The 115,343-nt window shown below is 63.1% G+C and carries 89 protein-coding genes and 2 pseudogenes (1 of these 91 running past the window's edge); 48 read left to right on the top strand and 43 right to left on the bottom strand.

Going from position 1 to position 115,343, the window contains the following annotated elements:
• From BBA01S_RS30850 to BBA01S_RS30815, 8 genes are all read left to right on the top strand, one after another.
• Positions 1-239, top strand: partial view of a BKACE family enzyme gene (locus tag BBA01S_RS30850; RefSeq protein WP_027819820.1) — the final stretch only. Its footprint begins 700 nt before the window's first position; 239 of the gene's 939 nt are visible here — the last part of the coding sequence; its start codon lies off the left edge, out of view; the stop codon is at positions 237-239.
• 42 nt (positions 240-281) lie between these two features.
• On the top strand, positions 282-1,478 hold the full coding sequence (locus tag BBA01S_RS30845) for an amino acid ABC transporter substrate-binding protein (RefSeq protein ID WP_027819819.1): 1,197 nt from the start codon (positions 282-284) through the stop codon (positions 1,476-1,478).
• Between the two features lie 21 nt (positions 1,479-1,499).
• A complete protein-coding gene (locus tag BBA01S_RS30840; RefSeq protein WP_042298173.1) occupies positions 1,500-2,387 on the top strand; it encodes a branched-chain amino acid ABC transporter permease in 888 nt (295 codons plus the stop codon).
• Positions 2,387-3,382 carry a branched-chain amino acid ABC transporter permease gene (locus BBA01S_RS43480; RefSeq protein WP_052391967.1) on the top strand — a complete coding sequence of 332 codons (996 nt, stop codon included), beginning with the start codon at positions 2,387-2,389 and terminating at the stop codon, positions 3,380-3,382. Before BBA01S_RS30840 ends, BBA01S_RS43480 begins: the two co-directional genes overlap by 1 nt.
• Positions 3,379-4,932: an ATP-binding cassette domain-containing protein gene (locus tag BBA01S_RS30830; protein ID WP_027819817.1), complete on the top strand. Its 1,554-nt coding sequence runs from the start codon at positions 3,379-3,381 to the stop codon at positions 4,930-4,932. Before BBA01S_RS43480 ends, BBA01S_RS30830 begins: the two co-directional genes overlap by 4 nt.
• A 67-nt stretch (positions 4,933-4,999) precedes the next feature.
• Positions 5,000-6,121 carry a porin gene (locus BBA01S_RS30825; protein ID WP_042298185.1) on the top strand — a complete coding sequence of 374 codons (1,122 nt, stop codon included), beginning with the start codon at positions 5,000-5,002 and terminating at the stop codon, positions 6,119-6,121.
• A gap of 163 nt (positions 6,122-6,284) precedes the next feature.
• Positions 6,285-6,971, top strand: coding sequence for a DAPG hydrolase family protein (locus BBA01S_RS30820; protein WP_027819815.1), 687 nt, complete (start codon positions 6,285-6,287; stop codon positions 6,969-6,971).
• Between the two features lie 57 nt (positions 6,972-7,028).
• Entirely contained in the window at positions 7,029-7,265 is a 237-nt protein-coding gene (locus BBA01S_RS30815; RefSeq protein WP_042298172.1) for a hypothetical protein, read from the top strand.
• A gap of 90 nt (positions 7,266-7,355) precedes the next feature.
• Here BBA01S_RS30815 and BBA01S_RS30810 read toward each other — a convergent pair whose 3' ends face one another.
• The 7 genes from BBA01S_RS30810 to BBA01S_RS30780 all read right to left on the bottom strand — a co-directional run bounded on the left by BBA01S_RS30810 (position 7,356) and on the right by BBA01S_RS30780 (position 13,887).
• Positions 7,356-7,706: an EthD domain-containing protein gene (locus tag BBA01S_RS30810; RefSeq protein WP_042298171.1), complete on the bottom strand. Its 351-nt coding sequence runs from the start codon at positions 7,704-7,706 to the stop codon at positions 7,356-7,358.
• 24 nt (positions 7,707-7,730) lie between these two features.
• On the bottom strand, positions 7,731-8,639 hold the full coding sequence (locus BBA01S_RS30805; protein ID WP_027819812.1) for a SphA family protein: 909 nt from the start codon (positions 8,637-8,639) through the stop codon (positions 7,731-7,733).
• A gap of 115 nt (positions 8,640-8,754) precedes the next feature.
• Positions 8,755-9,531 carry a cyclase family protein gene (locus tag BBA01S_RS30800; RefSeq protein WP_027819811.1) on the bottom strand — a complete coding sequence of 259 codons (777 nt, stop codon included), beginning with the start codon at positions 9,529-9,531 and terminating at the stop codon, positions 8,755-8,757.
• Positions 9,528-10,703, bottom strand: coding sequence for an alpha/beta hydrolase family protein (locus BBA01S_RS30795; protein ID WP_027819810.1), 1,176 nt, complete (start codon positions 10,701-10,703; stop codon positions 9,528-9,530). Before BBA01S_RS30795 ends, BBA01S_RS30800 begins: the two co-directional genes overlap by 4 nt.
• Positions 10,704-10,770: 67 nt before the next feature.
• Positions 10,771-11,697, bottom strand: coding sequence for a BKACE family enzyme (locus BBA01S_RS30790; protein WP_027819809.1), 927 nt, complete (start codon positions 11,695-11,697; stop codon positions 10,771-10,773).
• Positions 11,698-11,711: 14 nt separating this feature from the next.
• Positions 11,712-12,851 carry an FAD-dependent oxidoreductase gene (locus BBA01S_RS43475; RefSeq protein ID WP_052391966.1) on the bottom strand — a complete coding sequence of 380 codons (1,140 nt, stop codon included), beginning with the start codon at positions 12,849-12,851 and terminating at the stop codon, positions 11,712-11,714.
• A 55-nt stretch (positions 12,852-12,906) separates the two neighbouring features.
• The gene (locus tag BBA01S_RS30780) at positions 12,907-13,887 is read right to left on the bottom strand and encodes a VOC family protein (protein WP_027819808.1); all 981 of its coding nucleotides are present in this window, start codon (positions 13,885-13,887) and stop codon (positions 12,907-12,909) included.
• Positions 13,888-14,148: 261 nt separating this feature from the next.
• On the opposite strand from BBA01S_RS30780, the gene BBA01S_RS30775 reads away from it, so the two are divergent.
• The gene (locus BBA01S_RS30775) at positions 14,149-15,057 is read left to right on the top strand and encodes a LysR family transcriptional regulator (RefSeq protein ID WP_027819807.1); all 909 of its coding nucleotides are present in this window, start codon (positions 14,149-14,151) and stop codon (positions 15,055-15,057) included.
• A 52-nt stretch (positions 15,058-15,109) separates the two neighbouring features.
• Here the strand turns inward: BBA01S_RS30775 and BBA01S_RS30770 are convergent, their stop codons facing one another.
• Positions 15,110-15,613 carry a MarR family winged helix-turn-helix transcriptional regulator gene (locus tag BBA01S_RS30770; RefSeq protein ID WP_322787843.1) on the bottom strand — a complete coding sequence of 168 codons (504 nt, stop codon included), beginning with the start codon at positions 15,611-15,613 and terminating at the stop codon, positions 15,110-15,112.
• 89 nt (positions 15,614-15,702) lie between these two features.
• On the opposite strand from BBA01S_RS30770, the gene BBA01S_RS30765 reads away from it, so the two are divergent.
• Positions 15,703-16,911: an MFS transporter gene (locus BBA01S_RS30765; protein WP_042298169.1), complete on the top strand. Its 1,209-nt coding sequence runs from the start codon at positions 15,703-15,705 to the stop codon at positions 16,909-16,911.
• Between the two features lie 15 nt (positions 16,912-16,926).
• Here the strand turns inward: BBA01S_RS30765 and BBA01S_RS45325 are convergent, their stop codons facing one another.
• Positions 16,927-17,856 (bottom strand): class I SAM-dependent methyltransferase, encoded by a 930-nt coding sequence (locus BBA01S_RS45325; protein WP_052391965.1) that lies wholly within the window; start codon positions 17,854-17,856, stop codon positions 16,927-16,929.
• A 181-nt stretch (positions 17,857-18,037) separates the two neighbouring features.
• Between BBA01S_RS45325 and BBA01S_RS30755 the strand changes: the two genes are divergently transcribed.
• Both BBA01S_RS30755 and BBA01S_RS30750 read left to right on the top strand, forming a co-directional pair.
• Positions 18,038-18,826 carry a COG4705 family protein gene (locus BBA01S_RS30755; RefSeq protein WP_027819804.1) on the top strand — a complete coding sequence of 263 codons (789 nt, stop codon included), beginning with the start codon at positions 18,038-18,040 and terminating at the stop codon, positions 18,824-18,826.
• Between the two features lie 22 nt (positions 18,827-18,848).
• Complete coding sequence (locus tag BBA01S_RS30750; RefSeq protein ID WP_245641637.1) at positions 18,849-19,274, top strand: hypothetical protein; 426 nt, start codon at positions 18,849-18,851, stop codon at positions 19,272-19,274.
• A gap of 33 nt (positions 19,275-19,307) precedes the next feature.
• Here the strand turns inward: BBA01S_RS30750 and BBA01S_RS30745 are convergent, their stop codons facing one another.
• Positions 19,308-20,099: an MHYT domain-containing protein gene (locus BBA01S_RS30745; protein ID WP_027819802.1), complete on the bottom strand. Its 792-nt coding sequence runs from the start codon at positions 20,097-20,099 to the stop codon at positions 19,308-19,310.
• A gap of 556 nt (positions 20,100-20,655) precedes the next feature.
• On the opposite strand from BBA01S_RS30745, the gene BBA01S_RS30740 reads away from it, so the two are divergent.
• Together BBA01S_RS30740 and BBA01S_RS30735 are read left to right on the top strand one after the other, a co-directional pair.
• Positions 20,656-21,972 carry an aromatic ring-hydroxylating dioxygenase subunit alpha gene (locus tag BBA01S_RS30740; protein ID WP_027819801.1) on the top strand — a complete coding sequence of 439 codons (1,317 nt, stop codon included), beginning with the start codon at positions 20,656-20,658 and terminating at the stop codon, positions 21,970-21,972.
• 36 nt (positions 21,973-22,008) lie between these two features.
• Positions 22,009-23,022: a PDR/VanB family oxidoreductase gene (locus BBA01S_RS30735; protein ID WP_042298168.1), complete on the top strand. Its 1,014-nt coding sequence runs from the start codon at positions 22,009-22,011 to the stop codon at positions 23,020-23,022.
• Positions 23,023-23,050: 28 nt separating this feature from the next.
• On the opposite strand, the gene BBA01S_RS30730 is transcribed toward BBA01S_RS30735, so the two are convergent.
• A complete protein-coding gene (locus tag BBA01S_RS30730) occupies positions 23,051-23,611 on the bottom strand; it encodes a gamma carbonic anhydrase family protein (RefSeq protein WP_027819799.1) in 561 nt (186 codons plus the stop codon).
• Between the two features lie 12 nt (positions 23,612-23,623).
• Positions 23,624-24,889, bottom strand: coding sequence for a zinc metallochaperone GTPase ZigA (gene zigA, locus BBA01S_RS43465; protein WP_084162659.1), 1,266 nt, complete (start codon positions 24,887-24,889; stop codon positions 23,624-23,626).
• A gap of 165 nt (positions 24,890-25,054) precedes the next feature.
• On the opposite strand from zigA, the gene BBA01S_RS30720 reads away from it, so the two are divergent.
• The gene (locus BBA01S_RS30720) at positions 25,055-26,116 is read left to right on the top strand and encodes a DMT family transporter (RefSeq protein ID WP_027819798.1); all 1,062 of its coding nucleotides are present in this window, start codon (positions 25,055-25,057) and stop codon (positions 26,114-26,116) included.
• Positions 26,117-26,200: 84 nt separating this feature from the next.
• Positions 26,201-26,599, top strand: a complete 399-nt coding sequence (locus BBA01S_RS30715; protein WP_027819797.1) for an SRPBCC family protein — start codon at positions 26,201-26,203, stop codon at positions 26,597-26,599.
• A 394-nt stretch (positions 26,600-26,993) separates the two neighbouring features.
• On the opposite strand, the gene BBA01S_RS30710 is transcribed toward BBA01S_RS30715, so the two are convergent.
• The 3 genes from BBA01S_RS30710 to BBA01S_RS30700 form a co-directional block, all read right to left on the bottom strand.
• Entirely contained in the window at positions 26,994-28,436 is a 1,443-nt protein-coding gene (locus tag BBA01S_RS30710) for an MFS transporter (protein WP_027819796.1), read from the bottom strand.
• Between the two features lie 68 nt (positions 28,437-28,504).
• Complete coding sequence (locus BBA01S_RS30705; RefSeq protein WP_027819795.1) at positions 28,505-29,668, bottom strand: CaiB/BaiF CoA transferase family protein; 1,164 nt, start codon at positions 29,666-29,668, stop codon at positions 28,505-28,507.
• Between the two features lie 22 nt (positions 29,669-29,690).
• Complete coding sequence (locus BBA01S_RS30700; RefSeq protein ID WP_027819794.1) at positions 29,691-30,641, bottom strand: hydroxymethylglutaryl-CoA lyase; 951 nt, start codon at positions 30,639-30,641, stop codon at positions 29,691-29,693.
• Between the two features lie 156 nt (positions 30,642-30,797).
• On the opposite strand from BBA01S_RS30700, the gene BBA01S_RS30695 reads away from it, so the two are divergent.
• The 3 genes from BBA01S_RS30695 to BBA01S_RS30685 all read left to right on the top strand — a co-directional run bounded on the left by BBA01S_RS30695 (position 30,798) and on the right by BBA01S_RS30685 (position 34,007).
• Positions 30,798-31,712, top strand: a complete 915-nt coding sequence (locus BBA01S_RS30695) for a LysR family transcriptional regulator (protein ID WP_027819793.1) — start codon at positions 30,798-30,800, stop codon at positions 31,710-31,712.
• Between the two features lie 97 nt (positions 31,713-31,809).
• A complete protein-coding gene (locus BBA01S_RS30690; RefSeq protein WP_027819792.1) occupies positions 31,810-32,769 on the top strand; it encodes a substrate-binding domain-containing protein in 960 nt (319 codons plus the stop codon).
• A gap of 134 nt (positions 32,770-32,903) precedes the next feature.
• Entirely contained in the window at positions 32,904-34,007 is a 1,104-nt protein-coding gene (locus tag BBA01S_RS30685; protein ID WP_042298167.1) for a purine-nucleoside phosphorylase, read from the top strand.
• Between the two features lie 45 nt (positions 34,008-34,052).
• On the opposite strand, the gene peaD is transcribed toward BBA01S_RS30685, so the two are convergent.
• The 4 genes from peaD to peaA all read right to left on the bottom strand — a co-directional run bounded on the left by peaD (position 34,053) and on the right by peaA (position 38,746).
• Complete coding sequence (gene peaD / locus BBA01S_RS30680) at positions 34,053-35,222, bottom strand: quinohemoprotein amine dehydrogenase subunit beta (protein WP_084162658.1); 1,170 nt, start codon at positions 35,220-35,222, stop codon at positions 34,053-34,055.
• A gap of 26 nt (positions 35,223-35,248) precedes the next feature.
• Positions 35,249-35,572, bottom strand: coding sequence for a quinohemoprotein amine dehydrogenase subunit gamma (gene qhpC, locus BBA01S_RS30675; RefSeq protein WP_027819789.1), 324 nt, complete (start codon positions 35,570-35,572; stop codon positions 35,249-35,251).
• 1 nt (position 35,573) lies between these two features.
• Positions 35,574-37,013: a quinohemoprotein amine dehydrogenase maturation protein gene (peaB, locus tag BBA01S_RS30670; protein WP_027819788.1), complete on the bottom strand. Its 1,440-nt coding sequence runs from the start codon at positions 37,011-37,013 to the stop codon at positions 35,574-35,576.
• Positions 37,014-37,102: 89 nt separating this feature from the next.
• Positions 37,103-38,746, bottom strand: a complete 1,644-nt coding sequence (gene peaA / locus BBA01S_RS30665; protein WP_027819787.1) for a quinohemoprotein amine dehydrogenase subunit alpha — start codon at positions 38,744-38,746, stop codon at positions 37,103-37,105.
• A gap of 536 nt (positions 38,747-39,282) precedes the next feature.
• Here peaA and BBA01S_RS30660 point away from each other — a divergent pair.
• The 7 genes from BBA01S_RS30660 (at position 39,283) to BBA01S_RS30630 (ending at position 48,433) form a co-directional block, all read left to right on the top strand.
• Positions 39,283-40,788 (top strand): aldehyde dehydrogenase family protein, encoded by a 1,506-nt coding sequence (locus BBA01S_RS30660; protein WP_174479189.1) that lies wholly within the window; start codon positions 39,283-39,285, stop codon positions 40,786-40,788.
• 95 nt (positions 40,789-40,883) lie between these two features.
• A complete protein-coding gene (locus BBA01S_RS30655; protein ID WP_042298166.1) occupies positions 40,884-41,204 on the top strand; it encodes a high-potential iron-sulfur protein in 321 nt (106 codons plus the stop codon).
• Between the two features lie 183 nt (positions 41,205-41,387).
• Positions 41,388-43,319 carry a sigma-54-dependent Fis family transcriptional regulator gene (locus BBA01S_RS30650; RefSeq protein ID WP_245641636.1) on the top strand — a complete coding sequence of 644 codons (1,932 nt, stop codon included), beginning with the start codon at positions 41,388-41,390 and terminating at the stop codon, positions 43,317-43,319.
• A 21-nt stretch (positions 43,320-43,340) separates the two neighbouring features.
• Positions 43,341-45,071 (top strand): ABC transporter ATP-binding protein, encoded by a 1,731-nt coding sequence (locus BBA01S_RS30645; protein ID WP_027819783.1) that lies wholly within the window; start codon positions 43,341-43,343, stop codon positions 45,069-45,071.
• Complete coding sequence (gene qhpE / locus BBA01S_RS30640; protein WP_027819782.1) at positions 45,061-45,756, top strand: subtilisin-like serine protease QhpE; 696 nt, start codon at positions 45,061-45,063, stop codon at positions 45,754-45,756. The genes BBA01S_RS30645 and qhpE overlap by 11 nt, the downstream gene beginning before the upstream one ends.
• Positions 45,753-47,069, top strand: coding sequence for a flavin-dependent monooxygenase QhpG (gene qhpG, locus BBA01S_RS30635; RefSeq protein WP_027819781.1), 1,317 nt, complete (start codon positions 45,753-45,755; stop codon positions 47,067-47,069). The genes qhpE and qhpG overlap by 4 nt, the downstream gene beginning before the upstream one ends.
• 203 nt (positions 47,070-47,272) lie before the next feature.
• A complete protein-coding gene (locus tag BBA01S_RS30630) occupies positions 47,273-48,433 on the top strand; it encodes a porin (protein ID WP_042298165.1) in 1,161 nt (386 codons plus the stop codon).
• Positions 48,434-48,466: 33 nt separating this feature from the next.
• Here BBA01S_RS30630 and BBA01S_RS30625 read toward each other — a convergent pair whose 3' ends face one another.
• Positions 48,467-49,555: a helix-turn-helix transcriptional regulator gene (locus BBA01S_RS30625; protein ID WP_084162657.1), complete on the bottom strand. Its 1,089-nt coding sequence runs from the start codon at positions 49,553-49,555 to the stop codon at positions 48,467-48,469.
• A 221-nt stretch (positions 49,556-49,776) separates the two neighbouring features.
• Here BBA01S_RS30625 and BBA01S_RS30620 point away from each other — a divergent pair, with 221 nt between their 5' ends.
• Positions 49,777-51,789 (top strand): glycoside hydrolase family 3 protein, encoded by a 2,013-nt coding sequence (locus tag BBA01S_RS30620; protein ID WP_027819778.1) that lies wholly within the window; start codon positions 49,777-49,779, stop codon positions 51,787-51,789.
• A 48-nt stretch (positions 51,790-51,837) separates the two neighbouring features.
• Here BBA01S_RS30620 and BBA01S_RS30615 read toward each other — a convergent pair whose 3' ends face one another.
• Positions 51,838-52,674, bottom strand: a complete 837-nt coding sequence (locus tag BBA01S_RS30615; RefSeq protein WP_027819777.1) for an alpha/beta fold hydrolase — start codon at positions 52,672-52,674, stop codon at positions 51,838-51,840.
• A 625-nt stretch (positions 52,675-53,299) separates the two neighbouring features.
• Here BBA01S_RS30615 and BBA01S_RS30610 point away from each other — a divergent pair.
• Positions 53,300-55,543, top strand: a complete 2,244-nt coding sequence (locus tag BBA01S_RS30610) for an NADP-dependent isocitrate dehydrogenase (protein WP_027819776.1) — start codon at positions 53,300-53,302, stop codon at positions 55,541-55,543.
• A 126-nt stretch (positions 55,544-55,669) separates the two neighbouring features.
• On the opposite strand, the gene BBA01S_RS30605 is transcribed toward BBA01S_RS30610, so the two are convergent.
• Positions 55,670-56,425 (bottom strand): SDR family NAD(P)-dependent oxidoreductase, encoded by a 756-nt coding sequence (locus BBA01S_RS30605; RefSeq protein WP_027819775.1) that lies wholly within the window; start codon positions 56,423-56,425, stop codon positions 55,670-55,672.
• Between the two features lie 153 nt (positions 56,426-56,578).
• Positions 56,579-57,097: an SRPBCC domain-containing protein gene (locus tag BBA01S_RS30600; protein WP_027819774.1), complete on the bottom strand. Its 519-nt coding sequence runs from the start codon at positions 57,095-57,097 to the stop codon at positions 56,579-56,581.
• 139 nt (positions 57,098-57,236) lie between these two features.
• Between BBA01S_RS30600 and BBA01S_RS30595 the strand changes: the two genes are divergently transcribed.
• A complete protein-coding gene (locus BBA01S_RS30595) occupies positions 57,237-58,142 on the top strand; it encodes a LysR family transcriptional regulator (RefSeq protein WP_027819773.1) in 906 nt (301 codons plus the stop codon).
• 132 nt (positions 58,143-58,274) lie between these two features.
• On the top strand, positions 58,275-59,246 hold the full coding sequence (locus tag BBA01S_RS30590) for a GGDEF domain-containing protein (protein ID WP_027819772.1): 972 nt from the start codon (positions 58,275-58,277) through the stop codon (positions 59,244-59,246).
• A 21-nt stretch (positions 59,247-59,267) separates the two neighbouring features.
• On the opposite strand, the gene BBA01S_RS30585 is transcribed toward BBA01S_RS30590, so the two are convergent.
• The 3 genes from BBA01S_RS30585 to nirB form a co-directional block, all read right to left on the bottom strand.
• Positions 59,268-63,404: a bifunctional nitrate reductase/sulfite reductase flavoprotein subunit alpha gene (locus tag BBA01S_RS30585; protein WP_156966141.1), complete on the bottom strand. Its 4,137-nt coding sequence runs from the start codon at positions 63,402-63,404 to the stop codon at positions 59,268-59,270.
• Positions 63,405-63,486: 82 nt separating this feature from the next.
• A complete protein-coding gene (nirD, locus tag BBA01S_RS30580) occupies positions 63,487-63,834 on the bottom strand; it encodes a nitrite reductase small subunit NirD (RefSeq protein ID WP_027819770.1) in 348 nt (115 codons plus the stop codon).
• Positions 63,835-63,869: 35 nt separating this feature from the next.
• Entirely contained in the window at positions 63,870-66,458 is a 2,589-nt protein-coding gene (nirB, locus tag BBA01S_RS30575) for a nitrite reductase large subunit NirB (protein ID WP_027819769.1), read from the bottom strand.
• 622 nt (positions 66,459-67,080) lie between these two features.
• Here nirB and cobA point away from each other — a divergent pair.
• Positions 67,081-67,878, top strand: coding sequence for a uroporphyrinogen-III C-methyltransferase (cobA, locus tag BBA01S_RS30570; RefSeq protein WP_027819768.1), 798 nt, complete (start codon positions 67,081-67,083; stop codon positions 67,876-67,878).
• A gap of 27 nt (positions 67,879-67,905) precedes the next feature.
• Here the strand turns inward: cobA and BBA01S_RS30565 are convergent, their stop codons facing one another.
• The 3 genes from BBA01S_RS30565 to BBA01S_RS30555 form a co-directional block, all read right to left on the bottom strand.
• The gene (locus BBA01S_RS30565) at positions 67,906-68,670 is read right to left on the bottom strand and encodes a glycosyltransferase family 2 protein (protein WP_027819767.1); all 765 of its coding nucleotides are present in this window, start codon (positions 68,668-68,670) and stop codon (positions 67,906-67,908) included.
• An 80-nt stretch (positions 68,671-68,750) separates the two neighbouring features.
• A complete protein-coding gene (gene fabG / locus BBA01S_RS30560) occupies positions 68,751-69,467 on the bottom strand; it encodes a 3-oxoacyl-ACP reductase FabG (RefSeq protein ID WP_027819766.1) in 717 nt (238 codons plus the stop codon).
• 78 nt (positions 69,468-69,545) lie between these two features.
• Positions 69,546-69,830: a phosphopantetheine-binding protein gene (locus BBA01S_RS30555; protein WP_281177009.1), complete on the bottom strand. Its 285-nt coding sequence runs from the start codon at positions 69,828-69,830 to the stop codon at positions 69,546-69,548.
• A 547-nt stretch (positions 69,831-70,377) separates the two neighbouring features.
• Between BBA01S_RS30555 and BBA01S_RS30550 the strand changes: the two genes are divergently transcribed.
• From BBA01S_RS30550 to BBA01S_RS30490, 13 genes and pseudogenes are all read left to right on the top strand, one after another.
• A complete protein-coding gene (locus tag BBA01S_RS30550) occupies positions 70,378-71,031 on the top strand; it encodes a COG4648 family protein (protein ID WP_042298164.1) in 654 nt (217 codons plus the stop codon).
• Between the two features lie 53 nt (positions 71,032-71,084).
• On the top strand, positions 71,085-72,875 hold the full coding sequence (locus BBA01S_RS30545; RefSeq protein ID WP_027819763.1) for an AMP-binding protein: 1,791 nt from the start codon (positions 71,085-71,087) through the stop codon (positions 72,873-72,875).
• Positions 72,872-73,858: pseudogene (locus BBA01S_RS43460) on the top strand (LpxL/LpxP family acyltransferase); the annotation flags it as partial. The gene BBA01S_RS30545 and the pseudogene BBA01S_RS43460, both read left to right, overlap by 4 nt.
• Before the next feature lie 125 nt (positions 73,859-73,983).
• Positions 73,984-74,664 (top strand): outer membrane lipoprotein carrier protein LolA, encoded by a 681-nt coding sequence (locus BBA01S_RS30535; RefSeq protein WP_027819762.1) that lies wholly within the window; start codon positions 73,984-73,986, stop codon positions 74,662-74,664.
• Positions 74,665-74,701: 37 nt separating this feature from the next.
• Positions 74,702-77,227: an MMPL family transporter gene (locus tag BBA01S_RS30530; RefSeq protein ID WP_027819761.1), complete on the top strand. Its 2,526-nt coding sequence runs from the start codon at positions 74,702-74,704 to the stop codon at positions 77,225-77,227.
• Entirely contained in the window at positions 77,224-78,126 is a 903-nt protein-coding gene (locus BBA01S_RS30525; RefSeq protein ID WP_027819760.1) for a polysaccharide deacetylase family protein, read from the top strand. Before BBA01S_RS30530 ends, BBA01S_RS30525 begins: the two co-directional genes overlap by 4 nt.
• Positions 78,127-78,204: 78 nt before the next feature.
• Positions 78,205-79,419 (top strand): beta-ketoacyl-[acyl-carrier-protein] synthase family protein, encoded by a 1,215-nt coding sequence (locus BBA01S_RS30520; protein WP_027819759.1) that lies wholly within the window; start codon positions 78,205-78,207, stop codon positions 79,417-79,419.
• 27 nt (positions 79,420-79,446) lie between these two features.
• Positions 79,447-80,292, top strand: a complete 846-nt coding sequence (locus BBA01S_RS30515; protein ID WP_027819758.1) for a beta-ketoacyl synthase chain length factor — start codon at positions 79,447-79,449, stop codon at positions 80,290-80,292.
• Positions 80,289-80,822, top strand: coding sequence for a hotdog family protein (locus BBA01S_RS30510; protein ID WP_027819757.1), 534 nt, complete (start codon positions 80,289-80,291; stop codon positions 80,820-80,822). The genes BBA01S_RS30515 and BBA01S_RS30510 overlap by 4 nt, the downstream gene beginning before the upstream one ends.
• Positions 80,819-81,121: a hypothetical protein gene (locus BBA01S_RS30505; RefSeq protein ID WP_027819756.1), complete on the top strand. Its 303-nt coding sequence runs from the start codon at positions 80,819-80,821 to the stop codon at positions 81,119-81,121. The genes BBA01S_RS30510 and BBA01S_RS30505 overlap by 4 nt, the downstream gene beginning before the upstream one ends.
• 296 nt (positions 81,122-81,417) lie before the next feature.
• The gene (locus tag BBA01S_RS30500) at positions 81,418-82,050 is read left to right on the top strand and encodes a DUF2760 domain-containing protein (RefSeq protein ID WP_027819755.1); all 633 of its coding nucleotides are present in this window, start codon (positions 81,418-81,420) and stop codon (positions 82,048-82,050) included.
• On the top strand, positions 82,047-83,891 hold the full coding sequence (locus BBA01S_RS30495; RefSeq protein WP_027819754.1) for an Hsp70 family protein: 1,845 nt from the start codon (positions 82,047-82,049) through the stop codon (positions 83,889-83,891). Before BBA01S_RS30500 ends, BBA01S_RS30495 begins: the two co-directional genes overlap by 4 nt.
• Positions 83,892-84,030: 139 nt before the next feature.
• The gene (locus BBA01S_RS30490; protein ID WP_027819753.1) at positions 84,031-86,877 is read left to right on the top strand and encodes an Hsp70 family protein; all 2,847 of its coding nucleotides are present in this window, start codon (positions 84,031-84,033) and stop codon (positions 86,875-86,877) included.
• Positions 86,878-87,474: 597 nt separating this feature from the next.
• Here BBA01S_RS30490 and BBA01S_RS47145 read toward each other — a convergent pair.
• A complete protein-coding gene (locus BBA01S_RS47145; protein WP_156966139.1) occupies positions 87,475-87,621 on the bottom strand; it encodes a hypothetical protein in 147 nt (48 codons plus the stop codon).
• 882 nt (positions 87,622-88,503) lie between these two features.
• On the opposite strand from BBA01S_RS47145, the gene BBA01S_RS47140 reads away from it, so the two are divergent.
• Positions 88,504-89,505 carry a RipA family octameric membrane protein gene (locus tag BBA01S_RS47140; RefSeq protein ID WP_156966138.1) on the top strand — a complete coding sequence of 334 codons (1,002 nt, stop codon included), beginning with the start codon at positions 88,504-88,506 and terminating at the stop codon, positions 89,503-89,505.
• 276 nt (positions 89,506-89,781) lie between these two features.
• Here the strand turns inward: BBA01S_RS47140 and BBA01S_RS47135 are convergent, their stop codons facing one another.
• From BBA01S_RS47135 to BBA01S_RS30465, 4 genes are read right to left on the bottom strand one after another with little or no spacing between them, the layout of a single operon-like run.
• The gene (locus BBA01S_RS47135; RefSeq protein ID WP_156966137.1) at positions 89,782-90,903 is read right to left on the bottom strand and encodes a hypothetical protein; all 1,122 of its coding nucleotides are present in this window, start codon (positions 90,901-90,903) and stop codon (positions 89,782-89,784) included.
• A complete protein-coding gene (locus BBA01S_RS30475; protein WP_027819752.1) occupies positions 90,893-91,741 on the bottom strand; it encodes a hypothetical protein in 849 nt (282 codons plus the stop codon). Before BBA01S_RS30475 ends, BBA01S_RS47135 begins: the two co-directional genes overlap by 11 nt.
• A 7-nt stretch (positions 91,742-91,748) precedes the next feature.
• Positions 91,749-93,284: a hypothetical protein gene (locus BBA01S_RS43455; protein WP_052391964.1), complete on the bottom strand. Its 1,536-nt coding sequence runs from the start codon at positions 93,282-93,284 to the stop codon at positions 91,749-91,751.
• A gap of 21 nt (positions 93,285-93,305) precedes the next feature.
• On the bottom strand, positions 93,306-94,988 hold the full coding sequence (locus tag BBA01S_RS30465) for an OmpA family protein (RefSeq protein ID WP_167336058.1): 1,683 nt from the start codon (positions 94,986-94,988) through the stop codon (positions 93,306-93,308).
• 406 nt (positions 94,989-95,394) lie between these two features.
• Here BBA01S_RS30465 and BBA01S_RS43450 point away from each other — a divergent pair, with 406 nt between their 5' ends.
• Both BBA01S_RS43450 and BBA01S_RS30455 read left to right on the top strand, forming a co-directional pair.
• Complete coding sequence (locus BBA01S_RS43450) at positions 95,395-95,700, top strand: DUF6881 domain-containing protein (RefSeq protein ID WP_042298163.1); 306 nt, start codon at positions 95,395-95,397, stop codon at positions 95,698-95,700.
• Between the two features lie 270 nt (positions 95,701-95,970).
• Complete coding sequence (locus tag BBA01S_RS30455) at positions 95,971-97,494, top strand: metallophosphoesterase family protein (protein WP_027819750.1); 1,524 nt, start codon at positions 95,971-95,973, stop codon at positions 97,492-97,494.
• A 184-nt stretch (positions 97,495-97,678) separates the two neighbouring features.
• Here the strand turns inward: BBA01S_RS30455 and BBA01S_RS47130 are convergent, their stop codons facing one another.
• On the bottom strand, positions 97,679-98,161 hold the full coding sequence (locus tag BBA01S_RS47130) for a WapI family immunity protein (RefSeq protein WP_156966136.1): 483 nt from the start codon (positions 98,159-98,161) through the stop codon (positions 97,679-97,681).
• A gap of 361 nt (positions 98,162-98,522) precedes the next feature.
• Between BBA01S_RS47130 and BBA01S_RS30445 the strand changes: the two genes are divergently transcribed.
• Positions 98,523-98,954, top strand: coding sequence for a hypothetical protein (locus BBA01S_RS30445; protein WP_042298162.1), 432 nt, complete (start codon positions 98,523-98,525; stop codon positions 98,952-98,954).
• A 567-nt stretch (positions 98,955-99,521) separates the two neighbouring features.
• On the opposite strand, the gene BBA01S_RS30440 is transcribed toward BBA01S_RS30445, so the two are convergent.
• From BBA01S_RS30440 to BBA01S_RS43445, 8 genes and pseudogenes are all read right to left on the bottom strand, one after another.
• Positions 99,522-100,469 (bottom strand): DUF6708 domain-containing protein, encoded by a 948-nt coding sequence (locus BBA01S_RS30440; protein WP_027819747.1) that lies wholly within the window; start codon positions 100,467-100,469, stop codon positions 99,522-99,524.
• A 3-nt stretch (positions 100,470-100,472) separates the two neighbouring features.
• A complete protein-coding gene (locus BBA01S_RS30435; protein WP_027819746.1) occupies positions 100,473-103,241 on the bottom strand; it encodes a T6SS effector BTH_I2691 family protein in 2,769 nt (922 codons plus the stop codon).
• Positions 103,238-104,107 carry a DUF4123 domain-containing protein gene (locus BBA01S_RS30430; protein ID WP_027819745.1) on the bottom strand — a complete coding sequence of 290 codons (870 nt, stop codon included), beginning with the start codon at positions 104,105-104,107 and terminating at the stop codon, positions 103,238-103,240. The genes BBA01S_RS30435 and BBA01S_RS30430 overlap by 4 nt, the downstream gene beginning before the upstream one ends.
• 1 nt (position 104,108) lies before the next feature.
• The gene (locus BBA01S_RS30425) at positions 104,109-106,910 is read right to left on the bottom strand and encodes a type VI secretion system Vgr family protein (protein ID WP_027819744.1); all 2,802 of its coding nucleotides are present in this window, start codon (positions 106,908-106,910) and stop codon (positions 104,109-104,111) included.
• 48 nt (positions 106,911-106,958) lie between these two features.
• On the bottom strand, positions 106,959-107,834 hold the full coding sequence (locus tag BBA01S_RS30420; protein ID WP_052391963.1) for a hypothetical protein: 876 nt from the start codon (positions 107,832-107,834) through the stop codon (positions 106,959-106,961).
• 53 nt (positions 107,835-107,887) lie between these two features.
• On the bottom strand, positions 107,888-111,550 hold the full coding sequence (locus tag BBA01S_RS30415) for a type VI secretion system Vgr family protein (RefSeq protein ID WP_027819742.1): 3,663 nt from the start codon (positions 111,548-111,550) through the stop codon (positions 107,888-107,890).
• A complete protein-coding gene (locus BBA01S_RS30410) occupies positions 111,541-112,128 on the bottom strand; it encodes a hypothetical protein (protein WP_052391962.1) in 588 nt (195 codons plus the stop codon). The genes BBA01S_RS30415 and BBA01S_RS30410 overlap by 10 nt, the downstream gene beginning before the upstream one ends.
• A gap of 326 nt (positions 112,129-112,454) precedes the next feature.
• Positions 112,455-115,175 (bottom strand): annotated as a pseudogene (locus BBA01S_RS43445) (type VI secretion system Vgr family protein); the annotation flags it as partial.
• Positions 115,176-115,343: the final 168 nt, after the last annotated feature.

Raw genomic sequence — 115,343 nt, 5'->3', positions numbered from 1 at the left:
TGCTGGCCGCCGGAAGGCATCAAATCCCGCTGCTGACGCAAGCGGCGGTCGCTGGCGCGAACGTGCGGGTCGGGCTTGAAGACAGCCTCTATCTGGGTCGTGGGCAGATGGCGCAAAGCAACGCCGACCAGGTCAGGAAGATCCGCCGGATTCTTGACGAACTCGGGCTTGAGGTCGCCACGCCGGACGAAGCGCGCCAGATGCTGAATCTCAAAGGATCCGGCCAGACAGCCTTCTAGGCGCATCGGCAACAACGATAAAAATACATGTTTGGAGACACAATGATCAGGTATGCAAATCAATTGACCCGTGCCGTCGCTGTCGCGTCTCTTTGTCTCGCCACGATGGCAGTCAAGGCCGACGAAATAGCGATTGGCGCCTCCCTGCCACTCTCCGGTTCGCTTGCGGGTTTTGGAGCCTATCAAAAATGGGGCTATGAAACCGCCGTGAACGATATCAACAAAGCCGGGGGCATCAAGATCGGCAACGCCCAGTACAAGGTGAAGCTGGTGATCCGCGATGACAAAACGGATCCCAACGTCACGGCGAGCAACACCGAGACGCTGATCTCCCGGGACGGCGTCGCGGGCATGCTCGGGTCATGCACGCCTGCTCTGGTGAATGCGGGAGCGCTCGTCGCGGAGCGTCGGCGCGTCCCGCTCGTATCTGGATGCGATCCGCTCGGCGCATTCAGGGCAATCCGGCAATGGAAATACGCATGGGTGCTCTTCTTCGATGAGGCCGATCTGGGCAATGCGCCATTCCGGATGCTCGCGGACTATAAGTTACAGACGAACAAAAAAGTGTCCATCCTCTCGGACAACGGGCCGGATGGCCGGGTCGTCGGCGGCGAGATCTGGCCACGCGCCGTAAGCAAAGGCGGTTACTCGCTGGTCGGGCAGAACGCATTCCCCATCGACGCCCAGCAATTCACGACGATGATCAATCAGGCGAAGGCTGATAGCGCCGACATTGCCCTCGTCGATGCCATTCCCCCGCAGGCGATCGCGATGCGCAAACAGATGGAGTCGGCCGATTTTCATCCCAGGCTCCTCGTCATGGAGAAAGGCGCAGAGCCGGAGCAATTTGCGAAGGCGTTAGGAACGCTGGCTGACGGGGTTCTGGTGGGCGGCTACTGGGATCCGAGCTTTCCCTATCCGGGCGCTGCGGAGCTGGGCAAGCGCTTTGAGTCCGAAGCGCATCAAACCCAAAGCCAGCACATTGCCGATTCCTATGCTGCTGCCCAGGTGCTACTGGACGCCATCGCGCAAGCGGGAAGCCTTGACCACGAAAAGATAAACCAGGCAATTGGCAAGACGAACAAGAGCTACGTCGTTGGCCCCGTTAAGTTTGAAGCAGACCACACGTCGCGTATCCCGGTTGCGGTAATGCAGTGGCAGAACGGCAAGGCGGTGACGGTATGGCCGCATGACAAGGCCAACGGAAAGCTGCTTTTTCCGCTGCCGGCTGCCCACTGACGCATGACTGGAGAAAAGATCATGCTCGAAAGCTTGCTTCCCAATCTATCGGTAGTACTAAGTGGATTGGCGTCAGGTCTTCTTCTCGGCGGCATGCTGGCGCTGACCGCGTTGGGCCTGTCGATCGCGCTGGGTGTCATGCGCCTCGTCAATCTGGCACACGGCGAATTGCTGGTGGGCGGCGCCTACATCGGCTTCTTTCTGGCCCAATACGCCGGCCTCGATCCTCTTCTTTGCTTGCCGCTTGTTGCGGTCGTGATGGGCGCCATTGCGCTTCCGTTCCATGGCCTGTTCATCAGGCCGCTGGCAAACAAAGGCACCGAAGCGCCGATGATGACCATGTTTGGCGTGTCGATCATTCTCCAGAATCTGTACCTGCTGTGTTTCAGCGCCGACACGCGAGCCATCAATACCCGCTACGCCTCGCGGCCGCTGACTGCCGGCCCGGTCACGGTCGCTGAGATCTATGTCATCGGATTCGTCGTTTCCGTGGCGCTGACGCTCGGCGTACACGGCATCGTCACACGAACCCGATTTGGGCGGGAACTGCGTGCCGCCGCGGTCGATCCGGTCGCAGCCTCGGTCATGGGCGTCGATGTCAGCAAGGTTCATGCGCTCACCTTTGCGCTTGGCGCGGCGTGTGCGGCAATGGGAGGCGTGCTCATTGCGACCGCCTTTTCATTCACACCGGCCACCGGATCAACGTATCTGCTGATGAGCTTTGCCGTCGTTGTCATGGGCGGCATCGGCAACATCTTCGGGACACTGGCAGCCGGCATCACGCTCGGCGTTCTCCAGAGTATCGGCGCGCTCGCTTTCGGTGACGGCTACCGCGATCTGGTGGGCCTCGTCATTTTTCTTTTCGCCCTTGCATTGCGTCCTCAGGGCATGGTCTCCGGAGTGCGCTAATGACCAATCTCACGAATAACCCCCAATCCCAGGTTTCCGCTGATCCTGTCCGGATCGCGCTAATCCGCTCTTCGTCGAGTGCGTTCGTCCCACTCGTCATGACCGCTGCGCTTCTTCTCCTTGTCGGCATCGTCGTTCCGCAAATGGGCGACTACGCACTCGAAGTCGGATTCCGGATCTTGCTGCTACTGACCGTGGCTGAGGCGTGGAATCTCATGGCGGGCTATGGCGGAATGGTCTCGCTTGGCACCGCAGCGTTCTTCGGCGCTGGCGCGTATTCGATGACCGGCCTGGTCAATCTCCTGGGCGTACCACCGTGGGCCGCGATCCCGCTTGCCGGGCTCACTGGCGTGGCGCTGTGTCTGCTTGTCGCGAAAGGTGTCTTCAGGCTTCGCGGCCTCTATTTCACCGTAGGGACACTGGCACTCGCCGAGGCGTTGCGCCTTTTCATGGTCAATTACAGCGGATTCGGCGGGGCGTCCGGCATCGTGCTGTCCCAGGATCCACCAGGCCTGCGCACGCTCTTCTTCATGGCGATCATGCTGGTGACAGTCACCGTCGTCGTCATGGATGTCGTGACCCGGTCACGCTTCTCGGTGCTGCTTCGTGCGGTGCGCGACGATGAAGACTCGGCGTCCCAGGTTGGCGTGCGCACGTTCCGGATCAAACTCATCGCCTTCGTATTGGCCGGCGCCCTGACCAGTATCGCTGGCGCACTGCAGGCGCTGAAGCTTGGAACGGTCGAGCCTTATGGCACCTTCGGCCTTCAGTGGACGATCAGCGCGCTTTCAATCGTGATCATCGGCGGCCAGGGGCTACGCGCGGGCCCATTGCTGGGCACTCTTTTCGTGGTTGCACTGGGCGAAGCCCTGGCGGACTGGACCGCCCTGCATCTTGCAGTGACCGGCGCCATCCTCATGGGCGTCATACGTTTCGCCCCGCAAGGTATCGCTGGATTGATTGACAGCACGCTTGGTCGAAAGGCGAAAAAATGACACTTGAACACTCCATTCCGCTATTGCGCGCAACCGGCCTCGTCAAACGGTATGGCGGTCTCGTTGCAACCGATTCCGTTTCGCTTAGCATTGGAAAAGGCGAAGTGCTCGGCATCGTTGGGCCCAACGGTGCGGGCAAATCCACCTTGATCGGACTGCTTGGCGGTGCCGTCAAGGCCGATGGCGGCAACGTCCACTTCGAAGGCAACGACATAACGGGACTCGGGGCAGCCGCTCGCGCCCGCTCGGGAATTGGACGCACCTATCAGATCCCGCGTCCATTCCTGAACATGACGGTGCGCGAAAACCTGCTCGCTGCCCGCTACAGCCTGCACCCGTTCGGCTCGGGGCGCGACGCGCGCGAAGCGTGCGACAGGATCCTCGAACGTACCGGCTTGCTTGACTCCGCAGACCTGCCAGCCAGGCAGTTGGCGCTGCTGCGAAGAAAACGCCTGGAGGTCGCAAGAGCGCTGGCGCTCGAACCCAGAATCCTTTTGCTCGACGAAGTTGGCGCGGGCCTTGTCGACAGCGAAATCACCGAACTCATCGAACTGATTCACTCGCTTGCGGGCGAGGTGGCGGGCATCATCATCATCGAACATGTCCTTCGGGTCGTGCGCGAATGCTGCCAGCGACTGATCGTCCTGAATTTCGGCCGGAAATTCGCGGAAGGGCCGACAAAAGAAGTGCTTTCAAGCGATGAAGTCGCAGCGGTCTATCTCGGCACTGCCCACGCAAAAGATCATTCGAATAAGCAGGCAGCACCGGAAACCGAACCTTCCCCTGAAGCAGACGAGCATGCGCCGCGCAGCGTTTCGCACAAGACGCCTGCCGCGCCTCCCCTCCTGGAACTGCACGGCATTCATGCCGGATATAGCCAGGCGCGCGTGCTAAACGGGATCGACCTCACGGTTGGAAAAGGCGAAGTCATCGCCATTCTGGGCACGAATGGCGCGGGCAAAACGACGCTCGCCAACGTGCTTGCGGGCACCGTGCGCCCCACTGCCGGTGAAATGAAGATCGATGGAGAAGTCCTGCGCGATCCGGCTCCTCATCGCATTGCCGCGCTCGGCTTTGCACAGTGCATGGAAGGCAGGCGGATCTTCAGCTCGCTGACTGTGGAAGAGAACCTCGTGCTTGCCGCCCGAGGCGCACCGTCAAAGGTCATTCAGGAACGACTGGAGCACGTGTACAGCGTATTTGCAGACTTGCGCGACAAACGCAAAAGCGCTGGCACGTCCATGTCCGGTGGACAGCAGCAGATGCTCGCGATCGGCCGCGCATTGATGGCGAGACCTCGGCTTATCGTATTTGACGAGATCAGTCTCGGGCTCGCGCCGGTGATGATGGATCGCCTGTATCTCGCCCTGCGCAACCTCAAAGCGTCGGGCATGACGATGCTGATTGTCGAGCAGGACGTGGAACGCGCCCTTGAACTGGCCGATTACGTGCACGTGATGGAGCATGGCCGATTCGCACTTTCCGGGCCGATTGCCGCCATCCGCAACGACCCACGTTTGCGGCATCTCTATCTGGGTACGGCCGATTGACACGAAGTTCGGCTGGGTCAGCGCAGTAAAACATCAATTACTAAAAAATTTGGAGACAACCTTGAGGATAACTACATTTGCACTGGTTTCCGCTTCATTAGTCGCGGCGAACGCACAGGCGCAGAGCTCCGTCACGCTGTTCGGATTTCTTGATGCGGGCGTCACCTATATCAGCAATCAGGGCGGCCACAGCAGCGCCAGAATGGACACCGGCGTGTGGGCGCCCAACCTGTTTGGCCTGAAAGGAACCGAGGATCTTGGCGGAGGAAACAAGGCAATTTTTATGCTGGAGAGCCAGTTTGAACTTGCAAACGGCTCCTCGATACCTGACGCCGGATCGCTTTTTTCACGCCAGGCGTGGGTAGGCCTTTCGAGTCCCATTCTCGGCGACTTGACTGCGGGCAACCAGCATGACTTTATGTGGGAGTCGTTGCTGTTCGGCGGCTTTCACGACCAGAATGCCGGTTTTGATGGCGCACTTTCGTATGGCGGGTTCTATAACTTCAGACAGGGCCCGTTCGCTGCATTAGGCATTCCAGACAATCCGACCGGTTCGTCGGATTTCGACCGCATGGCAGGATCATCTCGCGTCGCGAATTCCGTCAAATATAAGTCGCCCAATTTTTCGGGCTTCACGTTTGGCGCGCTGTATGGTTTCGGCCAGGTCGCAGGGGACTTCTCGTCCGGCAACACAGTCAGTTTCGGAGCCAATTACTCCCAAGGGCCCTTTGCCGTCGGAGCGGCGTACACGGAAGTAAAGTATCCGCAGATGAACAATGGCCATGACGGCATCAGGAATTACGGCCTTGGCGCGCATTACGATTTTGGCGGCGTCGTCCTGGCAAACGTCCTCTATACAAACACAAAGAACACGCTGACTGGCGCCCGCATCGATGTAGGACAGATCGGCGCGAACTGGTTCATCACCAGTGCATGGACGTTCGGCGCCAACTACGAATACATGAAAGGCAACGCGGCCCTGCAGAACAATAAGGCACACCAGGTGACCAGCTCGCTGATGTACTGGCTCTCGAAGCGCACCGCTATTTATGCTGAAGGCGTCTATCAGTACGCCGCAGGAGACAACCCCACGACGGGCGCGTGGATCAATGGATTGTTCGGCACGAATGCGGCTTCGAGTGGCCATTCCCAAGCCCTCGGCCGACTAGGGATGACGACGACGTTTTAACGTCCGTAATCTCGGGCACTTCTGGTCGCACGCGTGGCCAGCGACTGAAAAATTGCACGGACGCCTGGTGCATTGTTCTATTCACATCCTGCGCGTCGTTGATGTGCAATCAACAACTGGCTCGCCGCATCGCCCGCGGCGAGCATTTTTACTGGAGAGAGACATGAAACTCGGAGACGCTGGACAACTGCTGAATCCCGCACCGTTGCGCCTTGAGACGGGCTATGAACGACTGGATGACGGCGTACTGCACGTTGCCTGTCGCACCGATCTGCATAACTGCAGCGGTGAAATGTTCGAGTGGTGGTTCCGCTCGCGGCCGGACACGCGCCACTATCGCTGGTGGCATCCCGTCGACCACGTCAGCAGCGAGTGGGTTGAAGGAACGACCCAGACCCACGTCGGCTCGATACACCTGGTCGAAGAGTTCTTTACGGGTCTGCCCGCGCAGCGGCTTGCGATCCAGTTCAGGGACGCTACGGAGTTTTTTGACGAGCGCGCGTATGACAGCGCGCGTAAGGAAGGACGTCTGACTGCCGCGGTATGCGGCTGCATTGGGCTGGGAGACAACCCGGAGCGAACAGCCGACGGGCGAATTCTGGGTGGACGCCTGCTTCATATCGGGCGCGACACGGAATGGGGGCTCGCACTGCGCAGCCACTTCTACATCGGGCAGGACTTGCCGGCGCTGGGCAAGAGCCCAAAAGAAATCGCCGAAATTTTTCCCGACGAATTCGGTCGCGCCCTGCTGATGCACTGCTACAACGAGTTCACGTTCCTGTCGCGGTTCCTTCCTTCGCTGTTTCTGGGCGACAACAGGGAAGAGCTCGATATTGCGCTGCCATGGTAAGCCCGATCGCACGCGCTGGCTCCTCAGGAAAAAGCTCCCGTGCTAACCGGAAGCCGCATGACGAGCAGAATTAAAGTGCTGCGTAGCGCTCTTCGTACCTGGGTCAGCCGGGCTGTACGGCTGCGCGCCCAGGCCGAAGTGCTCTTTGTCCTTGAAGATGACATCAGGAGAATAAATATGGACTCACAGGTCGACAATGCAGTCGGCTTGCCGATTGGCATACTCGAAGAACTGCCCCCATCGGTCGACGTCGTTGATGTCCTGACTGTTTTGCCGTCAACGGACGAGATTTAGCATTGATCCGAAAACCGTTGATTGGAGAGAATGTCTTTAAGACCGGCCGCCTGGCGCGGCCGATCTCATCAATAGAAACACGTCCGGAGCCTAAATAATCTGACTCTCTTCGGTCACGAAGAATACACAGTTTTCCCTATCAGAAAACCGGGACTCGTCAGGACGCACGCTAGCCAGGTAGTCAGGATCCGAAAAGAACGCTTCCATGTCAGCGCCAGAATCGAACCACAACTCCGAGACAGCGTCGAACACGCAACTCGCCCCAGATTCACCACCGTCCAGCCCCATCGGCAGCGTGTAGCTCTGTACGTACCGGCGTACGTATTTCTCACTTGCTGGGCACGCTCGTATGAGCTTCGCGTGCTCGACGCTCAAATATCTGCGGAACTGCTCCTGAGTAAAATCCGGGTGCCGCTTGACGGCGATGACCAATTTAAGCATCGAGCTTTTCTCCATTATTTGACTTCAGCCGCCAATCGGGAACGTGAACTCAAGCCAGACCCTGTCCCCTTGTGGACGGTTCTCTGCCCCAAATTCATGCTGCCACTTGAAGACAACGCCAGAATACTTCGTGATATCGAATCGAACCTGTGGGCCGATTGCATAGACGCGCCCACGAAATCCACCATCAAAAACCGCACCGTTTAGCGTATCGTCCGTCGTTTGCTTCAGTGCGTATCCCTGCACGCCGAGTTGAAGCCTCGACGTCACTGCGTAGCCAGCGACCCAATCTAGAAACGCAACGTTCCCCGAGTGATACCCTGTCTCGTGGTTCGGCGAATTGATTTCGTACCCCGCCGTCGCCGACACTTCCACCTTTTCGAACGGGAAATACGTAACGCTCAGATTTGGCATGAAGGCATACGAATGCAGGCCGGTGTTCGCCATACGGTTCGCTGAAAAGTTGCCAGTCGGCAACGCAAAGTCGAACGCAAACGCAGAGAAGAAATAATGGGACGGATTTGAGAATCCGATTGTGAGCGCGTGAACCACCATGTCGCCCAGCCCCCAACGGGAATCGCTTGCGCCCGCTGCGCTGATATTCGCGTGGATCACCGGGACGACGAGGCCAGAAGTGAAAGTCAGCGGGCCGAGCGTTGGCCCCCAGGTGTGCAGGACACGCGGGCTGTCCACGAACACCTGGGTCTTGAATCCGGGCACGACACTGCCGCCTTGCGGCCCGGCAAACCGGCTCGCGCTATAGAACGTCGTGTAGTTGTAAAACTGGGTCGTTCCCGGAATCGGCATAATGCCGTCGAGTACCGTATTCACGCCGAGCGGGTAACTTTGAAGCCCGTTCTCCGTCGCCATCGCCTTCGTACAGGCGAGCGCCAGCGTCAGCACAAGTGCTGCTTTCAACTGCTTGCCATTCATTGTCGTCTCCAAACTATTTATATTTAGCCGCTCGCGAGACGAGCGGTTTCAAACTACAACTGTTCTATTTCTCACCACTATTTCAATCGCGCGGCCTCACATCGGCGTGGTCGAATCAGTTATCGAGGATTGCAACCGCTCTCGTCCAGCCCGCCGACGCGCCGCGAATCTTGAAGGGAAAGCACGCAACGGTGAATCCCGAGGGCGGCAACGACTCAAGGTTATGAAGCTTCTCAAGGTGGCAGTAGCCCTTGAGCCTGCTCGCCTTGTGTCCTTCCCAGATAAGCGATGCGTCGCCCGTTTCGGCGTATTTTTCCTTCGTGTGGACGAATGGCGCATCCCAGCTCCAACCATCCGTACCGGTAACCTTCACGCCATGGTCAAGGAGATACAACGTAGCGTCAGCGCCCATTCCACATCCCGCGCTGACGTAATCGTCGTTCCCGTAGCGAGCCCCGGCTGACGTATTCACAAGCACAATTTCGAAGGGCTTCAGCGTATGGCCGATACGCGCGAGTTCCGCCTTGACGTCTTCGACCTGCACAACATAGCCGTCCTCGAAATGCCGGAAGTCGAGCTTGACGCCGGGCTGAAAGCACCATTCGAGGGGCACTTCGTCAATCGTCAAAGCGCGCTCGCCGCCGTCCATCGTCGAGGCGAAATGGTACGGGGCATCAAGGTGCGTGCCATTGTGGGTAATCAGCTCGATACGCTCGATTGCCCACGCTTCCTCGTCGGGAAGGTCTTCCTGTTTGAGGCCCGGAAAAAAACTGGTCAAGTCCGGCACGGACATCTTGTGGTCGATGTAGTGAATCTTCGGCCGGTAGATCGGCGGATCGGACACGACATCGTTCTCGAGATAAATCGAAAGATCGACGATGCGCTGGCTCATTTGCGCACTCCTTTCGCACCCAGCTCGGCGAACGTCTCGCTGATCCAGTCGGCGATATAGTCCCGGGCGTTCTCGACGTTATCGGCACTCACGTGCTCGACGCCGCCTTCCCGTTGCGTGAAGAATTTCAGTTCGCGCTTCGGGCTGTTCACCGCGCCTTCGTATTGCGCGTGCGCGTATTCGAGCGGAATCTGCCGGTCGTTCGCGCCGTGCGTGACAAGAAACGGCACCGCGATCTTGTCGACCACGTGTTCAAGCGTGACTTGCGGAGCGAACTCCATGAACTCCTCAAGCGAGCGCTTGCCCCACACCCATTGAACGTGCTCCCAGTAATGCGGCACGGGCTTGTCGCCTTCACGCGCGAGTCGGCGACGCTGGAGTTCGCCCCAGTTAAAATTTGCGCCCCAGGCGACGCAAAGCTTGAAGCGCTTTTCGAATGCCGCAGCACGGGGCGCGTAATAGCCGCCAAGCGACCAGGCGCACACGCCAATCATGTCGCGGTCGATTTCCTTGCGGCCTTCCAGATAGTCGACGACTGCGCCCGCCCACTTCTCGCTTTCAACGATGGCCGTCATGTCATGGAGCCGAAGTGCTTCGCCGACGCCTGGCTGGTCGACCATGAGGGTGGAGATGCCGCGGCGCGCCAGGGCTTGCGCAATGCCCGCGCCGTAGATCATCTCCTTGGTGCTGTCGAGGCCATTGAAGTGCGCGATGCACGGCGCCGGCGAACCATCGGCGCGCTCGGCCTTGACCAGGAGACCCGCGAGCGTCTTCCCTTCGTAGGGAATCTCGACACGCTCGCAATTCTCCTGGTGGTATTTCGTGAATTTCGAAAACGAATCGAGCATCTTCGAATAGGCACGGCGACGCGGCTCGTATTCGCGGTTCTGCGCACGCTCCGCCGTGAGATAGTAGGTTGCCGCACGACCGAGCTTCTTGCCGGCGCTCAGCTTTCGGCCCTGCTCGATGTCTTCATTGGCGAGTTCCACCAGCGTATCGGCCTGCTTGCACCACGCCTCGAAAAACGCCTCCGTTCCCTCGTCGTCGCCGCGCGTGGAGGCATCCACCAGTTCACGGCAAATTACGTCGATTTCACCGACGTTTCCGCCCATCATCAGCGCGAGATTTGTTGCGAGGTTCCACACGTAATTCGTCGGAAAGTATTCAAGCATTTTGTGTCTCTGTATCAATGAGCTGTGGCGCACGCCAACGCGTCGTGCGCTGGCGATGGCCGCGTGATTAGATTGACGTGCGCGCGGCACCCTTCAACTGGAGCATCTCGCGCGCTTCGTCGGGTGTAGCGACCTCCAGCGAAAGCTCCTGCAGGATTCGCCTGATCTTCCGAACCTGGTCTGCATTGGACGTGGCGAGCTTTCCGCGCTCCAGAAACAGGCTGTCTTCCAGGCCAACGCGAACGTTCCCACCGAACACCGCTCCAGCGGTCAGCAACGACATCTGATGGCGCCCCGCGCCGAGTACCGAGAAGCGATAGTTTTCTCGTCCGAAAAGACGGTCAGCCGTTGTCCGCATGAGCGCAAGGTTCTCGGGATCCGGGCCAATGCCGCCGAGAATGCCGAAAATCGACTGGATGAAGAATGGCGGCTTGATCAAACCTTCGTTGACGAAATGCGCCAGGTTGTACAGATGGCCGACGTCGTAGCATTCGAACTCGAAGCGCGTACCTGACTCGCCCAGTTGCTCGACGATGTGTCGAATGTCGCGGAACGTGTTGCGGAAGATGATGTCCTCGGTGCCTTCGACATAAGGCTTTTCCCAGTCGAATTGCCACTCCGTAATCTTTCGCGCGGCCGGATGAATCGAGAAATTCATTGACCCCATGTTCAACGAGCACATTTCCGGCTTCGCGATAAGTGGATACGCAAGCCGCTCGGCAAGCGTCATGCTCGTGCTGCCGCCCGTCGTAATGTTGATCACCGCATTCGTTGAACGTGCAATCTGCGGCACGAACTGCTGGAACACGGCTGGGTCGGCCGTGGGCCGGCCATCCCTGGGGTCGCGAGCGTGCAAATGCAGGATAGCTGCCCCCGCCTCTGCCGCTTCGATTGCCTGCTGCGCAATAGCGTCCGGCGTCAAAGGAAGATACCTGGACATGGAGGGCGTATGGATCGCCCCCGTCACTGCACAGCTGATAATGACCTTGTTCATGACTTCTCCTGCAATCAGATGGGTTCGCTGAGCGCCGCATAGGCCCCAGCGAATGCTTCGTTGTACATAGCACCGACCGCGGGCTCCCCTCGCCACTCAGCTTGCTCCCACTCGCCGAGCTGAATGCCCGTCTCGTACACGAGCTGCGCACGCGGCGAGCGTCTAGCCCAGAACGCGTTGAGGGTCGACTCGATGCTCGTCGCGCCCTCCAGCATTTCAGCGAGGACGATGGAGTCTTCGATTGCCATTGCTGCGCCTTCGGCGAGGTGTGGCGTCCCGGAATGGGCTGCGTCACCGATGAGCAGCACCCGGCCCCGATGCCACGGCTGCGGCAGCATCACCACTTCCATTGGGCGATAGACAACGGCCGTGGGATCAGTGACCAGTTCGCGCAGCTCTGCCAGCAGGCCGCCGTACTCCTGCATACGTTCACGAAGCAGAACGGCAAGCTGGTCTGTCACCATGCGCGGATTCCCCTGCTCCGCGGTCACCAGAAAGAGATACATGGCCGACTCGGTCAGCGGCACGAGACCCGCCTTGCTCTGCTTGCCGAAGTACATGCAACCCCAGTCGAAATCTTTCGGACGCGGGAAGTTGTAGCGCCACACGCCTTGCCCCGTATATCGCGGACGCACGGCGTCGCCGAACAGCATCCCGCGGATCTTCGAGTAAGCACCGTCTGCGCCAATGACAAGGTCGTATCGACCAGATTCGCCATTCGTGAAACGGACGTTAACTCCGTCGCCCGTGTCCTCAAGCGACTCGACGGTCACGCCCAGGCTCACAGGCGTCGCTTGCCGGAGCACTGCTTCAGTGAGAATCTTGTGCAGCGCAGGCCGTGTAATGCCATTTGCTGCCGGGTAGCCAGGGCCTGCGACGTTAAATGCAGCAGCCTCGGCCAGCACCGCGCCATTCGCATCACAGAACCTCCAGCCATTGAAGCCTCGACCATTCGCGAGACACAAGTCGCCGAGACCGATACTGCGGAGCGCACGCAGCGCATTCGATGGCTGAATAATTCCCACGCCATATACCGACCAGTCGACACTTTTCTCCACGACATGCGATTCAATCCCACTGCGCTTGAGCGCAATCGCTGCCGTCAGACCGGCGATGCCGCCGCCTACAATCAGGACTTTTTTGATCTTTTCCACAACGTATCTCCTCATTGGGGTGGACTGCTGCCCCCCTCTAATCTTTAAGAGCCGGTCATTCCGGCAGCGCGCCGCCTTCTTTCAGGAACTTGAATTCCCACTCCGGGGCTTCACGTAGCCACTCCGGAAGGTTGTGGACGAAGTGGGCATAACCGAAAAGCGGAACGCTCCATTCACGGGGCACCCAGGCGTCGTCGATGAAATCGCCATCGGCACCGTATTCCGCTTCACCGCCCGTCGGGCACGGCAAATAGAAAAAGAGCGCAGAGTCGATACGGTGCCGCCCGAGACCCAGATGCGACTTCGGCCACCCATTCCGCTCCATGTAGTTCGCGCCAGTCATGATCTCGTCGATATCTTCGACACCGAAATTCGCGTGGTGAAAGCGCGGCTGGCCATCAAGACCGGGAAACGGCAGCGACGCATCGAGCAGGAATAGGTTGTGATGGCTATGGCTTCCGGCCGCACGGCTATAGATGCCGAAACCGCGCTGGTAATCGGTGAGCCTGAAGTTCAGGCGGTCACGGAAAAACGCGAAGGATTGCTTGAAGTCCTTAACCGCGAACACCACATGCTGGATGGTCTTGGGGTGCGCCCGGCGGCGCCATTTTCGATGGGTGTTCAATCGGTTCACGACGCCCGGCGCGTTCAAGCTGTCGGGTGCATTCACAACCGGACGCTTGCGGAAAACAGACAGCGCCATCGGCAGTCCGCAATCCGAAAGAAAATGGGCGTCCCCCGCTTCGTCAATTTCGATGCTTCGGTCGATGGACAGATTTGCGACCAACGCTTTAAGACTTTCTTCAGTGTCGACGCCCCACACGACTTCGCGCACGCCGGGCCCCACGAGGGAACACGACGGAAGACGCTTGTCTTCAAGCGAGCGCACGATGACGCTAGAGCCTTCTGCGAGCATGAATACCGATTGTTCAGCGTCGCTTTCGACCAAAGGGAGCCCGAAGTCGTCGAAGAAACGCGTGCAGCGCTCGACGTCTTCGACGCCATACACGAGCGATTTGATACCGAGGATAGTCATGAGGAAACCTTGGCGATTGATAAGGACGAGCACGCCCCCGCGAAAGCATTCGATTGCTCGCAACAATGGGGCACGGCCGGATTAGCGTGACTACGCCGGAATCAGGAAGGGAAAAGGGGGGCCATGATTGATGTCTCCGCTGGCTGGCTCACGCCACACCTATGTTTTGTTGAACGGATGATGGCTTGCGCCATGCACTAACTCAACTTGATTCGTTCAATGTGATACATTCAGCGCGTGAATGTCTGCGGAGGAGACACCGTGCGATTCAATAAACTCGACCTGAATCAACTGGTTTTACTGGACGCCCTGTTATCGGAGCGAAGCGTCGTTAGAGCCGCTGAGCGAGTATTCCTCAGTCAGCCAGCTGCCAGTAACGGCCTGGCGCGCTTGCGGGATTTCTTTTCGGACGAAATCCTGGTTCAGGTTGGCAGGGCCATGGTGCTGACACCACTTGCGGAGAGTCTTGTCGAGCCGGTGAAGGATGTCTTGCTGCGCATACAGGCCATTACCACTGCCCGGCCTGCGTTTGACCCGGCAACGTCGAACCGGAAAATCAGAATCGAAGCGTCCGACTACGTCATCGAAATGCTTCTCGCGGACGCCCTCAGGACTTTCTGGGAAACGGCGCCGCATATGACGTTCGAGATTTCAACCCTTACCGAAAAGTCGCGTGAGCATCTGGACGGCGGCGACGTAGACCTGCTGATTGTCCCGGACTTCTTTAACGCCATTGGGCATCCTTCCGAGGAACTCTTTGAAGACACCTTTTCCTGCCTCGTCTGGGAAGGAAATACTGCCGTCAAGAAGCGGATCACGGAGGCTCAATATCTTGAGATGGGCCACGTGGCCGTGCAGTGGGGCCTCGATAAGGTTCACACCATTGATGAAACGGTGCTGTTAGAGCGGGGACAGCAGCGCAGACGTGAGGTCGTTGCGCCAAGCTTCACGCTTTTGCCGCGCATGCTGGTCGGTACCAATCGCATCGCAACATTGCATACGCGCCTTGCCCGCTTCATCAGCCCGTTCTATGGGCTGCGTGTCATACCATGTCCGGTCGAGCTTCCGGCCTTGAATGAAACAATACAGTGGCACAAATATAAACAGCACGATCTCGCGGTGATCTGGGTAAAGAATCAAATCAGAACTGTCGCCCAATCGTTGAAGTGACCGCTTGCGCTTAAGCGCTCTGCGCGCGATTACAAAATATCCCGCTAGCTGATCACTCCCCAACCCCACCAATCAGCTTGTCGAGCAAACGATCGAGCTGCTCACGCTCCCGCATGCTCAAAGGCTTAAGCACGTCCTGCTCGTTCGCAATATGATGCGGCAGGATTTCGTCGATCAGATCGGCGCCTTTCTGCGTCAGGCAGACATCGACGCTGCGCCGGTCTTTCGCCGATGCGCGCCGTTCTATCAGCCCCGATCGTTCGAGCCGGTCAAGGCGGCTCGTCATCGCACCTGAAGACAGCATCAGCGATTCGTACAGTTCGGTGGGCGTGAGCTGATACGGCTCACCTGCGCGTCGCAACGCCGCGATCACGTCGAACTCCCCTGTCTGCAGACCGAATTGCGCCGCGAGCGGCATCAACCGGGTGCGCTCGACCAGATGCGCCGCCTCCAGCAAGCGGCCGATCGTCGCCATGACGTTCGCGTCGATGTCCGGTCTCTCCTTGCGCCATTGCTCGGCCGCGCGTTTGGCTCGCCCCATGTTCACCTTTCCCATGCAATTTGCGTGACGCCAGGATATCAGCTTGCGTCCGCGTTGTAATCCGGTTAGTTTACTCGATATCAAGATACTTTACGTCAAACTATATGACTCAGAGAAAAGCTGTGGATGCATCATGGATCGTTGGCGGCGCGATCGTCGCGCTGGCCTTGAATCTACGTCCAACGATGGCGGGTGTCGGCCCTCTGCTGGACGCCATCATGGCCGCTACGGGACTCGATCATGCAGGCGCCGGCATGCTCACCGCGCTGCCGGTGGCGGTCATGGGCGCAGGTGCGCTGCTCAGCGCTCCGCTGCACCGCAGCGCTGGCAGGCGGGCTTACGTGGGTTTCGCCGCGGCCCTGATTGCCGTCGCATGCGCTGCTCGCGCCTTTGCACACGATGCATCGGCGATGCTGATGACGGCGTTGCTCGCAGGCGCGGGGATCGCACTGATTCAGGCGTTGCTGCCCGCGTTCATCAAGCGCGCCTACGGCGCAAGCGCGGGCGCGATGATGGGCGTCTACACCACGGCAATCATGGGCGGAGCCGCTGCGGCGGCCGCGCTCGCCGCACCGCTTGCGCAAATTTATGGGTGGCCCGGCGCACTGGCGATCTGGGCGCTCCCAGCGATGTTCGCGTGCGTGCTCTGGTTCGCGGCTACGCGCCCGACAACGTCGCAACCTGTGCCGCCAGTCGCTGCGACTCGAACCTCCGGCCCGCGTTTCGCCGTCTGGCGCCAGGCGCGCGCGTGGGAGCTGATGCTGTTTTTCGGTGTTGGCACGGGCGCATACACCCTCGTGCTTGCGTGGCTGCCGCCCTTCTATACGCAGCTCGGCTGGAGCCATGCGCAGGCGGGCTATCTTCTCGCGGGCGTCACGGTCGCCGAAGTCGTCGCGGGGCTCAACGTATCGGCCACGATCGCGCGCATGCCCGATCGGCGCAAGCCACTGCTCGCCGCACTGGGCCTGCTGATCGGCGGCCTTGTCTGCCTCATGAGCGCGCCGCTCGCACTCGCGCTCTTCGCATGCCTGTTGCTTGGCCTGGGTATCGGCGCACTGTTTCCGCTTTCGCTGATCGTCGCGCTCGACCATAGCGACGATCCGGCGCGCGCCGGAGAACTCGTCGCCTTCGTCCAGGGCGGCGGCTATCTGGTCGCGAGCCTCATGCCGCTTGTGGCCGGTGCGTTGCGTGATCGCTTCGCGGACTTGACCGTTGCGTGGGCAATCATGCTTGCGGGCGCACTCCTGCTTTGCCTGCTCTGCGCGCGTTTTTCGCCACGCTCGTATGCGCGCTTTTCCTCCACGCACGCCTGAAACGCGAGCGACATGTCAAGGCCCTGCGAGCGGTTTCGTCGCCGAGATCCAGGCCATGCGACTGGCTGCACGCAGCTGTCCCTGGCCAACTTCCGAGCGCATCACCTGCTCGAACAATTGCCGCTCCTCGGCGCTGAATTGCTCGGCCATGCAGGTGCGCAGCGTCGGCGTCCACGGAAATGGCGTGCTGTCCAGCAAGGAGTCCCAGGTATTGCTGATCGACTGCCCGATATCGACATGAAACTCCATGTGAATATCGACGAATCCGGCCTGCATCGCAAAGCTCACCAGGTCGCGCTCGCTGAAATTCGTCATCGGCATGCGAGCGGCTTCGGCTTCGGTATCGGGAAACTGCGTGCGCTTCCAGCGATGCAGCAACGCGAAGAAGCGGCTTTCCGGCACATCGCCTGCCGCTTCCACGAGCTTTCTCAGCGAACAGGTCTCGAAGGCTTCATCGCGCCTTATCGTCTCCGCCAATGAAATCCTGCCACCGGGTTTGAGAACCCGGAAGAACTCGCGGAAAACGGCGACCTTCTCCGGCAAGTAGCCGATCACGGCTCGCGTCGTCACGGCATCGACCGACGCATCCGCAATGGCGTCCAGCGACTGCGCGCCACACAACGAAAAGCGGCATTGCGACGTGACGCCGCGTTCACGCGCACGCTCTTGCGCGTGCGCCAGCAACCGCGGAGAAACATCGGTCATGTGAACGTTCAACTGCACGCCGATGCGCTCGATGGCGCGCAACGGCACCGTCCCGTCGCCGCTGCCAACGTCAAGCAGCGTCATGCCCGGCTGCAAGTGCGCCTGATCGAGCAAGCGGTCGACGTCTCTCTCAATGCTTGCGAGCAACGCCTGCTCGACGGTTGCACTGCCTGAAAAGCGCTTGCGCACCAGCCAGTCCGCCCACAGGTCTGGCGCCGTTGTCGTATCGAATGCGTTCACGATTTTTTCCGTTTGAGTCCACGTTCTGCGGCGTGGATTTTCGCGAACCATCGCTTAGGACAACCTTAATGACGAAGAGGCTTTGCGAGCTAAGCGTCAGCTAAGCTTCGACCCGTAGGCTTTATGTAAGCGAAGCAATTCCGCTTCCTCGCTACCAGTCAACTTCGTCGTGGAGACGGTCATGACCTCCGTGTATTCCCCCCAGTCCGTGCATGGCCAGAACAAGGTGCCGGAAATCACGCTCACGTTCTGGATCATCAAGGTGCTCTCGACCACGGTCGGCGAAACCGCTGCGGACTATCTGGCGGTCAACGCCGGCTGGGGCCAGGGCGTGACGCGCGCCGTGATGTGCGCACTGTTGTGCGCGATTCTCACGCTGCAACTGGGGTCGGCCCGCTTCCGGCCTTGGCTTTATTGGCTTGCGGTAGTGCTGGTCAGTATTGTCGGCACGCAGATCACCGATCTCCTGACCGATGGCTTGAATGTCAGCCTGTACCTCAGCACGGCGCTCTTCGCCGCCGCGCTCGCCGCGATCTTCTCGATCTGGTACGCAAGCGAACGCACGCTGTCGATGCACACCATCGTCACGCGGCGGCGCGAATCGTTCTACTGGGCCGCCATCCTCTTCACCTTCGCATTGGGAACCGCCGCTGGCGACCTGGCGACAGAAGCCACGGGGCTGGGCTTTGCGCGCGGCGTCATTATCTTCGGTGTACTGATTGTATCGATCTGGCTGCTGTTCCGCGCAGGTGCAAACCCCGTCGCGACCTTCTGGCTCGCCTATATCCTGACCCGGCCATTCGGGGCGGCATTGGGCGACCTGCTGACACAAGCGCGAGCCTATGGCGGCCTGGGCTTCGGCGCGCAATGGACAAGCGCCCTCTTTCTGGCCGCAATCGTCGGGCTCGTCGCCATGCTGGAATTCACTGCACGATCGCGCCGGGCCAACTCGCAGCCCCTACAACACTAACGCCGTTCTTAAAGGAGCCATGATGTCCATTCGATCTACTACGCTGATTTCCGCATGCGCGGTGCTCGTGCTCGCCGCGAGCGCGTGCTCGCGTTCCGCGGATACCGCCAGCAGCACGGTTGCGCAAACCGCTGCGCCAACGCCTGCCAGCGCATCATCTGCGCTCGGCGACTTGACGGCGTTTCGCGCCATTGCCGCCGATGTCGCGGCAAAAGTCGAGAGTGGCGACCTGGCGGCGGCCAAAACGCGCATCAAGGATCTGGAAATTGCCTGGGACGAAGCCGAGGCGGGAATCAAGCCGCGTGCGCCGGGCGACTGGCACCGCCTGGACAAGGCCATCGACCGCGCGCTGGAATCGCTGCGCGCAGCGGCTCCGCAAGCCGCCGACTGCAAGGATGCAATGCAGGCGCTGATGAATACCTTCGATAGCTTGCAGCACCGCGCGTAGTCCGGCGGGCAGAAAGAAGACTTGCAGATGCGATCAGCGCGTCGCGCCGCGGCGGGTCATGTGTTCGTCGAGAATCGCATCGGCCATCGCGCGCGCTTTCGCGCTGGAGCGCGCGTCGAGCATCGCAATCGCGATGGACGCGCCAAAGATCAACAGGCTGAAGGTGATGACGATGCCCGCCAGCCACGGCACCGGCATATTGCGCAGGTCGGACACCGAATAGCTGCCTGCCTCGAAATGCGCGGCCGCCATGCCGCAATAGTGCATCCCGCACACCGCCACGCCCATCACGACCGCCGAGCTGATCTGGCGCGTGCGGCGCATTGCGCTGCGGCGGCGCAGGTCGAAGGCCAGCAGCAAGGCCGCCCCGCTGGCGATGATCGCAATCACGACGGACAAGACGACCAGCCAGGTCTGGTAGTGGATGGCGGGACAAATATCCATCGCCCACATGCCGAGGTAATGCATACCTGCCACGCCCAGCCCCATCGCGACGGCGGCGCCCGCCAGATGCGACCAGCGCAGTTCGTAGCGGCACAGCGGCAGGAAGCCGATTGCAGACGCAACAATGGCGATCAGCAGGGAAAGCAGCGTCACCGGAATGTTGTAGCCGACGGCAATCGGCAAATGAAAGGCCAGCATCGCGATGAAATGCATCGACCAGATGCCCAGCCCCATGATGCAGCCGCCAAACGCGATCCACGGCAGCAGAGGCCGCTTGCCAATGACATCGAGGCGATCGGAGATATCCAATGCCGTAAACGATGCAAAAATCGCCAGCAGACAGGAAAGGACGACAAGCGAAGGATCGTAGTAGCCGGTCATGTTCGTTCAACTCATGTGAACTGCATATAGCGAGGCTTGGCCAGGACGCGATTGACAGCTTCCCCCGGGCGTCCGTTTTCCTCTTAGGAATGGCGTGGAGTATACATAGATTCCTTTGCGCGCAATAGCAAGGCAGAACCCGGATCCCCATCTTTCGGAATACGCGAAAACGTATAAAAGGCCGGCTTTTCGAGTACAAATCGGTGCGACTTGGATCTATTTATGCGAGTCGCATTAATTATTTAGAATTGTCGTTCAGTTCATATTTAGTTAATAGCGAGACTGACGCCAATTAAGCGATTTATGCGGTTTCCAGCAAATCACTGAACCGCCACAGCGAGCGATATTCACGCTTGTCACGCCCACCCGCCACTTTCAGTCAGGAAACCGAACCTGCCGTCACCCGCGATCGCACGGCGGCATGCCCGAGACGATCGGCAACTTCTTTGGAATTTGCAAAGGTTGTGCGGCGGGTCGCCGTCGCCAAGAATTCGTCAATCGCTGGAGCCTCGCCGGACATGGCAGGCAGCGTTTGCGACATTCGAGGACACCGACCATGTTGAGCCAGGAAAAGAACCGGACACTCACCGAAGTGGGGCCCGGCACGCCGATGGGCAACTATCTGCGCCGCTATTGGCACCCCATAGCGGGCGTCGCGGAGTTCGACGACAAGTCCGTGCGCCCGATCCGCCTGTTTGGCGAAGATCTCGTGCTGTACAAGGACTTGAGCGGCCATTTCGGGCTGGTACAGCGGCGCTGCCCGCATCGCAACGCCGATCTTGCTTTCGGGTTCGTCGAACAATGCGGCTTGCGCTGCGCGTATCACGGCTGGCAATTCGATCAGGAAGGACAATGCACGCATCAGCCGTACGAGGAGATCGTCGATACTGAGGCGCGGCTGCGCCAGAAGACGCGCATCACGGCCTACGAAGTGCGCGCCAAAGCCGGCATGATCTGGGCCTACATGGGGCCGTCGCCCGCGCCGGAGTTGCCCGACTGGGAGCCGTTCAGCTATACGAACGGCTTCGCGCAGGTCGTCATGGCCGAGATTCCGTGCAACTGGTTTCAATGCCAGGAAAATTCGATCGACCCGATCCATTTCGAGTGGACGCACAACAACTGGACTGAACGCCAGCAAGACCGTCATTCCGAACACGTGCCCACGCACCTGGAAACGAAATACGAAGAATTCGAATATGGCTTCGTCTATAAGCGGTTGCGCGCGCACGAAACCGAGCAGAACCCGATGTGGACGACCGGGCGTGTCACGTTGTGGCCCAATGGCTTTTACCTCGGCCATCACTTCGAATGGCGCGTCCCCATCGACGACGAAAACACGCTGAGCGTGCTGTGGGTCTACAACAAGGTGCCCAGGGAACAGGAGCCCTATGTCCAGCAGCACATCCCCGCCTGGTATGGGCCTTTGCGCGACGAAAATGGCGAATGGATCACCAGTCATGTCGCAAACCAGGACTTTGCTGCGTGGGTCGGCCAGGGCGCGATTACCGATCGCACGCGCGAAACGCTCGGCGCCAGCGATCGCGGCATCGTGATGCTGCGGCGGCGCTTTTTCGAGGAACTGGAAGCGGTAGCGGCTGGCGCAACGCCGAAGGGCCTCATTGCCGATAGCGCGATCAACCACAAGGTGTTCTTGCCATCGGCATGCCGCGAGGAAATGATCAACGGCCTGACGCGCGCGGAGTTGTCGGCTCATCCGTTGCTTGGCGCCTATCTGCGCGATTTCATCGGTCAGTACGGACAGCCGGACAGCGTTCGCGAAGCCTATGAAGCCGCAATCGGGCAGAAGGTGAATGGCGCGCGTTTCTTCTCGGTGCATGGCGCTCGTCAAGCGGCTGCGCAGGAAACGTCGTAGACCCACGTGCAATCAATCCAGCGAGAAACCGCAACCATGCAACAGACCACAGGCCGCGCGAATGCGAGTCGCGCACCGACGCGTATCGAGGCCCGGGTGCGCACGCTGCGCCACGAAGCGGAACGCGTACTCGGCATCGAACTCGTGCCTGCTGAAAACGCGCGCTTTCCTCGCTTCACGGCAGGCGCGCATATCGACCTGCATCTTCCCGGCGGCCTCACGCGCAGCTATTCACTCGTGAATTCACCGGACGATGCGGGGCGCTATGTAATCGGCGTGCTTGCCGATACGAATAGCCGTGGCGGCTCGCGCTACGTGCACGAACAACTGCGTTGCGGTGCAGTCCTGACGATCGGCGCGCCGCGCAATAACTTCGCGCTCGACGAAAACGCAGCGTCGACGGTGCTGATCGCGGGCGGCATTGGCATTACGCCGATGCTGTGCATGTATCGCCGCCTGCGCGAAGCCGGCCGTGCTGTACGGCTGGTTTATTGCGCGCGCGAGCGTTCTCAGGCCGCGTATCTGGATGAGCTCGACGTTAGCGATGGCAGCGTGCATCTGCATTTCGACGCGGAAAATGCGGGCCGCCCGTTCGATCTCGTCGCGTTCCTGGAACAACAGCCTGCCGACGTGCATGCCTATTGCTGCGGCCCGAACGCGATGCTGAATGCGTTCGAAACGGCGTGCGAGCAGGTCGGCATTGGCAATGTGCATATCGAGCGTTTTACTGCAACGCCCCATGTCGCCGAAGCCACCGAAACTTCCGCCGAATCAACGCAGCACGGCTACATCGTCGAACTCGCGAGAAGCGGCCAGCGCCTGTCCGTGCCGCCCGGCGCAGCGTTGCTCGACGTGTTGCTGGAAGCGGGCGTCGACGTCGACTATAGCTGCCGGGAGGGCTTGTGCGGCGCGTGCGAAACGCGCGTGCTGGCCGGCTGCCCGACACACCGCGATGCCGTGCTCACCGCGTCCGAAAGGGCTGCGAACCAACGGATGATGGTCTGCGTGTCCGGCGCGCAAAGCGCGACACTGGTGCTCGATCTCGGGTGACGATTCAAAGCTCGATTCAAAGTTCGATTCAAAGCTCGTTCGCAATCCGCCGGTAGCCGCGCACCAGGCGGTTATTCGTCTGCGCGACGTCTTCGGAGAATTCCGCGGCGCTTGCCGACACTTTCGGAATCGTCGCCAGGTCGGTTGCCGCTCCGATCCGCAAGGTCGACGGGACGTAGAACCCCTCCGGCAGGTCGCAGCCGTCCACCACCGCGTTGTGCCGCACCACACAGCGCGCGCCAACCGAGCAGTTGAACAACACGCTATTGAAGCCGATAAAGACATGGTCGCCCACGCTGCACGGGCCATGCACGATCGCCCGGTGCGCAATCGACGTATGGTTGCCGATTGTCACCGACGCGCCCGACTTCGAATGAATCACTACGCCATCCTGAATATTCGAATGCGCGCCGATGACGATGGGTTCGATCTCGCCATTCGCATCGGTTTCATCTGCGCGAATCACCGCGTACGGGCCGATGAACACGTCCTCTCCCACCACCACGCGCCCGCACAGGATCGCCGTCGGATCGACAAACGCGCTTTCGTGCACTACGGGCAGGTCGCCGCGCGGATTCTTTCTGATCATTGCCCTGCACCCTCACCAGATGACGCTGGTTTGCTGCGAATCGTGCGACCCGTGCGCCTCGTGCGCCTCATCTTCCTCTGGCGCCGTGCCACCCCACGCGGGAAACGGATCCGCGAAATCGCCCCATGCCTGAGGGCCCGCGGCCATTTCCGCATCGTCCAGCAGGCAGGCATTCAGGCGCTGCCGCAAGGCGGTTTCGTCCATATCGATCCCGATGAGCACGATCTCCTGGCGCGCGTCGCCGACGTTCTCGTCCCAGTTGTCGTCGATGAACGCGAGCGACTCCTCGTCCGTGGGCCAGTGCGACTTCGGCACGGCGGCCCACCAGAGGCCCGCCGCGCCGTGACGGCACACGGAACCCGCTTGTGACCACGACCCGGCATGGGTGGGCCGGCTCGCGAGCCAGAAAAAACCCTTCGAGCGCACCACGCCCGGCCATTCGCTATTCACGAGATCCCAGAAACGTTGCGCGTGCATCGGTCGACGCGCACGCCAGACGAAACTGCCGATGCCATATTCCTCGGTCTCCGGCGTGTGTTCGCCGCGTAGTTCCTGCAACCAGCCGGGCGCTTTCGCGGCTTCGTCGAAATCGAACAGCTTCGTATCGAGCACGCGATCGAGCGGCACCTTGCCGAACTCGGCGATTTCGATGCGCGCACGCGGATTGAGCCCGCGCAGGATGGCGATGAGGCGTGCGCGCGCAGCGCTGTCGATCAGGTCGATCTTGTTCACGACCATCACGTCGCAAAACTCGATCTGCTCGATCAGCAGGTCAACCACGGTGCGCTGGTCTTCCTCGCCGAGCGACTCGCCGCGCGCCTCCAGGCTGTCCTGCGAGCCGTAATCGGCGAGGAAATTGAACGCGTCGATCACCGTCACCATGGTGTCGAGCCGCGCGACGTCGGAGAGGCTCTGGCCGCGCTCATCGGCGAACGTGAAGGTTTCGGCGACCGGCAGCGGCTCGGATATGCCCGTCGATTCGATGACCAGCTGATCGAAGCGCCCCGCTTTCGCAAGCTCGCCGACCTCCAGCAGCAGGTCTTCGCGCAAGGTGCAGCAGATGCAGCCGTTGCTCATCTCGACGAGCTTTTCGTCGGTGCGCGAGAGCTGTGCGCCGCCGTCGCGCACCAGCGCGGCGTCGATGTTCACCTCGCTCATGTCGTTGACGATGACGGCCACGCGGCGGCCTTCGCGATTGTTCAGGATGTGGTTGAGCAGCGTCGTCTTGCCGGCGCCGAGAAAGCCGGAGAGCACCGTCACCGGCAGGCGTGAGTCCATCGGAGGCTCCTTTTCGATCTGTTTCGGATGAATTTCGCGATGTTATAACATAACATTCAGAAAAACCACTGGCGAATCCGGTCACTGCGGCCCTGCACGTTCCATCGACGATAATTTCGCTATCCCCGCCGCACGCCATCGCGGGCAAACCCACGTGCTTCCGCCATGAAATCGCATCTTCACGCCATCGTCACGGCACTCGCCGCCGCCGCGCTGTTCGGGGCCGCCACGCCGTTCGCCAAGGCGCTCCTCGGCACGCTGCCGCCTTTCATGGTGGCCGGTCTCTTCTATCTGGGCAGCGGCGCGGGCCTTGCCGTCGCGATCCTCGTGCGCAGGCTGCGCCGCCGCGCCGACGCCCCGCCCGAACACGCGCCGCTGCGCCTCGCCGAAGTCCCCTGGCTCGCCGGTGCGATCGTCGCGGGCGGCGTGGCGGGCCCCGCGCTGCTCATGCTTGGACTCGTCACGACGCCGGCGGCCACCAGCGCGCTGCTGCTCAACCTCGAAGGCGTGCTCACCGCGCTGATCGCGTGGGTCTGCTTCCGCGAAAACTTCGATACGCAGATCGCATTGGGCATGGCCGCCATCGTCGCGGGCGGCGTGCTGCTCTCGTGGAGCGGGCCGCACGCGGGACTCGCGCCAGGCGCGCTGTTCGTGGTGGGCGCGTGCCTGTGCTGGGCCATCGACAACAACCTCACGCGCAAAGTCTCCGCCAACGACGCCATGACGATCGCCTGCCTCAAGGGCCTCGCGGCCGGGCCTTTCAACCTGCTGGTGGCGTTCTGGCTGGGCGCGCACTGGCCCGACGGTATGCGCGTCGCGGCAGCCATGGTGGTGGGCTTCGCGGGCTACGGCGTAAGCCTCGTGCTTTTTGTGGTCGCGCTGCGCAACCTGGGCACCGCGCGCACGGGGGCGTATTTCTCGGTGGCGCCGCTGTTTGGCGTGGCGATCTCGCTGATGCTCTGGCCGCAGCGGCCCGCGATCACCTTCTGGGCCGCGCTGGCGCTGATGGCGCTGGGCGTGTGGCTGCACGTGCGCGAGCGGCACGAGCATGAGCACACGCATGAGCCGCTCGACCATACGCATCGGCACCGGCACGACGCGCATCATCGGCATGAACACGATTTCGACTGGGACGGCACCGAACCGCACACCCACGCGCACCATCATGTGCCGCTCACGCATACGCACGCGCATTTTCCGGACGTGCATCACCGGCATTCGCACTGAGCGGCTTCAAACCGTTTCGTGCAGATTTTTCGAGCCGGGCGCGCATACTGGCGCCATCCGACGTCCCGCCAGGGAGACACGACGATGGCTTCACTCTACCGCGACATCCCTTTGGACTGCGGCGCGGCACGCGCCTGGGCCACGTTGCGCGACTCGCGCAATATCGCCCGCGTCTTCGCAGGCGTGCTCACCGATGTGCAGGTTGACGGCGACCTGCGCAGCGTCACGTTTGCGAACGGCAATGTGGTGCAGGAGCGCATCGTCAAGATCGACGACGCATCCATGCGCGTGGCTTATACGGTCTGCGGGCCGAATTTCGAGCATTACGCGGCGTCCATGCAAATCGTCGCGGACGAGGTTGAACCGGGCGGGCGTTGCCGCCTTGTGTGGAGCATTGATTTCCTGCCCGACGAAAGGCGCGCGATGGTCGAGCCGCTGATGGATGCGGGCTGCGCAGCGGCGGCGCGTAATTTGAAGTCGTAGTGCTGGCGCTGTGATGACAGCGTTAGGGGTTGGCGGCGCTGACGGTTGGCCCCGAGGCTTCTTCGGTCGTTTCGAAACCTCGATCACCGTGCTCCAGCCTGCTCATATCGGCTCCCCATCTGAAGACGGCCGAAGTTCGTGCGTTGGACGCCCGCGTACCGTTTCTCTTCGCCATTCAAAGTGGGCGCGCGGGACTGGCTGTTAGTTGCATTCCACGAGTGGCTCGCAGACCGGATATCGCCCTGACTGCATTTGCAGAATCCATACATTTTTCTCGTTAAATACAAACTTTACCGAGCTTGAGCCAAGCTAAATCATGCGCAGCAAGACCAGAAAGGGCCGCCGGATCACACGATCCGGCGGCCCTTTCCACGTGCAGCGCTAGCCCCCGCCCTCAGTGCGACAGCTCATCGAGCGACAATCCATTCGTGCGCGGCCCAAAAGCGCCAATCGACACCATCACCACGAGCATGCAGACGGTAATCCCGGCAAACACCGCTTGCACGCCGCCATCGCGCAACAGCGCGGCGATGGTAAAACCCGACATCATCGCGCCCACGCGGCTCGCCGAATACACCACGCCATTCGCACGGCACCGCACCGCGGTTGGGAACAGCTCCGCCTGATACGCGTGATAGCAAACCGAGATCATCTGCCCCGCAAGACTGATCAGGATGCCCAGCGCGACAAGCGCCGCGGCACCGCGCGCCTGGGCGAACATCAACCCAAAGACCAGCACCGCGAAAGCCGAGCCGACGATCAGCCACTTGCGCTCGATACGGTCGGCCACGAGCATCGCGAGCAGCGGGCCGCACGGCAGCGCAATCGCAATCACGAAGGCGTAAAGCAGGCTGCGGGTGACGTGCACGCCCTGCCCGATCAGCAAGGTCGGCACCCAGTTTGCGAAGCCGTAATAGCCAATCGCCTGGCAAAGGTTGAACGCCACCAGCATCAGGAGACGCCCGCGATAAGGGGCCTGCCACAGTCCAGCCAGCGTGGCGCGGCGATGCGCAGGCACATTCGGCACAGGCGCGGGCGGCGGCAGTTCCCGCCCGCTCTCGCGCACCGCCGCCTGTTCCAGGCGCACGATCGCCTGCTCTGCGGCCTCGGTGTGTCCGTGCGTAGCGAGCCAGCGCGGGCTTTCCGGCACGGCACGGCGCACGAACCACACGAGCGCCGCACCCAGCGCACCGGCCAGCACCACCCAGCGCCAGCCGTCGACGCCGAACGGCGCAATCGGCACCAGCCACCACGACAGCAAGGCCGAAGCCGGTGCGGCCGCGAACATGATCGCCTGGTTGAAGGCCATCGCGCGCCCGCGCATCTGCTGGGGCACCATCTCCGTGACGTAGCTGTCGATCGTGACGATCTCGATGCCTACGCCTATGCCCGTGATGAATCGCCAAAGAATCAGGCCTTCCGACGAGTGCTGAAACGCCATCACGATCGAGCCGATCGAGTACCACAGCAAGGAGAAAGTGAATACGCTTCGGCGTCCGAATCTATCGGGCAGCCAGCCCAGGAAGAAAGTGCCGACGAACAGTCCCGCGAACGTCGCGGCGACGAATGCGCCAATGCCGTTGAAGCCGAAGAAGCTCGACGTCGTGGTTTGCAGCAGGCCGCTTTTCGCCATGCCTGGCGCGATATAACCCGTAAAAATCAGGTCGTAAACTTCGAAGAAGCCGCCCAGCGAAATCAGCAGCACGAGTTTCCACAGCTGCCAGGTGGCCGGCAGGCGATCGAGCCGCGCGGACAGCGCCGCCGCCGTTGCCTGCGCGGAACCGGCGCGCTCCAGAGGCGGTGCGAGCGCATCGTCCGTGGTGAGGGTGCGTTGCATTGTCTGTCTCCATGTTGTTGTGCGCGCGGGCTTCATTGGCCCGCGATACTTAACGTCGCATCACGTCGCTAGACCGGGCTATGGATACCCAGGCGCGCAAGCACCTCTTCGGTATGTTCGCCCACCTTCGCAAGCGGCTGACGTACGCCCGGACGCCGCCCGTCCATCATGAGCGGCAGCAGGACGACATCGGTTTCGCCGCCGTCGTCGGTCTGCATCGGCACGAGGCCGCCGCTCGCCTTCAAATGCGGATCGTCGAGCAATTGATCGGGACGCACGATCGGCGCATAAGGCACGCCCGCCGCTTCGAGGCGCGGCATCAGCTCCGCGATGCGATGCGTCTTGAGCACCTCGTCCAGACGCGCGAGCAGTTCGGGGCGCGCGGCCACGCGCAAGGCGTTGTTCGCGTATTGCGGCTCGGCCGCCAGCTCCGGACAGCCGATTACTTCGCATAGCGTAACAAATTGCCTGTCACTCACCGCACCGATGAACAGCTGTTCGTCGTCGGCCAGCGTGAAGACGTCGTACACGCTCCATGCGGACACGCGCGACGGCATGGGCGGCGGCGCTTCGCGCGTCATTGCGTATTGCTGCATATGCTGCGCGCTCAGGAACACGCAGTTCTCGAACAGCGCGCTCTGCACCTCCTGGCCGCGTCCGCTCACGTCGCGTTCGCGCAGCGCCGCCAGCACGCCAATGGCGCCGAACATGCCGCCCATGATGTCGTTGACCGACGTGCCCGCGCGCAGCGGCCGCCCCGCCGGGCCGGTCATATAGGAAAGGCCGCCCATCATCTGCACGACTTCGTCGAGCGCGAGCCGGTTTTCATAGGGCCCAGGCAGAAAGCCCTTGTGCGAAACGTAGATCAGTCGCGCATGGCGCTGCGAGAGCGTCGCATAGTCGAGGCCCAGTTTCTGCATGAGGCCTGGCCGGAAATTCTCAAGCATGACGTCGCACTGCCCGATCAATTCGACGGCGGCGGCACGCCCTTCCTCCGTATTGATATCGATGACGACGCTTTTTTTGTTGCGGTTGAACGAGCGAAAAAAGCCAATGCCCAGCCCCGGCAGGTTGCGCGTCCTGTCGCCGCCCGGCGGCTCGACCTTGATGACTTCGGCGCCCAGATCGGCGAGGATCATCCCGCACGTCGGCCCCATGACCATGTGCGTGAATTCGACGACGCGCACGCCGTCGAGCGGAAGCCGCGTGGCCGCGGCCTTATCGGCGTTCATGTTTGCTGTGCTCATAGCATCCTCAGGATAACGAATCGACTGCCTGGACAGCGGCGTTGAAAGTCTTCGGCAAACCCGCGCGCCAGAGCGTACCGTGCAGCGTTTCGTGCGAGAGCCATTGCGCCACCTGCGCGCGCAGCGCCAGCAAGGCGTCGATATCGATGCCGGTGTCGATGCCCATATCGGCAAGCATGAAGGCCAGGTCTTCGGTCGCCACGTTGCCGCTCGCGCCCGGCGCATGGGGACAACCGCCGATACCCGCCAGCGACGCGTCGAAACGCGTCACGCCCGTTTCCAGCGCCGCGTAGACGTTGGCGAGCGCCAGGCCGCGCGTGTCGTGAAAGTGCGCGCACCAGAGCCGCTCGCCCGCGATGTCACGCGCGCGCCCGAACAGCTCGCGCACGGCGCGCGGATTGGCGTAGCCGACCGTATCGGCCAGGCTCACGCGGTCTGCGCCCGCGTCAAGCAGCGCCTGCATGTAGCGCAGCACGTCGTCCGCTGCAACATGGCCTTGCAGCGTGCAGCCAAACGCCGTGCCGATGCCGCCTTCGATCAGCGTCTTCGCGCCCGAAGCGTCGCGCGCGGCGCGCATCTGTGCGACTTCGGCGACGACTTCCTCGGGCGTCTTGCGCAGGTTCGCGCGGCTATGCGCCTCGCTCGCCGAGAGCGGCACGAGCATCAGGTCGGCGCCCGTTTCGAGCGAGCGTTGCGCGCCCTTGAGATTGGGCACCAGCACCGAGACCGAAAGGCCAGGCAGGCTGCGCGCGTAAGCGACCAGGTCGGCGGTATCGGCGAGTTGGGGCAACAGGCGCGCGGGCACGAAAGAGCCGACTTCGATTTCGCGCAGGCCGGCCGCGTGCGCCGCGCGCAGCCATTCGATCTTGCGCTCGGTGGGCAGCACGGTGGCGATGCTTTGCAGGCCGTCGCGCAAGCCGACTTCGCGTAGCGTCGCGCGCGCTGGGTAGATGGGCATGGGGAATGTCTCCTGATGATTCGACCTGGTACGCCCTTGGGTGGCGCACTGACGATGCGCTAACTGGTGTGATAACTGCTGTGCTAACTTTAGACATTCCCGCTGATCCATAAAGCGGTATTTTGGAACCGCCAAGTTTCCGATTGGGAAACCCACATGCACGATATCGACATCAAGACCTTGCGCCTGCTGGTGGCCGTCTGCGAACACGGCAACATGGGCCATGCAGCGCGCGACGCGCATATCGAACCTTCCGCGATCAGCAAGCGCATCGCGCAACTGGAGGCCGATCTCGGCGTGCCCCTGCTCACGCGCTCGCGGCGCGGCGTGCAGCCCACCCAGGCAGGCGTCGCGCTGCTGGAGCATGCGCGCAGCGTCATCTTCACGCTTGAGCGCGCGGTCAGCGACATCGCCGCGTTCGGCAGCGGCCTGCGCGGCAGCGTGAGCGTGTGCGCGTCGGCGTCGGCCATCGCAGAGTCGCTGCTCGACGATCTCGCATCGTTCATGCGCATGCCCGCGCACGAGAACATCCGGGTCAACGTGGACGAGCGCACCTCGAAGGAGCTCGTGCAACGCGTGCGCGACGGCGTGGCATCGGTGGGCGTGTGCTGGGACAACGTGGAGCTGGGCGGCCTGGAAGCGCGGCCCTGGCGCAGCGACCGGCTCGCGCTCGCGGTGCCGGTGGGCCACGCGCTCGCGCGCCGCAAGACGGTGGCTTTCGCGGACACGCTCGGCTACGAGCATGTGGGCCTGCCCCCGTCCACGGCCGTGCATACGCTGTTGCAGCGCGCGGCGGCACGCAGCGGGCGCACCGTCGACTACCGCGCGACCGTATCGAATTTCGATGCGGCATTCCGTGTGGTCGCCGCCAACCTGGGCATCAGCGTCGTGCCCGAGGAAGTCGGCCGCAGCTATACGCGCATCCTCAACGTACGGCTGGTGCCGCTCAGCGACGCCTGGGCGAAGCGGCGCTTCATCGTCTGCTTTCGCGCCTTCGACGCCTTGCAGCCCGCCGCCCAGCGCATGGTCGAGCATCTGGCCGCGCGCGCCCAGGCCGCGGAAAAGCCCTGAAGGCCGCCTCGAAGATAGCCGTACCGCAGCGCCCACGCCTCGTTTAAACTTCCACCCATCCGATCCACCCGGCGCTGCCAGCACCGCCGCTCACGCCATGTTTGAACCACAACGCCGCCGTTTCGTGCTCGCAGGCCTGCTTGCCGCGATCGGCGCCGCGCATGCCCGCAGCGGCCTGGGCGCTGCACGCGACACCGCCATCGCGCTGGTGCTCAAAGACCTGCCCGATCCGTTCACGACGGCAATGATCTCCGCCGCCAAGGTCTTCCAGGCGCACGCGCCCTATCCGTTCAGGCTCACGGTGCTTGGCATCCAGTCGGAAAGCGATGCAGCCGGACAGATCCGTCTCGTCGATATGGCGATCAAGCAGGGCGTCAATGCGATCGTGCTCGCGCCGTCCGACTCGCGCGCGCTCGTGAATGCCACGCGCCGCAGCGTCCAGCACGGCATCCTCACGCTCGCGATCGACAATCCGCTCGACGCCGACGCGCTGCGCGAAGCGCACCTGCATATCCCCTACGTCGGCCCCGACGACCGGCGCGCGGCCAGGCGCGTGGGCGACTATCTCGCACGCAAGCTGCACGCGGGCGATCGTGTCGGCATCATCGAAGGCGTGTCCGCCGATCTCAACGCGCAGCAGCGCACCGCGGGCTTTCGCGACGCCATGCAGGCCGCGCAGATCGAAGTGGTCGGCGTCGAATCGGGCAACTGGGAATATGGCCAGGGGCGCCTGGCGGCGGCATCGATCCTCGCGGCGCGGCCGGGTATCCGGGCGCTATTGTGCGCGAACGACAACATGGCGCGCGGCGCCGTGGACGCCGTGCGCGAATCCCAGCTCACGGGCCGCGTGCTCATCACCGGCTTCAACGCCAGCGATGCGATCAAGCCCATGATCAAGGACGGCCGCGTGCTCGCGACGCTCGATCAGTTCGGGCAAAAGCAGGCCGTCTACGGCCTCGACGTGGCCTTGCAGGCCTGCCAGGAACATCGCGCCCAGGACGACCTGCCCGACTACATCGAAACGCCGGTCACGCTGGTCACGAAAGAGTCGCTCTAGCCGCTCCAGCCGCTCCAGTCTTACGACGCTGCACGACGTGGCACGCCGCACGCGTCACAAGCCGTTGGCAACTATGATGTCGGGCCGATGTATCTCCACATCGGCACCGAACGTCACGAAAACCCAACGCGCATATGAACAACAACACTACGCCTTTCGTCACTCGTTTCCGTCTTACCGCATTGCTCGGCGCGCTCGTGCTGGCGGGCTGCGCCGCCAGCGGCTCGCAGCCTGACGCGCAGGCATCGGCGCCCGGCGCCTTCGTGCAACAGGGCACGGCAAGCGGCGCGCGGCCCGTGAAGGTCATGATCGTCACCATGTTCGCGCCCGAGGCCAAGACCTGGCTCGACAAGCTCGGCCCGTGGGACAGCATCCCGGTCGCGGGCCTTTCGCCCGACTATCCCGCCGTGCAGTGCAATCACGACGATGTGTGCGTGATGACGACCGGCATGGGCCATTCCAACGCCGCGGCATCGACGATGGCGCTGGCGTTCGCGCCGCAATTCGACCTGCGCCAGACGTACTTTCTTGTGGCAGGGATTGCAGGCGTGAATCCGCAGCAAGGTACGGTCGGATCGGCGGCATGGTCGGACTGGCTCGTCGATTTCGGCCTGCAATGGGAGATCGATCCCGACCGCCGTCCCAAGGGCTGGCGCACGGGTTATCTCGGCATCAACACCAAAAGTCCCGGCGAAAAACCGGCGCTGGACTACCGCACCGAGGTCTTCCAGCTCAACGCGAAGCTGACGTCGGCGGCTTATGCACTGAGCCACGATGTGCAACTGTCCGATAGCCCCGAAGCGAAGGCCGCGCGCGCGAAATACCGCTATGCGCCCGCTAATCGCGCGCCTGGTGTGATCCGCTGCGATTCGATTGCGGGCGATACGTGGTGGTCGGGCGCGGAACTCGGTGCGCGTGCAACCGAATTCACGCGCCAGCTCACGGGCGGCAAGGGCGTCTACTGCATGACGCAGCAGGAAGACAACGCCACCTACGAGGCGCTCAAGCGCGCCGCCGCCACGCAGCGCGTCGACCTCGACCGCGTGGCGGTGCTGCGCGCGGGCTCGGACTTCGACCGTCCGTACAAGGGCCAGTCGAGCGCGTCGAACCTGCTGAACTACGCGAGCCAGGGCGGCTTCGCCCCCGCGCTCGAAAACCTCTATCGCGCGGGCAACCCGCTCGTGCAGGACATCGTCGCGCACTGGGACGACTGGCGCGCCGGCGTGCCCACGCGGTAACGCGTTGAATCGCTAACGCCCCCTGCCCGGCGCAAGTCGTCACGCCTAGCGCGTGAAGATCTGCGCCGTGGTGATCGCCATGTCGCCGCCGGGCAAGGGGATGTCCTTGAGCTTCCTGAGCGAATCGGCGTCATAGACGGCCACGGTATTGAAGGTGCCCGCAAGGTAGATCTTGTCGCCTTCCTTGTTGAGCGACAGGCAGTAGTACGAATGATCGAGCGCCGCGCTCGTGACCATCTTCTCGTGCTTGATGTCGTACTTCGCCAGACGGTTGAGCACGCCGTACATCACGTTCGGATCCTTCGGCGAGCGCCCGCCCGTGAAATAGACCTCGGTGAACGGCGCGAAATCCGTGAGCGCGGCCTTGCCGCTTTTCAGGTCGATATCGACATAGCCGTACATGGTCTGCGCTTTCGACGGGTCTTTCTTTTCGTCGGGAAAGCGGTCGGCCGTATAGAGCAGGTTGAACGCGTGTTGCGGGCGCTGCTGCGGCCAGACGTACAGCACGTCCGGGCGGCCATAGAGCGGGCGCGTCCAGTTGCGCAACGGCACGGCCACATCGTACTGGCCGGTCTGCACATTCATGCGGTAAATATCCGGCCCGACCACGAACAGCGAGCCATCGTCCGCCGCCTGGATCATGGTCGTCTGGCGCGGCGCGGGGAAGCTGCGGATCGGCTTGGCCTCCATGCCGCCTTCGGTCGACCACACTTGCAGGCGCGGCGCCTGCACTTCATAGCTGTCGCGGTTCATCTTCGTCGGATTGACGACGCTGTAGATCTCCTTGCCGTCCGGGCTCACCGCAATCGAGAACATCGCCCGCGCACGCTCGTCCCATTGCTGCGCGAGCGCCGCATGAAACACGGTCTTGCAGCTGTCCAGGTCGACGCCGTAAAGATCGCCGTAGTGATTGTTCAGCACATAGGCGCGCTTGCGGTCGGGGCTGATCTGCATCGTGCCGGGGCCGAACGAATCGGGCAGCGCACAGGTCTTGACCACGCTGTCCGTGGCCGTGTCGATCACGCTCAGGTTATTCGGGTAGTTCGTCACCGCGAGGTATTCGTGCCCGCTCGCCAGTGGTGCGCTTGTATTCGCCGCGAGTTTCTCGCCCACTGCGGCACCCACCTCGGACGCGGCGTCCGTCTGCGCGAGCGCGGGCGACGCGACGATGAATGCGGCCAGCGCGGCGCACGCGATCTGCTTCCTCAATGCCATGATGTGTCCTCTCAGGGTCGCGTGGCTTAGTTGTCTTTGGGAAATACGCTGCCGAGGTTGCGCCAGTCCTTGCCCGAATCGGCGGCCGTCTTGTTCCAGTCCTGGAAGGTCGTCATCATGTCGGGCACCTGCGCGGGCCACCAGCACGGATCGGAGCAGCCGTAGAGATCGGCTTCCATCGGCTGGCACAGCGACGCCACGCCGCCGAACACGTCCACTTCCCAGCCGGGATCGGTCGTCGCGGTACAGCCCGCCACCGAGGTCATCGCGACCACTTCTTCGAGGCGGTCTTCGGCCGCGGCCTGCTCCAGTTGCTTCGCCTTGTTGTTGAGCGGCTTGAGATGTTTCATGTCAGTGTGCCTTGCGCGAAGTGATGTGTTGCTCGATGAACGCGGGATTGCCGGCCATGATGCGGCTATAGATTTCGATGCCGAAATCCACCCAGTCGCGCATCAGCTCGCAATAGTGGTAGGTGGGATGCTGCGGATCGCCGTAGCGCGCATAGCTCTCGTGATAGCAGCCGCCCGAGCACAGGTTGCGGATACGGCAGGTCTCGCAGCCCGTGCCTTCGCGTTCGAGCCGTTGCGAGAGAAAGTCCGTGAGCGCCTCAGTTTTGACGCCCGTATGCACGTTGCCGAACGTCGGCAGCGTCGACCCCGTAAAGCGATGGCACAGGTTCAGTTCGCCCTGGTGATCGACCGCCAGCATCTTGAGGCCCGCGCCACAGGGCAGCGATTTTTTGTGGCCTTCGTGAATATCGGTAATCAGCTGATGCAGGTTCGAGAAGCCGATATTGCGATTTTCCAGCGCCGCCGCCAGGTAGCGCCGCCCGAGCGCTTTCATGTTGTCGAATACGCGCTTCAATTCTTCGGGCTGCAGATTAAACGTATCGAGCGCACCGGACGTCACCGGCGCGAAGCCCACTTCGGCGAAACCAAGCTCGTTGAAGAGATGATCCCAGATCCCCGCGATATCGGTCACGCCGCTGGTGAGCGTGACGCGCGCGCCCACCGGGCGGCTGCGATAGCGCTTGAGCAGCATCTCCGCCTTGCGGCGCACGACATCGTAAGTCCCCGTACCGCCCACGGTGCGGCGGTTCAGGTCGTGCACGGAACGGGGGCCGTCCATGCTGACGGACAGGCCAAACCGATGCGCGTCGAGCCAGTCGACAATCTCTTCAGTCAGGAGCGTCGCGTTGGTCGTCATGACGAAATCGACGCCCTTGCCCAGCGCGCCAAAACGCAGCTCGCAATACTCGACCATGTTCTCGATGAGCTTGCGGTTGCTCAGCGGCTCGCCGCCGAAAAACACCACGGTATAGCGCGGCTCGTCGGGCGACTGCTCGATGAGCATTTCCACCGACGCCCTGGCCGTTTCCAGGTCCATGCGCCGCCCGGCCGATGGCGTATCCAGGTCTTCCTTGTAGCAATACGTGCAGCTCAGGTTGCAGCCCGTATTCACGTTGAGCACGACGGTATTGAGCGCCACACGCTCCACCCGCTTGATGCCGATTTCGGGCGTGAGCGGCGAGCCGTCGCTCACCACTTCCAGCGCCATGAGTTCTTCGAGCGTTTCGTTCAGCTCGACGCGGTCGCTGCGCGCCGATGTATTCGCCAGCCGCGCGAACAGTTCGTCCGCCGTGCAGCTGCTCGCGCGCAGTGCGTCGATGATGGCGGCCGTCATGCGATCGGCGGCAAACAGCGAACTGCTCGGTACATGGAACATCAGGCGCGCGTCGTCTACCTGCACTTCGTGGACGTTGCGCTCGACTACGTTCAGCATGCCGTTCATCTCACTCTCCTTGCATTCGTTCCGGTGCTATGCGATTGCGACGCGCGTGCTCTTGCCGCGCGCCTTCACGACTGACGCTGAGGTACGCATCAAGGAATCGGCGGATTGTTCCAGCGCTGCACGCCCACGATCAGATGGGCCTTGCCCGTCACGGTCTGCCCCGCGTCCTCGACTGCGGCGATCACGTTGAGATTGCCGGTGTTGTTGGTGGACATGCGCCGCGCCGGATTCGGGCCGGCGTCGCCCGGCGTGAACACGCCATTGGCGGCCTGCATCGCGCCCGAGAACTTCACGTCGCGATCGTCCTTCGCCTGCTCGTTGAACGGCTCGACCGACCACTTCGCCGGCACCACGCCGATACGGAACGGCTTGCCCGCTGCATCCACGCCCCATGCTTCTGCGTCGAAGCGGCCTTCGACCTTCGGCAGCGGGCCACCGTTGCCGCCGATGCGCGCGACGGCATACTCGGGCACCACCTTCACATCCTTTATCTGGCGATAGACCGAGAATTGACCGCCCTGCGCGTTGTTAGCGTTGTTGTTCAGGCTCACGGTGCGCGTACCCGCGGCGCTGTCGCCGCTCGCCGTCACCCGCACGCGGATCGCCTGCGCGGAGCGCGCCACCACGCCATCCACCTTCACGCCCGGGCCGAAGTCAGGCGTGCCTTGCAGATTCGCGCCAACGACGGTCAACTCGGTGCTTTCGCCTGCCTTGATGAATGCGGGCTGCACGGCGAGGATGCGCGGCGCGCCCTTCGCGTCCAGCTTCGCCGCGTCGAAGTCGAGACCGCGCTCGTCGTGCCCTTCGTCGAACATGCGGCCCTTCATTTCGCCACGGGTGGCGGCCAGCACCTGGCGCATTTCGACGCCTTGCACCTTGATGCTCGCGCGCCATTCGTAACCGTCGTAGAGCACGGCGGTGCCGCTGCCGTCGAACGCGCCGCCATCGGCGAAATGGCCTTTGAGCGTCACCTTGAAGGTATCTTTCGTGCCGCCCGTCACTGTCATCACGCCCGCAGCATCGCCGCGTCCCGGCATATGGCCGGCGAAGCTCCACGCCCCCGCGAGCGAGGTCGCCTTCGGGCGCGTCTTCTGCCACTGCGCCCACTGCGCGCTCTCATACGGATACTGCTGCGCGAGCATCGGCGCGATGTCCTTGAGCGCGACGTTGAGCCAGTCGCGGTCGCGACCCATCGCCGAATATTCGATCGACGGCCATTGCCCGAGGTGGAAATTCACGAGCCTGTCCCACTCGGCGACAGGACGGCGCTGCAACAGCGGACGCGCCGCCGAGTGACAGCGCGCACACATCTCCTTGAACTCGTCGGAGCCGAGCACTTCCTGCGTGTTCAGGCGCCTTTCGAGCGCGTAGCGCGCATCGGCGGTCTCGCTGGGCGCGAGGCCCTGGCGGTCGGCGAGATACTTGACGATGATCTGGCGGTCTTCGTCGCTGATCACGAGACCGTGCATGGTCTGCATGCGCCCAATTGTCATGAGCCAGCCTTCAGGCGTCTTGCGTTGATGGCTGATGCGGCTCCACGAGTCCTTCGATTCCGCGCTATGACACGCGGCGCAAGTCTGGCTGATGATGGTCGGCGCATCGCGGGTTTCGACTGCACTCTGGGCGCGCGCGGCAGGGGCGGCGAAGGCAAGCGGCAACATGAGGCTCGCGAGGCAAGCGCCGCGAGCACCAATAGCAAGCCGCGACGAGCGGTTGCGCAAATGAAAATTCATGAACAAGGCTTCGCTCCTTTACCGGGTTCTCTGTGGCCTGTCTCGTTTCGTCTCACGCGGCGCGAGTGTTTCCGTATCGCTTCGCATAAGGATTGTGAGGCGCTGCAATGCTTCGGCGGAGCATTAAGCATGGGGCGTGCCAATGCGATTCTATGCGCCATCCGATGCATTCATGCCTTAAAACAAGGGCTTTTCTTAATGCGAGTTCCGGGTAATCACCGATACGAAAAATAATTCGCTTGCGCATCGACACACCTAATTTGATGCGCCCGCACGCATTGCGTCGTCTCCGTCTCGTCTCATGTCTCATGCAAATTCTCAAAATGAGACAGATCGGCTGATTGAGCGCATTTGTCCGGTTTTGCCCAGTGCATTCGTGCGCGGTTCGGGAACGCCATCGCATCAATGCTTTAAGCGTGCATGCAATGCATGTCGCCAGCCATCTGGTACAGAAGCTGCTTGACGCGCTCCTCGACAGGTCAATCCAGGCCGGGGCAATCCAGACCCCGGTCGACTCAACGAGCGAGGAACCACTCATGCAGGCTGTGCCCGCAACCCTCCCGCAACTGCTGCCGCAAACCCAGGCGTTTATCGAACGCGCGCCCACCATGCTGATCGGCGATCAGTGGGTGCACGCTGCCAGCGGGGCGACGCTGCCCGTCTACAACCCGGCCACCGGCGCGCATCTCGCCGATGTGCCGAAGTCCGGTGCGCAAGACGTCGACCGCGCCGTGCAGGCCGCGCGCCGCGCCTTCGACGATTCCGCATGGAGCCGTATGCGCCCGCGCGAGCGCCAGAACCTGCTGTGGCGTTTCGCCGACCTGATCGAGCGCGACGCACCCATGCTCGCCGAACTCGAATGCCTGAACAACGGCAAGAGCGCCGCCGTCGCGCGCGTGATGGACGTGCAACTGGGTATCGATTTCCTGCGCTATATGGCGGGTTTCGCGACCAAGATCGAAGGCTCGACCGTCGAGGTCTCAGCGCCGCTGATGCCCGACGCGCACCTGCACGGCTTCACGCGCCGCGAAGCCGTAGGCGTGGTGGGCGCAATCGTCGCGTGGAATTTCCCACTGCTGCTGGCGTGCTGGAAGCTCGGCCCCGCGCTTGCGACGGGTTGCACCGTGGTGCTCAAACCCGCCGACGAAACGCCGCTCACCGCGCTCAAGCTCGCGGAGCTTGCGCTGGAAGCCGGTTATCCGCCGGGCGTGTTCAACGTCGTGACGGGCACGGGCGTCGAAGCCGGTGCTGCGCTTTCGCATCACCCCGATGTCGACAAGCTCACCTTCACGGGATCGACCGAAGTGGGCAAGCTGATCGGCAAGGCCGCGATGGAGTCGATGACGCGCATCACGCTCGAACTGGGCGGCAAGTCGCCGACCATCGTGCTCGACGACGCCGACCCAGTGGCCGCCGCGCAAGGCGCCGCCACCGCGATCTTCTTCAACCAGGGGCAAGTGTGCTGCGCGGGTTCGCGCCTTTATGTGCAGCGCAAGCACTTCGACAACGTGGTGGGCGACATCGCATCGATTGCCAACCGCATGAAGATTGGCAACGGCCTGGATCCGGCCACGGAAATGGGCCCGCTCATCTCGCTCAAGCAGCAGCAGCGCGTCTATGGCTATATCGAACGCGGCCGCGCGGCAGGCGTGCAGGTCGCGTGCGGCGGTGAGCAGTTTGGGCCGGGCTACTTCGTCAAGCCCACGGTGATTGTCGATGTCGAGCAGAAAAGCCCGCTCGTGCAGGAGGAAATCTTCGGGCCGGTGCTGGTGGCGATTCCGTTCGACACCATCGACGATGCCTTGAAGCTCGCCAACGACACACGCTATGGACTGGGCGCGAGCATCTGGACGAATAATCTGAGCGCCGCGCATCGCATGATTCCAAAGATCCGCTCGGGATCGGTCTGGGTCAATTGCCACAGCGCGCTTGATCCGGCGCTGCCCTTCGGCGGCTATCGCATGTCGGGCCTTGGCCGCGAAATGGGCGCAGCCGCCATCGAGCATTACACCGAAATCAAATCGGTGCTGATGAACGTTTAAAGCGCTTTATCCCCCCAACGCCGCGCGCTTTTAAAAACGCGCGGCAAGCGCACTTAAAGCGCGCATTCCTCACACTACAACGTCATAAAACTGCCATGGATTTAACCCGTCAATCGCGCCGTTCGTTCTTGATTGCCTCTGCCAGCACGCTCGTTTCATTGCCGCTCGCGCGCACGGCGTACGCCGAAGCCCCGCTCGTCGCCGAAACCGATCCCGCCGCCCAGGCGCTCGGTTATCGCGCCGATGCAAAACAAGTCGATAAAGCGAAATTCGCACGCTATTCCGCAGGCCAGGATTGCGGCAACTGTACGTTTTATCAGGGCAAACCCAGCGATGCCGCTGCGAACTGCCCGCTCTTTGGCGGCAAGCGCGTGGCCGCCGCGGGCTGGTGCAACGGTTACAACAAAAAAGCCTGAACCGGGCTGCACTGGCACGGCTTGCGCTTTCTCGCCGGCTTTCCTCCCTGCTTTTAAAGCGATGGAATGCGTTTTTGACCGGATGGACTTATCGCGGCAACCGTGCCAGATTAGCCCTTCGTTTAGCGCGGCATTCTGCAAGGCGGCGCACGCAATCAACCATCCAAGGTCAAGGGGGACAGCTTGCACGATTCCTTTCCTCCCATGCCGGCGCTGGCCGACCGGCAACACGCCGCTGAACTGATCCGCCAGCGCCTGCGCTCGGACAGCCTCGTTCCGCAGGGCTGGCTGCGCATGGAGATCGACGCCTCCTGGCGACGCAGCGTTGCACACGGCGTGCGCTGCCATGACGATGCGCTGCTCAACCTGCATGAGTTTCGCGACCTCGCCGAACTGCGCGATGCCAACCGCATGCTGCTCGACGCCGCGACGCCTGATCTCGAATTCCTCGCCCAGCGTTGCGGCCAGCAAGGCATCGTGATTCTCGCCAATGCAGAGGCCACGATTCTTTCTGTCGAAGGCAATTCGGGCGCGCTCGCGGATCTGGGCATCGGCGACGTGTCGCCGGGCGCAACGTGGACGGAGTCGCTACGCGGCACCAATGCGCTCGGCACGGCGCTGGTCGAAGGCCGTCCGGTCGCGATCGACAGCGGCGAACATTTTCTGGGGCGCCTTGCGCGCTTCTCATGCCGTTCGCTGCCGATCGCCGATCCGCATGGCAAGGTGATCGGCGTACTCGATCTCACGCGTGACGGCCAGTTGCCGCTCGCGCAGGACACGTTGTCGATGATGGTGGGCGCGGCGGCGAGCCATATCGAAGCACGCCTTTTCGAAGCGTTCTTTCCCGATCATTTCGTCATCGCGTTTCATCCCCATCGCGCTTACCTCGAATCGACGTGGTGTGGTGTGCTTGCCGTGCGCGAGGACGGCACGATCGTCGCCGCAAGCGCGCAGGCCTGCGAACTGCTGGGCCTCGCACGCGCGGATATCGTCGGCCTTCAGTGCGCGAGCCTGCGCGGCATGAGTTTCGCTGCGTTCATCGGCCAGGCGCATACGCTGGATATTGCGGACGTCGCGCATGATCTCGCACTGCGCGTACTGCGCGCGCCGCGACGCGCAGCTTCGAATACCGGCAGTGGCGCGACGCGTTCGCTCAACGCACGCCCAGCTACCTCAGGCGCGCGCGAATCGGGTCTCGTCAAAATCGCGGGCCGGCAAGGCCGCTTGCTGCGCGCGTTGCAGATGGCGCGGCGCGGCCTGGACAACGCATTGCCGGTGCTCGTGCAAGGCGAGACCGGCACCGGCAAGGAAGTCGTCGCGCGGGCGCTGCACGAAGCGAGCGAACGCGCGGGCAAGCCGTTTATCGCGGTGAATTGCGCGTCGATTCCCGAAGGCCTGATCGAATCCGAACTCTTCGGCTATCGCGACGGCGCATTCACGGGCGCGCGCAAGGGCGGCATGCTCGGGCGCGTGATGCAGGCGCATGGCGGAACGCTCTTTCTCGACGAAATCGGCGACATGCCGCTGCAACTTCAGGCGCGCCTGCTGCGCGTGCTGCAGGAGCGCAAGGTTGCGCCACTGGGCGCGGGCGAAGAACAGGCCATCGACATCGCCGTGATCTGCGCCACGCACCGCAGCCTGGCCGGAATGGTGCGCGACAAGAGCTTTCGCGAAGACCTGTTCTACCGCATCAACGGCGTAAGCGTGGCATTGCCCGCGCTGCGCGAACGCGACGACATCGACCTGATCGCAGCATCGCTGATGGAACGTCTGAATGCCCAGGACGTTCATGTCAGCGATGAGTTATCCGAAGTATTTCGCACGCACCCGTGGCCGGGCAATATCCGCCAGCTCGAAATGGTCTTGCGCACCGCGCTTGCCGTTCGCGCCGACGACGAACACGAGATCGGCCTCGACCATCTTTGCGACGGCTTTATCGACGGCGCCTGCCCTGCCGCGACCCATCCAGCCGGGCATGGCTTGATCCGCAAGCATGAAGACGAACTGATCCGCGAGAGCCTCGCGCGCCATGACGGCAATGTCGCGGCGGCGGCGCTCACGCTCGGCATCAGCCGCGCTACGCTGTACCGCAAGCTCAAGCGGCTGCGCCCCTGACTTGATACGCTACCCACGTTTATGCTGAACCTGCTGCTCCGTCTTGCGAAAACCGACGACCGCGCGCGCCTCGAAGTGTCGATGGCGTGGCTCTACGGTTTCGTGCGGCCGCATCGGCTCGCGATTGCGGGGCTGCTCGCACTATCGGCTTGCGCGTCGCTGCTCGTGCTCGTGCAGCCGTGGATCACGAAGGAGATGATCGACCGCGGGCTGGTTGGGCGCAATTTTTCGATGCTGTTCGTGCTGGCGCTGGCGATGATCGGCGCGGGGCTGGTCGGCACTATGCTGGGCGGCGTGAACCGCTATCTGCATACGCGTCTTTCGGGCCGCGTGCTGTTCGCGCTGCGCAGCGCCGTGTACGCCCACCTGCAAAAGCTGCCGCCTTCGTTCTATGGACGGCGGCGCATTGGCGACCTGCTTTCGCGCCTGGATGGCGACGTTGCGGAAATCCAGCGCTTCGCCCTGGATGCGCTATTTTCCGCCGTGTCGAGCGTGATCGGGCTGCTCGGCTCCGTGGCTTTGCTGCTCACGCTGTCGGTCAAGCTCTCGTTGCTCGTCGCGGTGCTGATCCCCTTCGAGGCCCTCTGGCTTCGCTGGATGCGCCGCAAGGTCGAGCGCGACGCGCGCGGCCTGCGCGAAAGCGCCGCCGACCTGTCTTCGTTTCTCGTCGAAACGCTGCCCGCGATGAAATTCATCCAGGCAAGCAGGCAGCAGAATGCGGAGCGCGCGCGGCTCGAACAGTTCGGCGACCGGTATATGGATCGGCTGCTCAAGCTTCAGGTGACGGAGTTCTTCACGCAGTCGGTGCCGGGGCTGTTCACGTCGATTTCGCGCGCCTGCGCGTTCCTGGTCGGCGGCTATTGGGTCGTGCAAGGCGAATGGCAACTGGGCGCGCTCATCGCGTTCACGACCTACCTCGGCATGGCCGTCGGGCCGGTGAAAAGCCTGCTGGGCCTCTACGTCGCGCTCCAGCGCATGACCGTGAGCCTCACGCGCGTGGTCGAGCTTCAACACGAACCCGTGATCGTTCAGGAACCCGAATCGCCTGCCGCGCCCACTGACGACAGCACGCTCGAATTCGACGACGTCTGGTTTTCGCATGAAGAACGCGCGCACGGTGTGCTGCGCGGTGCGAGCGCCGTGCTGCCTGCCGGCCGCAAGATCGCGCTCGCGGGCGCATCGGGCGCGGGCAAGTCCACGCTGATCGACCTGGTGCAGCGCTTTTACGATCCACAAGCGGGCACGCTGCGCCTGGGCGGCGTCGACCTGCGCGACCTGCATCTGGACGAACTGCGCCGCCGCGTGGCCGTGGTGAGTCAGGACATCGTGCTGTTTCGCGGCAGTCTGGCCGACAACGTGCGCTACAGCGCACCGCATGCCAGCCGCGAACAGGTCGCACTGGCGGTGCATGCCGCGCAACTCGATGCGCTGGTGGCGACACTGCCCGAAGGACTCGACAGCCAGATCGGCGAGCGCGGCCAGCAGCTTTCCGGCGGCCAGAAACAGCGCATCGCGATTGCACGGGCGCTCTTGCAGGAGCCGTCGATCCTCGTGCTCGACGAAGCCACCTCCGCCGTGGACGAAGCCACCGAGCGCGAAGTGATCGCCCAGATCGACACGCTGTTTGCCACGCGCACGCGCATCCTCATCAGCCATCGCGCAGCGACGCTCGCGCACGCCGATCTGCATTTCGACCTGATCGACGGGCGGCTGGTGATGCGCGAATCGCAGGGAGCCGCGCATGAGCACTGAATTGCGCGTGGGGATTGTCGATAGCGGCTATCGCGCCGACCAGGCTGTGCATGTGCACACGAGCGCGGCCTTCTTGCTCGGCGACGATATGCAGGTCTATCGGCGTGAAGCCATCGCGGATCGGCTCGGGCATGGCAGCGCCGTATTGGAGCGCATTGCATTCAATGTACCCGAGGCGCGTTTTTGCGTCGCGCAAGTGTTTCGCGATCGCGCAGCAACCACGCCGCTGCAGATCGCCGACGCGATGCGCTGGCTCGTTGATCAAGGTGTCAGCCTCATCAATCTGAGCCTGGGCGTGCGCGCCGATCGCACAGCACTGCGCGAAGCCTGCGCGTACGCGGTGGATGCGGGCGTGGTGGTCTGCGCGGCGTGCCCTGCACAAGGCGATCCCGTGTTTCCGTCGAGCTATCCTGGCGTCGTGCGCGTGACGGGCGATGCGCGCTGCAATGCCGCGCAATGGTCATGGCTCGACAGCGCGCAAGCCGAATTCGGCGCACTCGTGCGCAGCGACGGCGCGACGCAAGCGGGCGCAAGCATCGCCACCGCCGCGTTGAGCGGCCACGCCGCCGCGTGGCTCATGCGCCATGCAGAAGCAAGCCGCGACGCAAACCGCGACGCCCTGCTCGCCTGGCTGCGCGCCAACGCGGCTTTTATCGGCGTCGAAAGACGCACGCACGCATCATGAGCGCGCCGCGCATCGTCGTGCTCGGCGCGGGCCCGGCGGGCGCCGCCGTCGCGCGCTCGCTCGCGGGCCTCGGCTACGCCGTGCAGGTGGTGAGCGACTGGCGGCGCTTCGACGCCGTCGAGGGCATGTCGCCGCGCGTGATCGAAGGCCTGCGTCACGCGGGACTGCATCGCGCCGCCAACGCCGTCGCGGGCCCAAGCGCACGCACGACGCTCTGGAACGGCGTGCTGCAAACGCTCAACGCGGAATATCTGGTCGACCGGCGCGTGTTCGACGCCGCGCTGCGCGACGACCTGCGCAGCGCGAATGTCGAAGTCATCGAGGCCAACGTGCGCAGCGTGCAAACCGCACCGTCGGGCCACGACCTCATGATCGAGACTTGCGATGGCCCGCTGTCGCTGCGCGCGGAATTCCTTGTCGAAGCGCGTGGCCGTCTCGCGCCACTGATGCGCGACGCCACGCGCGGGCCACAAACCTTAAGTCTCCTGAACGTCTGGCAGGGCGAACGCGGCGCGGCAGCCTCAGCGGTGGAAAGCCTCCAGGATGGCTGGGCGTGGATGGCGCGCCTGCCCGATGGCCGCTGCTACTGGCAAATGACACTGGACGTGGCAAGCGCAGAACTCCCGCAGCGCGACGAATTGCCAGCATTCTGCGCGCGCATGCGCCGTGCGCCGCTGGCGAGCAACTTCTTCGCGCGCGACGCCGACACCGACGTCCGCCTGCATGCGCGTAGCAGCACGCCCACGCTGTGCGGGCGTACGGGCGGCAGCAACTGGCTGCGCGTGGGCGACGCGGCAATGGCCGTCGATCCGCTGTCCGGCAACGGCATCTTTCAGTCGCTATCGTCCGCGCTCCAGGCACCCGCTGTCATTCACACGCTGCTTAGTTGCCCCGAACGCGCCTCGCTCGCGCTACGTTTTCACCAGCAACGCATCGAACAGCTTTTCATGCGCTTCGCGCGCACCGGCCGCGACTTTTACGCGCTGGAACAACGCTGGGCCGCGCGGCCATTCTGGGAAGCGCGCCGCCTCTGGCCCGACGACGCGCCGCTGCATGTGAGCGCCGATTTCAGCCAGCTCAACATCGAACGCGCGCCCGTCATCGACGGCAACCTGATCTCCGAAGCCGATGTGGTCGTGAGCCCCGATCAGCCGCTGGGCGTCTGGCACCTGCAAGGCGTGCCGCTCGCGCCCATTGTCGAAGCGCTGCGCAAACAGCCCGCCGAACAGGTGCTGCGTGCGCTCGACGCCGATCAGGCCCGGCTCGTTCGTCACTGGCTCGACGCGCACGGCTATTCACAGGCGCAGGCCTGATTCCCCCCTTCCCTTTAGCGTTTTGTTCCGTCGCTTGCGCTCGCGCGTGCGGTCTCAAGTTGAGACGAGACGCGCCTCACCTTGAGACATAAAGCGCGTCTTTTGACCGTCCTGCAAGCGTGCGAGCATTGGCACGACACCTGCTTGATGTGTGCGGCATCTTCTCGCGCACAATCAATCAAACAGGAACGGCCCCCATTCAAATGAAAAAATCCGCAATCGCCAATTCCGCAGGATTCCTTATTTTTAGCGCGCTTGGTGCGTTTAGCTCGCACGCTTTCGCGCAAAGCAGCGTCATGCTTTTCGGCGTCATCGACGAAGGCCTTAACTACGCAAGCAATGTCGGCGGCAAGTCGTCATGGCAGACCGCAAGCGGCGATCTCGCGATCAGCCGCTGGGGCCTCAAGGGCAGCGAGGATCTAGGCGGCGGCCTGCATGCGATCTTCGATCTGGAAAGCGGCTTCGCGCTCGACAATGGCGCGGCGGCATATGGCGGCCGCCTGTTCGGCTACCAGTCCTATGTGGGACTGCAATCGGACAGCTATGGCACGCTCACCTTCGGGCGTCAGTTCGATTCGGTCGCCGATACGGTGGGTCTGCTCACCGCCAATGGCAACTGGGCCGGTTTTCTGTTCTCGCATCCACTCGACAACGACAATACCGACGCCACTTATCACGCCAGCAACGCCGTCAAATACACGAGTCCCACATGGGCTGGGTTCTCGGCGACAGCGCTCTATGGCTTCAGCAACCAGGCCGGTGCGTTCGCCAACAACCGCATTTTCAGCGCGGGGCTGAACTACACGTGGCAGACGCTGACACTCGCTGCCGTATATGCCGATCTGGGCGCGCCGGGCGCCAATGCATCGGGCGCGATTGCTTCCGACGATATGGGCTTTGCCGCGCGCAACCAGAAAACGTGGGGCATCGGCGCGAATTACGGAATCGGCGAGGCCACGTTAGGCCTGGTCTATACGCGCGCCAATGTGATGGATCCGCAAAGTTCGATTTACGTTGGCGCGCTCGGACTGGGCGAACATAGCAGCCTCAAGTTCGACAATATCGAAGTCAATGCGCGTTACAACGTGACGCCCGCCGTGATCGTCGGCGCGATGTACACGTATACGCATGCGGCGCTCGACCAGGACACCGGGCGCGCTTCGCTGCACTGGAACCAGTGGGGCGCAATGGTGAAGTATCTGTTTTCAAAGCGCACGTCCGTGTACGGCCAGGTAATCTATCAAGCCGTCTCGGGCGGCAATACCGGCACGGCGCTCGATGGCGCCTACGTACCGGGTTCAGCGGGCGTATCGTCGAATTCGCATCAGGTGGTTGCGCGCATCGCCATGAATCACACGTTCTGATGCGTTCGACAACATTCGCAATGCGTGCCGTCGTCAGCCGCTGTAATTTTGAGCCGCATGGCGCTGCTGAGACTTTTGCCGGAAGGTCTGCGGCGCCATCTGATGGCCGCTGCGGAAAAACCGCGTAAACGCGCTTTGCGACGAGAAACCCAGCATATCGCTAATTTCAGACAGACTGCATCGCGTTTCCCTAAGCAGCCGGCACGCGCGTTCAAGTTTAACGCGCGTTTCCAGGTCGCTGAAATTCAGCCCCTCTACGCGCAACTGGCGATTCAAAGTCCAACGCGACGTTTCAAGCCGTTCGCATACGGCAGACAGTAGCGACGCTTTCCTGGAGCCGTCAAAATCGCAGTCCATCACGATCTCGGTGATGAGTTGCTCGACCGTGGCAGAAAAGCTGTGGCCCTGTTGCACCTGGCGAAACTGCTCCTGCACCTGCTGCAACAGATATGGCGCGAGTGTCGCGTTGTAATGCGGAAATGGCGCGTCGAGCAGCGAGGCATCGAATCTCATTTGATTCGCATTCGAATCGAATCTCGCCGTCGTGCCAAAAAAGTCGTCCAGCAGATGTCTATTGCGTGGCGCCGCTCCTGCCAGGGAGACATGAAAGACCGTGTTTTCCTTGACGTCGTAGGCACGGATCAACGTCGCCAGCACCTGAAAATTGGCGAGCGCCTGCAAGCCATTTTGCGGCATGAACTCCGCGACATACTCGACCTGCAACCAGCCTGGCGTTTCCTTGACGAAAAGAAAATCGAACTCGCCAATAATCGCCCTGAATTGAAGAAACGCTCCGATTGCTTCACGGAGCGTTGACGCATTGAAGCAATGATTTCCGAGTGCCGGAAAATGGGGATAGAGACCGCATTGCCTGTCGACGAGCCATTCGATCGACGGAGAAAGCGCGTGGATAAGTTCGATGCAGCGCTTATGCCGCGCGCCGTCCAGCCGGCCATCCCTGTCGACCAGGTCTTGCGTATTGATGCCGGTGCGCGCCTGGAATTGAGCGGGCCCCACACCCGCTGCTTCGGCGGCCGCCATTAAATCAACCGCGAGTCGATTGGATACGGTGCGCGCACGCCGCCCGATGCATGGCAAATGGTGCGATGTGTTCGGCTGCATCAGTCCTGGCTGAAAGTCTCAAACCGACGATCATGCGTGCCCGCTGTGCGTCTCACCATAGGGTCTTGCCATGACAGGGTGCAAGGCATCACTCGCCTTGCTCCAGCAGGTCAAATCCTGCACCGCCCGGTCAAGCCGGTATCCGCATCCACGGTTACGATCATTACGTCAATTTGACGAAATAAAAACAAATTGCTTGTGGCTCACTTCAGGAGGAAACAATGCATTTTGCTTCACGGCCTACGATGCCCCTTGCCGGTTCAATTGCCACTGCCACGGCTTTGGTGTTCGTTTTATATGCATGCGGAGGCAACCATATTGATTCGACGGTCAAGCAGCTCGACATCGGTCACACCTCGTTGCCGCTCATCACGGTCAACGGGTTGCAGTTCAAGGACATGAACCGCAATGGCCAGCTTGATCCTTACGAGGACTGGCGGCTTTCTCCGCAAGAGCGGGCGCGAGACTTGACATCGCGGCTGACACTCGCCGAAAAGGCTGGCCTGATGCTGCACGGCACGGCTCCTGTTCTTAACGATACGACGGGCGCGGGCACCGGCAGCGCTTACGATCTTGCGGCGCTACAGACGCAAATTGGCGATCTGGCCATCAGCACGTTCATTACGAGAATGAGCACGGACGCCCACACCATGGCGTTGCAATACAACGAAATCCAGGCGCTGGGCGAACAATCGAGGCTCGGCATTCCCATTTCGATCAGTTCCGATCCGCGCAGTCATTTTCAGTACGTACTAGGCGCCAGCGCGGGCGGTGGCGGGTTTTCTCAATGGCCTGAGACGCTCGGATTTGCCGCCGTCGGCGACGCGACGCTGACCCGCACGTTCGGTGACATCGTGCGGCAGGAATATCGCGCAGTGGGCATCACGGAGGCGCTTTCCCCACAAGCCGATCTCGCAACCGAGCCGCGCTGGGCGCGTATCAACGGCACATTCGGCGAGGATGCCGACCTCGCGAAAGCACAAGTGCAGGCGTATATCGAAGGCTTCCAGGGCGGCACGACCGGAATCAACAGCCAGAGCGTGATCGCGGTCGTCAAGCATTGGGCCGGCTACGGCGCCCAGAAAGATGGCTACGACAGCCACAACTACTACGGGCGCTATGCCACCTACCCCGGCAACAACTTTGCATATCACCTGAAGCCATTCGAAGGCGCGTTCGCCGCCAACGTTGGATCGGTCATGCCGACCTATTCCGAACCCGACGCTGCAGTCACCGTGGATGGCATCACGCTCGAACAGGTGGGCGGAGCCTTCGATAAACCGCTGTTGACCGACCTGTTGCGCGGCAAATATGGCTTTCAGGGCGTCATTGTTTCGGATTGGGGCATTGCCTCCGACTGCGACGCGAACTGCCTGAATGGCGTATCGTCGGGCGCGCCTTCATTCGTTGGATTCGGCACGCCGTGGGGAATGGAAACCGCCACGCGGCTTGCACGTTTCGTGAGAGCGACTAACGCGGGAATCGATCAATTTGGCGGAGAAAGCGACCCTTCGTTTCTCGTTCAGGCTGTCCAGCAGGGACTCCTAAGCGACGCGCGCCTGAGCGAATCGGCTTATCGCATCCTGTTGCAAAAATTCCAGCAGGGGCTGTTCGATCATCCCTACGTGGACGCCGATGCGGCCAGTTCGATCGTCGGCAATGCGTCCTTCCAGGCGCAGGCGCTCGATGCGCAACGGCGCGCGCTGGTGCTGCTGCAGAATACGGGCAACTATCTGCCGATGACCGGCAACGGAAAGAAGGTGTGGCTGTACGGGATCGATCCCGCGGTGGCGCAACAATACGGCTACACCGTTGTCAGCACGCCTCAGGCCGCAGACGTGGCGATAGTCCGTGCGAGCACGCCGTACCAGACGTTGCATCCCAACTATATCTTCGGCTCGATGCAACATGAAGGCAGCCTGGCGTTCACCGATGGCAACGCGGACTATGAGGCGATCAAGCAGGCCGCACTGGCGCCAAAATCCGTCGTCACGGTTTATATGGATCGCCCGGCGATATTGACCAACGTTCAGGGCAAGGCTACTGCGATACTCGCCAACTTCGGCGTCAGCGACGCGGCGCTGTTCGACGTCCTGACCGGCAAGGCCAAGCCCGAAGGACACCTGCCGTTTGAATTGCCGTCTTCGATGGATGAGGTCGTCGCACAGCGCGAGGACGTCCCGCACGATACGGCCCATCCGTTGTACACGTTCGGTTATGGATTGTCGTATTGAGGGAATTGGGCAATACGGCGCAGGTCGATTGACCTGCGCCGTTTCACATCAAGACTGAACGAATGCGAGCAGATCGGCGTTCACGACGTCTGCATTGACCGTCAGCATGCCGTGCGAGAAGCCCGGATACGTCTTCAGCTGACCGTTCTTGAGAAGCTTGATGGACTTCAAGGCCGCGTCGGCGATGGGAACAATCTGATCGTCTTCGCCGTGCAGGACGAGCGTCGGCACCGTAATCGACTTCAAGTCTTCGGTCTGGTCGGTCTCGGAGAAGGCCTTGATGCCTTCATAGTGCGCCTTCGTGCTGCCCATCATGCCCTGGCGCCACCAGTTCTGGATCACGCCCTGATGCACCGTCGCGCCTTCGCGGTTGAATCCGTAGAAGGGGCCCGCAGGCAAGTCCAGGAAAAACTGCGCGCGATTTGCCGCCAATGCAGCGCGCAGGCCGTCGAATACGTCGGCGGGCAAGCCTTCCGGGTTCGCAGCGGTTTTCAGCATCAACGGCGGCACGGCGCTGACCAGCACGGCCTTCGCGACGCGGCCAGACGGTTCACCGTGCTTTGCGACATAGCGGGCGACCTCGCCGCCGCCTGTCGAATGCCCGATATGAATCGCATTCTTCAGATTGAGCGCTTCGACCACCGCGAATGCATCGGCCGCGTAGTGATCCATGTCGTGACCTTCCGAGACCTGCGATGAACGCCCGTGTCCGCGACGGTCGTGTGCCACAACGCGATATCCCTTCTGGACAAAGAACAGCATCTGCGCGTCCCAATCATCCGACGACAAAGGCCAGCCGTGATGGAACACGATGGGCTGCGCGTCTCTGGGGCCCCAGTCCTTGTAGAAAATCTCTACGTTATCTTTCGTTGTGACGAATGGCATGTTAACCCTCACTCAATTTGAACGGTGTTTAGATTCGCCCACATAGTGCGGCGCTGCACGACGCGTTGAAACAAGCCGCGTCAGATTACAGGCAAAGCCAATTTGGAGTCGTCGAACTGTATTCGCGCCGCATTCTCGCGACGACGACGGCGGCCACCGTCTCCGGCGCGGTCAAATTTGCCTCTGCCCCATGCGCCTGGCGGCGACCAATACCCCACTAAACGACCAGGAATTGAGCGCGCCAAACGAGGGCCTCCGGCAATAAATTCTTCTATAAGAGTGGCCGATTGCCCCCTCATCGAGCAAGGGTCTTCACCAACTTGACAAAGAATGAAGGGTACGAAACTTAAAACTTTCGCCACGGGGCCAGATTAACCGTTTCGGCGTGAAAGTCTTTATGTAACAGGGCTTTGGCGCGGTAACGTTTTCAGCGCACGGCCTGGCGTTGGTGGCCATCACGCCAATTTCTCCGCCAAACTTCATTGCGCAACGCAATTCCACAATATGAAATACATGTCGATCTCCGCCCCGGCCCGGCGGAAATTGAGGCAAAATCCAGGTGTTTCGCCGACTGCGCGCAGCCGGTGGTGTTACCACCTCGTTTAACGATCCCGCCAAGAAGCCGATGAGTACCCAGCAACCCACCATCATCTATACCCTGACCGATGAAGCGCCGCTGCTTGCCACCAGCGCGTTTCTGCCGATCATCCGAACCTTCGCTGCGCCGGCCGGCGTGAACGTCGAGACCAGCGATATCTCCGTGGCAGGCCGTATCCTCGGTGAATTCCCCGAATTCCTGACGGAAGAACAGCGCGTGCCGGACAACCTGGCTGAACTGGGTCGTCTCACGCAGCTGCCGGAAACGAACATCATCAAGCTGCCGAACATCAGCGCATCGGTGCCGCAGCTCGTCGCAGCCATCAAGGAACTCCAGGGCAAGGGCTACAAGATCCCCGACTTCCCGGAAGATCCGAAGACCGACGAAGAAAAGGCTATCCAGAAGCGTTATTCGAAGTGCCTCGGCTCGGCGGTGAACCCCGTCCTGCGCGAAGGCAATTCGGATCGCCGCGCGCCGCTGGCCGTCAAGAACTACGCGAAGAAGCACCCGCACAGCATGGGCGAGTGGAGCATGGCTTCGCGCACCCACGTCGCGCACATGAAGCACGGCGACTTCTATCACGGCGAAAAGTCGATCACGAATGACAAGGCGCGCGAAGTGCGCATGGAACTCGTGACGAAGAGCGGCGAGACCATCGTCCTCAAGCCGAAGGTCACGCTGCAGGCCGGCGAAATCGTGGACAGCATGTTCATGAGCAAGAAGCATCTGCTCGCTTTCTACGAAGCCGAAATGGAAGACGCGCGCAAGACCGGCGTCATGCTGTCGCTGCACGTCAAGGCGACCATGATGAAGGTTTCGCACCCGATCGTGTTCGGCCACGCTGTGCGCACGTTCTACAAGGACGCGTTCGCGAAGCACGCCAAGCTGTTCGAACAACTGGGCGTGAACGTCAACAACGGCCTCGTCGACCTGTACACGAAGATCGAAACGCTGCCGGAATCGCAGCGCGAAGAAGTGATCCGTGACATGCACGCATGCCACGAGCACCGTCCGGCGCTGGCGATGGTCGATTCGGCCAAGGGTATCTCGAACCTGCACGCACCGAACGACGTGATCGTCGACGCATCGATGCCCGCGATGATCCGCGCAGGCGGCAAGATGTGGGGCGCCGACGGCCGCCCGGCCGACACGAAGTGCCTGATTCCGGAAAGCACGTTCGCGCGCATCTACCAGGAAATCATCAACTTCTGCAAGACCAACGGCGCATTCGACCCGAAGACCATGGGCACGGTGCCGAACGTCGGCCTGATGGCGCAGAAGGCTGAAGAGTACGGTTCGCACGACAAGACCTTTGAAATCCCGCAAGACGGCACGGCCCGCATCGTTGACAACGCAACCAACGAAGTGCTGGACGCGCTCACGCAGGAAGTCGAGCAAGGCGACATCTGGCGTATGTGCCTCGTGAAGGACGCACCGATCCGCGACTGGGTCAAGCTGGCCGTCACGCGCGCGAAGAACTCGAACACGCCGGCCGTGTTCTGGCTCGACCCGTACCGTCCGCACGAAAACGAAGTGATCAAGAAGGTCGAAGAGTACCTGAAGGATTACGACCTGACCGGCCTGGACATCCAGATCATGTCGCAAGTGCGCGCGATGCGTTACACGCTTGAGCGCGTGATCCGCGGCCTGGACACGATCTCGGTCACCGGCAACATCCTGCGCGACTACCTGACCGACCTGTTCCCGATCATGGAACTGGGCACGTCGGCGAAGATGCTCTCGATCGTTCCGCTGATGGCCGGTGGCGGCATGTACGAAACGGGCGCAGGCGGCTCGGCTCCGAAGCACGTGCAGCAGCTGGTTCAGGAAGACCACCTGCGCTGGGACTCGCTTGGCGAATTCCTCGCGCTGGCTGTGTCGCTGGAAGACCTCGGCATCAAGACGAACAACGCGCGCGCCAAGCTGCTCGCGAAGACGCTCGACGCCGCAACCGGCAAGCTGCTCGACAACAACAAGGGCCCGTCGCCGAAGACCGGCGAGCTGGACAACCGTGGCAGCCAGTTCTATCTGTCGATGTACTGGGCACAAGAGCTGGCCGCGCAGAAGGACGACGCGGAACTGTCGGCTCACTTCGCACCGCTCGCCAAGGCGCTGGCCGAAAACGAGCAGAAGATCGTTGCTGAGCTGGCTGCAGTCCAGGGCAAGCCGGTCGACATCGGCGGCTACTACAAGCCGGACTTCGCGAAGCTCGCTGAAGTGATGCGCCCGAGCGCAACCTTCAACGCTGCGCTGCAAGCTGCTGCGAAGTAAGTCGAAGTTGTTGATGGAAGCCGCCCCCGTGCAACAAGCGGGGAAGCGGCTCCAAAACGGCTCCGCAAATGAATCGAGCCTCCCTTGGGAGGCTCGATTTTTTTTGCAACGTTCCCTACTGAAACTTCATCCCTGCACCGAATAACCGCCGTCCACGGGAATCGCCGTTCCGGTGATGAAATCGCACGCACTGGAGCACAGCGCGGCGGCGATTCCGGCGAGATCGTCAGGACGTCCCCAGCGTGCCTGGGGCGTGCGCGAAAGAATCCCCGCTTCGAGATCCGGAAACAGCTTCTTTGCCTCAGCGGTCAGCTCGGTTTCGATCCAGCCCGGCAAGAGCGTGTTGACCTGAATGTTGTGCGGCGCCCATTCCACGGCCAGCGCGCGTCCAAGCTGGACGATGCCGCCTTTGCTCGCGGCATACGCTGCGCCATACGTCGTGCCGAACAGCGACAGCATCGAGCCGATATTGAGAATCTTGCCGCCCTTCGCGCGACCAAACGCGGGAAAGGCCGCTTGCGCGCAATAGAACGCACTGCTTAGGTTCGTATCCATGATCTGCCGCCACTCTTCGTGTGCGTAGTCCTGACCATGGCGGCGGATATTCATACCCGCGTTATTCACGAGAATATCGACGTGGCCGAAGCGCTGCTCGACTTCGGCGGCCATCAGCGTGCATTGCTCGCCCGACGAGATATCGGCCTTCACATAAATAGCGGCGTCGCCAGCTTCCAGTTTAGCGAGCGCTGCCGCGCCTCGCGTTTCGTCACGCCCAATGAGCGCGACCCGTGCGCCGGCTCGCAGAAATCCCTTCGCAATCCCGAAGCCAATTCCGCTGGTTCCGCCGGTGACGATGGCTACCTTTCCTGCAAGATCGAACATGAACACGACTCCCTGCGATTCGAGGAGCCGTGATTATAAGAGTCGATTTTGTGCGCCAGGCGACACTGCAAACACAACGTTTTTGCACGCGCTGCATTCGATTTTCTCCTGGCCCGATGCGACCGGTTTCGCAGGCCTGGCGCACACAACGAATTACCGCGCTTTACGAGCCGCGCGCGCCGATTCGACCAGACCGTCGAGCCATTCCTGATGGCCGTTGATCATCGGATTGGGCCGCGCCTTAGCCAGCTCCACGGCCGGCGCGCCCTTCTGCGTTTCCTGCGTCAACACGCGCACGCGGCCGCCCGACAGGTCTTCCAGCAGCCATGCGTGATGCACGTCCAGGCGGCCTTGCGCGTCGCCTTCGACCCAGCCGTGCCATGCCACGCGCGCCGGTTGACCTGCTGCGGGCGGCACGAACTCGGTGACCTCACCCTCGACGGGAAAACCGAACGTCGTAAAGCGAAACCGCGCCCCGGCCGAAAGCACCGGCCCGGTGCCGTCATGAAACGCGATATCGGACGCATTGCTGTAGTAAGTCGGCCAGGCCGTGGTGTCCGCTAGCAACGGCCACACGTCGGCGACGCTCAGGCCCGCGACGATGACTTCGTTCGAAGCGAAATTGTCGGTGAAGCCCGGTTGATAATCGTCGGGCCAGTTGATTGCATGCATGATTGCCTCCAGAGTTGGGCATTCGATAATGAACAGAGTAGAAACGAACGCACGGCGCAGGCAACGCGTTCGCTAGACGTTCATCATGATGGCCGCTATGCTGAAATAAGGCCAATCGAGTATTTTTATTTTTGACATCATGCCAGCTGATATCAGGACGATCGACCTTAACCTGCTGCGCGCCCTGGACGCGCTGCTCGACGAGCGCAACGTCACGCGCGCCGCCCAGCGCCTGTCGCTCACGCAGCCCGCTGTGAGCGGGATGCTCACGCGCTTGCGCGAAGCCTTTGACGATCCGCTGTTCGTGCGCACGCAACGCGGCATCGCGCCCACGATGCGCGCGCTCGAACTGGCCGCGCCGGTCAGGCAGATTCTGGGCGAAGTCGAGTCGCTGCTCACGCCGCAGGTTTTCGATCCCGCGCGCGCCGATTTCACGCTCACGCTCGCGGCGACCGACTACGCGCTGCAAGCCGTGGTGACGCCCTACCTCGCAGCGTTGCGCCGCGATGCGCCGGGCATACGCGTGGCCGTCGTGCCCGCTCAAGATCCGTCGCTTCATGCGCAACTCGCGCGCGGCGACGTCGATATCGCACTTATCACGCCCGAGAGCACGCCATCCGATCTGCATGCGCGGCGTCTGTTCGACGAGCGCTATGTATGCGCGATGCGTGAAAATCATCCGGCTGCCGTGCGCGGACGCATCACGTTGCCGCGCTTTTGCGCGCTCGATCATGCGCTGGTGTCGTATTCCGGCGGCACATTCGAAGGCGTAACCGATGAAGCACTCGCACAACTCGGGCGCAAGCGCCGGGTCGCGCTTTCGGTCACGAGCTTTCTGGTGTTGCCGCAGATTCTTCGCGATAGCGACCTGATCGCGGTCGTGCCGCGCAGGCTTGCCGAACGGGCCGCTGGCCTTGCGATCGTGCCGCCGCCGCTCGCCATTCCGGGCTTCACGAAGACCGCCGCGTGGCACGAACGCACCCATCGCGACCCCGCACGGCGCTGGGCACGCGCTTTGCTATTCGACGTTTGCGAATCGCTTTAAATTGCGTGTGAACGCAATCGATTCGAAAGCTCGCACTCAAAACGAATTTTTATACTCACACGCCGGGCCGCCGTACACCGAATCTTCGCGCTAGAATCGGTTGCATCTTTCGACCCATCGTTTCGTCCATCTATGCTTCGACCTTCCGTACCCGCGAACGAAGCCGAGCGCATGGAAGTCCTGCGCTCGTTCAAGATCCTCGACACGCCCGCCGAGGATCGATTCGACCGCATCACCCGTCTCGCGCGCCGGCTGTTCAACGTGCCGATCGCCGCGATCACGCTGGTCGATACGGGCCGACAGTGGTTCAAGTCGCACCCCGGTCTCGACGCCTCGGAGACCTCGCGCGACGTCTCGTTCTGCGGCCACGCGATCCTCGGCAACGATCTGTTCTTCGTGAACGATGCGAGCATCGACGTGCGCTTCGCCGACAATCCGCTCGTCACCGGCACGCCCAATATCCGCTTCTATGCGGGCTGCCCGCTTTCGGTGACCAGCGACATCCGCCTTGGCACGCTATGCGTGATCGACAGCCGCCCGCGCCTGTTCGACGACGAAGAGCGCATCGTGCTGCGCGATCTCGCCGATATGGCCGAGCAGGAAATCGCGGCCACCCAGATGGCGACCACCGACGAACTTACCGGCTTGGCCAACCGGCGCGGCTTCAAGTCGCTCGCCGAACAGGCCGTGCGCCTGTGCGCCAGCACGCAGCGCCCCGCGTCGCTGCTTTATCTCGACCTGAACGGATTCAAGCAGATCAACGATACCTACGGTCACGCCGAAGGCGACCGCGCGCTCGTTGCGTTCGCAACGATCTTGCGCACGGCGTTGCGCGACGGCGACGTGATTGGCCGCATGGGTGGCGACGAATTCGCCGTGCTGCTTTCGAGCACCGACGAGCACGGCGCAATGAGTGCGATGGAACGCATCCGCAACCAGCTCGAAATCTTTAATCGCGCTGCGCAGAAGCCTTATCAGTTGCGCAGCAGCGTGGGCAGCGCCATGACGCGCGACGACCAGCCTTCGACGGTGGACGACCTGCTCGCGCGCGCCGACGCCGCCATGTACCAGCAAAAACGCGCGACGGCGAGCGAGCGGCGCTAGGCGGCAACCACGCCGCGCGACTCAATACACGTCGCGCACGTAACGGCGCTCGCGCGCCATCCGGCCAACGTATTCGTCGGCGGCTTCGTCGCTCAGGCCGCCGTGCTGCGCCACCACCGACTTCAGCGCGGCGTCCACGTCCTTCGCCATGCGGCTGGCGTCGCCGCACACGTAGAAGTGCGCGCCCTCCTCCAGCCACGACCAGAGTTGCTTGCCGTTCTCGCGCATGCGGTCTTGCACATAGACCTTTTCATGCTGGTCGCGCGAGAACGCAAGATCGAGCTGGTTGAGCAGTCCGTCACCGCGCATCTGCTCCAGTTCTTCGCGATAGTAGAAGTCGGTGGCCGCGTGCTGCTCGCCGAAAAACAGCCAGTTGCGGCCCGAATCGCCACGCGCACGACGCTCATGCAGGAACGCGCGGAACGGCGCGACGCCGGTGCCCGGGCCGACCATGATCATCGGCGTGTCGCCGCTGCGCGGCGGGCGGAAATGCGTGCTCTTTTGCACGAACACGGGCACGCTGCCGGCCTGGGCGCGGTCGGCGAGGAACGTGGAGGCCACGCCTTTGCGGTCGCGCCGGCCGTTGTGATAACGCACCGCCGAAACCGTCAAATGCACTTCGCCAGCATGGGCCTTCGGGCTCGATGAAATCGAATACAGGCGCGGCTGCAGGCGCTTGAGCATGCCCGTCAGTTCGCGCGCCGTGAGATCGACCGGGTATTCGTGCAGCACGTCGGCAAGCTGTTGTCCCCACAACCAGTTTTTCAGGTCGCCCTTGCGCTCGTCGCGCAGCAGGTCGCTCAATCCCTGGCCGCGTGCGCGCGCCGCGATGAATGCAAGCGCATCGGGGCCGGGGCGCGCGATTTCGTAGTGATGGCTCAAGGCGTCGGCGAGGCGCAGGTCGCCCACACCCGGCACGTCGACGGGGGTATCGGCGTGCAGGCGCGTCAGCGACAGCAATTCGTCCACCAGCGCGGGGCAGTTCGTCGGCCAGACGCCGAGCGCGTCGCCCGCTTCGTATTCGATACCCGCTTCGCCCGTCGCCAGCGAAAAGTAGCGCGTGTCCTTGGTGGCGCCCTGCATGTTCAGGCGCACGTTTTCGACGAGGCGCGATGCGCCTGGCCGCGCCTTGGTCGGCGCGCAGCCAGGCAGCACTTCGGGGATCGCGCCGCCCGCAGGCACGGCGTGCAGCGCCGCATCTTCTTCCTTGATGCGCAGCGTGACGCGTTCCAGCCACGCGTCAGCGGTGCCCTGGAATTCGGTGTCGCAATCGACGCGCGGCAACAGACGCTGCGCGCCCAGCGCTTCGAGGCGCGCGTCGAGATTGCGCCCGTGGCCACAGAACTGGTCGTAGTTGCGGTCGCCCAGCGCGAGCACCGCATAACGCAGTGAAGCGAGTCGCGGCGCGCTTTCGGCCTTGAGCGCCGACCAGAACGGCTCGCCGTTATCGGGCGAATCGCCGTCGCCGAAAGTGCTCGTCATCAGCAGCACATACTGGGCTTTCTCCAGGTTCGCGAGCGGATAGTCTGCCATGCAGGCCGTGCGGATCTCGCAGCCCGATTCCATCAGTTGCGTGGCGTAGCGCTCGACCAGCGATTCGACGTTGCCCGTTTGCGACGCCCATAGCAGCACGACCTTCGGGCGCGTATGTGCGATGCGTACCTCGCCTTGCTGATCGTCTTGATCGACTGCAGGCAAAGCGCGCGGCGCAGCGCGGCTGAACAGGCCCGCAAGCACGCCGTCTACCCACGCACGCTTGGGCGCGGCCAGCGGCGCATGCTCCGGCAGAACCGGTGCAGACGAGCCGCCCGCCGCGTCGCCGCGCGACGCACGCAGGCCGTTCACAAAGCCCGCAAGATACTGCCGCTCCGTTTCGCTGAGCGTGGGCGCAGGCGTCGCGCCAAGGTCGAGCAGGTTCGCAAACGCATCGATTCGGGTCATGTCGAATTCCTGAGGCAAAGTCGCGTGGTCGCTCTCGCCGGTCTGCGCATCGTGCGCATCCGGCTCGACGACGGCAGGCTCGGGCGCGACGCGCGTGAGCGCGACGGCGCAAAATTTCAGTTCGGGCTGCTGAGAGATGGCATCGATGGCGTCGCTGGTGACGGCATTCACGCACAGGTCTTCGCCGAACACATCGTTCCAGTGCATCGGCGCGAAGCAGTTGCCGGGCTGCACGCGGTCGGTGACGACGGCGGGCAGCACGACGCGACCGCGCCGCGAGCGCACTTCCACGCGATCCTTCGCGGCGATGCCCAGCGCGCTCGCATCCTCGGGGTGAATCTCGACGAAGGGCGCCGGATTGAGCTTGTTGAGCATCGCGACCTTGCCCGTCTTCGTCATCGTGTGCCACTGATGCTGCAGACGCCCCGTGTTGAAGACGATCGGGAACGTGCCGTCGGGCAATTCGGCGGGCGCGACGTGCGGGCGCGCGAAGAACACGCCCTTACCGTGCGGCGTGGGAAACACGATGCGCGGTGCGTCGCCGCCAGCGCCTTCGTTCGCGCTGTCGTTCAAGTAACGAATAGGATTGCGCTCGCTCTTCGCGTCGGGCGCGCACGGCCATTGCAGCGGCGTCTCGCGCAACTTCGCATGGCTCGCGCCGCGCAGGTCGTAGCCCGTCTTCGGATTCGAAAAGCCCACGATCTCGTCGAAGACTTCCGCTGCGCTGGCATACGTGAAGGCGGCCTCATAACCCATCGCACAGGCCACGCGCGCGATGATCTGCCAGTCCGGCAGCGCTTCGCCGGGCGGCGCGATGGCGGCCTGCGTGAGCGTCATGTTGCGCTCGGAATTGATCATCACGCCTTCGCCCTCGGCCCAGAGCGCGCCGGGCAGCAGCACGTCGGCGTACTGATTCGTTTCGGTGTCCAGAAAAGCGTCCTGGGCAATCACGAGTTCCGCGGCGCGCAAGCCGGCCACCACTGTTTGCCGGTTCGCCACGGACGCGACCGGATTCGTGCAGATGATCCAGCACGCCTTGATCTCGCCTGCCGCCATGCGCGAAAACAGGTCGATGGTGCCGCCGCCCAGCTTCGTCGTGAGCGTGCCGCGCGGCAGGTTCCAGCGTTCCTCCACAAAGGCGCGGTCGTCTTCCGAGAGCACCGTGCGTTGTCCCGGCAGGCCCGGGCCCATATAGCCCATTTCGCGGCCACCCATCGCGTTGGGCTGCCCCGTCAGCGAGAACGGCCCGCTGCCTGGACGGCAGATCTTGCCCGTCGCCAGGTGCAGGTTGCAGATCGCGTTGGTGCTCCACGTGCCGTGCGTGCTCTGGTTCAAGCCCATCGTCCAGCAGCTCATCCATTCCGGCGCTTCGCCAATCATCTGCGCAGCGCGGCGGATATCGGCCTCGGGCAGGCCGGTGACGGCCGCCACTTTTTCGGGCGTGTAATCGGCCAGAAACGCTGGCATGGCGTCCCAGCCTTCGGTATGGCGCGCGATGAAATCGGCATCCGTATGGCCGTTCTCGTGCAGCAGGTACAGCAAGCCGTTGAGCAGTGCGAGATCGGTGCCCGCCTTGATCGGCAGGTAGAGCGACGCCTTATCGGCGGTCGCCGTGCGGCGCGGGTCGACGACGATCAGCTTCGCGCCGGCTTTCACGCGATCCATCATGCGCAGGAACAGAATCGGATGGCAGTCCGCCATGTTCGCGCCGATCACGAAAAAGCAGTCGGCGCGATCGAAGTCCTGATACGAACCGGGCGGCCCGTCCGCGCCCAGCGAGAGCTTGTAGCCGCTGCCCGCGCTCGCCATGCACAGGCGCGAATTCGATTCGATATTGTTGGTGCCGACAAAGCCCTTGGCGAGCTTGTTGACGAGATACTGCGCCTCGATCGACATTTGACCGGAGACGTAGAACGAGAGCGCGTCGGGGCCGTGCGCGTCGAGCGTCGCACGCAGGCGCGCCGCCGTATCGGCGATGGCCTGCGCGACGGGCAGCGGCACCGGGTCTTCGTCGCGCGCGCGGCGCACGAAGGCGCGTTCGAGCCGCCCCGACTTGCGCAGCGCCACGTGCGCCGACGAACCTTTGGTGCAGAGCCGCCCGAAGTTGCTCGGGTGCTCGGTATCGCCGGAGATCTTCTTGACCTCGCCGTCCTCGACGTGCAGCACCATGCCACAGCCCACGCCGCAATAAGGACACACGGTCTTAACGGTCTTCATGCTCTTGCCCGTCATATCGCTCTCTGGCTCGCTTCAAGCCGTGATTCAAGCCGTGATTCAAGCCCTGATTCAAGCCCCGAAATTACGCCGCGACCCACACCTGCCCGTTCTCGACCCGCGCGGCAAATGCGTTCACCGAACTGCCCGGCTCCTCCAGGCACTCGCCTGTCGCGAGATCGAAGTGATGCTTGTAGATCGGCGACGCGACGACGATGCGTTCGCCCAGGCTGCCCACCAGCCCGCGCGAGAGCACGGCAGCCTGCGAATTCGGATCGTAGTTGCCGATGGCGAACACGCGCGCCTCGCCATCGTCGATATGGAAAACGGCAACCTGCTCGCCATTCACGAGCGCGCACACACCCGTATTCGGCACGATGTCGTCGAGCTGGCAAACCGGCACCCAGCTATTTTCAAACACGCCACGGCTCATATCGTTCATTCTGGATTCCTCTCTATTCAACGGTTCTAGACTGCCTCGACCACCACGGGGATATCGGCCAGCGCATCTCGTTGCGCACGCACTGGAATCTGTTCGCGTTCTTCGGGCGTGGCCGGGCGAATCTGGCCGCGCGCCTCGACGAAGGTCACGTGCTGGTCGCCCTCCTCGCTGTTCACGAAGTGACGGAAGCGGCGGCGCGTCTGCGGATCGGTCACGGCCTTCTTCCATTCACATTCGTAGGTGTCCACCACGAGCTGCATTTCCGCTTCGAGTTCCGCGCCAATGCCCAGCTTGTCGTGCACGATCACGTCGACCAGATAGTCGAGGCCGCCTTCGAGGTTGTCGCGCCACACGCTGGTGCGTTGCAGGCGGTCAGCCGTGCGTACGTAGAACATCAGGAAGCGGTCGATATAACGCTGCAGCGTGGCGTGGTCGAGGTCGGCGGCGAGCAGTTCCGCGTGACGCGGCTTCATGCCGCCGTTGCCGCACACGTACAGATTCCAGCCCTTTTCCGTAGCGATCACGCCGACGTCCTTGCCCTGCGCCTCCGCACATTCGCGCGTGCAGCCGGAGACGCCAAACTTGATCTTGTGCGGCGCGCGCAGGCCCTTGTAGCGGTTCTCCAGTTCAATCGCGAGCCCCACCGAATCGCCCACGCCAAAGCGGCACCACGTCGATCCCACGCACGACTTCACCGTGCGCAGCGCCTTGCCGTAGGCATGCCCCGATTCGAAGCCCGCTTCGATCAGTTCTTCCCAGATGAACGGCAGTTGCTCGACACGCGCGCCAAAGAGATCCACGCGCTGGCCGCCCGTGATCTTCGTGTAGAGGCCGTACTTCTTCGCGACCATGCCAACGGCAATCAGCCCTTCGGGCGTCACCTCGCCGCCCGCCATGCGCGGCACGACTGAATACGTGCCGTCGCGCTGGATATTGGCCAGGTAGTAGTCGTTCGAGTCCTGCAGGCTCGCGTGCTCTTTCTTGAGCACGAATTCGTTCCAGCACGAAGCCAGAATGCCGGCGACGGCGGGCTTGCAGATATCGCAGCCCAGGCCATGACCATGCTTCGCAAGCAGCGCGCCAAAGGTCTTGATCTGCTCGACGCGCACAAGGTGATAAAGCTCCTGGCGCGAATACGGGAAGTGTTCGCAGATGTGGTTGTTGACGGCCACGCCCTGGCGCTTCATTTCCGACTTCATGACCTGCGTGACGAGCGGCACGCAGCCGCCGCACGACGAGCCCGCGCAGGTCGCGGCCTTCATCGCGCCGATGCTGGTCGCGCCGTCGCGCACCGCCGCGCAGATTTGCCCCTTCGACACGTTGTTGCACGAGCAGATCTGCGCGCCGTCGGGCAGCGCTTCCACGCCGAGCGCAGGCTTCGCCTTGCCGTCCGCTTGCGGCAGGATCAGGAACTCGGGCGCTTCGGGCAGTTCGATCCCGTTGAGCATCATTTGCAGCAGCGTGCCGTATTCGCCCGCGTCGCCCACCATCACCGCGCCAAGCAGCTTCTTGCCGCATTCGGACACCACGATCTTCTTGTAGACCTCGCGGCGCTCATCGGCGAAACGATACGAGCGGCTGCCCGGCGTCTTGCCGTGCGCGTCGCCGATGCTCGCCACGTCCACGCCCATCAGCTTGAGCTTGGTGCTCATGTCGGCGCCCGCGAAATCCGGCGCGGCATCGCTCACCAGCGTCTTCGCGACGATGCGCGCCATGTCGTAGCCCGGCGCGACGAGGCCAAAAATCTGCCCTTGCCACAGCGCGCATTCGCCGATTGCGTAGATATTTGCATCGCTCGTGCGGCACGTATCGTCGATCACGATGCCGCCGCGCGGGCCGACCTCCAGGCCGCACGCACGCGCCAGTTCATCGCGCGGACGAATGCCCGCCGAGAACACGATCATGTCGGTTTCCAGGTGCGTGCCGTCAGCGAACACCATGCGATTCGCAGCGCTTTCGCCATCGATGATTGCCGTAGTGTTCTTCTGCGTGTGCACGGTTACGCCCAGCGCTTCGATCTTGCCGCGCAGCATGCGGCCGCCGTCTTCGTCGACCTGCACGGCCATCAGGCGCGGTGCGAACTCGACCACATGGGTCTGCAGGCCGAGGTCGCGCAACGCCTTCGCGCATTCGAGGCCCAGCAGGCCGCCGCCCACCACCACGCCCGTCTTCGCGCTCGACCCGCGCGCCTGCATGGCTTCCAGATCTTCGATGGTGCGATATACGAAGCAATCCGAACGATCGTTGCCTGCGATTGGCGGCACGAACGGCGACGATCCGGTGGCGATCACGAGCTTGTCGTAGGCGAGCGTTTCGCCGTTCGACACGCTCACGGTACGCGCGGCGCGGTCGATCGACACGACCTTCGCATCGAGGACGAGGCGCACGCGGTCGCGCACGTCTTGACGCTCGAAGAAGCCTTCGCTGACGAGCGAAAGATCGTCGGCGCTCTTGCCTGCGAAGAATTCGGAGAGATGCACGCGGTCATAGGCGGGACGCGGCTCCTCGCAGAGCACCGTGACGCGCACGTTGCGTGCGGATTGCGCCGCGTCGGCGAGCACGCTTTCCAGGAACTTGTGGCCCACCATGCCGTGGCCGACGACGACCACGTCCAGAGCGTTCATTGCGAGCGTAGATTGCGTCATGCCTGTGCACCCTGCCTGAGAAAAAGCCAATAAAAAAGGCGTCCCGCAAATCCAGCTTGTGACAAGCCAGATTCAGGGGACGCCGTTGTCCGCACTGCTATCGAATTCGCTACCTGCTGGGGCGTTCGCGACTGGCGCGTTGTGGGCCCTGCAGCAGCCGGATCGCCTTTGATCCGGTTTGCAGAGCATTACGCAAGCACTGTGCCAATCCGTGCGCAATCGACGCTGCGCCCTTGCTGGTGGGCTGTTGCGCCGCGTGCGCGGCACCCGCGCGCACGTGATGCGGTGATACACGACGATGCAGACGGGCACAGCTTTGGTGCTGCGCAGCACGCCGGTTGTGCGCTTTCGGTGCGCATGCGCACGCGTGCGAACGATGAATCAAGGCGCGAAGCGCACTGGTCTGGAACTTGCGTCGATCAACGCGACCGGCAACGATGCCGGTGCAGAACAACGCATTGAAGCGAGCATCGAGAGCAATCGAGCGCTCGCCCCCACGAACGGACAACGGCGTCCCCTCGTCATCACAGACGGGCGGACGCCGTTTGCATTTGAAGCGCAAGATAGCGATAGCGCAGGCAGAGGACGCAACATGAACCACACGACGCACGCCAAAACCGGAACGGTCACCTTATTGAGCGCAGGCCCGGGCGACCTCGATCTCCTCACGCTCAAGGCGGCGAAGGCGCTCGCTCGCGCGCAGATCGTGCTGCTCGACGACCTGGTCAATCCCGAGATCGCCACGCTCGCACCGCAGGCGCGCATCATCCGGGTCGGCAAGCGCGGCGGCTGCCGCTCGACGCCGCAGGCGTTCATCGAGCGCCTCATGGTGCGCTATGCGCGCAAGGGTCAAGACGTGGTGCGCGTGAAAGGCGGCGACGCGCTGCTATTCGGACGCGCAGGCGAAGAGTTCGCGGCGCTGCATCGCGCAGGCGTGAAGTTCGAAATCATCAACGGGGTGTCATCGGCGTTCGCGGCGGCGGCGGGCATGGGCGTCTCGCTCACCCATCGCGATCATTGCCAGGGCGTGATCTTTGTAACGGCGCATTTGCGCGACCATAGCGAGCCGGACTGGCAAGCGCTCGCGGCCACGCGCATGACGCTGGCGATCTATATGGGGATGAGCCGTATCGAAGGACTGTGCGCGACGCTCGCGCAGTCGCTTGCCAAGGAAACGCCCGCTGCCGTGGTGCAATGGGCGGGTAGCGCGAAGGAGCGCCGCGTGATGGGCACGCTCGGTACGATCGCAGAACTGGCGCAGGCGGCGGGACTGGGCAGCCCCGCGATCATCCTGGTGGGCGATGCCATCGGCGAAGCGATTCCGCTGGCTGGATCGTTCAGCGGATTCGATGCGCACGCAACGACCTTGCCCGCGCTGCGTCGCGCGTAACGCTTAACGCTTAACGCCTGAAGCCCGCTAGCGCAGCACCTTCTTCGCCATCAGCAACGGCAGCCGCACGCCGAAGCCCGCAACCAGGCGCAGATGCATCCACGACAGCAGCAGGTTGTCGCGCGCGTAATTGAAGTGCGAGACGCCGCCTTCGTGCGCGCCGAAGTAGCGCACGGGGGCCTCGATCTGGATGGGCCGCACGCCCGCCCAGCACAGGCGCACGGCGGCTTCGGGATCGAAGTCGAAGCGGCGCATCCACGACTGGCGCTGCATGATCTCGACAAGCGGCGCAATCGGATAGACGCGAAAGCCGTACAGCGAATCGCCGATACCGGCCCACAGCGTCTCGAAGTCCGCGAAGAAGTTGGACACGCGACGGCCCTGCACGCGCAGTTGCGGCGCGCTTGCGTCGAACTTCGGCACGCCCAGCACCATCGCATCGGGATCGGCCTGCGAGGCGGCCATGAAGCGCGGAATCAGCCCGGCGGGATGCTGGCCGTCCGAATCCATCGTCAGCACATGCGTGAAGCCGCGCGCCGCCGCCGCTTCCATGCCCGCGAGCACCGCGCCGCCCTTGCCGCGATTGGCGGGCAGCACGATCACATGCAGGCCGGGATCGTCGGCGGCCATCGCTTGCAGGCGCTCGGCGCTGCCGTCCGTGCTGCCGTCCACGACAACCCAGACGGGGTTCCATTGCGCGCGCGCGCCGCGCACGGTTTCCTCGACCTTCGCGCCCGGGTTGTAGCTCGGGATCAGGACGAGATGGGTAGTGGAGGCGATGGGCGTGGACATGGCAAACGCAATACTGACAAAGTTGGATGACCCGGCGAAGGCGCAACAGTCGCTGCCGTCACGACACGCCTTACCGTGGCTTACGCCAGGCCGCCGTTGATCGACAACACCTGGCCCGTCACATAGGCGGCGGCGTCGGAGACGAGATAGGCGACCATGCCGGCCACCTCCTCGGGCTGGCCGGCGCGCTGCGCGGGCACGAGCTGCTTGATGCGCTCGGCGGGAAAGGCGTCCTGCACCATCGGCGAGGCGATGATGCCGGGCGCAATCGCATTCACGGTGATGCCGCGCGACGCGACTTCGAGCGACAGCGCCTTGGTCGCGCCGATCAGCCCGGCCTTGGCCGCCGAATAATTGACCTGACCGCGATTGCCCATCACGCCCGCCAGCGAGGCGATATTGACGATACGCCCGCGCCGCGTGCGGATCATCGGCAACAGGAGCGGCTGCGTGACGTTGAAAAAGCCGTTGAGCGACACGTCGATCACGCTGCGCCACTGCTCGCGCGACATGCCCGCGAGCGGTGCATCGTCGTGAATACCGGCGTTGTTGACGAGAATCTGCACCGGCGCGTCTTCGATCAGGCCTTCGAGCGCGGCTTGCGCGGCGTCGGCGTCGGTCACGTCGAAGGCAATCGCGTGGGCCTTGCCGCCCGCATCGACGATGCGTTGCGCGGCGGCCTGCGCGTCGGCAAGACGCCGGTTCGCGTGCACCCAGACTTCATGGCCGGCCGCAGCCAGCGCGGCGCAGATCGCCTGGCCGAGCGCCCCGCTGCCGCCCGTCACGAGCGCGCGCATGGGTTTGTCGTTGTGCATCTGTGCTCCCCCCGTTGAATCGGCGCGTCGAGTTGAGAATCGATCTCGACTTGCCGCGCCTTAGCGCGTGCGATGCGCCTCGACGTAGGCGGCCAGCGCGCCCAGCGTCGCGAAGATTTTTTCGTTATCCGGATTGTCCGAACGCAGCTCGAAACCGTACTTCTTCGAGATCAGCAGCGCGATTTCCAGAATGTCGATGGAGTCGAGCCCGAAGCCCTCGCCGTAGAGCGGGGTTTCGGCGCTCACGTCGTCGATCGACACGTCTTCGAGGTTCAGTTCACCGACGATCAGCGTGGCGAGTTCGTGTTCCAGTGGATTCATGTGCGTGCGGTGCGTGGCAATCAGGGACACAGAGGGACACGGGGTTTGCAACGCTGCAATGGGCCGATGGCCCCTGGCCACCTGCCTGTGCCGCGCCTCATGTCAGGCGCCAGCCCCCCGTCAGCCCTGATTTTAGGGTTCGTTTGGTAAAAGTTACGCGGATTCTAGACGAAGGGTATCGGTGCGTATACGGGGAGGCCTTCCGAAAGGTTACAGAGGATCGGGCACGCGCCGCGCTCGTTTCCGGACGCAAACTCGCGCAGCGCCTGAACGTGACAGGCCGCATCCCGTTTAGTCGCCTGCAAGCGCCATTCCCCATGTCATACAAACGGTTACAAACCGTCCGGAAGGCTTACCGAGGATCCGTCCCAAGCATCTTAAAATACGCCTGCCCTGAATTCGGGGCCTGGGATTCATATGACATAACGCATTTCGTGACCCGGGCCACTATCCCGAAAGCGTTCTGAAAACTAACGGATACAACATCGACCATGCTCCGCCCCGCCCTTCACCGCCGCCTCTCATCGCGCTGCCACGCAGTGCGCGATCTGGCGCGTCCGGGAGGCCGGCCATGACATTCAGCGGATTTTTGCGGGCGTTGCTGGCAGTCGCGGCCGTGGCCGCGTACCAGGTGCTTGCGCATCACGCCGTCGCCACGCCCGACTCGCACGGTCTGGGACTGGCGATGGCGCTGTTGCCGCCCGTGCTGCTCGCGCTGGGCGCAGCGGCACGTTCGCCGCGCCGCGCCGTCTGGCTGACGCTCTGGATCGCCGGTGCAGGGGCGCTTTGGGGAGCGCGCACGCCGCTTGCTCAGCACTTTGAATGGGGCCTGTACCTTGAACATGTGAGCTTCAATCTGGGCATGGCGCTGGTGTTCGGGCGCACGCTCGCGGCGGGGCAAACGCCGCTGGTCTCGCACTTCGCGGCGATGATTCGCGGTGTGGCCCCGGCGGCGCTCAAGCCTGCGATCGCGCGCTATACGCGCCGGGTGACGCTGGCCTGGACGGTGTTTTTCGTGGCGATCGCGGCGGTTTCGACGCTGATGTTCGCCTTCGCGTCGATTGTCGACTGGTCGACCTTTGCGAATTATCTGGCGCTGCCGCTGGTGGCCGCGATGTTCGTCGCCGAGCACGCGGTGCGTCGCTTCGCGGTGCCCGGCGAGAAGCAGTCCGGAATGATGGACGCAATCCGCGCCTACCGGGCCACGTCGCAAGCCTCATCATGAATGTCGGGCCGATGCGCCATCGCGCCGGCCCTTGTTTCCGTATCAACCGATTTATGCCGACTCAACCGCTGGTCTTTCACACTTCGCCCCGCCAGGTCATCGCCTGGCGCGACGGCTCGCCAGTCACGGTGCGCGCGTTCCTCGCCGAGGTTGCGCGGGTCGCCGCTGCGCTGCCGCCGGGCGGCCACGTGTTCAACGTCTGCCGCGACCGCTACCGCTTCGCGGTGAGCCTGTGCGCGGCGCTCGTGACCGGCCGCATCAGCCTGCTGCCGTCCACGCACACGCCCGAAATGGTGCGCCAGCTTGCGAGTTTCGCGCCCGATGCGTTCTGCCTGCACGACACCGCCGATTGTGCGATCGACCTGCCGCGTTTGCGCTACCCCGCCGAACCCGAAACAACCGAAGCGCCCGAAGGCGAAGCCCGCGTCGACGACGACGCGCCCTTCGACGTCCCGCAGATCGACCCCGCCCGCGTGATGGCCTACGTGTTCACGTCCGGCTCGACCGGCGCGCCGGTGCCGCATCGCAAGACGTGGGGCTTCCTGGTGGCGAACGTGAAGGCAGCGGCGGCGCGGCTCGGCCTGACCGATGAGGAAGGCCACGCGCACACCATCATCGGCACGGTGCCCGCGCAGCATATGTACGGCTTCGAATCGACGGTGCTGCTCGCGCTGATCGGCGGCCTTGCGTTCAGCAACCGCCAGCCGTTCTATCCCGAGGACATCCGCAGCGAACTCGCCGCCGTGCCGCAGCCGCGCGTGCTGGTGACGTCGCCGATCCATCTGCGCGCGCTGCTTGCCAGCGACGCCGCGTTGCCCGAAGCCGCGCTCGTGCTGAGCGCCACCGCGCCGCTCGCGGAAAAGCTCGCCAGCGAGGCCGAAGCGCGCCTGCATGCGCCGCTCATCGAGATCTACGGCAGCACCGAAACCGGCCAGGTCGCCACGCGCCGCACCGCGAAGGGCGCCACGTGGGCGCTGTTCGACGACATTCGTCTGGAGGCGCGCACCGACGACAACGGCGCAGCCGACGAAGGCCCGACCATGTGGGCCTCGGGCGGCCACGTCGAAGTGCCGGTGCCGATGGGCGATGCGCTCGAAATGCTCGACGCGCAGCACTTCCTGCTGCACGGCCGCAAGAAAGACCTCATCAATATCGCGGGCAAGCGCACGTCGCTCGCCTACCTGAACCATCAGCTCAACGCGATCGAGGGCGTGATGGACGGCGTGTTCTTCATGCCCGACGACAGCGCTCACGGCACGCGCGAAGGCCGCGAGCCGGTCACGCGCCTGGTCGCGCTGGTGGTCGCGCCGTCGCTCGACGCCACGCATCTGCAACGCGCGCTGCGCGAGCGCATCGACGCCGCGTTCATGCCGCGCCCGCTCGTGTTCGTCGATACGCTGCCGCGCAACGAGACCGGCAAGCTGCCGCACGATGTGCTCGCCGCGCTGGTCGCGCAGCATACGCGCGGCGCGGCGTCGCCCGCTGGCAAAGCCGGTGAACCCGCTGAGCCTGGCAAAGCCGCCCTCAGCTTCACGGTGCCCGCCGATCATCCCGCGCTGCCCGGCCACTTCCCGGGCCACCCGATCGTGCCCGGCGTGATGCTGCTCGACCACGCCATCGACGCGATCGGCGCGGCGCTCGCGCGCCCCGTCGACGGCTGGCGCCTGAGCGCGGCGAAGTTCCTGAGCCCGGCAGCCCCCGGCGAGGCGCTCGATCTCGCCTTCGATACGCAGGCGAGCGGCTCGGTGCGCTTTACCGTGCGCGCAGGCGAACGCGATGTCGCGAGCGGCACGTTGTCGTTGACGCATAGCGCAACAAACTCGCAGGAAGGGCCACAGCCATGACCCAGCAAAACCAGACCAATCCGAACAATTCGAACAATTCGAACAACAATCGCACCGACTGGGCGCAGCGCGAAGAACGCGGCAGCGCCCTGCTGCTGCGCACGATGACGTGGCTCTCGCTGCGCATGGGCCGCCGCGTGGCGCGCGGCCTCGTGCATCTCATCGCGCTCTATTTCGTGCTGTTTTCGCCACGCGCGCGAGCCGCGTCGCGCGACTATCTGCGCCGCGTGCTCGGCCGCCCGGCGAGCTGGGCCGACCTCTACCGCCACGTCTTCACCTTCGCGGCGACGATCCACGACCGCATCTACCTAATGAACGAGCGCTTCGACCTGTTCGACATCAGGCCGCAGGGCCATCACCTGGTGGACGAAGCGCTCGCGGGCGGGCGCGGCGCGTTCCTGATGGGCGCGCACCTGGGCAGCTTCGAAGTGGTGCGCGCGCTCGGCCGCACGCATCCGTCGCTGCGCGTGGTGGTGACGATGTTCGAAGAGAACGCGCGCCGCATCAACGCGACGCTCGCCGCCGTCAATCCCGCCGCGCAGCCCGAAGTGATTGGCCTCGGCCAGGTGGATTCGATGCTGCGCGTGAGCGAGCGCCTGGACGAGAACTGCATGGTGGGCATGCTCGCCGACCGCACCCTGCTCGCCGACGACACCGCCGCGCTGCGCCGCATGGCCTTCCTGGGCGAACCGGCGGCGTTCCCGCTCGGCCCGCTCTACATGGCCGCGATGCTCAAGCGCCCCGTCATCTTCATGACCGGCCTCTATCGCGGCGGCAACCGTTACGACATCCACTTCGAAACGCTCGCCGATTTCACGCACACGCCGCGCGAAGCGCGCCAGGCGGCTATCGACGCGGCGCTCGTGCGCTATGTCGCGCTGCTCGACCGCCATTGCCGCGCCGCGCCCTATAACTGGTTCAACTACTTCGACTTCTGGCAGACGGCGCAGGCCAAGCCGACGAGCGCCGAGCTTGCCGTCGCCCGGCTCGCACCGGTTGGGCCGAAGGCGCAGAATGCGCAGACTTCGCGCAACCCAAACCCGACGCGAACCCACGCGCGCCGCGACAAAGCCACGGCCAGCCTGACCCCACGAGAGACTTCCGACGCATGAGCGCCTTCCGTCTTCATCGCCTTCGTTTGCAATGCGTGCTTGCTGCGGTGCTGCTCACCAGCGCGGGCATCGCAGTCGGCGTTGCACATGCCGCGCAGCAAGCCACACAAGCCGCACAAGCCACATCAGCCGCCAGCAGCGACTGGACGCTCGACCGCCTGATGTCGACGCTTGCGCAGCACAAGTCGGGCCGCGCCGCCTTCACCGAAACGAAGTACCTGTCGATCGCGACGCAGCCGGTCGAATCGTCGGGCGAGTTGTCCTTCGTCGCGCCCGACCACCTGGAAAAGAACACGCTCAAGCCCAAACCCGAGCACCTGGTCGTGGAAGGCGACATGCTCACCGTCGATCGCAACAACCACAAATACACGCTGGCGCTCGCGCGCTATCCGGAGCTGGGCGCGTTCATCGAGAGCATCCGCGCGACGCTCACGGGCAACCGTCTTGCGCTGGAGCAGACCTACCAGGTCGCGCTCGCGGGCAGCGGCGACGACTGGACGCTCACGCTCACGCCGCGCGATTCGCAGATGCGCAAGACGGTCAGCTCGATCACGCTCGAAGGCACGCGCGACCTGCTGCGCAGCGTCGCGATCCAGCAGGCGGGCGGCGACCATTCGCTGATGCAGTTGCGGCCGCTCACCGCGTCCGCTGCTGCGTCGGAGCCAGCTTCGAACTGAGCCGCGTGCGTTCGCACCCGCGCCACGGCTGATCCGTATGAACGCCCCGCTCCCTCCCCTCAGTCGCTCGCGTCGGGCACTGCACGCGCTGCAACGGCGCGCCGTGCTGATCTGGCTGCTGTTCCTGCTCGCCTGCGCGGGCGCGATTTCCCGCGCGCATTTCAGCGCCGACCTGTCCGCGTTCCTGCCGGGCGCGCCCACGGCGGGCCAGCGCGTGCTGGTCGACCAGTTGCGCGACGGCGTCGTCTCGCGGCTGATCCTTGTGGGCGTCGAGGGCGGCGACACCGCCTCCCGCGCGCAGATTTCGCGTCGAATCGCGGGAACGCTGCGCGCCGATCCGCAATTCGCGGCAGTCCATAACGGCGAAGCCGTCAACGACGCGCGCGACCAGCAATTCGTCTACGCGCACCGCTATGCGCTCAGCCCCGCCGTCACGCCGCAGCGCTTTACTGCCGACGGCCTGCACGCGGCGCTGGGCGACAGTCTCGACCTGCTCAGTTCGTCGGCGGGACTGATGGCCAAGGATCTGCTGCCGCACGATCCGACTGGCGAAGTCGCCGCGCTCGTCGGCCAGCTGGACGGCGCGGCGCAGCCCGCGACCCGCGACGGCGTGTGGGCCTCCCGCGACGGCGCGCGCGCCGTGCTGGTCGCGCAGACCGCCGCCACAGGCTCCGACACCGACGCCCAGGCCCGCGCCATCGACGCCATCCAGCGCGCGTTCGACACCGCCACGCAGGCGCTGCCGCAAGCGTCCCGCTACCGCATCGACCTGAGCGGCCCCGGCGTGTTTGCAGTGCAGACGCGCGACGCGATCCGTCATGACGTCGAGCGCATTTCCGCGCTCAGCCTCGTGCTGATCGTCGCGCTGCTGCTCGCGCTCTACCGCTCTCCGCGCACGCTCGTGCTCGGCCTGCTGCCGGTGCTGTCGGGCGTCGCGGCGGGGATCGCGGCCGTGAGCCTTGCGTTCGGCACGGTGCACGGCATCACGCTCGGCTTCGGCACGACGCTGATCGGCGAGGCCGTCGATTACTCGATCTATCTGTTCGTGCAATCGGCTCAAACGCACGCGCGAGCGCCTGCGGGCGCGCGCGACGAAGACACGCTGCGCGCCTGGGTCGCCGCCTACTGGCCGACGATCCGGCTGGGCGTGCTGACGTCCGTGTGCGGCTTCGCGTCGATGCTGTTCTCGGGCTTTCCGGGCCTCGTGCAACTGGGCGCGTTTTCGATTGCGGGCCTGGTGACGGCGGCGCTGGTGACACGCTTCGTGCTGCCGCGCCTGCAAGGCGGCCCGGTCGCGATGCGCGATGTCACACGCCTGGCGTCCTGGCTCGCGCGCGCCGCGCAGGCCGCGCCGCGCCTGCGCTGGGCGCTCGCGGCGCTGGCGCTGGCCGCGGTCGCGGTGCTCGCGCTGCATCGCGACGTCCTGTGGAGCCACGAACTCTCGTCGCTCAGCCCGGTTCCGGCGGCCAGCCAGGCGCTCGATGCGCGGCTGCGCGCCGACGTGGGCGCGCCCGACGTGCGCTATCTCGTCGAGATCCCCGCCGCCAGCGAACAAGCCGCGCTCGAAGGCGCGGAAAAGATCGGCGCGCAGTTGCAGCCGCTGGTCGATCGCGGCGTGCTCGCGGGCTTCGAAAGCCCGGCGCGCTACCTGCCGAGCGCAGCCACGCAGCGCGCGCGCATGGCGAGCCTGCCGGACGCCGCCACGCTCGCCGCGCGCATGCGCGAAGCGCTCGCCGACCAGCCGATTGCGCTCAAGCCCGACGCCTTCGCCCCCTTCCTCGCCGATGTCGCCGCGGCCCGCACCGCCGCGCCGATCACACGCGCCGACCTGCGCGACACCTCGATGGCGCTGGCCGTCGACGCGCTGCTCACGCGGCGCGCGGACGGCGGCTGGAACGCGATGCTCGCGCTGCGCGCCCCGGACGGTGCGACCCACGCCGACACGTCAAGCCTCGACGCCGCGCCGATCCGCGCCGCCGTTGCGAATGCGCAGGTGCCGGGCGCCCTCTTCGTCGACATGAAAACCGAGGCCGATCACCTCTACGCGAACTACGTACGTGAAGACCGGCGCCTTTCGCTCGCGGGCTTTGCGGCGATTGCTGTGCTGCTGGCCATCGCGCTGCGCTCGGCGAAGCGGGCCGCGCGCGCGCTTGCGCCGCTCATCGCCGCCGTGCTGGTGGTGGCGGCGGGCTTCGCGCTGGCCGGCGTGCCGCTCACGATCCTGCATCTCGTGGGCATGTTGCTGATCGTCGCGGTGGGATCGAATTACGCGCTGTTTTTCTGCAAGCACGACGAGGTGTCGGGCCATGCGAGTCACGCAAGCCACGCCATCGCGCCGGGCACGCTGGTGTCGCTGCTGGTCGCCAATCTCGCGACGGTGGCGGGCTTCGGCCTGCTGGCGCTCTCGCATGTGCCGCTGCTCGAAACCTTCGGTCTCACGGTCGGGCCGGGCGCGATGCTCGCGCTGGCCTTCGCGGCGATTCTCGCGCCGCAGGCCGCTCGCGCTGCCCCCGCGCCTGCGGTTGCGCCCGCGGTTGGCACGCGCGAGGAGAAGCGCGCATGAACGCCCCGGCTCCGCTTCAGTCGAGCTACGCGCCGCGCCGCTGGAGGCCCGCGCCGCTCATCACCGGCACGGCGGCGCTGCACGTCGGCGCGGCGGCGGCGATGCTCGTGCAACCGGCAACGTGGCCGTGGGCGACGGGCAGCGTGATCGCCTCGCATCTCGTGCTGACGGCGGCGGGCCTCTGGCCGAAGAGCGCGCTGCTTGGCCCGAACTGGACGCGGCTGCCGCCATCGCAAGACGCGAACGACCGGATCGCCCTGACCATCGACGACGGCCCCGACCCGGAAGTCACGCCGCGCGTACTCGACCTGCTCGACGAACACGGCGCGCGCGCGACGTTCTTCTGCATCGGCGAGCGCGCGCAGCGCCACCCGCAGATCGTCGAGCAAATCACCGCGCGCGGCCATGCCGTCGAGAACCACAGCCAGCGCCATCGCCATCACTTTTCGCTGTCGGCGCCGGGCGCGCTGCGACGCGAAATCGAGGCCGGACAGCGCACGCTCACGCAGATCACCGGCACGCGGCCGCTGTTTTTCCGCGCGCCCGCGGGCCTGCGCAATCCCTTCCTGGAACCGGTGCTGTGCGACCTGGGCCTGCAACTGGCGAGCTGGACGCGGCGCGGCTTCGACACGCGCGAGCGCGACGCGGGCAAGGTCACGCAGCGCCTGCTGGACGGCCTCGCGCCGCGCGACATCCTGCTGATCCACGACGGCCACGCGGCGCGCGACGCGGACGGTGCGCCCGTGGTGCTCAAGGTGCTGCCCGAGCTGCTGCGCGCCGCCGCCCAGGCGCAACTGCGCTGGACGACGCTGCGCGAAGCGCTTGATGAAAACACACCAAAGAACGCGCCAATCCCCGTCCAGAAGGCGATTGACGCCACGCCGTTTGATAAAATTTGACGCATATCAACGCGTGATCGCGCTGCACGGCGCTCACGCATTCAGCCCATCATTTAGCCCAATACCCAGACGACCTTCGTGAACCCACTCCTGCTCTCGCACTTCACCGCCACCAGTTGCCTCGGGCGCGGTCTCGACGCGATGCTGGCCGCCCTGCGTGGCCAGCGCGGCGGCCTTGCGCCGTGCGATTTCGAGCGCGCCGACCTCGACACCTGGATCGGCAAGGTCGACGGCGTGGACGATGTGACGATGCGCGCCGATCTCGCGAACTACGACTGCCGCAACAACCGCCTCGCGCAAATTGGCCTCGAACAGGACGGCTTTGCCGCGCGCGTCGCGGCGGCGGCGGCGCGTTACGGCGCGGATCGCGTGGGCGTGTTCATGGGCACCAGCACGAGCGGCATCCTCGAAACCGAGCAGGCCTATCGCACGCGCGACCCGCAAAGCGGCGCACTCGCGCCGGGTTTCCATTACGCCGAGACCCACAACCCCTATTCCGTCGCCGCATTCGTGCGCGCGTACTGCGCGCTGCGCGGGCCGGCGACGTCGATCTCGTCGGCGTGTTCGTCGGGGGCGAAGGTGTTCGGGTCGGCGCGGCGCATGATCGAAGCCGGCCTGATCGACGCGGCGGTGGTGGGCGGCGTCGATTCGCTGTGCCTCACGACGCTGTACGGCTTCAACTCGCTCGAACTGCTGTCGCGCGAGCCGTGCCGCCCGTTCGACGCGAACCGCAACGGCATTTCGATTGGCGAGGCGGCGGCGTTCGCGCTGCTGGAACGCGTGCCCGCCGATGCCGAACTCGCCGACGATGCGGTGCTGCTGCTCGGCGTGGGCGAATCGAGCGACGCGCACCATATGTCGTCGCCGCATCCGGAAGGCCTGGGCGCACGCACGGCCGTCGAGCAGGCGCTGGCCACGGCGGGCCTCGCGCCGCACGACATCGGCTACATCAACCTGCATGGCACCGCCACGCCCAGCAACGACGCCGCCGAAAGCCGCGCCATGGCCGCGCTGTTCGACGGCACGCCGTGCAGTTCGACCAAGGGCGCGACCGGCCACACGCTGGGCGCGGCGGGCGCGCTGGAAGCCGTGGCCGCCGCGCTCGCGCTGCGTCACCGCTTCATTCCCGCCGGCGTGAACACCACGCAGCCCGACCCCGAACTGGGCCTGAACTACGTGCTGCAAAGCCATGACGCCGATATCGACGCCGTGCTGAGCAATTCGTTCGGCTTCGGCGGGACGAATTGCAGCCTGGTGCTGGGGAACGGCCGTGGCCGTGGCCGCGCGCGCTGAAACCTGCTTCATGTGGACGACACTGCAATGAAACTGAACGCCTGCATCGAAAGCATCGGCCTGATCGGCCCGGGCCTGCCCGACTGGCCTCACGCCGCCGACGTGCTCGCGGGACGCGCGCCCTACGAGAGCGCGCGCACGGCGCTGCCACAACCCGCCTCGCTGCCTTCCGCCGAGCGCCGCCGCACCGGCCCCGTCGTGCGCACTGCGCTGGCCGTGGGCCACGAAGCCGTGGCAGCGAGCGGCCGCGACGCGACCACGCTCGCAACCGTGTTCGCGGCCTCGGGCGGCGACGGCCAGAATTGCCACGCGATCTGCGAAACGCTCGCGGGCGAAGACCGCCAGCTTTCGCCCACGCGCTTTCACAACTCCGTGCACAACGCGCCCGCCGGCTACTGGAGCATCGCGGCGCAGGCGCGGGCCACCTCGAACGTGCTCTGCGCCTACGACGCGAGCTTCGCGGCGGGCCTGCTGGAAAGCTTGTGCCAGGTCGCCGTCGACGGCGTGCCGAGCCTGCTGATCGCCTACGACGCCGACTATCCGGAACCGCTGCACGCGGTGCGCCCTATCGCCGATGCGTTCGGCGTGGCGCTCGTGCTTGCGCCGCTGGCGCACGGCGATGCCCAGTCGCGGCCCGGCCTCGCTCATATCGAGGCGCAATTGACGGACGCGCCCGCCACGCAGCTCGCATCGCCCGAACTCGAAGCCCTGCGCGCGGGCAATCCGGCCGCGCGCGTGCTGCCGCTGCTCGAAGCGATCGCGCAGCGCCGCGCGGCGAGCCTGGTGATCGACTATCTGCCGGAAACGCGCGTGCGCATCGACCTGAGCTTTCCGCCGACGCCCGCGCCGACCCCGACGGAGCCCGCGCCGTGAGCGCCGCCCCGTTGAACGCCGTGACGCTCGATCACGCGTGGATCGAGGCGCACATTCCGCACAGCGGCGCGATGTGCCTGCTCGACGGCGTCGAGGCCTGGGACGACACGCGCATCCGGTGCACGGCGACGAGCCATCGCGATGCGCACAATCCGCTGCACTCGCGCGGGCGGCTTGCTGCGGCGTGCGGCATCGAATACGCGGCGCAGGCCATGGCCGTGCATGGCGCGCTGGTCGGCGCCTGCGGCGGTGACGGCGGTGAAGGCGTTGCAGAAAGTCGCCCGCGCGTGGGCTTTCTCGCCAGCGTGCGCGGCGTCGAAGCCCACGTCGCGCGCCTCGACACCCTTCCCGGGCCATTGACCATCGAAGCCGAACGCCTGAGCGGCGACGGCACCAGCGTGCTCTACGCCTTCACCGTGCGCTGCGGCGCGCAGACGCTGCTCGCGGGCCGCGCCGCCGTGATGCTCGACGCATCGGGGCGGCTGCCCGGCGGCGGCGCCCCAGCCACCATCAAGGGAGAACCATCATGAAAAAACGTTCGCTTAGTTCGTATGCGCTGGCCGCGCTGCTGCTTGGCCTCGCCAGTTCGGCCGCACACGCCGATCTGCATGAAGTGAAAGAGGACATCAAGCACGACTCGAAAGAGGCCGCCCACAAGACCGGCGAGGCCGCGCGCGACTTCGGCCATGCGACCGCGAATGCGGCCAGGACGGTCGGCCACGGCATCGCGCACACGTCGCGCGAAGGCTGGGAGGCCACCAAGCGCACGACCAAGCGCGTGTTCCACAAGGACGGCGCCAAAGAAGACGCGCACGACGACGACGCGTGAACGCTGAAGCGGCGGCCGTGCGCCGCCGCTTCAGGCGCATCAAGCGCAGCAATCCCACAAAAATCGGCCCGCCGAACCCGCCGCCAGGCGGCTTTGCGGGCCCGAATCCCTCTGCCGGACGGCCAATTTGCCCGTCTCGCGCCCACAACAAGGCAAAATACGGGTTTTCGAGCCCGTGCGGGCTCATTTTTTCCTGCCGGTTTGGCCCCCACCCTTAGCAGACGCCGCCCGAGGACGTATCATCCGGGCCTCGCCTGCACGGGTAGACCGCGCGCGAGACCACTGGAGTAGCTTTAATGACCGAAACCAAGATTTCATTCGCAGGCCGCCTCGCGCTGGCCTTCGGATCGTTTTTCGCCATCCTCGGCAATGCCGAACTGGCCGCCGGCGTGCGCCGCCTGCGCAACGGCGAGACCTTTGATGCGCCTGTTTCCGCACCGGTAGCAGCCCCCGTCGCCGCGCCTGTCGCGCCGCAGCCCGCCCCTGTTGCACCCGTGGCGCCGGTTAAACCCGTCGCGCCGGTGGCCCCCGCTGCCGTCATCGAGGAAGCCAGCCCGCAATCGGCGCTGCAGCTGCTCGGCCTGCTTCAGCGCAACGCGCGCTTCGTCGATTTCGTCGAAGAAGACATCGCGGGCTACGCGGACGCCGACATCGGCGCGGCCGCACGCCTCGTCCACGAAGGCTGCCGCGCGACGCTGCGCGAGCACTTCACGATCCGCCCGGTGCGCACGGAAGCCGAAGGCAGCCGCGTGACCATCGCCGAAGGCTTCGACGCCACGGCGATCCGCCTGACCGGCAACGTGGTCGGCGCCGCGCCGTTCAACGGCACGATCAGCCATCGTGGCTGGCGCGTCGAGGACGTCAAGCTGCCGAAGCTCGTCAAGTCGCATGACGCCAAGGTTCTCGCCCCGGCGGAGGTGGAACTGTGAGCGAAGCCCGTTATTCCATCGGCATCGACCTTGGTACGACCCACTGCGCCCTCTCGTATGTCGATCTCACCGCCAGTGACGGCGAGAAAGCCATCCAGGACGTGCTGCCCATCACGCAGCTCACGGCGCCCGGCGCGATCGAATCGCCCGAACTGCTGCCCTCGTTCCTCTACCTGCCCAACGCGGGCGAGCTCACGCCCGGCGACCTGACGCTGCCCTGGACGGCCACGCGCGAGTACGCCGTGGGCGAGATGGCGCGCAGCCGTGGCGCGGGCACGCCGATCCGCCTCGTGTCGAGCGCGAAGTCCTGGCTGTGCCACCCGGGCGTCGATCGCCGCGCGGCGATCCTGCCGAACGACGCGCCGCCCGAAGTCGCGCGCGTGTCGCCGCTCGAAGCGTCGATCCGCTACCTCACGCACCTGCGCGAGGCGTGGGACCAGGCCGTGCCGGACGCGCCGTTCGTCGAGCAGGACATCACCGTGACGATTCCGGCCTCGTTCGATCCGGCCGCGCGTGAGCTGACCGCCGAAGCCGCCCAGGCCGCGGGCTACTCGCGCATGACGCTGCTGGAAGAACCGCAGGCCGCGCTCTATAGCTGGATCCAGAAGAGCGGCGGCGGCTGGCGCAAGGACGTGAAGGTCGGCGACATCATCCTCGTGGTGGACGTCGGCGGCGGCACGACCGACCTTTCGCTGATCGCCGTGGTCGAGCGCGAAGGCAATCTCGAACTGCATCGCGTGGCCGTGGGCGAGCACATCCTGCTCGGCGGCGACAACATGGATCTGGCGCTCGCTCACGTGGTCGCGCGCAAGCTCGCAGCGCAAGGCACCCAGGCCGATCCGTGGCAACTGCGCGCGCTCACCTACGCGTGCCGCTCGGCCAAGGAAACGCTGCTGACCGATGCGAGCGTGGACGCCGTGCCGCTCGTGGTGCCCAGCCGCGGCTCGAAGCTGATCGGCGGGTCGATCCGCACCGAACTCACGCGCGCGGAACTCACGCAGATCATCCTGGACGGCTTCTTCCCGCAGGTGGACGCCGCCGCGCGTCCGGCCGTGCGTACCCGCGTCGGCCTCACGCAGCTTGGCCTGCCCTACGCGCAGGATGCGGGCGTCACGCGCCATCTTGCGGCCTTCCTTGGCCGCCAGGTCGCGGCGCTCGCGGAAGTCGAAGGCTTCGGCGCACCCGCCGAAGGCGCGAGCTTCCTGCACCCCACCGCCGTGCTGTTCAACGGCGGCGTGTTCAAGTCGGAACTGCTCGCGGGCCGCGTGCTCGACATCGTCAACGGCTGGCTGGCTGGCGAAGGTGCGCCCGCCGCGCGACTGCTCGGCGGCGCGGATCTCGACCTCGCGGTGGCGCGCGGCGCGGCCTATTACGGCTACGTGAAGCAAGGCAAGGGCGTGCGCATTCGCGGCGGCACGGCGCGCGCGTATTACGTCGCGGTCGAGTCGGCCATGCCCGCGGTGCCGGGTCTGGAGCCGCCGGTGTCGGCGCTGTGCGTCGCGCCGTTCGGCATGGAAGAAGGCACGGATGCGCCGCTGCCCGCGCAGGAATTCGGCCTCGTGGTCGGCGAGCCGGTGCATTTCCGCTTCTTCGGGTCGTCGGTGCGCCGTCAGGATCAGGTCGGCACGATGCTCGATTACTGGTCGGCGGACGAGCTGCAGGAACTCGAAGAGATCCAGGCGACGCTGCCCACCGAAGGCCGCACGCCCGGCGAGATCGTGCCGGTCAAGCTGCACGCGCGCGTGACCGAAGCAGGCACGCTGGAACTCGAAGCCGTGCCGTCCGGCAGCCACGAGCGCTGGAAGGTCGAATTCGACGTGCGCGGCGGCGCGAGCGCCTAAGGCAACCTGAGGCAACTGAGGTACCCGAGGCGCTTGACACGCTTCAAGCGCCTCCCGCTCATGCGCCGCCACGGGGGAAGTACCGGCGGCGCACGAGCCACGTCCATCCAACCGCCAACCGAGTCAGCAATTGAGCGCGATGAAGCCATACGTCGTCGGTATCGACCTGGGAACGAGCAATACGGTCGTCGCCTACGCCGAAGCGGGCGGCGACGAAATCCGCGTATTCGATATCGAGCAGCTGACCGCGCCCGGCGAAATCGGCGCGCAGCCGCTGCTGCCGTCGGCGCGCTATCACGCAGCGCCTGGCGAGCTGCCCGCGGGCGCGCTGCAATTGCCGTGGCCCGCGCAGCAGGACGCTAACGCCAGCGCCGATCAAGCCGTCGTAGTCGGCCGCATGGCGCGCACGCTCGGCGCGCAGGTGCCGGGACGTCTGGTCGCCAGCGCGAAAAGCTGGCTCTCGCATGCCTCCGTTGACCGGCTCGCGCCGATCCTCCCCTGGGGCGCGCCCGACGACGTCGGCAAGGTCTCCCCCGTCGACGCCAGCGCGAGCTATCTCGCGCACGTACGCGCCGCGTGGAACCACCGTTTCCCGCACGCGCCGCTCGAACAGCAGGACGTGGTGCTCACCGTGCCCGCCTCGTTCGACGACGGCGCGCGCGCACTCACGCTCGAAGCCGCGCGCCGCGCGCAACTGCCCAAACTGCGCCTGCTGGAAGAACCGCAGGCCGCGTTCTATGACTGGCTGTTTCATCATCGCGAATCGTTGCAGGCCGAACTCGCGCGCACGCGCCTTGTGCTCGTGTGCGACGTGGGCGGCGGCACGACCGACCTCACGCTCATCCAGGTGCAGGTCGATGAAAGCGGCGAGCCGCGCCTGACGCGCATTGGCGTGGGCAACCACCTGATGCTCGGCGGCGACAACATGGATCTCGCGCTCGCGCACCTGGCGGAAAGCCGCCTTGCGGGATCGCAAGCCCAGCCCGGCAGGCTTTCTGCCGCGAGCCTGTCGCAACTGGTCGAGCGCTGCCGCGTCGCGAAGGAACAGTTGCTCGATGCCGAGGCGCCCGAATCAGTGGGCGTGACGCTGCTGGGCGCGGGTTCGAAGCTGATCGGCGGCGCGCGCACCACGCAGCTCACGCGCGAGGAAGCCGCGCGCATCGTCGTGGACGGCTTCTTCCCGGCGGGCGACGCCAGCGACCTGCCGCGCCGGGCGCGCGCGGCCATCGTCGAGTTCGGCCTGCCCTATGCCGCCGATCCGGCGATCACGCGGCACATCGCGGCGTTCCTGCAACGCTTCGCGGCGCAGTCGCGCGAGGCGCTCGGCCTGCCTGCGGATGAAGCTGCCGGGACACTGCCCGTGCCCGATACGCTGCTGCTCAACGGCGGCGTGTTCAATGCGCCCGCGCTCTCTGCGCGCCTGCGCGACACGCTGGGCGCGTGGCGCGACGCGCCGCTCACGGTGCTGCAAAACGATCATCCCGACGTGGCCGTCGCGCGCGGCGCGGTCGCCTTCGCGCTCGCGCGCAAGGGCCGCGCGCCGCGCATCGGCGGCGGCTCGCCGCGCAGCTATTTCCTCGTGCTCGACGAAGGCGGCGCGAACAACAACGCAAACGGCGGCGAGTCTGCGCAACGCGGCATCTGCCTGCTGCCGCGCGGCACCGAAGAAGGCCACGAAGTGCGGCTCGACGACCGCACGTTCGCGCTGCGTCTGGGCCATCCGGTGCAGTTCCACCTGGTCTCGACGGTCGCGGACACGCGCTGGAAAGCCGGTGAAATCGCCGACCTGTCGAATACGCAGGCGGGCGATTTCGTGCGCCTGCCGCCGCTCGCCACCGTGGTCGCGGGCCATCGCGACGATAACGACCATAAGGGCGGCCGCGAGCGCCCCGTCAAGCTCACCGCGCAACTGACCGAGATCGGCACGCTGGAGGTGCGCTGCATCGCCACCGACGATCCCGCGCAGCAATGGCTGCTCGAATTCCAGTTGCGCCGCGACGACCACGCGCGGCCGGACGCCGGTGCGCGCGTGCGTCATGCCGCGCTCGACGAGGCCATTGCACTGATCGAGCGCGTATTCGGCGCGAAGTCGGCCAAGGTCGATCCCAAGGAAGTGAAGCGCCTGCGCGCGCAACTCGAACATACGCTGGGCGCGCGCCAGAACTGGGACAGCCCGCTGCTGCGCGAACTGTTCGGCGCGCTGTGGGATCGCGCGGGACGGCGTCGCCGTTCTGCCGATCACGAGCGGCTGTGGCTGAACCTCGCCGGTTATTGCGTGCGGCCGGGGTTTGGTTATCCGCTCGACGAATGGCGTGTCGAGCAGCTGTGGATGCTGTTTGACGACGGCATCCAGCATGTCAACGACAGCCAGGTCTGGTCGGAGTGGTGGACGCTGTGGCGTCGCGCGGCGGGTGGCCTGAACGCCGAAGCGCAGGAGCAGGTGCTGGCCGCGATGCGCTGGCTGGAGGAAGCCGCTAGCGCGAAGCAGCACAAGCTGCCGTTCGATCCGTCGAAGCTCGGTCACGCGGATATGGTGCGGCTCTACGCTTCGCTGGAGCAGATCGATGCTGCAGCCAAGGTCGAGATCGGCGAGCAACTGCTTCAGCGCCTGCAAAAGTCTTCGGAGAATCACCAGAGCTGGTGGGCCGTCGGCCGCATCGGCGCACGTCTGCCCTTCTATGGCAGCGCGCATGGCGTCGTGCCGCCGGACGTGGCGGGAAGATGGCTCGATGCGATTCTCGCGCTCGACTGGAAGAAGGTCGAACCGGCGATGTTCGCAGCCGCTCAGATTGCGCGCATGACGGGCGACCGTTCGCGCGATATCGCGCCCGAGCTGCGCGAAACCGTGCTAAAGCGGCTGGAAAGCGCGAACGCGCCGCAAACGTGGATCGAGATGGTGCGCGAAGTCGTGGAGCTGGATAGCGCGGATACAGGACGCGTGTTCGGTGAGGCGTTGCCGGCGGGGTTGAAGTTGATGGGTGGGTGATGCGCCGTAAAACGAGACGCGCTTTGGTGGTTTTTTAAGTATCGAAGCGCGTTGTTTATCCGTTCATCCAGCTAAGCGCGCATTGGAAATGTCACGGTTGCGACGGGAATTGCGGCGCTGCTCGCTGCTGCTGTATTAGAACCTCCGTTGTTTCGTGCCTCTTTTCGCCTGATAACGCGCGTTGAATAGATGAAAAGCGCGTGAGTTCGCAATTGATCCAAAAAAGTCAAAGCGCGTGCCACTGTCAATGACCGGTTTGTGGAAGCCAAGAGCCTGGTCAAACCGGATCTTTGTCGCCAGGGTGCTTGAGTGTGAACCACCGCGGGCAATGCGCACGCGAGCAAGGTAACTGCAATTGTCGGGTGCGCAAGTATGTCAATGTTAGCGTTCAGTTGGCGAACGGCTGTTCGCCTTGCACTGTGCTTTACGGAAAGGCCGCTTATCGTGGGAGCGATCATGCAACTACACAACAACGACCGCCGGCCGAATGACAGCCTCTGCAGGCCGTCGTATTACCGACCAAGCGATAAGCGCACCCCTGCACCGCTTCATGGACGGCTACACGGCGTTGAACTGTTCGCCCGTAGAATCTAGACATTACAGAAAGAACGTCTTCATCCTGAAATCGCTGCGATGAGCGGTGCCGTGGTTATCCATGACCACGTAGGAGACGACCGGAAAGCCTTGCGAACAACGGGCATTAAGGCTTGCGCCGTATTGAATCAGCACTGCGAGCACCGACACGCTGTTGTACTGCTGATTACCTAGCGCCACTGCGATCGGGCTATACGTCAGTTGCGCGTATTACCCGCCGCCAGTTGTAACGGCGCAACTCAGGGTATAAACGGATGTCAAACATGCATAACTAAAACGCCCGCCGCTTTTGAATGCACTTCTTTTCCGAAAGCACAGATTTTCCGAGTAAGAGCGACGCACCCTGTACTTCCAGACCGCCAAACTTCGTACGGATTGGCTGCGCCATTCGGGAAATGTTGAGGTTCCCTCCCTGAATTGCTCGGAGAAAGGAACTTCATCCGGGCACGGCGAACTTCAGCCTCATCAGTCGATGCTCGGTCAACGCCCCGTTTTCACGATGGGACTTTCAGATAGTTCCGGAACGCCCCTCCAAACTGCAAACCTGCACTGACTTGCATAGATGGCAAATCAACCGCACAGCCTCATGCACACTCTAGCCAACCATTACATCCGCACTAGCTTGAAATCTGCGGTCAGCATGGGCTATGCGTTTCAAGTGGATTCGCCATTCGAATCGCAGAGTTTTCACTATTTCATAAGTTAATGTTCTTGCGCATACGATGCCTTTCGCATATGCAAAAAAATTACCACATTACACTTATAGAAATCTCAATTATTGCCGATAATTAGTTCGACGAGAAGGCAGTCCAGGAGGCTCACCCTGCCTCTCGTGGCCTAGGCTAGTGCTGTCCACGATGCGCAATAGGAGTCAGCCGCTGGCGGAGCGTTTACTCCTATCCACTCGTTTCCGCAAGCAAACTTCCGCTTAGAGCTAGCACAAACAAGATAACCGAGCAATTTTTAGAAATGCTCTGCCGCAGAAGTGCTTTTTTATTGTCGATTTTCTAGCGAATAAATTACACATACATCATGACCACAAAATTCAAACTTAGACGTGACACCCGACGTCCTCTGAAAAAAACTCATTCTCCCCTAAGACTGCGCCAAAGTCAGCGTTTGAACGCCGTCGGAGAACTGTATCAATTAACGATGAGTGGCCGTCAGTTCGAGATCGAACAGCTGATGCAGCGAAACAATTTTTTTATGGTCTTTCAGGGTGTGCTTCTCGCAGGGTTCCTACAAGCCCAGACGAAGGCACCACCAATTGTTACTCTCGCTGTATGCATCGTTGGAATTTGTTGCTCGTATTATCAACGTACGATGGCAACGGGTGCAAAGTTCTGGCAAGCACGTTGGGAATACGCTGCGAGTGCAGCTGAGCGAGAACTGCTCGACTTGATTTCAAGAGAAAATCATGTTTCTTATCAACTCCTTCTCTCTGGAACAAAATTCTCGGAGATGGTAGTCAAAGAAGATCTTATCCTAACCGCTGCGGAGCGAGCGGATAAAGAGTTCAGCATTGGACGCAGTAAAAGGCCACCCTTTCTCGACGTGTCCGAGCTAAAGCGCCATGACATGGAAGATGTGGAGAATAAAGCACTTTTTGAAAAAGTCACGCAGTCGAAGAGCGTCAACTCTGAAGATGCGAAGGACGTACTTTCGTTTCAAACGGATGCTTTTCGTCGCCAATTCGCCTCCGATAACATGTCTCTGCTCCGTTGTGAAGATCTAGAAATTCTCAAGCGGCGCTCAGTCAGTCGTATTCCAATCAAACTGGGGCTTGTCTTCTTAGTAGGATGGAGCCTAATCACCACTCAGGTTCTATATTGCAGCTTTGCTGAGCCCCAATTACCTGCGAATTGGCTCGGACAAAATGCAGTACATCGAATGCATCTAGCTTTCGCTGGGGCAGATGCGTCGCCGACTACCGTGATTGTTCAATTGCAGAACTCCGACTCACTGCCGGGTGCCACTAGACAATCTGTAACTCCTCCAGTTCTGCATCAATCGGAGATCAATCAAGGACATTGATCGCGAACAGGAACTTGGCGATATGCGCCCTTCCAAAGATCACTATCTCAAAAACGTCTAGGATCGCGGGCGCGTCGCCAAACCTGCGCTAGCGTATGGACACTGTCCACGATAGCAGTGAGTGACATGTCCGGCATCGCGCTTCGAATCGACAGCTTTGATCGCGTAAGACAACCGCCCGCGCCCCTGGTGATCGTTCAAGTTCCCTGCCTCGAATTTCACAACTCAAGGGTAGAGCCAGAACGATCGCTCAAAAGGTTTCTTATCAAAGACAATCTAAAGATTTTTGTAGAATCGAATCAATTGTTCGAAATACTGCTTTGAAGCAGGTGCACCTTGTCCATCTGGAAACTGATCACGAATCATTTGTGCTTCAGTCCTATGTCCAACTATCCTTTTGTCCCATTGATGGTACTTCCAAAGTGCCTCAAAAGCACCAATATGACTGCATCGCAAATGTTCATCTATTGCTACAGCACATTTTTCAACAGTTCCCAACCATGTCTGTAAACGTGCTTCAGATAATCGTTGGAAGCTCTTTGGCGCGAAAGTAAGTGGATCATCGTAGTCGGGTATGAGACGGCCAAACGCGTGACCCACACCATTTCTCAATTTCTGCATGTCCCTCAACGCCGTGACTGATTCCAAAAGAACAGTAGGCGCGCTTCCAAAAAAACCTTCATAGCTCTCAACCCTACTAGTCCAATCGCCCTTTGTGATACTTATTACATGCTCCTTCACTTTCTCGAGATGAACTTTTGCGTGTTTGGTTGACAACGATTTTAGTAGTGAAATCCCGTCTACCGCCTTCGGACTCCGCAAAATCACACCTGGATTTGAGAGCAACGCAAGCTGACAAACAGTTTTCATATATGTTTCAAAATATGATGACGCCGACATCAACGCTGCAAGTCGCGTCCAATTTTGAAAATCAGATGTGAATTTTTCCCACTGTTCTCGAGTAAAATCCATACGCTTCTTCTGTTGCGCTGGTATCGGGAGAATTGTTGATATTTTTTTATCACTGGAAATTTGACTATGCTTAACAACTCTCGAAGAAGAAAAAGCAGAAATCGCGCCCGCCCAGTAAATGTCATTTAACTCAGTATGGTGACGTTTAAATACTGCGAACGGCCAAGTGCGAGGCCACGGACTTACCCACCGATCAAATTGAGGCATTCTATTAAGCACCGTAATTTTATTGATTTCTCGCCCCCAACCGAAGGCGAAATCAGTTTTAATTCGCGCACGTATGTATCGACGTGCGCCATCAAGTTCCCATCGACAACGAAAACTATGAGAATTTTTTATTTCCTTGTCGCATTGGCGCTTCACATTCGAGTGACCAAACCGTGATGTCCCGCTAAATGTCGATGCCGAAATAAGATCAAAAAGCAACGGGATTCAGCAGCGCAGGCGCACCGAACTCCTGCAACTTCCCGTTGGACTGCTCGAAGTACAACGTCCAGAATTGCTTCAACGCGCTCATCGTCTGCGGATCACGGTAGACGTTCTTCACCTTCGCGTCGCCCGAGAGCAGGCCTGCGCCGATTACGTAGATCCGTGCGCCACCGAAATCGCCAATCATGCCCGCCGCACGCGCTTTCTTCATCTCGACCTGCGGGTCGATGTGCCGAACCGCGTTGTGTGCATAAAAACTCGAGATTGAGCTGTTTTCCAGCATGTCGGACGCGAGTAAGACCACACGATCCGACGCCGGCGAGGCGCGCACCTTGTCACCAATGTCCTTCAGTGCAGCGAGGATGTCCGATCGCGCGAGTTCATTGGTTGCGCTCGATTCGACCTGCGATATCGCGGCCAGCAAGGACTTGCGTGCGAAAGCTGTTTGGCCCGTCATGCACGCATCGAACGTGCGCAGCGCACGCTCGCTGATATCGTCGCGAAGCTTTTCCGGAATCGGCGACTCCACGACGCCGCGCGTCACGACTTCAGTGTATCGGCCTTGTGAGAAAGCAGAAAAATCGAGAAGCGAATATGCACTCCCCGGTTTGATAGCCGACGACGCAGTCGCCGCGATCTGTGCCTGCAGGCGTTCATCGAACACGGTCGTCTGGTCGACAGCAATGAACATTTCCTGGCCAATCGCGCTGGTCACAGGTTTGATGTGGTTCGCCGCATAGCAGCTCGGAACATCATTGCTAATTCCCGCCAGCGCGCTGCTGGCGCACGTGCCGAGTGCCACTAAAGCGGCGAGGTATCGAATTCGTTGGATCATGAAACGGTTACGCCTTGAACAGGTCATCGAGCTGTGAGTCCAGTGCGTGCTTTGCTGCTTCAGCCCGCTCCTTGCGTCGCTTGATCTCCCCAATGACCTGTTGGCGCAACGGCTCATCGAGGCGAACGATCAGTTCCTTCTTGCGCGACACGTCGGACGTGGTTTCGATCTCAGCAATGATCGCTTCGAGACTCTGGCCAGTCGACACTGGCGGGACCGTCGATTGAGCAACCGGTCGTGCCGCGGGAATTTCCGAAGCCCGCTGCGTTTCAACCTCGGCGACACGCGTGGCCATCACGGGCGCGCGCTCAGGCGCAGCCTCAGGTGCTACATGAGATCCATTTGACTCCAGATCGGCAAATGCACGTTGCTCGATCACGTAGTCCCGAAACGATTTCGAGAACGTCTTGCCCGAAATATCTGCATTCTCCGCCAGCCGCTTCTGGAGATTTTCCAGCTGGGACTGGGCAATCGCGCGCAGCGGCGCAAAATAGTTGTTGTAGTCCTCGAACGTCGTGAAGCCTTTGGTGGTCCGCCACGCGGCAAGACTTTCACGTCCGCCAAAGCCCCAGGCAAATCCACCGAAAATGCCAACGATCTGGGTCACCACGAAAATCACCGCGAGGGTGATGAACGCGGCAGCACCTTCGCTGCGGGTCGAAGAAGACTCCTCTGCCCGGGCCCGGTCATCCGCGGCCTTCTGGCTTGCCACAAGTTCGGCGGGGACCGCATTGGTCGTCGCAAAGGGATTGCCAGCATCGGCGTTCTGGCTCACACCCATGGCTTCGCGCGTCTGCTCCGCGTTGAGGTTGCTCCAGCGCATCCATGTCGAGGTGACAGCAATCACCAGAATCACACAGACGGTCAGGGCAACCATAAAGTAGCTATGACTCGTCCCGACCCGGTTCACGATCTGCGTGTAATCCGGCTCAGCATCATCCACCGACTGGTCAGCGTCGAGCTTCACCTTGCGGCTGGAAAAGCGTTCCTGGGTTTTGTCCTGCTTCCATTGCTTGCGGCAGCGGGCAACCAGATTCGATCGATACAGTTGGTGACCCGCAAAGTGGGTGAGAAAGACCATGATGACGCACAGCACGAGCACAATCGCAATCATGAGCAACGTGTGCGTATTGGCACTGCCATCGCGCGCCATCCAGCTGCCCAGAAGGTACGAAAAACCGAGGCCTTCAGCAATAACGAGAACGGTCAGCAGAACCATCAACCAGAGCGGCGTCGGCGATCGCCCACTGTCGTCGGCCTTTGCAAGGTAGTCGTTGCGTTTGTTGAATTCCGCTCTGGAAAGATAGGAGATGAATTTGTTGTAGTCTCCACAGAGGGTACGCTCCGAATCGGTCCAACCACCCTGTCCGTGAATACCGTGACGGGCAAGACGCGCGGTCTTCCCCAATACCGGGAACGTGTACTTCCAGTGGTTCAACCAGAACTCGAGTGTCGACCTGAAAGAAAACGCGCCCACGGCAAGCAGCGCGGCAACGAGACACCAGACAATGGTGCTCATGTTTGCCTGAATAATGTCCATCATGATTGTTTTTCCCCTGATTTTTTATGAGCGTGCGATGGTGGGCACGTAGTCGACTGTGAAGAACTGATTGCTCTTGTGGCGCACGAGCTCACCTGCGGTCGCTTTCCCGTTCGAGAAAATGATGTCTGCGCAATCGAACACGCCCGCGTTGTTGACGAATACCCGATACAGGACACCGTCCTTGACCGCGTATGCATTCACGTCCGGAGACAGTCGTACCTGAGCAGGGCCAGACAGGCCACTGCCCTTCTCATAGTCCTTCCAGACCAGCAACGTCGGCCTGCTGCCTGCGGTCGAGCCATTGCGAAGCACCGACACATCCTGGAGCGCGAGGTACTGTCCGTTCACTGTCGCGCCCCAGCTGCTGCCGTAGAGATTCTGCAAATGGTCACGCACCGGCACGGCGCGGTCATCCGCAACAGACTTCATCGCGTGAGAAACGCGCGGCCGGTCGTTCGTGCAGCTTTTCGAGACGGGCGCCTCGTCAGCGACCGCACTGGAAAGAAACGCGAAAGTCGAGGACGGGGCCGCAATCGTCGCGAACTTCAGGCCGACCATTGCTGGGCTCGTCGCGCGCCAGCCGAAATCGATGCCGTCCGACGAAGCAATACGCTCTTCTGCGCCAGTGGTCGATGATGTCAGCTTGACCGTAGCCGCAGGCTGCGCTGCCGCATCGGATGCGATAGCCTGCGCTTTCATCGAAGTACTGCCCTTCGCCATTTTCGATGCTGAAGTGCTTCTGGCGACCTTCGCAACCGGTTTTGGGGACTGCAAGCGCAGGGCCCGCTCTTCCGATTGCGAAGCCGACGCACGGTAGTACCGATACTGAGGCACACGACTGCTTGCGTAGCTCTGGAGAATGTCAGGTTTCGCCCCCGTCAGATCGACGATCTCAACCCGCCTGTTTCTCGCGCGACCTTCATCCGTATGGTTGTCGGCGATCGGCAGTGTTTCGCCAGCCCCCTGATAGAACACGTTGTCAGGTGAGATGCCGTGGCTGGAAAAGAGCCGGGCAACCGCACGCGCACGTCGCTCCGAGAGATCTGCGTTGAGCTCCGAACTCCCCGTGTCATCCGTATGGCCGATCAGCAGAATCTTGGTCTGCGCGGCTGCAGCTTTCTCGTCCGCGCTGGACGCTTCAGCGACGCGCGTTGAAGTGCGGTATTGTTCGGCGATCTCACCGAAGTAGATCTTGGCTTCAGGCGTCAGTTCGGCCGAGCCGGTTTCGAACTGTGTGTGCTTCGCGGTATCTACGATCGTGAAAGAACTGCCGACCTGCTCGGCCTGACCCGTATCCGATGCCTTGACTTCGAGCGGCGCAGCCGAGTAAGTGAGATCGTGCCTGACCGCGATCTTTGACAAGGCACAGCGCCGGCTGTCCACAGCGTGGCCGATCAGGCCGCCCGCCAGGCCGCCAGCGGCTCCGGCGATGGCGGCGGCAGCAACCTTGTTCTTCTTCGCTATGACAGCGCCCAATATCGCGCCGATGCCTACGCCGACAGCCACGCCAATATTCCGGTTGCTGTTCGCACAAGGATCTGGGTTGTCGAACGTGCTCTCAAAGATATTGAGATCGCCCTGGCCTTTTGAATCGTTTGCGTTACCACCGAGTTGCTGAAAACCACCGGGATTCGCGCACCCCGAAACGGCAAAAGCAACGATTGTGGCAAGCCAGAGTGGCCGTGCCTTAACCTGCGTTCTCAATGGAATCCCCTCGTTGATTCAGTTTTTTATGTGCACTAGAGAGCGTTGGATTTTCCCGTCGCTGAACGCGACAGGATGACAAGCTCACACTAAGTAATTACGGCATGCGCTTAATTAACTTTAGGGCACTCGTATCTTGAGGACGCGATTCGCGTATTCGTTTCAGCAGCGACGTCGCAAAAAAACTGCCAACAATGCATTCAGCATCGACACATCCTCAGGGGCGGGTTGCATCAACACGCTGCCGAAGTGTCGCGAAGCCGATAAGCAGCGTTCTGGTGGGTCGATTTTCGTGCTCGACGTTTTTGATACAGCCTCGGCCAGGAGCCGCCCTTTGCCCCCCCGCACAAATCGTCGACAATGCCCGCGTCGAGACAAGCCGGGTCAGGCGGACGGGGAGCAAAAGATGAACGAGGCATGCCAGCCTATATTTATCGATGTTGCATGGACACACGACTTCGAGGCGGACCCAATTCGACTTGTCTCGCAGCTTGACAATCAGCGTTATGAAATTCGCAAACTGGAGTTTTTTCGCGACGGTCGCGTTGGATACGCCGATGGTCACAAGTCGACAATGGGAACCCAGCTCGGAAAGCTGCCTGTTCCGCCTTTGATCGAGATAAATTCTGATGCCCAGTTCGATGCTCGCATCATAGAGTCAACGCTGTTCAACCACCTGTGGTCAAAGCACGCGTCCGATCCTGAGGCATAAGACAAAGTTCGGCCAGTTGCGGTCACTCGCAAATGTCGCTTAATGGGAAATGGACATATATTGGAATCAGCAATCTGCGGATAAACATGGGTTGAAGTCGCACCGCCGGTGCCGTTCATGGTGGTTGAGGCGACGACCAATACTTGGGCCACTATTCTGACGTCAATCCGCCCTCCGTTGAGTCGGAGTATTGCCAACGTGATGGCGGCCCGAGGCCGAATGGGTCGTCCCGATTTGAATTGTCGAACAATCTGGTACAGAGGAGGAAGCATGGGCGCGCGATTCGACCTCAACCATATCAATCTCGTGGGGTATCTCACGGACGAAACCGGCGTTGCCGCTCCTCGTTCCGACCTAGATACGATCGCGACATTTTTAATGTCACTTGCCTATGGTCAGAATCTCATCAGTTCGACACAAGGATCACCAGACGACTGGACCCGGCAAGTCGAAGACGCGGCCCGTTACCAGTTCGATCGTCTCAACTTCCAGTTCGGCGAGCCCGCCAATGAGCGACCGGTGGATTCAAGGCAGTACCTGGATCCGCTCCGGACATATTTCACCGGTTACGACTTCTACGCGCTCGTCCTCCCGGCTGACGATCATGGCCGCGACGACTCCACACTGCGCTTCTTCAGGGAGGCTGGGTTTAGCTCAGGCGCGAACGGACTGGTTCTCCTTCCCTCGCAGCGATATGAGCCTGGACTCGCTCAGTTCGTTGACCCCTTTCCGGCGCTGAGGGTCTTCGCGGATCAACCCGTCGCGCCACCCGGTGTCCTTTTTTGGACACGGCTCGGCAGCGCCTGTGCCCTATCTCTGCAGGATGCATTCAACTTCCTACGTTATGACCTGCTGTTCGCGCTTTCGGGTGGGCTAAGGGCAACTGACGATGCGATAGCCTTCCAAGCGTCTCGGCAACGCTCCAAACGCATTCTTCATCTCAGCGATCTTCATATCGGCCTCGCGGAAGCGACTCAACGTCGGTCGTACCTTAAGCGACATGTGAAGAACTTGCTTCCTTCGATTGATCGAGTAGCGGTGACCGGGGATTTGTTCGACACGCCATCGGACGAACTGCGCGCGTCGTTCGACGAATTCCGCCGCGACGTCGAAGACGGTACCAGAAAGCGATTGCTGGTGGTTCCGGGCAACCACGACATGCGGACCAAGGGCAATGCGATCGGAGGATTTGGAAGAAATGCGGAATACGTCACCGACCTTGACTGGTCACCGCTCGACGTTGATCACGATATGCAAACTGTGTTCTTCTCTTTTAATTCGAGCGAGACTGGAAATTTTGCTCGTGGCGGCGTGAGCTTGCGCCAGCGTCTTTCGCGCGCCGAAAAGCACGACGAAGAGATCTATCGCAGAAAGCAGGTACGCGATTACTTCAATATCGCCCTGGTTCATCACCATCCGGTGGACTATGGCTCGCAGCCAACTGCGCTGTACGAGCGCATCCTCGCTCGGTTGGGCGGCGATAACCGGTTCATAGCCTTTGAGGAATCCGAAGACTTCGTAAATTGGTGTGTCGGCCGACAGGTCGGCTTGGTGCTCCATGGGCACAAGCACATTCCGCACGTGGCGACGGTTCGTCCGACCGAAGGGGGCGAGGTGACGGCCGTCGGGTGTGGATCCAGTGTCGGAGCCGCGGGTAAGCCGATGTGCTACGACGTGATCACGATCGAGCCCGCGACAAAATGCTGGAGCGTAAGTTTTTACCAAGACGTACGGGGTGACGGAAGCGGCTTCACTCTTCAGAACGTGGCACTTGACCTTCGTGCCTCGCATTGAAGTTTTTTGCCTGCTGCCTGAGGCCAATATTGACATCGTCTGCTGTCAGAAGCAGACGCTCACGCTAGATGATGAATGTCCGAGTTGGGTCGCACTCAGCCGGCCGCTGCACTTCGATGCGGCGTCGTTCATGCAAGACGCATCTGACAACAACCGGCCAAGAACGGCCATTCAACGGCTCGGGCTAGTTCGGGGAGCAGTCCGGCGCTGCCAAGCCAAAAAATGGCTTCAGCGAAGAAATCGCAATATCAAGCTGGGCGGATTCAAACTCGATGCCGAACGAGACAGAGTGCCAATGGTTCCCGTTTTCCGTGAATACGTGCTTACCAATTGCGCCAGAAACGCACAGATACCCTCTCGAATTGGCCGCAGAAACACTCAGCTCAATCTCCTTCGGCGACGTTGATTCGAGCTTCGCTACTGCCTTGGAAGTATTTTGAAGCTCTACAAGTGACTCGAAGAATTTCTGCATATCCTCTGCATAAACCCAAGCGCTACAGCTTCCGCGAAAGCCGCACGAAGACACAGAAATACGCAAGTGAGTACCACCATAGCTTTGCGCCTTCGGTTCCTCATGGTCCAACACTGATAATTCAAAGAGATCGTCTCGATGGCTGAATTGAAGCATGGCGATGCAGGCTAAGTCTTGATAGGTTGTCGGGGTCATTGAAAACCGCAAGTGAGAAATCTTCACCACACGCAGGATCAGTATCGTACAGGTCGCATTGCCAGCGCGACGGTCAGGGTTGCGATGGTTCGTGAATCATAGTCTTCTCGGCGTTGAATATCCGCTTCGGGTCGAATCGCGACGGTCGTCCACGACTGTTCGCGGACGTGACGATGCAATACGAATGAGCCCGTGTGCGGCCAATAATAGCCGGCAACAATCCGAAGCCAGATCGTCTAGTATCAGAGCGATCGGATCGGTTCACCTTGTGGTGGAGACGCCGAGAAATTAGAAGCATCCTTGCTGGAACGGACCGTATGCCGCAACACGTCGATCCACGCTCACTCCCTGGCGCGCAACTGTGGCGTATGTCGCCGCATTCATTGCTGGAAGCCTGACAATTGCAACCGTTACTTTTGTGACCTGGTTGATTGAGAATGGCTTCAACCCCTCACGCGATCGGCATCTCTTTGTAGCGACATTCATCTTCCCTTTCTTGGCCGCTGGCGTCGTCTCCCTCGCGGTGCTGGCACCGCTCTTATCGCCGATCTATGCTTTTTCTATCATTGCCATTCAGAAATGGCTTGATCCGGTGCTGGCTGGCCTTCATCGGTCTTGGCACTGTCTTCGCCATAATGGGGTGGATGGCGATTTCCACATACCACTGCGTCATTTCGACTTGTTCCCCCTATCACTGACGTCGATCAGCCACATTCCGCTTGCGCCCATGATCGAAATAGTTGCAATCGGCGCCGCAAGTGGCATGACATGCCGAAGCGTCCTGCTGCGTTGATATAGCAACCAACTTTTTCATTGTCGACCGTACTCAACTGTCCATGGGTATTGCAAGGCGGATCCTTGAAGGAGTGCTCTCGATTGTCGGCATGATGCAGGCACGCCAACGTCATGGACATATTCAGCGGCTGGCGTCACCGACCAGAGCGTATGTCCCCCAGCATAGGAGAAATCGGTTCTCAAAGTGGGGCTTGGGTTGGCGGCGGTAGCCAGTTGATCAGTGATGGCGGCCCGCAAGAAGCATGGCAACGGCCATCACCATGATGATCTGCACCAGTGTAGTCGTCTGGTGATACGCAGCAATCCCTACACGCAGAATTGGGAATCATCTGCAGTCGTTGGACGAAACACACGCACACACACCACCGCATCACGCATTAGATAGCGCGCCTGGCGCTCTACAAGTGTTGCAATCTGGCCGCTACCGCCGCCACAGAGCAGGTCTCCCTCCCGATGACCAATCCGCGGATTCGCCTGCACGCCAACGCTCCCACATCGGCGCTTTCTGGGTCGTGGAGCAGTAAATTCTCGGTCGCTGCTTCATTTCCAGCGCCTGCGCTGAATTTCACATCACCTTCCAGAGCTGGTCGGGATTCGAGCTGGCGTCGCGTGCGAATGGATCGGCCGCATCCACCACGCAAATGTCCTCGATGTGCTTCGGCCAGACCGGTATCTTGCAGCTACGCATGGCCAGCCACCGGGTGAAGGAAAATAGCAGCAACGCCGGCGACAAGATCAATTGCACAAGGGTTTGGCCCGGCAGATTCAAGGCCAGCCGCAACAAGCCGAAACGCCAGCTTTCTCGCCGCGTGGCAATGGGGAGATATGCAAGCGTATATGGCGCGATTTCGCCCGCTCCATCCTCCATATAGCGCCGCACATACTCCCAATACCGGAGGAGTTCCTCTTTCTCCGGCCAGGCCAGCGCAAAACAGAATGTCTCGACCACGGTCACGCCATCGTCGTCGAGCACATGTCCGCGCACATCCCACGTTTGAATGCCAAACGGTCGATTGCCGCGCCCCAGCGTGAAAAAAACCGTATCCCACGGCACGGAGAGCGCCGTGCCATCCAGCCGGAAGACATGCACCATGCGCAGGTCCCGTTGCAGGCGGATCGGATAATGAGTAAAGCGAAAGCACTCCCTGAAGGCGAGCCATACGAGCGCGGCGATCAACGCGATATCCAACAGCAGCGGCGCGCCGCCGAAGAGCAGATTGGCCGTGCGTTCTTCGGCGGCGCCCATCAATCCGTCGACGAAGAAAATATCGGCGCAAACCCAGCCTATTCCCAAGCCAATGATCAACAAGGCGCTGGTCACGAAGGTCAGCGCGCCTTTCCAGCCATAGTATTTGTCCGCGACCTCCAGGTAGCGGCTATTCACGCTGATCGTCGAGCTGAAATAATTCGGCGACACGTCCAGGCGTATTGAGGGATCGAGCCGGTTGCGGCGTTCTTCGTCCGTTAGCGGGCGATTGATCTTGTATTTGTTGATAAGACCGGTGTATTCCATCGTTCAGCCTTTGATTGCGACATCCAGTTGCTGCATTTCCATCTCCGACGTCTTGTACTTCAATTGCGCGTTTTTGGCTCTGCCCCAATAAGTCAATTCCAGCCAGTCCTGGACCTTGTTATTGACGAGCAATGCCATCACGAACGCCCAGGCGACCATGAAGCCCACCACGAGCAGCCCCCAACCGGTCCAGCCGATGAACAGCAGCACCGTCGCCGCCGCGCCCAACAGACCAGACACCGCATACGCAGCCGCCGCGCCATTGTGGCCCGCCTTGTGCTCCTCATAGGCCCGCCAGCCGTCCCACGCGGCCATCATGATGCCGGCCGCCACGCCGACGATGCGGCCCACCATGCTAAATATCTTCGCGCCGGCCTTCATGGCCGCCTGCCCCAGGCGCACACCCGTGATCGACAGACGCGTGAGGCCGCCTTCGATGGCGTCCGCGACGGCGCCGAAGATCGCCAGGCCCTGTGTATAGACGCGCCGCCGCATCTCGTTCTGGTGCACGGCCAGCGCACTTTCTTCGCCCTGCATGATGGAATGCATGGCCCAGCCGTTCGCAAGCAAGGCCAGCACGGCAAAGGTGAAAGGCAGGTTGACCTTGATGCGCTCGCTTCCCCTCACGACGGACTCGCGATAGTCCGCCAGATTGAGTTCGTCGACTTGTTCCGGTGTACGAATGGTTTTCGACAGCCATTTCGCCTGATCGTCGACGCCCAGATTTTTTGGCATCTTGCTGACTTCGTCCGGGTCGATCATCAATAGCCAGGTCTTCTTGTCGCGCCCCTCGGTGTCGACGCCGCAGATCTCCTGGCGCCGGAGTTCATCGGCGACGGCTTTTTCCATCTTGTTCTTCGGGATGGACTTCGCCTTGCCGCTCAGCTTGAGCATATTTTTGATCAGCGAAGCGCGAAACGCCTTTTTGCCGCCTTCGACCGTCACCAGCACAAAAGGCTTTCGCGCGGCCACGCCCAGCGCGACGAGTCCCGCGTAGATGCGCTTGTTTTCGCCGACCAGTTTCAAGGTCGCCGTAATGGCACCCGCCACGAGACTCGCCAGCCGACCGACTTCGTCCTTTTGCGCTTCGAGCAGCTGATCGAACGTAGTCTTGCCGATGCTCATCAACTTGTCCCACGGCAACTCCGCCCATGTCACGCTGCTTTGCGCGGCGCTCTGGATCGCCTTCGCCTGCGCATCCTGATGCAGACAAAGCGCACGCAGCAAGATATTGCGCTTGTCGGTCAGGTCGCCCTGCAGCCACTGGTTGTAGAGATCCGCGCTGCAGCGTTTGTCCTGCGTGCCGGCGATGCATTGGCCGAATACCGTCGTATAGACGATTCCGCTGGCCACCACGGCGGGGTCGAAATTGCAGTCGAAGTAGCGATAAAACCCCTCGCCTTTGAGCAGATCCCGGTGCGCAATCGCCAGAGGACCAATCACACTCTGGTCGAACGACTGCAACGCGGTATTGAAATCGTTCTGCCACGCCGTGCGTTGCGTTTCCCAATACAGGTGGTCGTATTTCTTCCATTCGTCGTCGCCGGCCTGGCGCAATTCGTCCGCCGTAATGGCCCGGTCGCTGGCCGCCAGCGCCGCGTTACCGGGAATCGGCACCCCGCCCAGCATGCCGCCGGGCATCATATAGCCGTTCTCGTCGCGCTGGGCGCGGCTTTCGCGCTCATCGATGAAGTCCTGCTCCGCCTGCATCCGGATCGCGTCGCGGATCTGCTCGATCACGCCCGACAGCGCCGTTTTGCGCGGCCGATCCTTGTCGTGGCGTTCGTCATTCATGAAAGCCTGCATGCGCGTGCGCATGAGCAAGGCGAGTTCCGCGGCCACGCCGGCGGGGTCGGGCACGCCAACCATCACGGCTTCATAGGGTTTCGCCACCTGCTTTCCCCATTCCATCAGGCCGCTTGCCTGATCGCCAAGGAAATTGAGCGGCTGCTGCGAATAACCCAATGCACGGTCCGATGCCACCGTCACCTCCGGCAGCCACGTAGCGGACAAACGAGCCTTGAGCTCGGCCAGTTGCGCGCGTGCCTGCGTCGCCTGGTTCTGCGCGGCTTTGGCCGCCGCCCCACTGGACGGATGCGCCATCTGCTTGAGTTGCTGCTCCAGTGCGGCGACCTGTTTGACGAGTTCGTCATGTGCCTGGGTCGCATGCGCGTCCGGCTTCAGGACTTTGGTGAACTCGGCCACGTTCCTCAGATGGCTCAAGGTATCCAGATGAGCGACTGCTTTATGCGCGCGCACGTCGGCCATGTCGATACAGCGCATGTGCCTTTTGCGGTATTCGGCCTGCGCGTGCGCGGCCAGGACGTTTTCCGTCCACATCACATCCGAAAACGCCAGCCAGATTTTGCCCGCCTGCGCCGGGTCCTTGACCGTAATGCAGCGCGCCAGATACGGATCGGCCTTGCGAACGCAGGCGTCGTTGAACGTCTTGACCGGAACCTGCGGCGGCGTTTTGGCGTGAATATCGAAGTGATAAAGCAGCCCTTGTTCGTTGACTACGTAGGCGGCCCATTCGCCTCTCACTTCATCGAAGACGTACAGATAGCCCGGGCGCAGAATCCGCAGCGTGTATTTGGCGCTTTCGCCGGGCAAGCTCACCGCGCCGGCGTCGAAGGGCGCAACGATGTCCGGCGCCTTGCCGCCCAGATCGGTACGCGCCACGGCGTAGCGCAGCGGCAGGATCGGCAGGCCACTCCTGTCGCAGAACGGGCAGCTTTGCACCGGTGGGGTGGCGGCAGCGGCAGCGGTCATGTGTACTCCTTCGTGTGTTCCAGTTCGCGGCCGATCCGTTGCAGGGCCGTTTCATCCAGATGGCGGCAAGCGCCGACATAGCTCAGTTCGCCCGCTTGCGCACGCGCGAGACACGCCTGCAGTTCGGGATGGGCGTGGATATCGGTATGAAAACGCGCGGCTTGTGCGGCATAGAGCTGGCGATCACTGGCGTCGGCCAGCCGGTGCTGCGTCCACGCCCGTTCGATGAGCCCGTCGATGCGACGGGCCAGCGGCGCGTCGATGCTCACTTGCGGCGCGGCGCGGCGCAGGTGCTTCAAGGTCTCGTTGATATCGCCGAGCCTGAGCAAGGTCTCCCATTGCGGCGGCAACAAGAGCAGCCGCATTGCGTCGTTCGCGCCAGGCGCGCGCTCGCGGCATTGCCAGGCGCCGTCGGCGCACGGCCAGGCCCAATGCTCGATGACGCCCAGCAAGCCCGCCCATTGCGACGCGTCGAGCAACCAGTCGAGGTGCCACAGAACGCGCGGGTCATGCAGCCGAACCACGTCGTACCTGCCGCGGGCGTGATGGTATTGCACCATCTGCCGCGCCAGGTGATCGCGCACCCTCGCGGGCTCGGCCTCGCTCCGAAGCAAGCTAGAGAAAAACGGCGTGCCGCATTCCGCTTCCCATCGGCCAGCGCGGGCGCGCACGAGGTCTCGCGCGTGAGCATCCATTGCCCGCAGTTCGATCAGGCGCGGAAACAGATCGGCGTGGGCTTTGAACCGCTGCGGCACGATGGGCTCGGTGCGCAGGTTCTGCCACTCGGACTCATCCACCTGAAGAGGATTGATCAGCGCATAGGCATACGAACGAAACTCGGTCGCGTCCAGCAAGGGCAGCCCCATATCAAGCCCCCATCATGGTGCCGGCGCCTATCGCGTCGGCCCCTCGGGCCGTGTACTCGCAGAGCTTCGGTTCGCTGCGCGCGATGGCCGCCTGGGCCTGCGCGCTGGCCGGCCCGGTCAAGGTGTGGCTCGCAGCATGAAACTCGACGGTGCCGGGCGCGCCGATCTCGATGCCATTGCCTTCCATTTTCAGGTACGCCCTGGCCGCGCTGAGCAGCACGCGCTTTGGCGCCTGCAGATCGACGCTGGCCTGGGCGCTGGCCAGCGTCACCGCTTTCTGCGCCGAAGCACCGAGCGTTCCGCCGTTCTGCGCCTGCACGCTGACCGCTCCGCTCGCGGCGTGCAGTGCGATCCCCTGCCCTGCAACGGGACGCCCCTTGGCGGCTTCGCCCCGCGTGTAGAGCGCGATGCCCTGATTGGCCACGAGACTCGTCTTGCCCGCGCTGGTCAGTTGCAGGTCCTGGCCGGCGCTCAACACCGTCGCCTTGCCCGAGACCCAGACATGGCTCTTCGCCGACATCGCCGCGAGACCTTGTTCTCCATGCAGCACCAGGTGCGGGCGGCTCCACGCCACGGCGCTCCCGCTGCCGCCGCCTTCGCTGGCGCCGCCGCTGCTGCGCACTGCGCCCAGCGCCTCGCGCACCTGTCCGATGCCGGTGAGCGCTTCGAGTTGTGCGGCCTGGCCAGTCCCGGCCGCCTGGGCGCCCCACTCCGCGCCATGCATGTCCGCGGTATCGGCGAGGTTCTGCAACGTCTGCTGGCTCTGTGCGAGCACCTGAACGGCCGTGACCGCCTCCATCTGGCTGCCCCCGGCTGCGGAACTGATCAACATGCCCGATCCGCCGCGCAAGGCTCCGGCCGCGTCGGTCTTCAGTTCGACGCCGTAGCCGCGGTCGGCCAGGCGCTGATTGTCCTGAATCTGCTTGATGTGACCAAGCGTCAAACCGCTGTTGCGATCCGAGGTGTACAGGTGCGCCGCGGACTGCCCTGCGGAGTCGTCGAGCAGGAACTGCCGGTAGCCGCCGGTGCCTTGCTGGCTCTGTCCCAGATCCTGGGTCTTGAAGCCGGTCAACGCCGCTGCGTGCCCGTTGCCGGCGAACCAGGCCGCCGCGTTGCCAGTGCTGCGGCTCGGCCCGCCGGCCTGGGCGTTGTGCTGGGCGTCGGCGTTGCCCTGCCCGTTGTAAAGCGCGGCCACCGCCACCGGCCGATCGGGCTGCCCCTCCAGCCACTCGGTCCACACCTCCTGGCCAACACGCGGAATACCCGCGCCGCCCCAGTTGTCACCGCCAACCGGCGTCAACATGCGTGTCCACGTGCCCGCGCCATGATCGGCCGGCGCATTGGCGGCATGGGGATGATCCTCGCGGCTTGCGGCGTTCTGGCCGCGCTGCGCATGAAGCTGGATTCGTATGCGGTGATCGCGGTCGGTATGGACTGGATTGCCGCCGCCCACCGTGATCGCAGTCTGCGCGCCCTGCGCAATGGCCACAGGGTGCGAGCGCGCGCCATGACCGTCGTTTGCGAGCGGACGATAGGTCTGGGTCGCCGGGATTGCGTCGAACCGGTTCCGGTAGACCCGGTCGCCATCGGTCAACGGGCCGCTGCCCTGCATGTCCGATGCCAGCGCGGCGTGCGGCACAGGCGTCGCGCCGCTGTCATCGTGCGTGGCCTGCGCGTCGAGCATGCTCGGGATCGTGCCGAGCTGCCGTGCAATCGCGCTGTGCACGTTCGCATCGACGTTGGCCCGCGCTTCGTGCTCGACCCGCAAGCAAATGAACGCGTCCGTCGTGCCGAGCGTCGGATGTTCGCCGAGCGCGAAGCGCAAACCCGGGCGCATGTCCCGGCGCGTGCCGGCGCCCGCGCTGCGCGCCGCGTCGACGCGCTGGGCGTCCAGTTGCTGCTGCGCACGCTGGTCGCCCACGGCGCTCGTCTGGAACGCGTAAGGCCCGGCGACATCCCGATCGACGCCAGGCACCACCGCACCGCTCACACGCGCGCCGGTGGGCCGTGTCGACAGACTGCGGTGATCCCAGCTCGCCCGCACGACTTTGCCGATGCGCCAGCGCTGCGCCGGCATGAAATGCTGCACGCTCCCTTGAGGATCGCCGTCGCTCGCCTGGTGGAAGCCGATCACCTCGGGATTGTCGGGCGTGAAGTGCCGATTTGAATCGGCCAGCACGAGCGTGTGCGTGCCGAAGCTCGTGGACCCGGCATCGGCCTTGTGTTCGAACCAATAAAAAATGCCCTCTTCCGCCCACAGCCGCGTGAGGAAATCGAAATCGGACTCGCCCGCTTGCGCGGTCAGACTGCGCTTGCCGTAATTCGAGCGATCGCCGAGCGCCCAGCGCCACGCGGGCGCCACCACGCCGCGCGTGTGATAACCGAAAATCTGCTCGCTGATGTCGATGACGCTCGCGGCCTGGTAGTTGTAGCTGTCCACGCGCTGGCGCAACAACGCGAGCCAGGGTTCGACGACCAACCGGTAACGGGCAAGGCCGCCGTTATAGCCGACCAGTTCGGCCGCGACGATATGGCCGTGGAACGGGCGGCGCGCATCGCCGCCTTCGGCCGCCAGCCACTCGATCAGCACCGGCGCACCAATCAACTGGACAAGCGGCAGATCGGGACGCCCGGACAGCGCGCTCACCTGCAAACGGAAGCCGCCGTGATCGACGGCTTCCCAGCCTTGCAGGCTTTCCGCGACCAGCGCCTGCGCGCCCAGCGACGTGGTCACCCGCAGGAAGCGGTTTTGCTGCGACCAGCCGCCGAACAGCGCCTCTCCAATATCCGCAGTCGTCACCATTTCTCTATGCCTCGAATTCGCTGCGGCGGTCCGCCCCGCCGCGTGATATCACTGCGCCTGCAACTCCACCGGCTGCGCCTCGTCCATCGGCGTACGAATCTGGCCTGCCAGCTCGTCCGGCGCGAGAACATCGACACTCATCTGCCCGACGAAGCGGTAGCTTCCCGGCGTCACTCGCTGCGACGTCGAGCTCGTGCTGAACCCGACCGCCGAATAGGGAACCTCGAACGTCAACGTGAGCGCTTCGCCCGGCTTCACGTCGATTGCCGCGCGGTAGGCACGCGACGCCTCGCCCAGATAGCGGCTCACGAGACGCACGCTAAAAGCGGTGCCGGCGGCGTTGAATGCGACGATCTCCACATTGCGCAGATCCGGGCGCGCGAGGTCGGGCGACCACGTGTCCGGACCCGCGATGCTGAAGGCCTTCTGGCCTTCGTTCCTGAATGTGAGGTCGACGACGAATCCCTCGCTGCCGGCATGCGCGGCGAACACGGGATGGATCTTGATCTCCGGCTGACCGTTCTTGAGGGCCTTGTCGGCGAGTTGATGGAAAGGACTGAGCCGCGCGGTAAACGCGTCGTCCTGCCGGTAGCCGTAAATGCCCTCATGATGCCGGCCGTTTTGCTCGAACGAAAAGGCAAAGACCGCACCGGCGCCCAGATACCCGCTGGGCGCAAACGTACGGCTGCTCAACGCGGCTTCCAGCGCTTCGATCTGCTGCTTTGCGCCGGCGTTCTCAGCGCTCAGCACGTATTTGCCGATGCCCGTATACGTCGTCGCGGGCGGGAAGCCGAATTCGCGTCCGAGCGCGTAGTACGCGATCGTGCCGTCGGAGACCTTGATGGTCATCGACGGCATGCGGTCCATCATGCCTGGACCGTCGCGCAGCTCGAAATAGTCCGACGGCGGCTTGCCGTTTGCCATGTCTGTCACTCCGAAAAGGAATACGGAAACCAACGCCAACAACGCTGTCCGATTCATTTCAATACGTCCCATTCAATACCGTTCTGGTCTTCGAACCAGTCGCGGAAACCGTACATGTAGTACTTCTGGATTTCGGGACTCTCCGTGTACATCCCTTTGCCCATCAAATTCGTCTCGGTGCTGCGTTGCCAGTTGTCGTTCAACTGGGCCATCTGCACGTCGACGAGTTTCTGCGCGTTGATGTAGCCCTTGTACACGGTGCCGGCATCCAGAAAGTACTCGTCCGGCCAGCCGTACAGGTGGCCCGTCTCGTGGGCCGACGCATGCTGCGTGGCGATCGGCTTGAACCAGTTGTCCGATGAACTCCAGGCCACCTGCACTTCCCCCCAGTTCCCGGAGTCGGGCCGGCTGGTGGTCGGATAGATATTCACCTTCTGGTGACTGCGGCCCGAAGAGACCAGTTTCACCTTCATGGCAATCGCCACCTTGCAGGTGCACGCACCGCCGCGCGGGCAGGCTTTGGGGCGCAGGTAGTAGTTGTTTTCGTTCAGACGGCTTTCGATGCGCTTCTGCATGCCCACCGGGTCGCTCAGCCAGCCCTTGCGATCGATCGGCTTGAGCTTGACGCCCTGAGCCGGCCCGTTGGTGTTGTACGGAATGGAGGTGGGCTGGCCAGCCGCGTTCAGCACGGGCTGGTTGTCGGCACCCAGCAGGTACTGATCCTTCGGCACGAGCCGGATGATCACCGTCGCGCTCAGCGTGGTGGTGGCGGGTGAATATTCGATGTCGAACGTTCCCGAGGAGGCCGCGTAGGGCAACAGAATGCGCTGGCCTTGCTTGTCCAGGACCGCGTGTCCCGCTGCGTCCGTTTCGTAATAGTCGGCACTGCCCATGCTGACCGTGTAGTCGTTCTCCTTGACCGCCTGCAACTGCTGCGCACACACGCTGGGTTGCTGCGCGGGCTGCTTCGAGGGCGGCCCGGACAACTCGCTGCTCACGGGCACGTAGGGCTTCGTGCCGGTCGCGCCGGAGAGCATCAAGGCGAGATCCGATCCAGACGGGGCGTCCGCTGCGGGGGCCGCAGCCGCCGCCTGGGGCGCCGCCGCTGCGCCCGCCGTTGGCGTTGCCGCTGCCGCTGCCGCTGCCGCCGTTGCCGAACGCGCTGTCCCGCTGCCGGTGGCCCCCCCGGCAAGAAATTCGCACGCCTCGCCCGGCGGCGGAGAAATCGGCAGGACGGGCAAGGCGGGCGATGCGGACGCTGGGCCCGGGAACGGATGCGAGCCGGCTTTCACGGCGAACCGGCCAGGCGTCTCGATGGTGATGTCGGCACCTTTGAGCGTGATGCGGTTCGGCCCCTGCTGGAGCACGATGGCGTCTTGCGCCAGCACGTCGAGCCGCTCTTCGGTCGAGACGATCTGTACCGACTGATCTGCGAGAATCTCCATCGCGGCGGTGTGTGACTCAACACTGACCGGCCCCTGGCTCGCGATGGCCTTGAGGCCACCGGCGGCGCTGAACAGACTCACGGCGTCGTTCGATGCGCCCGCCACCGTTGCCCCCGCACCCAGATGCGCATCTCCCTGGGCAGTCAGGTGCACGTACCCGGCAGCATAGGCAACCGCGCTCGCCGGCGTGGTCAACGCGATGCTTTCCGGCGATTCCAGCACGACGGCGGGCATCGCGAAGCGCTCCACCGGATCGCCGCCGTCGCGCTGCGTGGCGGTGGGCCGGGTCGCGCTCTGACCGTTGACGGCACCCGTGTATTTGCCGTCTTGCTGCGGATCGATCGCCTTCAGAAAATCGGCCTGGGCGGCGTTGCCCGCGAGGCCGCCCGCCCGCGCTTCGGTCGCCGCACCATCGAGCCGCCCGGCCGTGTCGAGCGCCTGCTTCAACTGCCCCACGCTTTCGCCGAGATCCATCTGCGTCGAACTCGCCTGCGCGCGCATGGTGCTCGACACGAGCACGCCCTCGCCCGCGCGCACCACGCTCCACCCTTGCGTGGCCAGTTCGAATCCCTCGCCGCGATACGCGCCGCGCACGGCGCCTTGCTGTGCGATCAGATAACCCTGCGCGAGTCCGCTGTTGGCGACCGTGTTGAGCACTTCGTGACGCGATTGACCGGATGCATCGTCCATCACCCAGCGGCTTGCGGACTGACCGTCCAGCGTCTGGGTCTGCAAGCCCGACAGCGTGCCCGGATGGTTCGCACGGCTCCCTTCGCCGGCGGCGAACGGCGGCTGGACGCGCCCGCCATAGACCTGCCCCAGCACGACCGGCATGTCGATGTTGCCGGAGTCGAAACTCACCACCACTTCCGCGCCCACGCGTGGCGTGAAGCTGTGCCCGAAGTTGGGACCGGCCGTTTGCTCGGCAAGACGCGCGACGACGCCCGATTGATGATTGCCAGGTGCGTGACCGGCCGGATTCGAGTGGCTCGCCGTATCGGTCAGCCCGCCTGGCAGCGGTGCCGCGCCGCGCATCCACGGAAACTGGATGCGCACCTGATGATCGCGCGTGCTGCTGACAACACTCCCCGGCTCGCCGACCACGATCGCGGTCTGCACGCCGTGTACCGTGGGCCGGTCCCGGTACGGCGGCACGATGGGCACACCAGCGGGCACCGCGACGAAGCGATTGCGGTAATGCCCCTGCTCCAGTTCGCCGCGCTCGAGCAACTGTGCGATCTCGGCGCCAAGGTTGTTCACGGCCTCGTGTTCGATCGACAGCGGCACGAATTCGATCGTTCTGTCGAGATAGCCGGTCAGCGTATGCACCTTGCCCGTCTCCAGCGTGCGCGACGAGCCCTCGCCGTGATGAGTCAGTTTCGGCAAGCGCAGCGCGTCCAGGCGTTGATCGGCATAGCGCTGGGCAGCGTTGCTCGTGTCGAAGCGGCCAGCACGCTGACCATCGAAAATTTCCCGCACCGGCATGACCGGCGCGCCCTCTTCGGGAGGTTCATGCGCGTGTCCCGCGAGCGCCAGCAACTCGCTCGCTTTCCAGCTCGTCGCCACGACCCGGTCGGGCACGATCTCATGACGTTCTGTGAAGCGGGTCATCACGCCATCGGGATCGCCCACGTCCTGTTGATTGAACGCGATCGTGCTGCCATGGCCAAATTTGGCCCTGCGGTCGAACACCACGACCGTGTGCGCGCCCGACGGCGGCTCGCCGCTGTCCTGGGTGTGTTCGATGCGAAAGGACAAGCCCGCTTCCGCGAGCTGGCGCAGCACGAAGGAAAAATCGGTCTCCCGATACTGCCCTCGCAGCGCGAAGGTGCGCAGCGGCTCGCTGAGTTCGTAGCGGCGCAGCGCCTCGGGATAATCGCCGAACACGCGTTCGCAGATGCCCGCGGTATCGAGATCCACGAAATAGAGGCAATTGCGCCGCAGCCGCAGCAAGGCGAGCCAGGACTCCAGCGTGAGCCGGTAACGGGTGACTTCGCCATCGCTGTCCGCATAGGCGGCGTGCGTGATATAGCCGTTCCAGCAACGCTCGCCCGCGGCGCTCGCAAGTCGCAGGCGGGTGGCGCTGCCGATCAGCGGATTCAGGTCGAGGAACGGCTCGCTCGACAACACGTCGACTTCGAAGCGAAACGATTCGTTCACTGCTTCACGCCCGTGAAAGCGTTCGACCGCGAACTTGCCCGGCAAGGCGGTATCGATCTGGATATGACGGGTGGCCTGCGAATAGCCCGTCAATGCAGCGACTAGATCCATTTCGGTCCCCGTGTTCGTCCGCGACAGCGCGCGGCTGGTGTCTCTAGTATTTCGAGCAGCGACTTTTCATAGCGGGCAAATTTCCAGCCCTTGAGAAACTCAAGGATGTTGCCCTTGATGAAGCGGTTGAGGAACCGGACCATCTCGGCCAGCTTCCCGGACTCTTCGATCAACATGAGCATCACGGCGCGCAGCGCCGCCGCGAGTTCGTCGCCCACGATGCCGGTGACCGCCGCGCCCACGCCCGCGGCGACCGCACCGGCGGCCGCCATCGCCAGCGGCAGGGCCAGGGCGATCAGGCACGCGCACAACAGGATCCACTCGGTCACTTCCTTGCACCGCTCGGGATGTGTCGAAAGGCGCACGATGATGGCAATCGCATCTCGCGCGCTGGTGACGATCATCACGCCGGGCACGAAGTTCGCGAGCATTTCCGCGACGATCACGGAGAACGGCCGGTCGGGCACGAACTCGCCTAACAGAAAATCCTTCAGCCAGTTGAAGGTGGCGGCCGTGTCGCCGAGCACCTCCGTCCAGATCGCATCCAGCATGCCGCTGCTGCTTGACGATTCGCTCATGCTGCGGCACCCGCATCGGAGCCGGCCGGCGTGCCGGTGTCGGCGATCGGCCCGGCGGTGACATCGATCGACTGAAACTGGCTCCAGTCGGAATCGGCCGTGATGGCCACTTCCGAGCGGGGCGCGGTCGTATCCGTCAGGTATTGGACTTTCGCGGTCGTGCCGACCGGTACGTCACCGATCTTCGCGTAACCATCCGCATCCAGCACGCCATGCCTGAGCGTGCCGTCGCTGAGCATCGTCTTGTATTCCACGCCGGGGCTGGGACGCCCATAGGGATCGACGAGGCGGAACTCCAGATCCGTCGGGGCCGCCGCGCCCTGGTGGAAATGCGGCATCGCGAAGTTATCGCTCCCGGGTCCGTCGAACGCATGCTCTGCCGCGTGGACGGTCAGCGCACCGGGACAGCCGAACGTGACATTGCCGCCTTCGATAGTCAGGTGCGCCCCGCCGCTCACCGCGAGGTGCACGGTCTTTTGCGCGGCGAGTTCGACATCCGCATCGATCGACGCCACCTTCAACAGGTCGCGCGCGCGCAGCGCGAGGGTATCGTGCTGGGCTTGCAGTTGCAGGTTGTCCTTGCCGGCAATCATGCTCAGACCACCGCTATTCGAGGCATCGGCGCCGGCCAGCCAGCCGATTCCCTGGCCACTGTGCACGCGCAGCGCCTTGTTGACGGCAATGTTGAGGTCGCGCCCGCTGCCCACGCTCAAGGTTTCTGCGGCGGCCCACTGCAGCGCCTGGCCCGCCAGCACGCCCTGGCCGCCTTGCGCCTCCAGCCCCAGCACTGCGTCGCCCGTGTGGGGCAGCGCCTTGTCCGTCGACCGGTTCGCGGCGTCGGCGACGGCTTGCTCGAAACCGTCGGCGCCAACCGTGGTGCCGAAACTTTGCGCGAGCGCGTCGAGCGGCGCGGCCTGGCGATTGATCATGGATTGCCCGGCGCTTGTCACGCCCCGTTGCGAGGCGAACGGCAGCGTCAGATGCGTCCCGGCGCTGCGGTCGAGCTTGCCCGCCAGCGCGATGTGCTGCGCGAGCAGCGAATGCAGCGCGGGGATGGCGCCCGCAGGCCGGCTGGCGCTCGACTTGTAGCTGCTGATCAGCACGCCGCGCTCGCCACGCACGGCGCCATATGCGTCCGAGCGCAACTCGACGCCCTGACCGCGAAAACTGCCGAGGTAGTTGTCGGCCTGGTAGCGTAGATGGCCGAGGTTGAGTTCGGTCGCGGCGTGCGTCGTGCTCATTTGCAGGCGGCCCATGCCATCGCTGTCGTCCGCCACGAGCTGGTTGGCGCTTTGCCCGTCGAAGCCGCGGCTTTTGAAGCCCGAGAGCGCGCCCGCGTGGTTGTGGCGGTTCGCGCCACCGCCCGCGCCGTGCCAGGCCGGCGCGTTGCCGCCCGTCAGATTGCCCTGGGCGCTCGTCGTCTGGTCCGCCGCCTGATGGTAAAGGGATTCGTCGAGGGGCTGCCCGGGCTGGCCGGCGGGCGTGGGCGCTTCGCCGCCCTCGCCACGGCCGTTGTACAGACCGCCAAGGATGATGGGCCGATCGATCAGGCCGTGATCGAACTGGACGAGCACCTCCTGGCCGATCCGCTGCATCTGCTGCAAGCCATGTCCGTCGCTGGCAAGCCGCTGCATCGTGCGGGTCGGCCAGGTGCCGTTGTCGGTGTCGGCTTGCCAGTGAAAGCGCACCCGCAGGCGGCCCTGGCCATCCATGTGTACCGGACCGGCCGCACCCGGCGCCGACTCGCCCTGAGGCCCCGCCACGATCGCGGTCTGCGCGCCGAGCGCGGTGGCGACCGGATTCAGTCGTTGCCCCGTGCCGTCCTCCAGCGTGGGACGCCACGCCTGTGTGCGCGGCACCGCTTCGAAGCGATTCGCGTAACCGCCTGCTCTCGCCTGCTTGAGCAGGCGCGGGTCGAGATCCGCGCACGGCAGGCCGCCGAGATTCTGTTCGAGCGCCGCCATGGCGGTCTGCGGCAGATTGTTGATGCCGACATGCTGCACTGCGCTCAGCAAGAACGCGTCGGGCACCTGCGTAGCGCCCCCAGCCTGCTCCCATGGCGTTCGGGTTGGCCGCAACGCCCGGCCGGATGTCGCAGTGTGCAACGTGCTGTAGCCCGTCCAGAAACGCGCCACCGCGACGATGGCCTCAGCCTGCCGACGAGCCGTGTTCTCGGCCTCGCGCAGGCTGGCGAACGCCTCCGGTCCAACGTCGTCGTACAGTTCGCGGCCACCGCGAGAATTGCCCAGGCTCGCCGCCGCTGTGGTCGACTGGTTGCTGCGGTAGTCGCTGCTGATGAGCGTGAGCCGGTCGGCCGTGAGCGACAGCGACTGGCCCATGCCGAGAATCGTATTGTCGGTAGCCGTCGTCATGTCACTCAGGCGTTGCGGCACGCCCCCGAGCCGTGCGGAGGTCTCGTCCTCGGGGAGCTGGGTGCTGTCGTCGAAAATCAACAACGTATGGCCCGATGGCGCATCCCCGTCTTCGACGAAGCCAAAACCCAGGCCCGCCGCGGCAAGCAGATGGCGCACGAAATCGTAGTGACTGGACCCGCGGTACTGGACAACATAGCCGCGCGTACCCAACGACTCGATGCGCTGGTTCGCATCCGTCGTGAAACGCCAGCGCGCGATCGCACTGTAGTCGCTGAATACCTGCTCCAGGATCTCGGCCACCGTGCAATTGACGAAGGTGCGTTCGTCACGGCCATGCGCCAACGCCGCGAGCCATGGCACCAGTTGCAGGTGATAGCGGGCTAGGCCGCCGTCATAGCCCACGCATTCGGCTTCGGCGACCAGGCCGCTACGCGTCGTGGACGGCGCATCGCCCAACGTGGTGCGAATCGTGGCGCGCTGGCCCAGCATGGCCTGCAGGTCCAGCGACGGACTCGTCGCCAGCGCGTAAATGTCCCATCGATAGTTTTGGCAAAGCGCCTCGTCGCCCGTCCAGCGCTCGATCTGCATGGCCGCGAGCGGCCCCGTCCCTTCGAGCGAATAAAGACGATTAAATGTGCCAAACAAAGACGCGTATTGCGCAATAACGCTCATAAAGCCCCCGCTCCCGGGTTGCGACCGTATTTTATAAGTACATATTGCCGCATCCGGAATGCGCAATTGCATTAATCGGTCGATATGACCATCATCAACCACGTCCAGGAATCACTTACAGCTTCGGGACGGCAGTTTCAATTCTTTTCGGAGCCACATTCTAGAAGG

Source organism: Paraburkholderia bannensis NBRC 103871 (assembly GCF_000685015.1).
Classification (GTDB): Bacteria; Pseudomonadota; Gammaproteobacteria; order Burkholderiales; family Burkholderiaceae; genus Paraburkholderia; species Paraburkholderia bannensis.
The sequence above is the reverse complement of the archived record's forward strand: the minus strand, read 5'-3'. Positions and strand labels throughout refer to the sequence as shown.

What these genes read in the sequence shown, in the direction of transcription:
- BBA01S_RS30845 (WP_027819819.1), top strand. Translation starts at nt 282, where the DNA reads ATGATCAGGTATGCAAATCAATTGACCCGTGCCGTCGCTGTCGCGTCT.
- BBA01S_RS30840 (WP_042298173.1), top strand. Translation starts at nt 1,500, where the DNA reads ATGCTCGAAAGCTTGCTTCCCAATCTATCGGTAGTACTAAGTGGATTG.
- BBA01S_RS43480 (WP_052391967.1), top strand. Translation starts at nt 2,387, where the DNA reads ATGACCAATCTCACGAATAACCCCCAATCCCAGGTTTCCGCTGATCCT.
- BBA01S_RS30830 (WP_027819817.1), top strand. Translation starts at nt 3,379, where the DNA reads ATGACACTTGAACACTCCATTCCGCTATTGCGCGCAACCGGCCTCGTC.
- BBA01S_RS30820 (WP_027819815.1), top strand. Translation starts at nt 6,285, where the DNA reads ATGAAACTCGGAGACGCTGGACAACTGCTGAATCCCGCACCGTTGCGC.
- BBA01S_RS30815 (WP_042298172.1), top strand. Translation starts at nt 7,029, where the DNA reads ATGACGAGCAGAATTAAAGTGCTGCGTAGCGCTCTTCGTACCTGGGTC.
- BBA01S_RS30810 (WP_042298171.1), bottom strand. Translation starts at nt 7,706, where the DNA reads ATGCTTAAATTGGTCATCGCCGTCAAGCGGCACCCGGATTTTACTCAG.
- BBA01S_RS30805 (WP_027819812.1), bottom strand. Translation starts at nt 8,639, where the DNA reads ATGAATGGCAAGCAGTTGAAAGCAGCACTTGTGCTGACGCTGGCGCTC.
- BBA01S_RS30800 (WP_027819811.1), bottom strand. Translation starts at nt 9,531, where the DNA reads ATGAGCCAGCGCATCGTCGATCTTTCGATTTATCTCGAGAACGATGTC.
- BBA01S_RS30795 (WP_027819810.1), bottom strand. Translation starts at nt 10,703, where the DNA reads ATGCTTGAATACTTTCCGACGAATTACGTGTGGAACCTCGCAACAAAT.
- BBA01S_RS30790 (WP_027819809.1), bottom strand. Translation starts at nt 11,697, where the DNA reads ATGAACAAGGTCATTATCAGCTGTGCAGTGACGGGGGCGATCCATACG.
- BBA01S_RS30780 (WP_027819808.1), bottom strand. Translation starts at nt 13,887, where the DNA reads ATGACTATCCTCGGTATCAAATCGCTCGTGTATGGCGTCGAAGACGTC.
- BBA01S_RS30770 (WP_322787843.1), bottom strand. Translation starts at nt 15,613, where the DNA reads ATGGGAAAGGTGAACATGGGGCGAGCCAAACGCGCGGCCGAGCAATGG.
- BBA01S_RS30765 (WP_042298169.1), top strand. Translation starts at nt 15,703, where the DNA reads ATGACTCAGAGAAAAGCTGTGGATGCATCATGGATCGTTGGCGGCGCG.
- BBA01S_RS30755 (WP_027819804.1), top strand. Translation starts at nt 18,038, where the DNA reads ATGACCTCCGTGTATTCCCCCCAGTCCGTGCATGGCCAGAACAAGGTG.
- BBA01S_RS30750 (WP_245641637.1), top strand. Translation starts at nt 18,849, where the DNA reads ATGTCCATTCGATCTACTACGCTGATTTCCGCATGCGCGGTGCTCGTG.
- BBA01S_RS30745 (WP_027819802.1), bottom strand. Translation starts at nt 20,099, where the DNA reads ATGACCGGCTACTACGATCCTTCGCTTGTCGTCCTTTCCTGTCTGCTG.
- BBA01S_RS30740 (WP_027819801.1), top strand. Translation starts at nt 20,656, where the DNA reads ATGTTGAGCCAGGAAAAGAACCGGACACTCACCGAAGTGGGGCCCGGC.
- BBA01S_RS30735 (WP_042298168.1), top strand. Translation starts at nt 22,009, where the DNA reads ATGCAACAGACCACAGGCCGCGCGAATGCGAGTCGCGCACCGACGCGT.
- BBA01S_RS30730 (WP_027819799.1), bottom strand. Translation starts at nt 23,611, where the DNA reads ATGATCAGAAAGAATCCGCGCGGCGACCTGCCCGTAGTGCACGAAAGC.
- zigA (WP_084162659.1), bottom strand. Translation starts at nt 24,889, where the DNA reads ATGGACTCACGCCTGCCGGTGACGGTGCTCTCCGGCTTTCTCGGCGCC.
- BBA01S_RS30720 (WP_027819798.1), top strand. Translation starts at nt 25,055, where the DNA reads ATGAAATCGCATCTTCACGCCATCGTCACGGCACTCGCCGCCGCCGCG.
- BBA01S_RS30715 (WP_027819797.1), top strand. Translation starts at nt 26,201, where the DNA reads ATGGCTTCACTCTACCGCGACATCCCTTTGGACTGCGGCGCGGCACGC.
- BBA01S_RS30710 (WP_027819796.1), bottom strand. Translation starts at nt 28,436, where the DNA reads ATGCAACGCACCCTCACCACGGACGATGCGCTCGCACCGCCTCTGGAG.
- BBA01S_RS30705 (WP_027819795.1), bottom strand. Translation starts at nt 29,668, where the DNA reads ATGAACGCCGATAAGGCCGCGGCCACGCGGCTTCCGCTCGACGGCGTG.
- BBA01S_RS30700 (WP_027819794.1), bottom strand. Translation starts at nt 30,641, where the DNA reads ATGCCCATCTACCCAGCGCGCGCGACGCTACGCGAAGTCGGCTTGCGC.
- BBA01S_RS30695 (WP_027819793.1), top strand. Translation starts at nt 30,798, where the DNA reads ATGCACGATATCGACATCAAGACCTTGCGCCTGCTGGTGGCCGTCTGC.
- BBA01S_RS30690 (WP_027819792.1), top strand. Translation starts at nt 31,810, where the DNA reads ATGTTTGAACCACAACGCCGCCGTTTCGTGCTCGCAGGCCTGCTTGCC.
- BBA01S_RS30685 (WP_042298167.1), top strand. Translation starts at nt 32,904, where the DNA reads ATGAACAACAACACTACGCCTTTCGTCACTCGTTTCCGTCTTACCGCA.
- peaD (WP_084162658.1), bottom strand. Translation starts at nt 35,222, where the DNA reads ATGGCATTGAGGAAGCAGATCGCGTGCGCCGCGCTGGCCGCATTCATC.
- qhpC (WP_027819789.1), bottom strand. Translation starts at nt 35,572, where the DNA reads ATGAAACATCTCAAGCCGCTCAACAACAAGGCGAAGCAACTGGAGCAG.
- peaB (WP_027819788.1), bottom strand. Translation starts at nt 37,013, where the DNA reads ATGAACGGCATGCTGAACGTAGTCGAGCGCAACGTCCACGAAGTGCAG.
- peaA (WP_027819787.1), bottom strand. Translation starts at nt 38,746, where the DNA reads ATGAATTTTCATTTGCGCAACCGCTCGTCGCGGCTTGCTATTGGTGCT.
- BBA01S_RS30660 (WP_174479189.1), top strand. Translation starts at nt 39,283, where the DNA reads ATGCAGGCTGTGCCCGCAACCCTCCCGCAACTGCTGCCGCAAACCCAG.
- BBA01S_RS30655 (WP_042298166.1), top strand. Translation starts at nt 40,884, where the DNA reads ATGGATTTAACCCGTCAATCGCGCCGTTCGTTCTTGATTGCCTCTGCC.
- BBA01S_RS30645 (WP_027819783.1), top strand. Translation starts at nt 43,341, where the DNA reads ATGCTGAACCTGCTGCTCCGTCTTGCGAAAACCGACGACCGCGCGCGC.
- qhpE (WP_027819782.1), top strand. Translation starts at nt 45,061, where the DNA reads ATGAGCACTGAATTGCGCGTGGGGATTGTCGATAGCGGCTATCGCGCC.
- qhpG (WP_027819781.1), top strand. Translation starts at nt 45,753, where the DNA reads ATGAGCGCGCCGCGCATCGTCGTGCTCGGCGCGGGCCCGGCGGGCGCC.
- BBA01S_RS30630 (WP_042298165.1), top strand. Translation starts at nt 47,273, where the DNA reads ATGAAAAAATCCGCAATCGCCAATTCCGCAGGATTCCTTATTTTTAGC.
- BBA01S_RS30625 (WP_084162657.1), bottom strand. Translation starts at nt 49,555, where the DNA reads ATGCAGCCGAACACATCGCACCATTTGCCATGCATCGGGCGGCGTGCG.
- BBA01S_RS30620 (WP_027819778.1), top strand. Translation starts at nt 49,777, where the DNA reads ATGCATTTTGCTTCACGGCCTACGATGCCCCTTGCCGGTTCAATTGCC.
- BBA01S_RS30615 (WP_027819777.1), bottom strand. Translation starts at nt 52,674, where the DNA reads ATGCCATTCGTCACAACGAAAGATAACGTAGAGATTTTCTACAAGGAC.
- BBA01S_RS30610 (WP_027819776.1), top strand. Translation starts at nt 53,300, where the DNA reads ATGAGTACCCAGCAACCCACCATCATCTATACCCTGACCGATGAAGCG.
- BBA01S_RS30605 (WP_027819775.1), bottom strand. Translation starts at nt 56,425, where the DNA reads ATGTTCGATCTTGCAGGAAAGGTAGCCATCGTCACCGGCGGAACCAGC.
- BBA01S_RS30600 (WP_027819774.1), bottom strand. Translation starts at nt 57,097, where the DNA reads ATGCATGCAATCAACTGGCCCGACGATTATCAACCGGGCTTCACCGAC.
- BBA01S_RS30595 (WP_027819773.1), top strand. Translation starts at nt 57,237, where the DNA reads ATGCCAGCTGATATCAGGACGATCGACCTTAACCTGCTGCGCGCCCTG.
- BBA01S_RS30590 (WP_027819772.1), top strand. Translation starts at nt 58,275, where the DNA reads ATGCTTCGACCTTCCGTACCCGCGAACGAAGCCGAGCGCATGGAAGTC.
- BBA01S_RS30585 (WP_156966141.1), bottom strand. Translation starts at nt 63,404, where the DNA reads ATGAAGACCGTTAAGACCGTGTGTCCTTATTGCGGCGTGGGCTGTGGC.
- nirD (WP_027819770.1), bottom strand. Translation starts at nt 63,834, where the DNA reads ATGAGCCGTGGCGTGTTTGAAAATAGCTGGGTGCCGGTTTGCCAGCTC.
- cobA (WP_027819768.1), top strand. Translation starts at nt 67,081, where the DNA reads ATGAACCACACGACGCACGCCAAAACCGGAACGGTCACCTTATTGAGC.
- BBA01S_RS30565 (WP_027819767.1), bottom strand. Translation starts at nt 68,670, where the DNA reads ATGTCCACGCCCATCGCCTCCACTACCCATCTCGTCCTGATCCCGAGC.
- fabG (WP_027819766.1), bottom strand. Translation starts at nt 69,467, where the DNA reads ATGCGCGCGCTCGTGACGGGCGGCAGCGGGGCGCTCGGCCAGGCGATC.
- BBA01S_RS30550 (WP_042298164.1), top strand. Translation starts at nt 70,378, where the DNA reads ATGACATTCAGCGGATTTTTGCGGGCGTTGCTGGCAGTCGCGGCCGTG.
- BBA01S_RS30545 (WP_027819763.1), top strand. Translation starts at nt 71,085, where the DNA reads ATGCCGACTCAACCGCTGGTCTTTCACACTTCGCCCCGCCAGGTCATC.
- BBA01S_RS30535 (WP_027819762.1), top strand. Translation starts at nt 73,984, where the DNA reads ATGAGCGCCTTCCGTCTTCATCGCCTTCGTTTGCAATGCGTGCTTGCT.
- BBA01S_RS30530 (WP_027819761.1), top strand. Translation starts at nt 74,702, where the DNA reads ATGAACGCCCCGCTCCCTCCCCTCAGTCGCTCGCGTCGGGCACTGCAC.
- BBA01S_RS30525 (WP_027819760.1), top strand. Translation starts at nt 77,224, where the DNA reads ATGAACGCCCCGGCTCCGCTTCAGTCGAGCTACGCGCCGCGCCGCTGG.
- BBA01S_RS30515 (WP_027819758.1), top strand. Translation starts at nt 79,447, where the DNA reads ATGAAACTGAACGCCTGCATCGAAAGCATCGGCCTGATCGGCCCGGGC.
- BBA01S_RS30505 (WP_027819756.1), top strand. Translation starts at nt 80,819, where the DNA reads ATGAAAAAACGTTCGCTTAGTTCGTATGCGCTGGCCGCGCTGCTGCTT.
- BBA01S_RS30500 (WP_027819755.1), top strand. Translation starts at nt 81,418, where the DNA reads ATGACCGAAACCAAGATTTCATTCGCAGGCCGCCTCGCGCTGGCCTTC.
- BBA01S_RS30490 (WP_027819753.1), top strand. Translation starts at nt 84,031, where the DNA reads ATGAAGCCATACGTCGTCGGTATCGACCTGGGAACGAGCAATACGGTC.
- BBA01S_RS47140 (WP_156966138.1), top strand. Translation starts at nt 88,504, where the DNA reads ATGACCACAAAATTCAAACTTAGACGTGACACCCGACGTCCTCTGAAA.
- BBA01S_RS30475 (WP_027819752.1), bottom strand. Translation starts at nt 91,741, where the DNA reads ATGATCCAACGAATTCGATACCTCGCCGCTTTAGTGGCACTCGGCACG.
- BBA01S_RS43455 (WP_052391964.1), bottom strand. Translation starts at nt 93,284, where the DNA reads ATGATGGACATTATTCAGGCAAACATGAGCACCATTGTCTGGTGTCTC.
- BBA01S_RS43450 (WP_042298163.1), top strand. Translation starts at nt 95,395, where the DNA reads ATGAACGAGGCATGCCAGCCTATATTTATCGATGTTGCATGGACACAC.
- BBA01S_RS30455 (WP_027819750.1), top strand. Translation starts at nt 95,971, where the DNA reads ATGGGCGCGCGATTCGACCTCAACCATATCAATCTCGTGGGGTATCTC.
- BBA01S_RS47130 (WP_156966136.1), bottom strand. Translation starts at nt 98,161, where the DNA reads ATGACCCCGACAACCTATCAAGACTTAGCCTGCATCGCCATGCTTCAA.
- BBA01S_RS30440 (WP_027819747.1), bottom strand. Translation starts at nt 100,469, where the DNA reads ATGGAATACACCGGTCTTATCAACAAATACAAGATCAATCGCCCGCTA.
- BBA01S_RS30435 (WP_027819746.1), bottom strand. Translation starts at nt 103,241, where the DNA reads ATGACCGCTGCCGCTGCCGCCACCCCACCGGTGCAAAGCTGCCCGTTC.
- BBA01S_RS30430 (WP_027819745.1), bottom strand. Translation starts at nt 104,107, where the DNA reads ATGGGGCTGCCCTTGCTGGACGCGACCGAGTTTCGTTCGTATGCCTAT.
- BBA01S_RS30425 (WP_027819744.1), bottom strand. Translation starts at nt 106,910, where the DNA reads ATGGTGACGACTGCGGATATTGGAGAGGCGCTGTTCGGCGGCTGGTCG.
- BBA01S_RS30420 (WP_052391963.1), bottom strand. Translation starts at nt 107,834, where the DNA reads ATGGCAAACGGCAAGCCGCCGTCGGACTATTTCGAGCTGCGCGACGGT.
- BBA01S_RS30415 (WP_027819742.1), bottom strand. Translation starts at nt 111,550, where the DNA reads ATGGATCTAGTCGCTGCATTGACGGGCTATTCGCAGGCCACCCGTCAT.
- BBA01S_RS30410 (WP_052391962.1), bottom strand. Translation starts at nt 112,128, where the DNA reads ATGAGCGAATCGTCAAGCAGCAGCGGCATGCTGGATGCGATCTGGACG.